The sequence below is a fragment of the Streptomyces filamentosus genome (genome assembly GCF_014654895.1).
GTDB classification, from domain to species: Bacteria; Actinomycetota; Actinomycetes; order Streptomycetales; family Streptomycetaceae; genus Streptomyces; species Streptomyces filamentosus.
On the sequence record NZ_BNBE01000001.1, the window covers coordinates 1,766,539 to 1,879,600 of the forward strand.

The 113,062-nt window shown below is 74.0% G+C and carries 100 protein-coding genes, 2 pseudogenes and 1 riboswitch (2 of these 103 running past the window's edge); of the genes and pseudogenes, 37 read left to right on the forward strand and 65 right to left on the reverse strand.

The window, feature by feature from the left end:
• Positions 1–1,023, reverse strand: partial view of an adenosine deaminase gene (locus IE326_RS07695; RefSeq protein WP_150231034.1) — the 5' portion only. 132 nt of this gene lie to the left of the window's left edge; the window shows 1,023 of its 1,155 coding nt (coding positions 1–1,023); the start codon lies at positions 1,021–1,023; the stop codon falls past the left edge of the window.
• A gap of 271 nt (positions 1,024–1,294) precedes the next feature.
• Here IE326_RS07695 and IE326_RS07700 point away from each other — a divergent pair, with 271 nt between their 5' ends.
• Together IE326_RS07700 and IE326_RS07705 are read left to right on the forward strand one after the other, a co-directional pair.
• Positions 1,295–2,095: a GNAT family N-acetyltransferase gene (locus tag IE326_RS07700; RefSeq protein ID WP_190041140.1), complete on the forward strand. Its 801-nt coding sequence runs from the start codon at positions 1,295–1,297 to the stop codon at positions 2,093–2,095.
• Between the two features lie 88 nt (positions 2,096–2,183).
• Positions 2,184–2,963, forward strand: a complete 780-nt coding sequence (locus tag IE326_RS07705) for an alpha/beta hydrolase (RefSeq protein ID WP_150231031.1) — start codon at positions 2,184–2,186, stop codon at positions 2,961–2,963.
• Here the strand turns inward: IE326_RS07705 and IE326_RS07710 are convergent.
• Positions 2,949–3,938: a LysR family transcriptional regulator gene (locus tag IE326_RS07710; RefSeq protein WP_051804451.1), complete on the reverse strand. Its 990-nt coding sequence runs from the start codon at positions 3,936–3,938 to the stop codon at positions 2,949–2,951. The genes IE326_RS07705 and IE326_RS07710 overlap by 15 nt on opposite strands.
• A gap of 62 nt (positions 3,939–4,000) precedes the next feature.
• Between IE326_RS07710 and IE326_RS07715 the strand changes: the two genes are divergently transcribed.
• The 3 genes from IE326_RS07715 (at position 4,001) to IE326_RS07725 (ending at position 7,137) form a co-directional block, all read left to right on the forward strand.
• Positions 4,001–5,275 (forward strand): MFS transporter, encoded by a 1,275-nt coding sequence (locus IE326_RS07715; RefSeq protein ID WP_150231030.1) that lies wholly within the window; start codon positions 4,001–4,003, stop codon positions 5,273–5,275.
• Between the two features lie 101 nt (positions 5,276–5,376).
• Complete coding sequence (locus IE326_RS07720; RefSeq protein ID WP_150231028.1) at positions 5,377–6,084, forward strand: L,D-transpeptidase family protein; 708 nt, start codon at positions 5,377–5,379, stop codon at positions 6,082–6,084.
• Positions 6,085–6,165: 81 nt separating this feature from the next.
• The gene (locus IE326_RS07725; protein ID WP_190041141.1) at positions 6,166–7,137 is read left to right on the forward strand and encodes a sigma-70 family RNA polymerase sigma factor; all 972 of its coding nucleotides are present in this window, start codon (positions 6,166–6,168) and stop codon (positions 7,135–7,137) included.
• A 4-nt stretch (positions 7,138–7,141) separates the two neighbouring features.
• Here the strand turns inward: IE326_RS07725 and IE326_RS07730 are convergent, their stop codons facing one another.
• The 13 genes from IE326_RS07730 to IE326_RS07790 all read right to left on the reverse strand — a co-directional run bounded on the left by IE326_RS07730 (position 7,142) and on the right by IE326_RS07790 (position 21,514).
• Positions 7,142–7,408 (reverse strand): STAS domain-containing protein, encoded by a 267-nt coding sequence (locus IE326_RS07730; RefSeq protein WP_229915241.1) that lies wholly within the window; start codon positions 7,406–7,408, stop codon positions 7,142–7,144.
• Between the two features lie 43 nt (positions 7,409–7,451).
• Positions 7,452–8,030, reverse strand: coding sequence for a Uma2 family endonuclease (locus IE326_RS07735; protein WP_190041142.1), 579 nt, complete (start codon positions 8,028–8,030; stop codon positions 7,452–7,454).
• A gap of 110 nt (positions 8,031–8,140) precedes the next feature.
• Positions 8,141–9,418 carry a thymidine phosphorylase gene (locus IE326_RS07740; RefSeq protein WP_190041143.1) on the reverse strand — a complete coding sequence of 426 codons (1,278 nt, stop codon included), beginning with the start codon at positions 9,416–9,418 and terminating at the stop codon, positions 8,141–8,143.
• 85 nt (positions 9,419–9,503) lie between these two features.
• Complete coding sequence (locus IE326_RS07745) at positions 9,504–9,908, reverse strand: cytidine deaminase (protein WP_150231020.1); 405 nt, start codon at positions 9,906–9,908, stop codon at positions 9,504–9,506.
• Positions 9,905–11,167, reverse strand: a complete 1,263-nt coding sequence (locus tag IE326_RS07750; protein ID WP_150231018.1) for an ABC transporter permease — start codon at positions 11,165–11,167, stop codon at positions 9,905–9,907. The genes IE326_RS07745 and IE326_RS07750 overlap by 4 nt, the downstream gene beginning before the upstream one ends.
• The gene (locus IE326_RS07755) at positions 11,164–12,282 is read right to left on the reverse strand and encodes an ABC transporter permease (RefSeq protein ID WP_150231016.1); all 1,119 of its coding nucleotides are present in this window, start codon (positions 12,280–12,282) and stop codon (positions 11,164–11,166) included. The genes IE326_RS07750 and IE326_RS07755 overlap by 4 nt, the downstream gene beginning before the upstream one ends.
• On the reverse strand, positions 12,279–13,910 hold the full coding sequence (locus tag IE326_RS07760; RefSeq protein WP_150231014.1) for an ABC transporter ATP-binding protein: 1,632 nt from the start codon (positions 13,908–13,910) through the stop codon (positions 12,279–12,281). Before IE326_RS07760 ends, IE326_RS07755 begins: the two co-directional genes overlap by 4 nt.
• Positions 13,911–14,126: 216 nt before the next feature.
• Entirely contained in the window at positions 14,127–15,179 is a 1,053-nt protein-coding gene (locus IE326_RS07765) for a BMP family lipoprotein (RefSeq protein WP_150231012.1), read from the reverse strand.
• A 262-nt stretch (positions 15,180–15,441) separates the two neighbouring features.
• The gene (locus IE326_RS07770) at positions 15,442–16,653 is read right to left on the reverse strand and encodes an amidohydrolase (RefSeq protein ID WP_190041144.1); all 1,212 of its coding nucleotides are present in this window, start codon (positions 16,651–16,653) and stop codon (positions 15,442–15,444) included.
• Positions 16,654–16,769: 116 nt separating this feature from the next.
• Entirely contained in the window at positions 16,770–18,098 is a 1,329-nt protein-coding gene (locus IE326_RS07775; RefSeq protein WP_190041145.1) for a hypothetical protein, read from the reverse strand.
• A complete protein-coding gene (locus IE326_RS07780) occupies positions 18,095–18,988 on the reverse strand; it encodes an N-acetylneuraminate synthase family protein (RefSeq protein WP_030754255.1) in 894 nt (297 codons plus the stop codon). Before IE326_RS07780 ends, IE326_RS07775 begins: the two co-directional genes overlap by 4 nt.
• A 13-nt stretch (positions 18,989–19,001) precedes the next feature.
• Positions 19,002–20,210 (reverse strand): acylneuraminate cytidylyltransferase, encoded by a 1,209-nt coding sequence (locus tag IE326_RS07785; RefSeq protein WP_150231003.1) that lies wholly within the window; start codon positions 20,208–20,210, stop codon positions 19,002–19,004.
• Positions 20,210–21,514 carry a DUF6716 putative glycosyltransferase gene (locus tag IE326_RS07790; RefSeq protein WP_190041146.1) on the reverse strand — a complete coding sequence of 435 codons (1,305 nt, stop codon included), beginning with the start codon at positions 21,512–21,514 and terminating at the stop codon, positions 20,210–20,212. The genes IE326_RS07785 and IE326_RS07790 overlap by 1 nt, the downstream gene beginning before the upstream one ends.
• Positions 21,515–21,733: 219 nt before the next feature.
• Between IE326_RS07790 and IE326_RS07795 the strand changes: the two genes are divergently transcribed.
• Both IE326_RS07795 and IE326_RS07800 read left to right on the forward strand, forming a co-directional pair.
• Complete coding sequence (locus IE326_RS07795; protein WP_190041147.1) at positions 21,734–22,765, forward strand: glycosyltransferase family 2 protein; 1,032 nt, start codon at positions 21,734–21,736, stop codon at positions 22,763–22,765.
• Entirely contained in the window at positions 22,762–24,087 is a 1,326-nt protein-coding gene (locus IE326_RS07800) for a polysialyltransferase family glycosyltransferase (protein WP_190041148.1), read from the forward strand. The genes IE326_RS07795 and IE326_RS07800 overlap by 4 nt, the downstream gene beginning before the upstream one ends.
• A gap of 44 nt (positions 24,088–24,131) precedes the next feature.
• Here IE326_RS07800 and IE326_RS07805 read toward each other — a convergent pair whose 3' ends face one another.
• From IE326_RS07805 to IE326_RS07815, 3 genes are all read right to left on the reverse strand, one after another.
• The gene (locus tag IE326_RS07805; protein WP_150230994.1) at positions 24,132–24,953 is read right to left on the reverse strand and encodes a MerR family transcriptional regulator; all 822 of its coding nucleotides are present in this window, start codon (positions 24,951–24,953) and stop codon (positions 24,132–24,134) included.
• Positions 24,954–24,989: 36 nt separating this feature from the next.
• Entirely contained in the window at positions 24,990–25,646 is a 657-nt protein-coding gene (leuE, locus tag IE326_RS07810) for a leucine efflux protein LeuE (RefSeq protein WP_190041149.1), read from the reverse strand.
• A gap of 68 nt (positions 25,647–25,714) precedes the next feature.
• The gene (locus IE326_RS07815) at positions 25,715–27,295 is read right to left on the reverse strand and encodes an acyl-CoA mutase large subunit family protein (RefSeq protein WP_150230990.1); all 1,581 of its coding nucleotides are present in this window, start codon (positions 27,293–27,295) and stop codon (positions 25,715–25,717) included.
• Between the two features lie 203 nt (positions 27,296–27,498).
• Here IE326_RS07815 and IE326_RS07820 point away from each other — a divergent pair, with 203 nt between their 5' ends.
• Positions 27,499–28,380: a L,D-transpeptidase family protein gene (locus IE326_RS07820; protein WP_190041150.1), complete on the forward strand. Its 882-nt coding sequence runs from the start codon at positions 27,499–27,501 to the stop codon at positions 28,378–28,380.
• Positions 28,381–28,594: 214 nt separating this feature from the next.
• On the opposite strand, the gene IE326_RS07825 is transcribed toward IE326_RS07820, so the two are convergent.
• Both IE326_RS07825 and IE326_RS07830 read right to left on the reverse strand, forming a co-directional pair.
• Complete coding sequence (locus tag IE326_RS07825; protein WP_190041151.1) at positions 28,595–29,827, reverse strand: hypothetical protein; 1,233 nt, start codon at positions 29,825–29,827, stop codon at positions 28,595–28,597.
• Positions 29,827–30,540 (reverse strand): RNA polymerase sigma factor, encoded by a 714-nt coding sequence (locus tag IE326_RS07830; RefSeq protein ID WP_150230986.1) that lies wholly within the window; start codon positions 30,538–30,540, stop codon positions 29,827–29,829. Before IE326_RS07830 ends, IE326_RS07825 begins: the two co-directional genes overlap by 1 nt.
• A 524-nt stretch (positions 30,541–31,064) precedes the next feature.
• Between IE326_RS07830 and IE326_RS07835 the strand changes: the two genes are divergently transcribed.
• Positions 31,065–31,808: a Clp protease N-terminal domain-containing protein gene (locus IE326_RS07835; protein ID WP_190041152.1), complete on the forward strand. Its 744-nt coding sequence runs from the start codon at positions 31,065–31,067 to the stop codon at positions 31,806–31,808.
• 3 nt (positions 31,809–31,811) lie between these two features.
• Here the strand turns inward: IE326_RS07835 and IE326_RS07840 are convergent, their stop codons facing one another.
• From IE326_RS07840 to IE326_RS07850, 3 genes are all read right to left on the reverse strand, one after another.
• Positions 31,812–32,342, reverse strand: a complete 531-nt coding sequence (locus IE326_RS07840; RefSeq protein ID WP_190041153.1) for a hypothetical protein — start codon at positions 32,340–32,342, stop codon at positions 31,812–31,814.
• A 66-nt stretch (positions 32,343–32,408) separates the two neighbouring features.
• A complete protein-coding gene (locus IE326_RS07845) occupies positions 32,409–33,038 on the reverse strand; it encodes a DUF4328 domain-containing protein (protein ID WP_190041154.1) in 630 nt (209 codons plus the stop codon).
• Between the two features lie 114 nt (positions 33,039–33,152).
• Positions 33,153–34,790 carry a beta-N-acetylhexosaminidase gene (locus IE326_RS07850; RefSeq protein ID WP_190041155.1) on the reverse strand — a complete coding sequence of 546 codons (1,638 nt, stop codon included), beginning with the start codon at positions 34,788–34,790 and terminating at the stop codon, positions 33,153–33,155.
• 407 nt (positions 34,791–35,197) lie between these two features.
• On the opposite strand from IE326_RS07850, the gene IE326_RS07855 reads away from it, so the two are divergent.
• From IE326_RS07855 to IE326_RS07875, 5 genes are all read left to right on the forward strand, one after another.
• Positions 35,198–35,629, forward strand: a complete 432-nt coding sequence (locus IE326_RS07855; RefSeq protein WP_373310225.1) for a 2-oxo-4-hydroxy-4-carboxy-5-ureidoimidazoline decarboxylase — start codon at positions 35,198–35,200, stop codon at positions 35,627–35,629.
• 193 nt (positions 35,630–35,822) lie between these two features.
• Complete coding sequence (gene sdhC / locus IE326_RS07860; protein ID WP_015035721.1) at positions 35,823–36,203, forward strand: succinate dehydrogenase, cytochrome b556 subunit; 381 nt, start codon at positions 35,823–35,825, stop codon at positions 36,201–36,203.
• A gap of 8 nt (positions 36,204–36,211) precedes the next feature.
• Positions 36,212–36,685 carry a succinate dehydrogenase hydrophobic membrane anchor subunit gene (locus IE326_RS07865; RefSeq protein WP_150230975.1) on the forward strand — a complete coding sequence of 158 codons (474 nt, stop codon included), beginning with the start codon at positions 36,212–36,214 and terminating at the stop codon, positions 36,683–36,685.
• Between the two features lie 24 nt (positions 36,686–36,709).
• Positions 36,710–38,464, forward strand: a complete 1,755-nt coding sequence (gene sdhA, locus IE326_RS07870) for a succinate dehydrogenase flavoprotein subunit (protein WP_150230973.1) — start codon at positions 36,710–36,712, stop codon at positions 38,462–38,464.
• Positions 38,464–39,222 carry a succinate dehydrogenase iron-sulfur subunit gene (locus tag IE326_RS07875; RefSeq protein WP_150230971.1) on the forward strand — a complete coding sequence of 253 codons (759 nt, stop codon included), beginning with the start codon at positions 38,464–38,466 and terminating at the stop codon, positions 39,220–39,222. Before sdhA ends, IE326_RS07875 begins: the two co-directional genes overlap by 1 nt.
• Before the next feature lie 73 nt (positions 39,223–39,295).
• Here IE326_RS07875 and IE326_RS07880 read toward each other — a convergent pair whose 3' ends face one another.
• Complete coding sequence (locus IE326_RS07880; RefSeq protein WP_030754211.1) at positions 39,296–39,592, reverse strand: hypothetical protein; 297 nt, start codon at positions 39,590–39,592, stop codon at positions 39,296–39,298.
• A gap of 68 nt (positions 39,593–39,660) precedes the next feature.
• Positions 39,661–40,203: a MarR family winged helix-turn-helix transcriptional regulator gene (locus IE326_RS07885; RefSeq protein WP_150230969.1), complete on the reverse strand. Its 543-nt coding sequence runs from the start codon at positions 40,201–40,203 to the stop codon at positions 39,661–39,663.
• 86 nt (positions 40,204–40,289) lie between these two features.
• Here IE326_RS07885 and IE326_RS07890 point away from each other — a divergent pair, with 86 nt between their 5' ends.
• Both IE326_RS07890 and IE326_RS41430 read left to right on the forward strand, forming a co-directional pair.
• Positions 40,290–41,546, forward strand: coding sequence for an MFS transporter (locus tag IE326_RS07890; RefSeq protein WP_150230967.1), 1,257 nt, complete (start codon positions 40,290–40,292; stop codon positions 41,544–41,546).
• A 35-nt stretch (positions 41,547–41,581) separates the two neighbouring features.
• Positions 41,582–44,119, forward strand: coding sequence for a DUF4132 domain-containing protein (locus IE326_RS41430; RefSeq protein ID WP_190041156.1), 2,538 nt, complete (start codon positions 41,582–41,584; stop codon positions 44,117–44,119).
• On the opposite strand, the gene IE326_RS07900 is transcribed toward IE326_RS41430, so the two are convergent.
• Positions 44,070–44,858, reverse strand: a complete 789-nt coding sequence (locus IE326_RS07900) for an alpha/beta fold hydrolase (protein ID WP_190041157.1) — start codon at positions 44,856–44,858, stop codon at positions 44,070–44,072. The genes IE326_RS41430 and IE326_RS07900 overlap by 50 nt on opposite strands.
• A 126-nt stretch (positions 44,859–44,984) precedes the next feature.
• Here IE326_RS07900 and IE326_RS07905 point away from each other — a divergent pair, with 126 nt between their 5' ends.
• Genes IE326_RS07905 through IE326_RS07915 form a run of 3 tightly spaced genes read left to right on the forward strand, consistent with a single transcriptional unit; the run spans position 44,985 to position 46,741 of the window.
• Positions 44,985–45,419, forward strand: coding sequence for a hypothetical protein (locus tag IE326_RS07905; RefSeq protein WP_190041158.1), 435 nt, complete (start codon positions 44,985–44,987; stop codon positions 45,417–45,419).
• A gap of 13 nt (positions 45,420–45,432) precedes the next feature.
• Positions 45,433–45,972 carry a thiol-disulfide oxidoreductase DCC family protein gene (locus IE326_RS07910; RefSeq protein ID WP_150230958.1) on the forward strand — a complete coding sequence of 180 codons (540 nt, stop codon included), beginning with the start codon at positions 45,433–45,435 and terminating at the stop codon, positions 45,970–45,972.
• Between the two features lie 10 nt (positions 45,973–45,982).
• Positions 45,983–46,741 (forward strand): TetR/AcrR family transcriptional regulator, encoded by a 759-nt coding sequence (locus tag IE326_RS07915; RefSeq protein WP_150230956.1) that lies wholly within the window; start codon positions 45,983–45,985, stop codon positions 46,739–46,741.
• Between the two features lie 72 nt (positions 46,742–46,813).
• Here IE326_RS07915 and IE326_RS07920 read toward each other — a convergent pair whose 3' ends face one another.
• From IE326_RS07920 to IE326_RS40570, 3 genes and pseudogenes are all read right to left on the reverse strand, one after another.
• Complete coding sequence (locus IE326_RS07920; protein WP_150230954.1) at positions 46,814–48,367, reverse strand: ABC transporter substrate-binding protein; 1,554 nt, start codon at positions 48,365–48,367, stop codon at positions 46,814–46,816.
• Positions 48,368–48,561: 194 nt separating this feature from the next.
• The gene (locus tag IE326_RS07925; RefSeq protein ID WP_190041159.1) at positions 48,562–49,863 is read right to left on the reverse strand and encodes a metallophosphoesterase; all 1,302 of its coding nucleotides are present in this window, start codon (positions 49,861–49,863) and stop codon (positions 48,562–48,564) included.
• Between the two features lie 19 nt (positions 49,864–49,882).
• Positions 49,883–50,115 (reverse strand): annotated as a pseudogene (locus tag IE326_RS40570) (SCO4848 family membrane protein).
• Between the two features lie 50 nt (positions 50,116–50,165).
• Here IE326_RS40570 and IE326_RS40575 point away from each other — a divergent pair.
• Positions 50,166–50,405: an SCO4848 family membrane protein gene (locus IE326_RS40575; RefSeq protein WP_229915243.1), complete on the forward strand. Its 240-nt coding sequence runs from the start codon at positions 50,166–50,168 to the stop codon at positions 50,403–50,405.
• Between the two features lie 44 nt (positions 50,406–50,449).
• Here the strand turns inward: IE326_RS40575 and IE326_RS07935 are convergent, their stop codons facing one another.
• Positions 50,450–52,171 carry a recombinase family protein gene (locus IE326_RS07935; protein ID WP_229915244.1) on the reverse strand — a complete coding sequence of 574 codons (1,722 nt, stop codon included), beginning with the start codon at positions 52,169–52,171 and terminating at the stop codon, positions 50,450–50,452.
• A gap of 457 nt (positions 52,172–52,628) precedes the next feature.
• On the opposite strand from IE326_RS07935, the pseudogene IE326_RS41830 reads away from it, so the two are divergent.
• A pseudogene (locus IE326_RS41830) lies at positions 52,629–53,354 on the forward strand (D-alanyl-D-alanine carboxypeptidase family protein); the annotation flags it as partial.
• Positions 53,355–53,745: 391 nt separating this feature from the next.
• Here the strand turns inward: IE326_RS41830 and IE326_RS07945 are convergent.
• Positions 53,746–54,729, reverse strand: a complete 984-nt coding sequence (locus tag IE326_RS07945) for a YihY/virulence factor BrkB family protein (RefSeq protein WP_190041161.1) — start codon at positions 54,727–54,729, stop codon at positions 53,746–53,748.
• Positions 54,730–54,854: 125 nt separating this feature from the next.
• On the opposite strand from IE326_RS07945, the gene IE326_RS07950 reads away from it, so the two are divergent.
• Together IE326_RS07950 and dprE2 are read left to right on the forward strand one after the other, a co-directional pair.
• Positions 54,855–56,105 (forward strand): FAD-binding protein, encoded by a 1,251-nt coding sequence (locus IE326_RS07950; RefSeq protein ID WP_190041162.1) that lies wholly within the window; start codon positions 54,855–54,857, stop codon positions 56,103–56,105.
• 10 nt (positions 56,106–56,115) lie between these two features.
• Positions 56,116–56,880 carry a decaprenylphospho-beta-D-erythro-pentofuranosid-2-ulose 2-reductase gene (gene dprE2 / locus IE326_RS07955; RefSeq protein WP_190041163.1) on the forward strand — a complete coding sequence of 255 codons (765 nt, stop codon included), beginning with the start codon at positions 56,116–56,118 and terminating at the stop codon, positions 56,878–56,880.
• Positions 56,881–56,884: 4 nt separating this feature from the next.
• Here the strand turns inward: dprE2 and IE326_RS07960 are convergent, their stop codons facing one another.
• The 3 genes from IE326_RS07960 to glyA form a co-directional block, all read right to left on the reverse strand.
• Complete coding sequence (locus IE326_RS07960) at positions 56,885–57,466, reverse strand: 2'-5' RNA ligase family protein (protein WP_150230942.1); 582 nt, start codon at positions 57,464–57,466, stop codon at positions 56,885–56,887.
• Between the two features lie 105 nt (positions 57,467–57,571).
• Positions 57,572–58,588: a tryptophan--tRNA ligase gene (gene trpS / locus IE326_RS07965; RefSeq protein WP_150230940.1), complete on the reverse strand. Its 1,017-nt coding sequence runs from the start codon at positions 58,586–58,588 to the stop codon at positions 57,572–57,574.
• Positions 58,589–58,999: 411 nt separating this feature from the next.
• Positions 59,000–60,271, reverse strand: coding sequence for a serine hydroxymethyltransferase (gene glyA, locus IE326_RS07970; RefSeq protein WP_190041164.1), 1,272 nt, complete (start codon positions 60,269–60,271; stop codon positions 59,000–59,002).
• A gap of 64 nt (positions 60,272–60,335) precedes the next feature.
• A riboswitch (ZMP/ZTP riboswitch) is annotated at positions 60,336–60,426 on the reverse strand.
• Between the two features lie 212 nt (positions 60,427–60,638).
• Between glyA and rocD the strand changes: the two genes are divergently transcribed.
• The gene (gene rocD / locus IE326_RS07975; RefSeq protein WP_150230932.1) at positions 60,639–61,844 is read left to right on the forward strand and encodes an ornithine--oxo-acid transaminase; all 1,206 of its coding nucleotides are present in this window, start codon (positions 60,639–60,641) and stop codon (positions 61,842–61,844) included.
• 571 nt (positions 61,845–62,415) lie between these two features.
• On the forward strand, positions 62,416–63,099 hold the full coding sequence (locus IE326_RS07980) for a polysaccharide deacetylase family protein (RefSeq protein ID WP_150230930.1): 684 nt from the start codon (positions 62,416–62,418) through the stop codon (positions 63,097–63,099).
• Between the two features lie 3 nt (positions 63,100–63,102).
• Here the strand turns inward: IE326_RS07980 and IE326_RS07985 are convergent, their stop codons facing one another.
• Entirely contained in the window at positions 63,103–64,284 is a 1,182-nt protein-coding gene (locus tag IE326_RS07985; RefSeq protein WP_190041165.1) for a glutathionylspermidine synthase family protein, read from the reverse strand.
• An 18-nt stretch (positions 64,285–64,302) separates the two neighbouring features.
• Positions 64,303–64,611, reverse strand: coding sequence for a hypothetical protein (locus tag IE326_RS07990; protein WP_150230926.1), 309 nt, complete (start codon positions 64,609–64,611; stop codon positions 64,303–64,305).
• A gap of 149 nt (positions 64,612–64,760) precedes the next feature.
• On the opposite strand from IE326_RS07990, the gene IE326_RS07995 reads away from it, so the two are divergent.
• A complete protein-coding gene (locus IE326_RS07995; protein ID WP_190042178.1) occupies positions 64,761–65,612 on the forward strand; it encodes a hypothetical protein in 852 nt (283 codons plus the stop codon).
• Here the strand turns inward: IE326_RS07995 and IE326_RS08000 are convergent.
• The 3 genes from IE326_RS08000 to pdxR form a co-directional block, all read right to left on the reverse strand.
• Positions 65,599–66,426: an SDR family oxidoreductase gene (locus IE326_RS08000; RefSeq protein WP_190041166.1), complete on the reverse strand. Its 828-nt coding sequence runs from the start codon at positions 66,424–66,426 to the stop codon at positions 65,599–65,601. The genes IE326_RS07995 and IE326_RS08000 overlap by 14 nt on opposite strands.
• A gap of 85 nt (positions 66,427–66,511) precedes the next feature.
• Positions 66,512–67,537 (reverse strand): RNA polymerase sigma factor SigJ, encoded by a 1,026-nt coding sequence (gene sigJ / locus IE326_RS40585; protein ID WP_229915245.1) that lies wholly within the window; start codon positions 67,535–67,537, stop codon positions 66,512–66,514.
• Positions 67,534–69,108, reverse strand: a complete 1,575-nt coding sequence (gene pdxR, locus IE326_RS40590) for a MocR-like pyridoxine biosynthesis transcription factor PdxR (RefSeq protein ID WP_150230919.1) — start codon at positions 69,106–69,108, stop codon at positions 67,534–67,536. The genes sigJ and pdxR overlap by 4 nt, the downstream gene beginning before the upstream one ends.
• Positions 69,109–69,154: 46 nt before the next feature.
• On the opposite strand from pdxR, the gene IE326_RS08010 reads away from it, so the two are divergent.
• Positions 69,155–69,664 (forward strand): carboxymuconolactone decarboxylase family protein, encoded by a 510-nt coding sequence (locus IE326_RS08010; protein ID WP_150230917.1) that lies wholly within the window; start codon positions 69,155–69,157, stop codon positions 69,662–69,664.
• A gap of 12 nt (positions 69,665–69,676) precedes the next feature.
• On the opposite strand, the gene IE326_RS08015 is transcribed toward IE326_RS08010, so the two are convergent.
• From IE326_RS08015 to IE326_RS08045, 7 genes are all read right to left on the reverse strand, one after another.
• Complete coding sequence (locus tag IE326_RS08015) at positions 69,677–70,681, reverse strand: serine/threonine kinase C-terminal domain-containing protein (RefSeq protein ID WP_229915246.1); 1,005 nt, start codon at positions 70,679–70,681, stop codon at positions 69,677–69,679.
• A 1-nt stretch (position 70,682) separates the two neighbouring features.
• Positions 70,683–71,060: a hypothetical protein gene (locus IE326_RS08020; RefSeq protein WP_150230913.1), complete on the reverse strand. Its 378-nt coding sequence runs from the start codon at positions 71,058–71,060 to the stop codon at positions 70,683–70,685.
• Positions 71,053–72,891, reverse strand: a complete 1,839-nt coding sequence (locus tag IE326_RS08025) for an AbeC-like domain-containing protein (RefSeq protein WP_308440303.1) — start codon at positions 72,889–72,891, stop codon at positions 71,053–71,055. The genes IE326_RS08020 and IE326_RS08025 overlap by 8 nt, the downstream gene beginning before the upstream one ends.
• Positions 72,892–73,026: 135 nt before the next feature.
• Entirely contained in the window at positions 73,027–74,016 is a 990-nt protein-coding gene (locus IE326_RS08030; protein WP_150230911.1) for a malate dehydrogenase, read from the reverse strand.
• A 171-nt stretch (positions 74,017–74,187) separates the two neighbouring features.
• On the reverse strand, positions 74,188–75,186 hold the full coding sequence (locus tag IE326_RS08035) for a helix-turn-helix domain-containing protein (RefSeq protein ID WP_190041167.1): 999 nt from the start codon (positions 75,184–75,186) through the stop codon (positions 74,188–74,190).
• Between the two features lie 222 nt (positions 75,187–75,408).
• Entirely contained in the window at positions 75,409–75,948 is a 540-nt protein-coding gene (locus IE326_RS08040) for a DUF3017 domain-containing protein (protein WP_150230907.1), read from the reverse strand.
• Position 75,949: 1 nt separating this feature from the next.
• Entirely contained in the window at positions 75,950–76,810 is an 861-nt protein-coding gene (locus tag IE326_RS08045; RefSeq protein WP_190041168.1) for a bifunctional methylenetetrahydrofolate dehydrogenase/methenyltetrahydrofolate cyclohydrolase, read from the reverse strand.
• Positions 76,811–77,081: 271 nt separating this feature from the next.
• Between IE326_RS08045 and IE326_RS08050 the strand changes: the two genes are divergently transcribed.
• Positions 77,082–77,708, forward strand: coding sequence for a hypothetical protein (locus IE326_RS08050; RefSeq protein WP_190041169.1), 627 nt, complete (start codon positions 77,082–77,084; stop codon positions 77,706–77,708).
• Positions 77,709–77,769: 61 nt separating this feature from the next.
• Here IE326_RS08050 and IE326_RS08055 read toward each other — a convergent pair whose 3' ends face one another.
• The 3 genes from IE326_RS08055 to purN all read right to left on the reverse strand — a co-directional run bounded on the left by IE326_RS08055 (position 77,770) and on the right by purN (position 81,477).
• Entirely contained in the window at positions 77,770–79,209 is a 1,440-nt protein-coding gene (locus IE326_RS08055) for a DUF2079 domain-containing protein (protein WP_373310169.1), read from the reverse strand.
• 98 nt (positions 79,210–79,307) lie between these two features.
• Entirely contained in the window at positions 79,308–80,867 is a 1,560-nt protein-coding gene (purH, locus tag IE326_RS08060) for a bifunctional phosphoribosylaminoimidazolecarboxamide formyltransferase/IMP cyclohydrolase (protein ID WP_150230898.1), read from the reverse strand.
• A complete protein-coding gene (purN, locus tag IE326_RS08065) occupies positions 80,848–81,477 on the reverse strand; it encodes a phosphoribosylglycinamide formyltransferase (RefSeq protein WP_150230895.1) in 630 nt (209 codons plus the stop codon). The genes purH and purN overlap by 20 nt, the downstream gene beginning before the upstream one ends.
• 218 nt (positions 81,478–81,695) lie before the next feature.
• On the opposite strand from purN, the gene IE326_RS08070 reads away from it, so the two are divergent.
• Entirely contained in the window at positions 81,696–82,466 is a 771-nt protein-coding gene (locus IE326_RS08070) for a hypothetical protein (protein WP_190041170.1), read from the forward strand.
• Here the strand turns inward: IE326_RS08070 and IE326_RS08075 are convergent.
• Positions 82,463–84,022 (reverse strand): cell division protein PerM, encoded by a 1,560-nt coding sequence (locus IE326_RS08075; protein WP_229915248.1) that lies wholly within the window; start codon positions 84,020–84,022, stop codon positions 82,463–82,465. The two genes, IE326_RS08070 and IE326_RS08075, sit on opposite strands and share 4 nt — an antisense overlap.
• A gap of 119 nt (positions 84,023–84,141) precedes the next feature.
• Here IE326_RS08075 and IE326_RS08080 point away from each other — a divergent pair, with 119 nt between their 5' ends.
• Complete coding sequence (locus IE326_RS08080) at positions 84,142–85,434, forward strand: helix-turn-helix domain-containing protein (protein WP_190041171.1); 1,293 nt, start codon at positions 84,142–84,144, stop codon at positions 85,432–85,434.
• 87 nt (positions 85,435–85,521) lie between these two features.
• Here the strand turns inward: IE326_RS08080 and sucD are convergent, their stop codons facing one another.
• The 6 genes from sucD to IE326_RS08110 all read right to left on the reverse strand — a co-directional run bounded on the left by sucD (position 85,522) and on the right by IE326_RS08110 (position 93,252).
• Positions 85,522–86,406 (reverse strand): succinate--CoA ligase subunit alpha, encoded by an 885-nt coding sequence (gene sucD, locus IE326_RS08085; RefSeq protein WP_030750055.1) that lies wholly within the window; start codon positions 86,404–86,406, stop codon positions 85,522–85,524.
• A gap of 21 nt (positions 86,407–86,427) precedes the next feature.
• A complete protein-coding gene (sucC, locus tag IE326_RS08090; protein ID WP_030750058.1) occupies positions 86,428–87,606 on the reverse strand; it encodes an ADP-forming succinate--CoA ligase subunit beta in 1,179 nt (392 codons plus the stop codon).
• Between the two features lie 442 nt (positions 87,607–88,048).
• On the reverse strand, positions 88,049–89,212 hold the full coding sequence (locus tag IE326_RS08095) for a VWA domain-containing protein (protein WP_190041172.1): 1,164 nt from the start codon (positions 89,210–89,212) through the stop codon (positions 88,049–88,051).
• On the reverse strand, positions 89,209–91,566 hold the full coding sequence (locus IE326_RS08100) for a DUF5682 family protein (protein WP_190041173.1): 2,358 nt from the start codon (positions 91,564–91,566) through the stop codon (positions 89,209–89,211). The genes IE326_RS08095 and IE326_RS08100 overlap by 4 nt, the downstream gene beginning before the upstream one ends.
• The gene (locus IE326_RS08105) at positions 91,563–92,714 is read right to left on the reverse strand and encodes an ATP-binding protein (protein ID WP_190042182.1); all 1,152 of its coding nucleotides are present in this window, start codon (positions 92,712–92,714) and stop codon (positions 91,563–91,565) included. Before IE326_RS08105 ends, IE326_RS08100 begins: the two co-directional genes overlap by 4 nt.
• Before the next feature lie 136 nt (positions 92,715–92,850).
• Positions 92,851–93,252, reverse strand: coding sequence for a hypothetical protein (locus IE326_RS08110; RefSeq protein ID WP_150230882.1), 402 nt, complete (start codon positions 93,250–93,252; stop codon positions 92,851–92,853).
• Positions 93,253–93,423: 171 nt separating this feature from the next.
• On the opposite strand from IE326_RS08110, the gene IE326_RS08115 reads away from it, so the two are divergent.
• Positions 93,424–94,764, forward strand: coding sequence for an SWIM zinc finger family protein (locus tag IE326_RS08115; protein WP_190041174.1), 1,341 nt, complete (start codon positions 93,424–93,426; stop codon positions 94,762–94,764).
• A gap of 53 nt (positions 94,765–94,817) precedes the next feature.
• Complete coding sequence (locus IE326_RS08120) at positions 94,818–96,431, forward strand: DUF5691 domain-containing protein (protein WP_229915249.1); 1,614 nt, start codon at positions 94,818–94,820, stop codon at positions 96,429–96,431.
• Between the two features lie 239 nt (positions 96,432–96,670).
• Here the strand turns inward: IE326_RS08120 and icmB are convergent, their stop codons facing one another.
• Positions 96,671–97,081, reverse strand: a complete 411-nt coding sequence (icmB, locus tag IE326_RS08125; RefSeq protein WP_150230879.1) for a coenzyme B12-dependent isobutyryl CoA mutase small subunit — start codon at positions 97,079–97,081, stop codon at positions 96,671–96,673.
• Positions 97,082–97,476: 395 nt separating this feature from the next.
• Here icmB and IE326_RS08130 point away from each other — a divergent pair, with 395 nt between their 5' ends.
• Both IE326_RS08130 and IE326_RS08135 read left to right on the forward strand, forming a co-directional pair.
• A complete protein-coding gene (locus tag IE326_RS08130; protein ID WP_190041175.1) occupies positions 97,477–98,304 on the forward strand; it encodes an esterase/lipase family protein in 828 nt (275 codons plus the stop codon).
• A 239-nt stretch (positions 98,305–98,543) separates the two neighbouring features.
• A complete protein-coding gene (locus IE326_RS08135) occupies positions 98,544–100,145 on the forward strand; it encodes a M23 family metallopeptidase (RefSeq protein ID WP_190041176.1) in 1,602 nt (533 codons plus the stop codon).
• Positions 100,146–100,227: 82 nt separating this feature from the next.
• Here IE326_RS08135 and pcrA read toward each other — a convergent pair whose 3' ends face one another.
• The gene (gene pcrA, locus IE326_RS08140; RefSeq protein WP_150230874.1) at positions 100,228–102,684 is read right to left on the reverse strand and encodes a DNA helicase PcrA; all 2,457 of its coding nucleotides are present in this window, start codon (positions 102,682–102,684) and stop codon (positions 100,228–100,230) included.
• Between the two features lie 134 nt (positions 102,685–102,818).
• Entirely contained in the window at positions 102,819–103,172 is a 354-nt protein-coding gene (locus IE326_RS08145) for a hypothetical protein (RefSeq protein ID WP_150230872.1), read from the reverse strand.
• Positions 103,173–103,515: 343 nt separating this feature from the next.
• On the opposite strand from IE326_RS08145, the gene IE326_RS08150 reads away from it, so the two are divergent.
• Positions 103,516–104,649, forward strand: coding sequence for a C40 family peptidase (locus IE326_RS08150; RefSeq protein ID WP_190041177.1), 1,134 nt, complete (start codon positions 103,516–103,518; stop codon positions 104,647–104,649).
• Between the two features lie 257 nt (positions 104,650–104,906).
• Here IE326_RS08150 and IE326_RS08155 read toward each other — a convergent pair whose 3' ends face one another.
• Together IE326_RS08155 and IE326_RS08160 are read right to left on the reverse strand one after the other, a co-directional pair.
• On the reverse strand, positions 104,907–105,638 hold the full coding sequence (locus tag IE326_RS08155) for a LuxR C-terminal-related transcriptional regulator (protein WP_150230868.1): 732 nt from the start codon (positions 105,636–105,638) through the stop codon (positions 104,907–104,909).
• A complete protein-coding gene (locus IE326_RS08160) occupies positions 105,635–106,900 on the reverse strand; it encodes an ATP-binding protein (protein WP_150230866.1) in 1,266 nt (421 codons plus the stop codon). Before IE326_RS08160 ends, IE326_RS08155 begins: the two co-directional genes overlap by 4 nt.
• A gap of 157 nt (positions 106,901–107,057) precedes the next feature.
• Between IE326_RS08160 and IE326_RS08165 the strand changes: the two genes are divergently transcribed.
• Both IE326_RS08165 and IE326_RS08170 read left to right on the forward strand, forming a co-directional pair.
• Positions 107,058–108,422, forward strand: coding sequence for a PspC domain-containing protein (locus tag IE326_RS08165; RefSeq protein ID WP_190041178.1), 1,365 nt, complete (start codon positions 107,058–107,060; stop codon positions 108,420–108,422).
• Positions 108,409–108,669 (forward strand): hypothetical protein, encoded by a 261-nt coding sequence (locus IE326_RS08170; protein WP_190041179.1) that lies wholly within the window; start codon positions 108,409–108,411, stop codon positions 108,667–108,669. Before IE326_RS08165 ends, IE326_RS08170 begins: the two co-directional genes overlap by 14 nt.
• Here the strand turns inward: IE326_RS08170 and IE326_RS08175 are convergent.
• The 4 genes from IE326_RS08175 to guaA form a co-directional block, all read right to left on the reverse strand.
• On the reverse strand, positions 108,579–109,094 hold the full coding sequence (locus IE326_RS08175) for a DoxX family protein (protein WP_190041180.1): 516 nt from the start codon (positions 109,092–109,094) through the stop codon (positions 108,579–108,581). The two genes, IE326_RS08170 and IE326_RS08175, sit on opposite strands and share 91 nt — an antisense overlap.
• An 89-nt stretch (positions 109,095–109,183) precedes the next feature.
• The gene (locus IE326_RS08180; RefSeq protein WP_190041181.1) at positions 109,184–110,434 is read right to left on the reverse strand and encodes a hypothetical protein; all 1,251 of its coding nucleotides are present in this window, start codon (positions 110,432–110,434) and stop codon (positions 109,184–109,186) included.
• 182 nt (positions 110,435–110,616) lie between these two features.
• Positions 110,617–111,405, reverse strand: coding sequence for a class II aldolase/adducin family protein (locus IE326_RS08185; RefSeq protein ID WP_150230856.1), 789 nt, complete (start codon positions 111,403–111,405; stop codon positions 110,617–110,619).
• Between the two features lie 135 nt (positions 111,406–111,540).
• Positions 111,541–113,062, reverse strand: the 3' portion of a protein-coding gene (gene guaA / locus IE326_RS08190; RefSeq protein WP_150230854.1) for a glutamine-hydrolyzing GMP synthase. Its footprint extends 71 nt past the window's final position; only the last 1,522 of its 1,593 coding nucleotides appear in the window; its start codon lies off the right edge, out of view — the gene reads right to left on this strand; it ends in the stop codon at positions 111,541–111,543.

The following is a 113,062-nucleotide window of genomic DNA, read 5'->3' on the forward strand; positions in this document are numbered from 1 at the left end:
GGACTTCATCGCATTGACCGTGAACCACTGGAGATCGTCGAGCGTGTAGTCGAATGCGTCGACCAGGAGCTCGAATTCCCGGCTCATGCTGGTGCCGCTCATCAGCCGGTTGTCGGTGTTGACCGTCGCACGGAAGTGGAGCTTGCGGAGCAGCCCGACGGGGTGCTCGGCGTACGAGGCGGCGGCGCCGGTCTGGAGGTTGGAGGTGGGGCACATCTCCAGCGGGATCCGCTTGTCGCGGACGTACGAGGCGAGGCGGCCGAGCCGCACCGAGCCGTCGTCGGCGACCTCGATGTCGTCGATGATCCGCACGCCGTGGCCGAGCCGGTCGGCGCCGCACCACTGGAGCGCCTGCCAGATCGAGGGCAGGCCGAAGGCCTCGCCGGCGTGGATGGTGAAGTGGTTGTTCTCCCGCTTGAGGTACTCGAAGGCGTCGAGGTGGCGGGTGGGCGGGAAGCCGGCCTCGGCGCCCGCGATGTCGAAGCCGACGACGCCGTCGTCGCGGTGGCGGTTGGCGAGCTCCGCGATCTCCAGGGAGCGGGCCGCGTGCCGCATCGCGGTGAGCAGGGCGCCGACCCTGATCCGGTGCCCGGCCTCGCGGGCCAGCCGCTCGCCCTCGCGGAAGCCCTCGTTGACCGCCTCGACGACCTCCTCCAGGGTCAGCCCGGCCTCCAGGTGCTGCTCGGGGGCGTAGCGGACCTCGGCGTAGACGACGCCGTCCTCGGCGAGGTCGACGGCGCACTCGGCGGCGACGCGGAAGAGGGCCTCGCGGGTCTGCATGACGGCGCAGGTGTGCGCGAAGGTCTCCAGGTAGCGCTCCAGGGAGCCGGAGTCGGCGGCCTCGCGGAACCAGATGCCGAGCTTGTCGGGTTCGGTCTCGGGGAGCTTCGAGTAGCCCTGCTCGCGGGCGAGTTCGATGATCGTGCCGGGGCGCAGTCCGCCGTCGAGGTGGTCGTGGAGCAGCACCTTCGGGGCACGGCGGATCTGGTCCGCGGTGGGGACGTGGGATGTCTGGCTCGTCATTTTCGCACTCTAGCCCCTACGCGCGTAGAACGCGCCGTGCCGTGATCCTCACGGCCGTTTTTTCGGGTACGGGCTCCGCCCCCTCCGGTCCCGCACCACCGCTTCCCCGGTACGGACTCCGCTCCCCCTCCGGTCCCGCACCACCGCTTCCCGGATACGGGCCCGCCGCCCCCGGCCCGCACCGCCTCCCTCCCGGTACGGGCCCCGCCGCCCCGGCCCGCCCCGCTGTTTTTCCGGTGCGCCGGGCCGTCCCCGCGCCTAGCCTCGCCCCATGACCCAGCCCCCGCCCCCGCTCCCGCACGCCGCCGAACTGCTCCGCGTCCACCGCTTCATGGCCGGCTTCCACCGCCGGCGGGCGGCCCGCACCCTCGACTTCCCCGGCGGTTTCGTCGCGCTGGACGACGCCTACGCGCACTCCCGGGGCGACAACCACGCGATGGTGACCGGCCCCACCGACCCGGAGGCGCTCCCCGGCCGGCTCGACGCGCTCCTCGGCCACCTCCCGCACCGGCTGGCGTACGTGCTCGACGAGGAGCTCGCCGGAGCGTGCCGGGGGCCGTTGGAGGCGGCCGGCTACACGACCGGGTCCACCTACGTCATGCGGCACACCGGCCCGGTGCCGGCGGACGGCGGGGCCAGGGAGGTGGGCCTCGACGCGCTGCGCGCACCGGTCGCCGCCTCCTGGCGGGACCTCCTCCCCGAGGTCTCCGCCGAGGTGGTCGACCACCTCGTGGAGCGGCGGGCGGCCCGGCTCCGGGCCGGGGACGTCCGCTTCCTCGCCTCGTGCACCGAGGGCACGGAGGGCGCCGAGGGCGGCGAGCCCGCCGCCTGGGCCGACCTCTACCTCGACCGGGAGGAGGGGATCGGGCAGGTCGAGGACCTGGTCGCGAGCCGGGAGCACCGGGGGAAGGGGCACGCCGGGCGGGTCCTCGACACGGCGCTGCGCCTCGCGGCGGAGGCGGGCTGCGGGCTGCGCTTCCTCACCGCGCACACCGCCGACTGGCCCCACGAGTGGTACCGGCGGCGGGGCTTCACCGCCATCGGCACCGTCCACGTCTTCGAACGCGCGTAGAGCGGACGGCGGTTCGCCCCCGCGGCGATATGTAACAGAGACCGCGCGTACGACTGCCGTACACCTCGGATTCTGAGAATGTTCCGTCATGGCGCAGTACGCACTGGTGGGGACTGCCGACGGCCGGAGACCCCGGCTCGGTCGGCCTGTCGGGATGTCGAGGTCGGCGACGGCGGTGGGCGGCGTGGTGCTGCTCCTGCCGGACGGGGAGCCGGTGTCGGAGCGCCGGGCGTCGGCCCGGGCGCACGCGGCCGCACTGCCGATGGGGCGCGAACTCGCCCGCGCGGGGCGGTCGGAGGGACTGGTCGCCCAGGTGGTGCGCTACCGGCGGCGCGGCTGGAACGGCCCCGACGCGGAGCTCGCGGCGGACGCCTCCTGGGCGGTCGCCGAGGCGGTACGGCGCTACGGCGACGTACCGGTCTGCCTGATCGGCCACGGGATGGGCGCCCGGGCGGCGCTGCGGGCGGCCGGGCACCCGGCGGTCGGCGCGGTCCTCGCGCTCGCGCCCTGGCTGCCCGAGGACGACGTGGCCGCCGAGCCCGAGCCCGTGCGGCAGCTGACCGGCCGGCGGGTGCTCATCGTGCACGGCACCGACGACGCCCGCACCGACCCCGAGCTGTCCTTCCGCTTCGCGGCGCGCGCCAAGAAGGCGAACCGCGAGACCTGCCGCTTCGAGGTGCACACGGACGGGCACGGGCTGCGCCAGTACGCCGACGAGGTGCGGGCGCTCGCCGCCGACTTCGTGCTCGGCGCGCTCTTCGCCCGCCCGGTGACCCGGCCTCTGACGGACGCGATGGCGGCCCCGCCGCCGATCGGCCTGCGGATGCCGCTGGCGGCCGGCTTCGGCAGCGGCTCACGCCGGCGCTGAGTCCTCCCGCGGCGGCCGCGCCTCCTTCGGCAGGAGGTGGCCGCGGCGGCTCAGCAGGAACTTCTTGAAGGCGGCCACCGGGGCGGTGTCCGGATGGCCGTCGAGCCAGGCCACGCCGATCTCGCGGACCGCGCGCGGCGCGGTGACCGTCAGCTCGACGACCCCGGGGCGGGCCACCGCGGGCGGCGGCAGGAGCGCCACCCCGAGGCCGGCCGCGACCAGGCCGCGCAGGGTCTCGGCCTCCTCGCCCTCGAAGGCGATCCGGGGCGTGAAGCCGGCCTCCGCGCACAGGTCGTCGGTGATGCGGCGGAGCCCGTACCCCGGCTCCAGGGTCACGAAGGTCTCCTCGGCGGCCTCGGCGAGCCGGATGCGGCGGCGGCCGGCCAGCCGGTGGTCGTCGGGGACGACGAGCCGCAGCCGCTGCTCGTCGAGCCGGCGGCCGACGAGGTCGGGGGCGTCCGGCACCGGCGAGGTCAGACAGAGGTCGAGCTCGCCCGCCCGGAGCCGTTCGATCATCGCCTCGCCGTAGTTCTGGACGAGGGTGAAGCGGACCCTCGGGTGGTCCGCCCGGAAGGCCCGGATCAGCGCCGGCACGGTCTCCGAGCCCATGGTGTGCAGGAAGCCGAAGGCGACCCGGCCCGCGGTGGGGTCGGCGTCGGCCCGTACGGTGTCGGCGGCCCGTTCGACCTCGGCGAGGGCCCGCTCGGCGGCGGCCAGGAAGCGGCGGCCCGCGGGGGTGAGCGAGACCGTGCGGCCCCGGCGGGCGAAGAGCGCCACCCCGAGGTCCTCCTCCAGCCGGACCACGGCCCGCGAGAGCGTCGACTGGGGCACGCCCATCTCGGCCGCGGCCCGGGTCACGTGCTCCTGCCGGGCGACCGCGGCGAAGTAGGCGAGCCGGGGCGCGAGCAGCAGCCCCATGTCTTCTTCGTTACTGTTCGGTGACAGGCGAGGCTGTGACCTGTACTCATGCGCCATGGGAACGATTACAGCAGTTCCATGCATTGGACGCATGAAACCGGGCGGCCTACGTTCGTGGCATGCCTCCCGCCAGTACCGAGGCGGACGCCACCCTCGCGTCCGCCGCCCCCGCAGCCGCCGACACCCGTCTCGCCCCCGGCGCCCCCGGCCACCGCCGGATGAGCCTCGCGCTCTTCGCCGCCGGACTCGCCGCCTTCGCGCTCCTCTACTCCACCCAGGCCCTCCTCCCGGCGATCTCCGCCGAGTTCGGCGCCACCGCCTCGGCCGCCTCCTGGACCGTCTCCGCCGCGACCGGCGCGCTCGCCCTGTGCGTGCTGCCGCTCAGCGCGCTGTCGGAGCGCTTCGGCCGGCGCGCGATGATGACCGCCTCCCTCTCCGTCGCGGTCGGCGTGGCGCTCCTGGTGCCCTTCGCGCCCAGCCTGGAGGTCCTGATCGCGCTGCGGGCGCTCCAGGGCGCGGCGCTGGCCGGACTGCCGGCCTCGGCGATGGCGTACCTGGCCGAGGAGGTGCGGCCCCGGGCGCTGATCGGCGCCATCGGCCTCTTCGTCGCGGGCAACTCGATCGGCGGCATGAGCGGCCGGATCGTCACCGGCTGGGTGGCGCAGCTGTGGGGCTGGCGGGCGGGTCTGGCCGCCGTCGGCCTGACCTCCCTGGTGTGCGCGCTCGCCTTCCGGGCGCTGCTGCCGAAGGCCCGGCACTTCACCCCCGGCACGCTGAACCCGAAGGCGCTCGCCGCCACGGTGAGGGGGCACCTCGCCGATCCGCTGCTGATGCGCCTGTACGGCATCGGCGCGCTGTTCATGACGGTCTTCGGCGCCGTGTACACGGTGATCGGCTACCGCCTCGCCGAGGCGCCGTTCTCGCTGCCGCAGGGCGTGATCGGCTCGATCTTCCTGGTCTACCTGGTGGGTACGGCGTCGTCCGCCGCGGCGGGCCGGCTGGTCGGCCGGCTCGGCCGGCGCGGGGCGCTCTACCTGGCGGTCTCCACCACGGCGGCGGGCCTGCTGCTCTCGCTCTCCGCGTCGCTGGCCGCGGTCCTCGCGGGTCTGGTCCTCATCACGGCCGGCTTCTTCGCGGGCCACGCGGTGGCCTCGTCCTCGGTGAGCCGGACGGCGAAGACGGGCCGCGCGCAGGCGTCGGCGCTCTACCAGTCCGCGTACTACCTGGGCTCCAGCGCGGGCGGCACGCTCGGCGCGGTCGCCTTCCACGCGGGCGGCTGGGCCGGGACCGTCACGATCGGTCTGGTGGCGGTGGCCGGCGTCGTCTCGATCACCCTGTACGGGACGCACAGCGCCCGCGCCGAGGCCCGCCGGATCCGTCCGGTGACGGCCTGAGCACGCTCGGATGACCGTACCGTCACGGTTCCGGTCCCGGTGCAACTGACGGACTTCCCCCGGCGTCGTAAGGGTCAGGACTCAAGGGGGAGTTGACGATCATGAACGGATTCACGCTCCGGGCGGGGAAGAGAGCCGGCATAGCCGCCGGCCTCACCTCGCTGCTCGTGCCGGCCGCGCTCGTGCTGGGCGCGGCACCGGCCCAGGCCGCGTCGTGCAACGTGACGACGGGGCCCTACCAGAAGCAGGTCGAGAAGTTCCTCGGCCGCACCGTCGACGGGCGCCAGTCGCTCGGCGACTGCCAGGCGATCCAGGCCTTCCAGCGCAAGCACGGCATCACCCCGACCGTGGGGTACGCGGGCCCGCTGACCTGGCGCACCATGAACACGATGATCCAGCAGAAGGCGGCCGGCACCAACCCGAACAAGGACCGCAAGTGTCCGACGAACCGGGGCCGGATCGCCTGCGTGGACCTCACCCGCCAGCTCAGCTGGATCCAGGACGGCTCGCGCCTCAAGTACGGTCCCGTGCCGGTCCGCACCGGCAAGGACGGCACCGAGACCCGTACCGGCCTGAAGAAGATCTACTGGCGGAACATCAACCACTGGTCGACGCTCTACAACGTCTCCATGCCGTACTCGCAGTTCTTCGACGGCGGGCAGGCCTTCCACTCCACCACCAAGTCCATGTGGAACCCGCCCGGTTCCGGCGGCTGCGTCAACATGCGCTCCGCCGACGCCAAGGCGTACTGGAACCTCCTGCGCAACGGCGACGACGTCTACGTCTACGGGCGCAAGCCGGGAACCTGACCCCGGCTGTCGGTGCGCTGCGGTAGCTTCGCTCTCACCGGTGCCGAACCCCGGCGCCGGTGAGGGGCGAGTGGGGACGCGATGAGTGATACCGCCGTGGTGACGACCGACGAACTCGACAAGTACCGGCGCGAGCTGACCGGTTACTGCTACCGGATGCTCGGTTCCTCCTTCGAGGCCGAGGACGCGGTGCAGGACACGATGGTGCGGGCCTGGAAGGCGATCGACTCCTTCGAGGGGCGTTCCTCGCTGCGGTCCTGGCTGTACCGGATCGCCACCAACGTCTGCCTCGACGCGCTCAGCGCGGGGAACAAGCGGGCGCGGCCCATGGACCTGTCCGGGCCGACGCCGGTCGCGCAGGCGCAGCTCGTGAAGCAGCCGGAGATCACCTGGCTGGAGCCGATCCCCGACGGGCGGGTCATGCCGACCGCCGGCGACCCGGCGGAGGCGGCGCTGCACCGGGAGACCGTGCGGCTCGCCTTCGTCGCCGCGCTCCAGCACCTGGCGCCCAAGCAGCGGGCCGTGCTGATCCTGCGCGAGGTGCTGGCCTGGAAGGCGAGCGAGGTCGCCGAACTGCTGGACACCTCCGTCGCCTCGGTGAACAGCGCGCTCCAGCGGGCCCGGGCGACCATCGCCGAGCAGGCCCCCGCCGAGTCGGACGCGGCGAACCCGCTGGACGAGGAGCAGCAGGCGCTCCTGGAGCGGTACGTGGCGGCCTTCGAGGGCTACGACATGAAGGCGCTGACCGCGCTCCTCCACGAGGACGCGACCATGACCATGCCGCCGTTCGACCTGTGGCTCCGGGGTCACGACGACATCGTGGGCTGGATGCTGGGCGTCGGCGACGTGTGCCGCGGCTCGAAGCTGGTCCCGACCGTGGCCAACGGCTCGCCGGCCTTCGCCCACTACCACCCGGACCCGGAGGGCGGTTACAGCCCGTGGGCCCTGATCGTCCTGGAGGTGCGGGACGGCAAGGTGGCCGGGATGGACTTCTTCCTGGACACCCCGCGCTGGTTCCCGCTCTTCGACCTGCCGGAGCGCCTGGAGGCGTAGTCCCTCACAGCACCTCGTCCAGGCCGGTGAGGCGGAGCAGGGCCGTGAGTCCGGGCCCTGCTCCGTGGAAGGTCAGCCGGTGGCCCCGGCGGCGGGCGGCGAGCGCGAGGCGGGCCAGCGCGTCGACGGCGGCGAGGCCGTCCGCGTGCGGGTCGATCCGGCACCGCACCTCCCCGGGCGGGGCGGCGGCCAGCTCGGCGCAGAGCCGGGCTACCTCCTCGCGGGTCGGTCCGGCGGGGAGGCTCATGACGAGGGGCTGACTGGTGTCCACGTGGGGATGACCGGCCGGAGCGCCGGAACTCATCGTGGCGAGCTCAGGCGGAGGGGAACTCGGCGGTGTCGAGGGTGAGGTCGAAGGGCGCGGGGAGGTGGATCTTCTCGCCGAACGGGGCGGCGCTCAGGACGCGACAGACGTCGGACGCGGGCTGCCCGTAGAGCGTGACCGTCGGCCCGCCCGGCGCCCAGCGGTCGACCAGGAGGTAGAGCGGTACGCCGGCCGTCGCGTAGCCGGCGACCTTCGCGATGCGGTCGTGGTTCGCGTTCGACTGCGAAGTGATCTCCACGACCAGCTCCGCTTCCGCGGCGGGGATGGAGTGGCCGGGCTCTCGCAGTGCGGTCTCGGGCGCGACCAGGAGATCAGGGATGTACATGCCCGATCGCGCCGGAACCGCGACTGCTTGCGTCTGGTAGACGCCCCAGTCTTCCGGAATCACCTTGTACAGGCGACGCTGAATCTTCTCCGCGATGCTGTTGTGCTGGTTGGCAGGTGACGGTGCCACGGTGATGATCCCCTCGATGATCTCCACCTTGCAGCCCTCGGGCCAGTCCATCTCGTGCCAGAGGCGGACGACGTCGTCCCAGCCCTGCCCGGCCTCGGCAGCGAGTGCGCTCATGGTGTGCTCCTCATTCGGTCGTCACCGAGCCCAGCATGCCGAACGGGACCGGTGGGGGTCCACCGGTCCCGTTCACCCGAAGGCGTCACTGGCACATGCCAGGGCCATCCTTACGCGATGCGGTCCAGGACGATCGGGGTCGGCTCGAAGGCGGTGTCCTCGGGCGCGATGTCCCAGGCGGCGTCCAGGGACTTCAGGGCGTAGTCGAACTTCTCCGGGGTGTCGGTGTGGAGGGTGAGGAGGGGCTGGCCCGCCGTCACCGTGTCGCCCGGCTTGGCGTGGAGCTCGACGCCCGCGCCGGCCTGCACCGGGTCCTCCTTGCGGGCGCGGCCCGCGCCGAGGCGCCAGGCGGCGATGCCGATGTCGTACGCGTCGAGGCGGGTGAGGACGCCCGAGGACGGGGCCGTGACGACGTGCTGCTCGCGGGCGACCGGGAGGGCCGCGTCCGGGTCGCCGCCCTGGGCCGCGATCATCCGGCGCCAGACGTCCATCGCGGAGCCGTCCCTGAGGGCCTTCGCCGGGTCGGCGTCCTCGATGCCGGCCGCGGCCAGCATCTCGGCGGCGAGCGCGACCGTCAGGTCGACGACGTCCTTCGGGCCGCCGCCGGCGAGGACCTCGACGGACTCGCGGACCTCCAGGGCGTTGCCGGCGGTGAGACCGAGCGGGGTCGACATGTCGGTGAGGAGCGCGACCGTCTTCACGCCGCTGTCGGTGCCGAGGGCGACCATGGTGGAGGCCAGCTCGCGGGCGTCCTCGATGGTCTTCATGAAGGCGCCGGTGCCGACCTTGACGTCGAGGACGAGGGAGCCGGTGCCCTCGGCGATCTTCTTCGACATGATGGAGCTGGCGATGAGCGGGATCGCCTCGACGGTGCCCGTCACGTCGCGGAGCGCGTACAGCTTCTTGTCGGCGGGGGCGAGGCCGTCGCCGGCGGCGCAGATGACCGCGCCGGTGGTGTCGAGGACGTGCAGCATCTCCTCGTTGGAGAGCAGGGCGCGCCAGCCGGGGATGGACTCCAGCTTGTCGAGGGTGCCGCCGGTGTGGCCGAGGCCGCGGCCGGAGAGCTGCGGGACGGCCGCGCCGCAGGCGGCGACGAGCGGGGCGAGCGGGAGGGTGATCTTGTCGCCGACGCCGCCGGTGGAGTGCTTGTCGGCGGTGGGGCGGGAGAGCGCGTCGAAGTTCATGCGCTCGCCGGAGGCGATCATCGCCGCCGTCCAGCGGGCGATCTCGTCGCGGTTCATGCCGTTGAGCAGGATCGCCATGGCCAGGGCCGACATCTGCTCGTCCGCGACCGCGCCGCGGGTGTAGGCGTCGATGACCCAGTCGATCTGCTCCGGGCTCAGCTCGCCCTTGTCCCGCTTGGTCCGGATGACGGAGATGACGTCCATGTCGTGGTGCCTCTTTCTACGCGCATAGAGGGGGGAACGGGAGGAGCGGCCCCTCCCATGGTGCCGGAAGGGCCGCTCCGAGGTGCTACTTGGCGAGGTGGTCCGGGCCGAACGCCTGCGGCAGCATCTCCGCCAGGGTCAGCAGCCCGGCGGGCGTCTCCAGGACCAGCTCGGGGCCGCCGAACTCGTACAGGAGCTGCCGGCACCGCCCGCAGGGGACCAGCGGCTCGCCCCGGCCGTCCACGCACACGAAGTGGGTGAGCCGGCCGCCGCCGGTGGCCTGGAGCTGCGAGACCAGACCGCACTCGGCGCACAGGCCGAGTCCGAAGGAGGCGTTCTCGACGTTGCAGCCGGAGACGGTGCGCCCGTCGTCGACGAGGGCCGCCGCGCCGACCGGGAAGCCCGAGTACGGGGCGTAGGCACGGGCCATCGCGGCCCGGGCCTCCGTCCGCAGGGCTTCCCAGCCGGCCTCGGCCAGACCGCCCGTCACTTGCCCTGGCCCTTCCGGTAGGGCAGGCCGTCCGCCTTCGGCATCCGCAGCCGCTGCGCCGACAGGGCCAGCACGAGCAGGGTGGTGATGTACGGGGCGGCGTCGACGAACTGGCTCGGGACCTGGTCGGTGAGGGCGTACCAGAGGAAGAAGCCGGCCGAGAAGACGGCGGCGATCACGGCGGGCACGTACTTCTTCTTGTACACCTGCCAGGCGGCGGCGAGCACCAGCAGGATCGCGACGAGCAGCAGCAGCGCGTGGACGTTCTCGGCGCCGCCGCGGATCTTGAGGCTGTCGGTGAAGCCGAAGAGGCCGGCGCCCATGGCCATGCCGCCCGGCATCCAGTTGCCGAAGATCATGGCGGCGAGACCGATGTAGCCGCGGCCGCCGGTCTGGCCCTCCTGGTAGATGCCGGTGGAGACGATCGCGAGGAAGGCGCCGCCGAGGCCCGCGAGGGCGCCGGAGATCGTGACGGCGATGTACTTGTACTTGTAGACGTTGACGCCGAGGGACTCGGCGGCGACCGGGTTCTCGCCGCAGGAGCGCAGCCGCAGGCCGAAGGCCGTGCGCCACAGCACCCACCAGGTGGCCGGGACCAGCAGGATCGCGACGACGGTGAGCAGCGACAGGTCGGTGACCAGGCCGCCGAGGATGCCGGCGAGGTCGGAGACCAGGAACCAGTGCTTCTGCTGGAGGGTCTCCAGCCAGTCCGAGAGGCCCGGGATCGTGATGTCGGTGATCGGGTCGATGCGCGGGGACTGCTTGGAGGAGCCGCCCTCGGCCTCGGCGAACGTGAAGTTCGACAGGTACTGGGTGAAGCCGACCGCGAGGATGTTGATCGCCACACCGGAGACGATGTGGTTCACGTTGAAGGTGACGGTGATGATCGCGTGCAGCAGACCGCCGAGCGCGCCGCCGAGGAGGCCGACGACGACGCCCGTCCAGGGGCCCCACTGGTAGCCGGCCCAGGCGCCGAACCAGGTGCCGAGGACCAGCATGCCTTCGAGGCCGATGTTGACGACGCCCGCCCGCTCGGACCACAGGCCGCCGAGGCCGGCGAGGCCGATCGGGATGGCGAGCTGGAGCGCGCCGGAGACCTGGCCGACGGAGGTGAGGTCGTCGGCGCCGGAGACGACGCGGACGAGGGAGAAGAGGACGAGGGCACCCGCGACGATCAGCAGGATCCAGGGCCAGGTGAGCTTGCGGCGCCCGGGCTTCTTCGGAGCGGCGCTCGGCTTGGCGACGGTGTCGGTGCTCATGCCGAGACCTCCTTGTCGGTCTTGATGGCGCCGCCGGCGGCCAGCTCCTCGCCGACCTTCTGCTGCTGGCGGCGGGTGCCGTAACGGCGGACGAGCTCGTAGGAGACGACCACGGCGATCACGATGATGCCCTGCATGATCTGCGTGATCTCCTTCGGGTAGCCCTCGACGTCGAGCGACGAGGACGCCTTGTCGAGGAACGCGAAGAGCAGGGCCGCGAAGAGGATGCCGACCGGGTTGTTGCGGCCGAGCAGGGCGATCGTGATGGCGGTGAAGCCGACGCCGACCGGGAACGACAGGCTGTACGTGTGGGTGTCGCCGAGCAGCGTGGGCATGCCGGAGAGGCCCGCCAGGCCGCCGGAGATGAGCATCGAGGTGAGGATCATCTTCTTGGCGTCGACGCCGCTGGCCTGGGCCGCGGACTCGCTCTCGCCGGTGGCGCGCAGGTCGAAGCCGAAGCGGGTGCGGTTGAGGACGAACCAGTAGACGACGCCGAGGGCGAGCGCGACGAAGGTGAAGCCGTAGATCTCGCCGTTGCCCTGGCCCATGTCGATGCCGGGGAACCAGCCGGACTCGGCGATCTCACCGGTGGTGAGGTCGTTGGAGCCCTGGGGCTGGACGCCGAGGTTCTTCGGCAGGATCAGCCAGGCGATCAGGGAGGTCGCGATGGCGTTGAGCATGATCGTCGAGACGACCTCGGAGACGCCCCGGGTGGTCTTCAGGATGCCGGCGATGCCGGCCCAGAAGGCGCCGGTGAGGGCCGCGACGAGCACGATCAGCAGGATGTGCAGCGGGCCGGGCAGCTCGACGGCGGCGCCGACCACGGCCGACAGCATCGCGGCGAGGCGGTACTGGCCGTCGACGCCGATGTTGAAGAGGTTCATCCGGAAGCCGATGGCGACGGCCAGGGCTGCCAGGTAGTAGATCCCCGTCTGGTTGATGATGAGGACCTGGATGTCGGAGTATCCGGCGTTCTCGATCATCAGCTGGATCGGCTCGATCGGGTCGAGACCCGTGGCGAGCAGCACCAGCATGGTGAGGACGAACGAGGAGACCAGCGCGAGCACCGGGCCCGCGGCCCCGATGATCAGCTTGTCCTTGTCGAATTTCATCATCGGGCGTCACCGTCTTCGGACTGCTCGGGCTGCTCGGGCCGCTCGTCGCCGCCTTCGAGGCGGCCGGTGGCCGCGCCCGTCATGGCGGAGCCCAGCTGCTCGGGCGTGATGGTGGCGGGGTCCGCGTCCGCGACGAGCTTGCCGCGGTACATGACCCGGAGGGTGTCGGAGAGGCCGATCAGCTCGTCGAGGTCGGCGGAGATCAGCAGCACCGCCAGGCCCTCGCGGCGGGCGTCGCGGATCGCGTCCCAGATCTGCGCCTGCGCGCCGACGTCCACGCCGCGGGTGGGGTGGGCGGCGATCAGGAACTTGGGGTGGTGGCTCATCTCGCGGCCGACGATCAGCTTCTGCTGGTTGCCGCCGGAGAGGGAGGCCGCGGTCACGTCGATGCCCGGGGTGCGGACGTCGTACTCGCGGACGATCCGCTCGGTGTCCTGGCGGGCCGCCTTCGGGTCGAGGATGCCGCGCCTGGAGTTGGGCGCCTCGGTGACGTGGCCGAGGATGCGGTTCTCCCAGAGCGGGGCCTCCAGGAGCAGGCCGTGGCGGTGCCGGTCCTCGGGGATGTAGCCGATGCCGCCCTCGCGGCGCTTGCGCACCGAGACCTTGGAGATGTCCTCGCCGTCGAGCGTGATGACGCCCGCGTCGGGGGTGGCCATGCCCATCAGGGCCTCGATGAGCTCGGTCTGGCCGTTGCCCTCGACGCCCGCGATGCCCAGGATCTCGCCCTTGTGGATGGTGAGCGAGACGTCGTCGAGGAGCTTGCGGCCGGCGCCGATCTCCTGGAGGGAGACCGTGCCGGACGGGTCCGGCGGGGCGGCGGTGGTCAGCGGGGCGGCGGCAGCGGCGCCGCTCTCGGTCAGCGTCAGGCCCTCGACCTTGAGCATGGCGACGTCGGTGACGGTCGACTCGCGGGTCTCCGGGGAGGGCAGCTCGCTGCCGACCATCAGCTCGGCGAGCTGCTTGGTGGTGGCGGTCTTCGGGTCGGCGGTGCCGACGGTGGTGCCGCGCCGGATGACGGTGATGTCGTCGGCGACCTTCAGGACCTCGCCCAGCTTGTGCGAGATGAAGATGACGGTCAGGCCCTCGGCCTTGAGCTCGCGCAGGTTGTCGAAGAGCGCGTCGACCTCCTGCGGGACGAGCACGGCGGTCGGCTCGTCGAGGATGAGGATCTTCGCGCCGCGGTAGAGGACCTTGAGGATCTCCACGCGCTGCCGGTCGGCGACTCCGAGGTCCTCGACGAGGGCGTCGGGGCGGACGCCGAGGCCGTACGCGTCGGAGATCTCCTGGATCTTCCTGCGGGCCTTGGCACCGATGCCGTACAGCTTCTCGCCGCCGAGGACGACGTTCTCCAGGACGGTGAGGTTGTCGGCGAGCATGAAGTGCTGGTGCACCATGCCGATGCCGCGCGCGATGGCGTCACCGGGACTGGAGAAGCTGACCTGCTCCCCGTCGATGGCGATGGTGCCCTCGTCCGGCTTCTGCATGCCGTAGAGGATCTTCATGAGGGTCGACTTGCCGGCACCGTTCTCACCGATGAGGGCATGGACCGTGCCCTTGCGGACGGTGATCGCGATGTCCTTGTTGGCGACGACGCCGGGGAAGCGCTTGGTGATGCCGTGGAGTTCCACGGCGGGGGGGCTGGACGCGTTGATGACGCACTCTCCTTGGCCGGAAGGAGTGGGAGCGGAGGGCAGGGCGGGGCGAAGTTATCGTGCCGGTGCGACATCTACACGCGTAGCGCTGCCGAAAAGTGAAAACCCGTACGGGAATGGGGCCGGGGCCCGGTCCGGTGGGGGTTCCCACCGGGGCCGGGCCCGCGGCGACAGGGTCGTGACCTGCGGTGCTTACGGGGTGGTCTTGACCGTGATCTTGCCGTCGACGATGTCCTTCTTCGCCTTGTCCACGGCGGCGATCAGGTCGGTCATCGACTTGTACTTCGGGTTGGAGTCGGCCAGGCCGACGCCGTCCGTGGCGAGGCCGTAGCGGATCTCACCGGTCTGCGGCTTGCCGTCCTTGACCGACTTGATCAGGTTGAAGACGGAGTCGGAGACGTCCTTGGTGACCGAGGTCAGGATGGAGTCCTTGTACGCCTTCAGGCCGGCCTGGTTGTACTGGTCGGAGTCGACGCCGATGGACCACTTGCCGGCCTTGGAGGCGGCCTCGATGGCACCGGAGCCGGCGAGGCCGGCGGCGGCGTAGATGACGTCCGCGCCCTTGTCGAGCTGGCCCTGGGCGGCGGCCTTGCCGAGGTCGGGCTTGGCGAAGCCGTCGAAGTTCGGGGGCTGGGTCAGGTACTGGGTGAGCACCTTCGCCTTGGGGTTGGTGTCCTTGACGCCCTGGACGTAACCCGCCTCGAACTTCTTGATCAGCGGGACCTCGACGCCGCCGATGAAGCCGACGGTGCCGCTCTTGGACGCCTTGGCGGCGGCGACGCCGGCCAGGTAGGAGCCCTGCTCCTCGTTGAAGACCAGGTTCGCGACGTTCTTGCCGGTCACCGAGGTGTCGTCGATGATGCCGAAGGTCGTGTCCGGGAACTGCTCGGCGACCTTCTTGATGGCCGGGGCGTAGGCGAAGCCGACGCCGATGACCGGGTTGTTGCCGGCGCGGGCCAGCGAGGTGAGGCGCTGCACCTTGTCGGCGTCGCCCTCGCCCGCCGACGGCTCGGCCTCGGCACCCTTGACGTCGAGCTCGTCCTCGGCCTTCTTCAGACCCGCGTAGGCGGCGTCGTTGAAGGACTGGTCGCCGCGACCGCCGATGTCGTACGCGATGGCGGCCTTGGCGGCCTTCGAGTCGGAACCGGAGCCCGAGTCGTTCGAGGACTTGCCGCAGGCGGTGGCGGAGAGCGCGAGCGCCGCGGAGGCGATGCCCACGGTGGTGATCCTGGTGATCCGGCGCAAGAGGAGGGTCCCTTCAAGACTGACCGAAAGCGCCTCTTCCGGCGCTGGCTTTGCGGCGATCGTAACGCGCGTAGATGTCAGTTAAAGACCCGTTCATGAGTCGTTACCGTATCGACGCGAACCCGGGTTCACAGTACCCGTACACGCTTCGCGATCAAGGATCAACCCCGTGTCATCAGCCGAGACGACTCCCCCCGGAACGGCGGCGGGCGCCGCCCTTCCGCCGGTGCGGGGAAGAGCGGCGCCCGGGGGGCCGAACGGGTCAGCCGGCGTCGATCAGCGCGGCGGCGGTGAAGAGCTCGACGGCCGTCCGGACGCACCGCTCGTCCACGTCGAAGTCGCCCGCGTGGAGGTCGCGGACCCTCGGGTCGCCGGGGGTGCGGACGCCGAGCCGGGCCATCGCGCCGGGCACGTGCTCCAGGTACCAGGAGAAGTCCTCGCCGCCGAGGCTCTGCTCGGTGTCCTCGACCGAGTCGGCCCCGCAGCGGGCCGTCATGGCGTCCCGGAGCAGCTCGACGACCACCGGGTCGTTGACGACCGGGGGGACGCCGCGGACGTAGTTCACGGTGGACTTGGCGCGGTGCAGGGCGGCGATCTCGTCGACGGCGGCGTGCACCAGGTCGGGGGCGTCGCGCCAGGCGGGCAGGTCGAGGCAGCGGACGGTGCCGGAGAGCTCGGCGTGCTGCGGGATGACGTTCGGCGCGTGTCCGGCCTCGATCCGGCCCCAGGTGACCGAGAGGCCGGAGCGGGCGTCGACCCGGCGGGCCAGCACGGCGGGCACGTCGGTGGCGATCCGGGCGGCGGCGGTGACCAGGTCGGTGGTGAGGTGCGGGCGGGCGGTGTGGCCGCCGGGGCCGTCGAGGGTGATCTCCAGGCGGTCGCAGGCCGAGGTGATGGGGCCGGTGCGGATGCCGATCCTCCCGGCGTCGACCTTGGGGTCGCAGTGGACGGCGATGATCCGGCCGACGCCGTCGAGGACGCCGGCGGCGACCGCGTCGGCGGCGCCGCCGGGCAGCACCTCCTCGGCGGGCTGGAAGATCAGCCGCACCGGGCGGGGCAGCCGGCCCTCGCGCGCCAGCTCGGCCAGCACCAGGCCGGCGCCGAGGACGGTGGTGGTGTGGACGTCGTGGCCGCAGGCGTGGGCGCGGTTGGGGACGGTCGAGCGGTACGCGACGGTCTTGGCGTCCGGGATGGGCAGGGCGTCGAGGTCGGCGCGGACGGCGAGCATGGGGCGGCCGCCGTCCCACGCTCCGATGTCACAGGTGAGCCCGGTGCCGCCCGGGAGGACGCGCGGCGCGAGGCCGGCCGCCTCCAGGCGGGCCTTGAGCGCGGCGGTGGTGCGGAACTCCTGGTTGCCGAGCTCCGGGTGCATGTGCAAGTCCCTGCGGAAGGCGATCAGTTCGTCGCGCAGGGCGGAGGACAGCGTTCCGGGCAGGGTGGCGGATCCGGGCTCACGGGACTTCAACTGGTTCACCCTTTGAAGCGTAGGCCCATCCGGTGATCAACTGCCCGTTGATCACGAAAAGTTCAGCCCGTTAGGGGAAAGATTCTCGGTTTGCCGTGCATGGGACACACTCCGTATGGGTATGGTCACCCGAATTCGAGCCGGTCGGCCCCCGGGCCGCGCGGGGCGAGCCGGTCCGCCCCCGACGCCGTGCCGGCCACGCCCGCCAGGAATCCCTGGGCCCGCGGCGAGGCCGTGGCCCGCAGCCACTCGGGCTCGATCTCGCAGACGGCCACCTTCACGCCGGTGCCCGCGAGGGCCAGCGGCAGGGTGTGCACGACGGTCGAGGGGAAGCTGACGACGGTGGAGCCGATGGGGCCGCGCCGGGCGATCAGCTCCAGCGGCAGGTCGGGGCGGACCACCTGGAGGCCGGCCTCGACCGCGACGCGGTGCAGCTTCTCCGGGCTCTCGCGGCGGTGGGCGAAGTAGCGGGTGGCGCCGTGGGCGCGGGCGAGCCGCCCGACGACCCGCAGGTACTGGTCCGCGTCCACCACCCCGGTCTCGACCAGCGAGGTGCCCACGAGGTCGGCGCCGCCGGTGAGGGCGGGCGGCCCGAAGCGGTCCCGGGTCCACGCGTAGGAGTTCGCGGTGACCTCGGTGCCGGGCGGGGCCTGGACGGGCAGCGAGGTGAAGATCTCGACGGTCCTGCCCGGGCCCGGGGCGAGCCGGCGCCGGGCCATCGAGGTGACCGGGGCGAGGACCAGCTCGCGCGGCCCGAGGTCGCCCTTGCGGTGCCAGCGGACCAGCCGCTCCCCGCCCGCGAGCTGGGCGGCGAACTCCATGGTCGCGGTGCCGTCGTCGACGACCGTGACGTGCCGGGGGCCGAAGAGGGTGAGCAGCAGCTGGACGTAGCGGGAGAAGGGGTCGCCGACGATCACCCGGTCGGCGGCGCGCAGCGGCCCGCCCAGCTCCCGCAGCGTCCGCACGAGCGCGCCGCGCCCGGCCCGCGCCTCCTGCCAGTGCACGGCGAAGCCCTCGTCGCGGGCGAGCTGGGCCATCCGGCGCAGCTGCCCCCGGGACATGGGGTCGGTCGGCGAGAGGACGACGATCTTCAGGTCGTCGGCGGCGTCCTTCAGGTCGTCGGCGGCGCCGGACGCCGGGGCGGGGGCGGGGTCCGTGGCGGACGCCGCGCCGGGGCCGGAGGCCGTACCGGAGCCGGAGGCCGTACCGGGGCCGGACGCCGGCCCGGAGCCGAAGCCCGCACCCGGACCCGAGCCCGTACCGGAGCCGGGCGCCGGGCCGGAGGAGGAACCGGCTCCGGGGCCGGACACCGGGGCGGGGGCCGCCGCGGCGTCCGGCCCGGGGGCGGGCGCGGGGGCGGCGGCCGGGACGGGGCCCCGGCCGCGCGCGTGCGCCCATTCCAGGACGTTCAGGAGCTGGACGGGGCTCTCCACGAACGCCAGCCGGCCGGTCATGCGGAGACGAGGCCCTGGACCCGGCGGAGCTTCTTCATCGGGCCGAGCTCCGACTCGTACACCTTCTTCACGCCGTCGCCGAGCGCGGCCTCGATGGTGCGGATGTCGCGGACGAGGCGCTCCAGGCCCTGCGGCTCGACGGAGGCGGCCTGGTCCGAGCCCCACATGGCGCGGTCGAGGGTGATGTGGCGCTCGACGAAGGTGGCGCCGAGGGCGACCGCCGCGAGGGTGGTCTGGAGGCCGGTCTCGTGGCCCGAGTAGCCGATCGGGACGTTCGGGTACTCCTCCTGGAGCGTCTGGATGACGCGCAGGTTCAGCTCCTCGGCCTTGGCCGGGTAGGTGGAGGTGGCGTGGCAGAGCAGGATGTTCGCGCTGCCGAGGACCTCGACGGCGTGGCGGATCTGCGCCGGGGTCGACATGCCGGTGGAGAGGATGACCGTGCGGCCGGTGGCGCGCAGCTCGCGCAGCAGCTCGTCGTCGGTGAGCGAGGCGGAGGCGACCTTGTGGGCCGGGACGTCGAACTTCTCCAGGAAGGCGACGGCCTCGGTGTCCCACGGGGAGGCGAACCAGTCGATGCCGCGCTTCTTGCAGTGCTCGTCGATCTGGCGGTACTCGTCCTCGCCGAACTCCACGCGGTGGCGGTAGTCGATGTACGTCATCCGGCCCCAGGGGGTGTCGCGCTCGATGTCCCACTGGTCGCGCGGGGTGCAGATCTCCGGGGTGCGCTTCTGGAACTTGACGGCGTCGCAGCCGGCCTCGGCGGCCACGTCGATCAGCTTGAAGGCGTTCTCGAGGTCGCCGTTGTGGTTGATGCCGATCTCGCCGCAGATGTAGACGGGCTGACCGGGACCGGCGGTCTTCGGGCCGAGGGTGCGCAGACGGGTGCTCATGGTGGTGCTTCCTTCAGTTCGGGAGAGGGGTGGGGGTGTTCAGCTCGGGTCCGAGGAGCCAGGCGGCGATCTCGCGGATCGCTCCGAAGCCGCCCGGGGTGACGGTGACCGCGCGGGCCGCGGCCCGGACGGAGTCGTGGGCGCTGCCCACCGCGACGGGCCAGCCGACGAGGTGGAAGCAGGGGAGGTCGTTGACGTCGTTGCCGGCGTAGAGGACGCGCGCCGGGTCGACGGACTCGGCCTCGCACCACTCCTTGAGCGCCAGGTCCTTGCGGTCGATCCCGTGCAGGACGGGGATCTTCAGCTTCCGGGCGCGGGCGGCGACGACGGGGTTCTGCTCGGTGGAGAGGATGAGGACGGGCAGTCCGGCGCGGCGCAGGGCCGCGATGCCGAGGCCGTCGCCGCGGTGGGCGGAGACGAACTCGCGGCCCTCCGCGTCGAGGTGGACCCGGTCGTCGGTCTGGGTGCCGTCGAAGTCGAGGACGACCGCGTCGACGTCGGCGAAGGTCGGGGTGGCCGGCTCGTCGAGGAGCGGGGCGAGGGCCTTGGCGCGGGCCAGGTCGTGCGGGTCGTCGATCTCCAGGACGCGGGCCGGGTCGGTGACGACGAGCGCGGTGCGGCCGAAGAAGCGGTGCCCGTGGGTGCGGAAGCCGGCCGCGTCCATCGCGTAGACGGCGCCGGTCTCCAGGTACTCCGGCTCGCGGTCCTGGCGGCGCGGGCGGTGCGCCTTGTCGTGGTTGACGCCGGTGGCGCCGTCCTCGGCCTCCTTCCACAGGAAGCCGTGCGAGGGGGCCGCGGTGAAGGCGGTGTCGGCGGCGCCGGAGGTGATCCGGGCGACGGCGTCGGCGATCTCGCGGGAGGTGAGGAAGGGGCTGGTGCACTGGACGAGGAGGACCACGTCGGCGGTGCGGCCCCGGTCGGCCTCGTAGGCGTCGAGGGCGTGCAGGACGGCGGACTCGCTGGTGGCGGTGTCGCCGGCGATCGCGGCGGGGCGGCGGACCGCCCCGGCGCCGAAGGAGCGGGCGGCGGCCTCGATGGCCGGGTCGTCGGTGGAGACGAGGACGTCGGTGACCCCGGCGGCGCCGAGGCAGGCCCGGACGGCCCGGCCGACCAGCGGGATCCCGGCGACCGGGGCGAGGTTCTTGGCGGGGACGCCCTTGGAACCGCCCCGGGCGGGGACGACGGCCACCACGACGGGGGCGTTCGGCTGCTTCTCGGGCATCACAGTTCTCCCAGGCGTCGGACGACGGGGGCCACGCGCTGCACGCCGTGGCGGTAGGCGCCGCGCGCCGCCTCGCGGACGATCCGGCGCAGTCCGCTGTCGCGGACCGGCGGCGCGGTGACGTCCAGGCGGTGGCGGGCGAGGATCCCGGGCAGGTAGCCGGGGGCCGTCTCCGCGGTGTAGTAGGGGCTGATCGGGGGCAGCGAGGGCAGCGCGAGGAGCTGCGCGACCCGGTCGCGGGCGGCGTCGAAGGCGGAGTCGTACGAGCCTCCGGCGGCGACGCCCTGGCGGTCCAGCCACTCCTCGTCCGGCACGGGGACCTCGCCCCGGTCGAGCCGGTCGAAGGAGGTGAGCAGGCCGGAGCCGATGAAGTGGTGGTTGCCGTTGACCTCGCGGACCCCGCAGTCGGTGAGGACCGCGGTGGGGATCCGGCGGTGCAGGGACTCCAGGGCGGCCGTGGAGGAGACGGTGACCAGCAGGTCGGTGCGGTCCAGGACCTCGCCCATGTGCCCGTACACCAGGCGGAAGTTGGCGGGCGGGTCGAGGTCCCGCACCAGCTTCTGGTACGGGTGCTCCTCCAGGTGCGTGGTGTGCTCGCCGGGCTTGGAGCGGAGCTTGAGGAGGACCTCGCGCCCCGGGTGCAGCCGGGCGTGCCGGACCAGGCGCTCCAGGACGTACGCCCGCTCGGCGCGGGTCACGGGGACGGACGGCTGGGCGGCGAACACCAGGGTGTCGCGGCCCTCCTCGGGGCGGTGCGGGGCGCCGCCGAGGAACGGCAGGGCGGCCTCGACGACCGACTCGGCGCCCGCGCCGACCCCTTCGTACACGGCGCGGAAGCGGTCCGCGTCGTGGCGGGAGTTGGCGAGGACGACGTCGGCGCCGTGGCGCAGCAGCAGTCCGTCGGCCAGCTTCTCGTAGACGACGCCGACGTAGCCGGTGACGACCACCGGCCGGCGGGCGAGGCCGAGGTCGGCGAGGCCCTGGAGGACGGCCCGGACGGTGCCGCCCACGAGGGCGAGGACGACGACGTCGTACCGCTCGCCGCGCGCCTCCGCGTCCTTCACCTCGCGCAGGAACTCCGCGCCGGTCACCTCGCGCGGGGCGGCCTCGGAGGCCCCCGTCTCGGCGAGCTGGCGGGCGGTGGGGGTGGCCCGGCCGCGGAGGACGAAACCGGTCGGCTCCTTCTCGGAACCTGGGGCGTCCGCCGGGGTGATGCGGCGCGCGGTGAGCGCACCCCATTTCCACCGGGTGTCGGAATCCGCGAGTACGGCGACCCGTACCGCTTCACTGGAACTTGCTGGCACGTCGAGGACGCTAGAAGGGCATTCCGGTCTGCGGCCCAACTCGGCAGCAACAAACGGTGAACAGCACCTCTCCGTGAACTGAAGCGGCCCGGGATTCAGCCGTTGGACGGCCCGAAATCCCCTCGGGTAAAGGCGGTTAATCAGCCCGCCGCTTCGTGTTCACCGAAAGTCCCCCGGACGGTCGGCGGGGCGGCCGGGTCGGCACCTAGCGTCGGCCGCGTGGTCAAGCTCTCCGTCGTCGTGCCGTTCTTCAACGTGCAGACATACGCCCCCGACACCCTCGCCAGTCTGCGCGCGAACGCCCGCGACGACTTCGAGTTCCTCCTCGTCGACGACTGCTCGTCCGACGACACCCCCGCGATCCTCGAACGGGCCGCGCGCGAGCTGCCCGGCGCCGTCCTGCTGCGGCACGAGCGCAACGAGGGCCTCGCGACCGCCCGCAACACCGGCCTGGACGCGGCCCGCGGCGAGTTCGTCACCTTCCTCGACGGGGACGACTGGCTCTCCCCCGGCTACTACGGACGGCTCGTCGCCGCCGCCGAAGGGCTCGGCTGCGACTTCCTGCGCACCGACCACACCTCGGTCACCGGCCGCGCCCGCTCGGTCCGCCGGGTGCCCGTGCCGCGCCGGGGCGAGGTCCTCGACCCGCGCGGGGCGATCCTCCCCGCCCACCGCACCACCTCCGTCGACTACCCCTACGCCTGGGCCGGGATCTACCACCGCCGGCTCCTCGACCGGGGCCTGCTGCACTTCCCGCACGGCCTGCGCACCGCCGAGGACCGCCCGTGGATCTGGCGGCTGCACCGCGAGGCGAAATCCTTCGCGGCGATCGGGGAACTCGGCGTCTTCTACCGGCGCGGAGTGGCGACCTCGCTCACCCAGATCGGCGATGTGCGGCAATTGGATTTCATCCGCGCTTTCGACCGGGTCGTCGAGGAGACCGCCCGCGACGAGGACGCCGATCTCTTTCTCCCGAAAGCCGTCCGCACCTATTGCGCGGTGATCGCCCACCACGTCGGCTCCCTCCAGAAGTTCGAGCCGGACGTGGCCCGGCAGCTGAAGGCGATGAGCGCGGGCGCGCTGCGCCGGATGCCGCAGGACGTCCTCGAAGGGGCGCTGGCCGCGATGGGCGGCGACCGGGCCGCGGTGCTGCGCAGGCTGCGCCGCCGGCGCCCGGCACCGCCGCCGCCCGCGCCGCCGGGCGGCCGGGGCCCGGCGTCCGGCACGGCCTCCCCGGAGGCGGCCGCGTGAACGGGAACCGTACGACCCAGATCTTCGCCGCCTCCACCCTCTACGGCGCGGTCACCCTGGCCGCCGCCATGGACAGCGGCTGCTTCGACGGCGCCGACCGCCGGATCCTGCTCGTCACCAACAACGCGCCGGTCCCGGAGACCACCCCGGCCTTCGACACCTCCGAGGGCTTCGCCCGGATCCGCGACCGCTTCGACGAGGTGGTGTCGTGGAACGAGACCATCTCCCCGCTGCACCCCGGCGGCTGGACCCCGCGCGGCCAGGACGTGCCGATGCTCCAGCGGCACCTCCAGAAGCTGTGGGGGCTGGGCGACGACCGGATCGAGCTGGTCCTGGAGTCCATCCAGGTCACCCCCGCGCTGGCGCTCGCCACGCTCCTCCCGGAGGCGGCGATCACCGTCTACGCGGACGGCCTGATGAGCTACGGCCCGACCCGCAACAAGATCGACCCGCTGATCGGCGGCCGGGCCGCCCGGCTGCTCCACCTCGACCTGGTGCCGGGGCTGCGGCCGCTGCTGCTCGGCGAGTTCGGGGCGGAGCCGGAGACCGTGCCGGTGGAGGCGTTCACGAAGGCGGTCGCGGAGCTGGCCGGCACCGACGCGCCCGCGGCGGCCGGGGAGGGGCCGGCCCTGCTGCTCGGCCAGTACCTGGCGGCGCTGAACCTGATGACGGCCGCCGAGGAGGAGGAGCTGCACCTGAGCATGGTGCGCGGCGCCGCCGCCCGCGGCCACCGGCGCCTCGTCTTCAAGCCGCACCCCACCGCCCCCGACTCCTGGACGGCCTCGCTGGCCGCGGAGGCGGCCCGGCTCGGCGCCGAACTGACCGTGGAGACCCGCCCGGTGCTCGCCGAGGTGCTCTACCGGGAGCTGCGGCCCGCGCTGGTCGTCGGCTGCTTCTCGACGGCGCTGATGACCGCCCGCACCTTCTACGGCCTGCCGGTCGCCCGGGTCGGCACCCGGGAGCTGCTGGAGCGGCTCACCCCGTTCCAGAACAGCAACCGGATCCCGCTGACGGTCGTCGACGCGGTCGTCCCGCCGCTGGTCCCCGGCCCGGAGGACGAGGAGCCGGTGACGGACGCCGCCCGCCTCGACGACCTGGTCGCCGCGGTCGGCTTCGCGATGCAGCCGAAGATAAGGACCGACCTGCGGGAGGCGGCGGTGCGCCACCTGTCCGGTCCGTACGCCGAGCGCACCCGGCACCACTTCACCCGCCGCCGGCTCACCGTCCTCGACCTGCCGGGCGGCCTGCCGGTCCCCCGCCACCCCAGGGTGCGGCGGCTGGCCCGCCGGGCCCTGCGCCTGCGGAAGGCCCTGAAGAAGTAGGGAAGGGACGAGGGCGGCCCGGGACCCCGGGCCGCCCTCTCCCGTCACACGCGGCTGATCGGCTCCTGGATCTCCGTCACCCAGCCGGCCGGGTCCTCCGGGCACTCCAGGTACAGCTCGCGGGCGTAGCCCGCCGACACGCAGCCGTTGGTGCCGATCCAGGCGGCGAGCGCCTGCGAGGTCGCGAGCACGTCGTCCATGGAGCCCCGGTGGACGACGGTGGCGGCCTCCTCGATGCCGGGCAGCACGTGCACGCGCACCCCTTCGGCCGCGGTGCCCTCGGGCACGGTCATGCCGGCGTGGACGACGATCGAGCCGTCGCCCTTCCCGGCGTCCTCGTAGTACGCGATCCCCGGGCCGAAACCGGTGACCCCGGCGGCTTCGAGGCGGCCGCACAGCTCCTCGTACAGCGGCCCGATGACGGGCGTGATGTCCTCGGGGTCGAACCCGGCGGCCGAAGCGCTCAGCTCGGCGATCCGGACGGCCGGGATCTTCTTGACGACGACGTCCTGCGTGGACATGTGTCCCTCGCTCTCGATGGCCCGGAGCCTCGCACCGACCTGGGCGAGCCGTGCCCTCGCCGCCTCCAGGGCCGCTTCGAGGTCGGCCTGGCGCAGCCGCAGCATCCCCCGCAGCTCCTCCGCGCCGATCTCGCCGTCGAGGATGGCCCCCACCTGTTCCAGCGTGAAGCCGAGGTCCTTGAGCGCGATGACGCGGTTGAGCCGCGCGAGCTGGTCCGCCGAGTAGAAGCGGTACCCGCTGTACGGGTCGACGTGGGCCGGGCGCAGCAGTCCGAGCGCGTCGTAATGGCGCAGCATCCGGACCGACACCCGCCCGTGCCGGGCGAAGTCTCCGATGTTGAACATGACGCCCCTACGGAACGGCCTGACACGGTGTGAGGGTCAAGCGGCGCTGCTCAGGGAGAGCTTGACGGCGAAGCCGAGGAAGAGGGCGCCGGCGGCGGAGGTGGCGCCCGCGGAGAGGCGCTTGCGGCGGCGGAAGGCGGCGGCGAGGCGGGTGCCGCCGAAGATCAGGGTCGTCAGGTAGAGGAAGCTGCCGAGCTGGAGCAGGGTGCCGAGGACCAGGAAGGAGAGCGCCGGGTAGGCGTAGGACGGGTCGACGAACTGCACGAAGAAGGAGATCAGGAAGAGGATCGCCTTCGGGTTGAAGAGGCTGATGACGAGGGCCCGGCGGTACGGGTGCTCGGTGGAGCCGGTGTCGGCGGCCTCGGCCGTCGCGCCGGCGGGTTCGCGGCGGGAGCGCCACGTCTCCAGGGCCGCGCGGAGCATCCCGTACGCCATCCAGGCCAGGTAGCCGGCGCCCGCGTACTTGACGACCGTGAAGAGCAGCGGGGTGGTCTGGAGGAGGGAGGCCGCGCCGAGGGCGGCCAGGGTCATCAGGATCGTGTCGCCGGTGAAGACGCCGGCGGCGGCCTTGTACCCGGTCCGGGTGCCCTTGCGGGCGGCGACGGACAGCACGTAGAGCGAGTTCGGCCCCGGGAGGAGGATGATGAGGACGAGCCCGGCGAGATAGGTCGGCAGATCGGTGACACCCAGCATGGGCGGAGTGTCGCACACGGGTGCGACACTCCGCTGTGACCTGGGTCTACGTGAGACGGGCCGGTGGCCTAGAAGGCATCGCTGGGGACGTAGGTGCCCCAGACCTCGCGCAGCGCGTTGCAGACCTCGCCGACGGTGGCGCGCGCCTTGAGGGCGTCCTTCATCGGGTAGAGGACGTTGTCGGTGCCCTCGGCGGCCTTCTTCAGCGCGGCGAGGGCCGCGTCGACGGCCGGCTGGTCGCGCTCGGCGCGGAGCTTCGCGAGGCGGTCGGCCTGCTGGGCCTCGATGGCCGGGTCGACGCGCAGCGGCTCGTAGGGCTCCTCGACGTCGATCGTGTAGCGGTTGACGCCGACGACGACCCGCTCGCCGGAGTCGGTCTCCTGCGCGATGCGGTACGCCGAGCGCTCGATCTCGCCCTTCTGGAAGCCGTGCTCGATGGCGCTGACCGCGCCGCCCAGCTCCTCCACCTTGGCCATCAGCTCCAGGGCGGCGGCCTCGACGTCGTCGGTCATCTTCTCCACGACGTACGACCCGGCGAAGGGGTCGACGGTGGCGGTGACGTCGGTCTCGTACGCGAGGACCTGCTGGGTCCGCAGGGCGAGGCGGGCGGACTTGTCCGTCGGCAGGGCGATGGCCTCGTCGAAGGAGTTGGTGTGCAGGGACTGGGTGCCGCCGAGGACGGCCGCGAGTCCCTGGACGGCGACGCGGACGAGGTTGACCTCGGGCTGCTGGGCGGTCAGCTGCACGCCGGCGGTCTGGGTGTGGAAGCGGAGCATCAGCGACTTGGGGTTCTTCGCGCCGAACTCCTCCTTCATCACCCGCGCCCAGATCCGGCGGGCGGCGCGGAACTTCGCCACCTCCTCCAGGATCGTCGTGCGGGCCACGAAGAAGAAGGAGAGCCGGGGGGCGAAGTCGTCGACGTCCATGCCGGCCGCGACGGCGGTGCGGACGTACTCGATGCCGTCGGCGAGGGTGAACGCGATCTCCTGCGCGGGCGAGGCCCCGGCCTCGGCCATGTGGTAGCCGGAGATCGAGATCGTGTTCCACTTCGGGATCTCGGCGTTGCAGTACTTGAAGATGTCGGCGATCAGCCGCAGCGAGGGCTTCGGCGGGAAGATGTACGTGCCGCGGGCGATGTACTCCTTGAGCACGTCGTTCTGGATGGTGCCCGTCAGCTTGTCGGCGGGCACGCCCTGCTCCTCGCCCACCAGCTGGTACATCAGCAGGAGGAGGGAGGCGGGGGCGTTGATCGTCATCGACGTCGACACCTTGTCCAGCGGGATGCCGTCGAACAGCACCCGCATGTCGTCGACCGAGTCGATGGCGACGCCGACCTTGCCGACCTCGCCGCCGGCGATCGCCGCGTCGGAGTCGTGGCCCATCTGGGTGGGCAGGTCGAAGGCGACCGACAGGCCCATCGTGCCGTTGGCGATCAGCTGCTTGTAGCGGGCGTTCGACTCCACCGCCGTGCCGAAGCCGGCGTACTGCCGCATCGTCCACGGACGGCCGGTGTACATCGACGGGTACACGCCGCGCGTGAAGGGGTACGAGCCCGGCTCGCCGAGCTTCTCCGCGGGGTCCCAGCCCGCCAGGGCGTCCGGTCCGTAGACCGGCTCGATGGGCAGTCCCGACTCCGACTCGCGCGCCATGTGATTGTGCCTCCTGGTTGACCTGCTGCCGCCACTGTGCGGTGCCGACCCTCGCGACGGACTGTAGCGGCGGGTGTGCGGCCCGGTGGAGAGCAGCACGCTGGGACCTTCCTCACAGGATGAGCGCTTGCTCGCCCAGGTGCGCAACCGCCGGGGGGCGGGAAGCATCCCTATGGGCACAGTTCTTTTCTCGGGGGGTCACCATGAAGCGTTCGTCCGCGATACGCAGAGCCGTTCTCGCCGCGGCGGCCGTCGCGCTCGTCGTCACCGGCTGCACGGACCGGACGGGCGGGTCCGGCGGGGGGTCCGGCGGCGGTGGCGGTGGCAGTACGCCGCAGAGCCCGGCGAGCGCGCCGGCGTCGGCCGGTTCGGACGGCAAGCCCTCGTCCCCGGCCCCGTCGTCCTCCTCCGCCGCTCCCTCGTCGCCCTCGTCCTCCTCGACCCCGTCCTCCGCCAAGGCGCTCATGAAGGACGGCGACGAGAACGAGCAGGTCCGCGAACTCCAGGCGCGGCTGCGCCAGCTGGACCTCTTCGACCGGGCGCCCACCGGCTTCTACGGGTCGATCACGGGGAAGTCGGTGGCGGCCTTCCAGGAGCGCCGGGGGCTGCCCGTGACGAGCACGGTCGACGCGGCGACGTGGGAGCTGCTGCTCTCCCTCACGAAGGAGCCGACGGCCGACGAGCTGAAGCCGTCGACGACCAACAAGCTGGACACGCCGGACCCGCGCTGCATGACAGGCCGGGTGCTCTGCATCAGCAAGGAGAGCCGGACCCTCGCGTGGATGATCGACGGCAAGGTCGTCTCGTCGTTCGACGTGCGGTTCGGCTCGGAGAACACCCCGACCCGCGAGGGCGAGTTCAAGGTGGAGTGGAAGGCCCGTGAGTGGACCTCCACGATCTACCACACGCCGATGCCGTACTCGATGTTCTTCAGCCGCGGCCAGGCCGTGCACTACTCGGCGGACTTCGCGGCGCGCGGTTACGCGGGGGCCTCGCACGGCTGTGTGAACGTCCGGGACCGGGCGAAGCTCGCGGCCCTCTTCGACCAGGTGAAGCCCGGCGACAAGGTCGTCGTCCACTGGTAGGGGACGGAGCGGGGAGAAGGGGCGCGGGTGGGACCGGGGGAACGTGTCCCACCCGCGCCGTGTGCGCGGAGCCGTAGGTACGGGGGGAACCCCGGCTCTCTGCGCTGCCGATGACCAGTCGGCTCACTTCCTACAGCGCCGACGGCTCCGAAAGTGTCACACCCCCGGTGCGGGGGCTCTCACGACGGCGAGGCGCAGCGGAGGGCGGGGGTGGTCACGCCCCCGGTGCGGGGGCTTGTGCCGGGCAGAGCGCGAGGGCGGCGACGGAGGTCGGACCGGGGGCGGGGGCGGCCCAGGAGTCCCGGGTCCCGGCGTCGTCGCGGCGGCGGGCGTCGCCCTTCGGGCCGCTCTTCCCCTCGGCCCCGGTCTTCGTCCTCCCCCCGCCCTTGCCGGCGCCGGCCTCCTCGGCCCCGCCCCCGCTCCGGTGCCCGCCGGGGGTCTTCCGGCCGGCCTGCTCGTCCTCCGCCCGCTCGCCCCCGGCCTTGCCCTCTCCGGCCTTGCCTCCTCCGGCCTTGCCCTCTCCGGTCTCGCCCTCCCCGGCCTTGTCGTCCTCGCCCTTGCCGGTCCCGCCCTCGTTCCCGTTCCCGTTCCCGTTCCCGGAGCCCGTGGAGCCGTCCTGGTCCTCCGTGCCGGGCGCGAGGAGGGCGTCGCAGTAGGCGCGCAGGGTCTCGCCGGCCCGCAGGGCGCGGGAGAGCCGCTTGCGGCCGGCCGCGTCGAGGCGGCCGGAGCGGTAGTCGCGGCAGGCCCTGGCCTTGTTCCCGGCGTCGCCGCCGGCCTCGTTCCGCGCCTCGTCCGGGGCTCCGGTCCGGCCGCGGCCCTCCCCGGGGGCGGTGGGAGGGGCGGGGACGGAGGGGAGGGTCCCGCCGTCCGGTCCCGCCGTGGGGCTGGTGCCGGGCGAGGGTTCGCCGGCCGGGCGGCCGGGGCCCGCACTGGCGGAGGGGAGCGCGTGCCGCTCGGTGCCGGTGGTGGGCACGCGGGGGTCCGGGGGCGAGGCGGTCTCCACGGCGGTGACCGTGCGGGAGGGCTCCTTGTCGACCAGCGGGAGCACGCCGGTACCGGCGGCGACGGCGACCCCGCCGACGGTGACGGCGGCGAGCGCGGCGGCCAGCCCGTACCGCAGGGAGCGGCTCCAGTGCCGGGCCGCGGCGGGCACGGGAGCGAGCCGGACCCGTCCGAGGTCGGCGGACTCCCGGGCCGCGGCGGAGGGCGCTCCGGCCGCCGCGCGGGCGGCGGTGGCGGTGCGGAAGGCGGCGAGGGCGGCCTCCTCCCCGGCGAGCGGGACGCCGGGGGCGGCGGTGGTGGCGGCGCGGGCCGCGTCGAGGGCTTCGGCGAGGGCGGCGGCTCCGGAGCGGGCCGCGGGGCCGGCGTCGGCGGGGTCGACCGGGGCACCTCGGAGCAGCCGCTCCGCGGTCTCCGGGTCGAGCCACTGGTACCGCTCGTCGGCCATCACATGTCCTTCTGCGTACGCGGACGCCAATGCGTCACACCGCCGGGGGCCATGGGCCCCGGGTTCCGGCCGCGTTGGGGAGGCACTCCGTCCAGGGGAGGCACGGCGTCCTGCGGGGGCACGCCGCCTTGGGGCTCCTCCCCCGCCCCGGCTCCGGGCGCGATCTCGACGCCGAGGAGGTCGGCGAGCTTCTTCAGGCCGCGGTGGGAGGCGGTGCGGACGGCGCCGGAGCGCTTGCCGAGGGTCTCGGCGGCGCTCTTGGCGTCGAGGCCGACGACCACGCGCAGGACGACGGCCTCGGCCTGGTCCCTCGGGAGGCGGGAGATCAGGCGGAGGGTGTTGTCGGTGCCGAGGGCCTCCAGGGCCTCGCCCTCGGTGTCCGAGTCGGCGGGCCGGTCGGCCAGTTCGCTCTCGTCGCCGGCGGAGGCGGGGCGCCGGCCGCGCATCCGGATGTGGTCGAGGGCGCGGTTGCGGGCGATCCGGGCCGCCCAGCCGCGGAAGCGGTCCGCGTCGCCGCTGAAGCGGTCGAGGTCGCGGGCGATCTGGAGCCAGGACTCCGAGGTGACGTCCTCGGCGTCGGCCTCCCCGACGAGTGTGCGCATGTAGCCCAGCAGACGGGGATGCACGGCGCGGTACACAGTACGGAAGGCGTCCTCGTCCCCGTCCTGCGCAGCGAGCACCGCGGCCGTCAGCTCCGCGTCGTCCCCCAGCACTCCCCAAACCCTGTTCGTCGGTGGCGCTCCGGCGCGCGCGTCAGCGCGCCGGCCGCGGGGCCGGGGCTGGTCGTCGCCGCCGGGTTCCGCATCGCGCTCCAGCACGCTACGTCGTGTCCGGGCGTCGCGTCCACGCGGTCCGCCCACCTTGTACAACTCGCAACCTTCGGTCCGGGCGCGGGCGGTGTGACAGAAACCGCACCTCCGGCGCTGTAGGGAGTACGGAGCCGTGCTGCGGCTCCGTGGATGACGACCGGGGCCTCTCCTGTGGGGGGTGGCGGCCCCGGTCGTCTCCCTTTTCCGGGGCTCTCAGAGCACTCGCCTCCCCGGGGTCCTCAGGGCACTCGCCGCCCGTCCTCCCGGTGTCCGCACGGCGCTCGCCGCCCGTTCTCCCGAGGACCTCGCGACGCCGTCCGCCCCTTTCATCCCACTTTCAGCAGATCCCACACATCACCCGGAAGGGTCACCCTTTCGAGTGTCAACCGACCGTTGACAGTCGGGGAGCGTCAACCTAGGGTTGCCTCATGACAGAGCCCACGGTTCCGAACCTCAGCATCCGTCTCGACGAACTCATCGAAGCGATCAAGAAGGTCCACCCCGACACCCTGGACCAGCTCTCCGGCGCGGTCATCGCGGCGGACTACCTCGGCGAGGTCGCCGACCACCTCATCGGCCACTTCGTCGACCAGGCCCGCCGCTCCGGCGCCTCCTGGACCGACATCGGCCGCAGCATGGGCGTGACCCGCCAGGCCGCCCAGAAGCGCTTCGTCCCCAAGGACCCCGACGCCGAGAAGATGGACGCGAGCGCCGGGTTCAGCCGCTTCACCCCGCGCGCCCGCAGCGTCGTCGTCGCCTCGCAGAAGGAGGCCGCCGCGGGGCGCAGCACGGAGATCACCCCCGGCCACCTCCTGCTCGGACTGCTCGCCGAGCCGGAGGGCCTCGCGGTCCTGTGGATCACCTCGCGGGGCGTCACCGCCGAGCAGCTGCGCGAGGCGGTCGCGCCGACCCTGCCGGCGCCGGCCGCCGAGGAGGCGCCCGCCCTCGTGCCGTACGACGCCGCGTCGAAGAAGGTGCTCGAACTGACCTTCCGCGAGGCGCTCCGGCTCGGGCACAACTACGTCGGCACCGAGCACATCCTGCTCGCCCTCCTGGAGCACGAGGACGGCACGGGCGTGCTGAGCGGCCTCGGCCTCGACAAGGAGACGGCCGAGCGGCAGATCTCCGAGCTGGTCGCCTCCGCCACGATCGAGGCCCCCTCGGAGGGCTGAGCCTCAGGCGGTGCGGGCGCGGCGCGAGACCACCGCGCGCAGCACCCGGCCGCCCTCGGTGGAGAGCTCACGGGCCCGGCGCAGTCCGGTCGGGCCGTGGGCGACCGAGTCGAGGACGGCCAGCTGGCGGCGGAGCTCTCCGGCGTGCAGCGGGCCGTCCTCGTTCACGTCGTACAGGCGGTGCACGGCGAGCGCCACGGCCGAGCACCGCTCGGCCCAGGTGCGCAGGGGCTCCTCGGCCCAGGCGGCGGGCACTCCGTCGAGCAGCGCGCGGACCATCGTGACGACCCCGCCGTCGCCGGCGGCCCCGCCGCCCGCGCCGTCCAGCTCGACCCGCGCCCCGGCGACGGCCTCGGACCAGGCCCCGCCGTCCCCGCGCGCCACCGCCGCCCACACGGGGCGCAGCACCTCGGTGCGGTCGGGCGCGAGCAGCGGCAGGCACCGGTCCAGGCAGGCGAGCCCCGCGGCGGCGAGGCCGCGTTCGTCGGCCCCGCCGATCAGTTCCGGCAGACTCCGGCCCGTACTCGACGTCATGGACGCCTCCTCGCCACCCGATGCGGACGCTCTACGTCCACTTCTGCGCCGACAGGCGCTTTCCCGTCACCCGGTGGCCGGAATCATGCCAGTGGCCTTGGCGTGCTGCATAGAGGTCAGACGGCGGACGAAGAGGACGGCGAGGACGCCGGCGACGGCTTCCAGGAGGTATCCGGAGAGGGACCACCGGACGGCGGTCAGGAGCTCGCCCGTGGTCTCGGCATCCGAATCCAGCCGAACGGAGACCAGGTTGGCGAAGTTGCTGACGACCCAGAACGTCCACCAGGCGTTGAGCAGCGTCAGCTCGCCCCTGCCGTCGGGGCCGTACGGATCCGGACGGCTGGCCCGCCAGATGTCGGCGGCGACCTGGCGCGGGATCCAGTAGAAGGCGAACGGGATGAACCAGCCGCCGACGGCCCAGCCGGGCCTGCGGCCCTGGAGGTCGCCGGCCCACACCTCTGCGTTCAGCCGCAGGCGGTGGAACCAGATCACGAAGACGACCGCGGTCGCCGCGTAGGCGAAGAACGCCGCCGTGTAGACGGCGGCGAGTCCCACCCCGGCGAAGTCGGCGGCCCCGTAGGCGTCCGGGTCGGACAGCGTGTCCAGGTCGACGACTCCGAGGAACAGGTCGAAGGCGATGTCGACGCCCAGCAGGGCCATGACGGCGTACGCCAGGCCGTTGGGATTGCGCAGCATGAAGAGGTTCCCCCCAGGAACACGGATTCAGGTGACCGGAAAGCGCCCCTCCCCCAAGGGGCCGAGCCGGAACCTATGCCGGACGGAACCGCGCCGTCCAGGGAAAACCGCAGCTCAGCCGCGTACCTTCGTCGCCAGCGCGCGGAACTCGGGCCAGGTCCGGGCGGGTTTGCGGGGGTCCCACACCTTCTGGGCGAGGGCCGCGAGGGGGAGCCGGATGCCGGCGGCGACCTGGTCCTGGGTCTGGGCGTTCGAGAAGTCGCACCAGACGGCGAAGCGGGCGCCCTGGATCTGCGCGTCGTAGCGGGCCGGGACGGGGGCGGTGCCGCGGACGACCAGCGGGGTCCACTGCTCGTAGATGCGGCGGCCGGTCGGATAGGTGAAGTCGTTGGGCTCGCCGAGCACGTAGTAGAGGTACTCGTCGTTGAGGTTGACCAGCCGGCGGCCCGCCTGGAGGTACGGGAGCGGGGGCCTGGCGCCGTACTCCTTGCCCGTCCAGTACTCGACCTCGATGTCCTTCGCCGCGCTCACCACCCCGCCGGGGAAGAAGCCGTCGTTCCACGCCTTGAGGGTCTTGCCGGTGGGGCGGACGGTGGCGGCCCGGTCGTTGAGCCAGGCGGTGGCCAGGTCCTGGACCCGGCCGGAGGGCCCGTACGCCTCCCGCGCCGCCCGCGCGAGCTGCGGGTAGCTGGCCTCGGGGTCCTTCGCCATGAGGGCCACGTACTCGTCGGCGCCCAGGTGCCAGTAGGCGCCGGGGAAGAGGGCCGCGTACTCGCGCAGCAGGTCGTCGACGATCCGGGCGGCGTCGGGGTCGGAGACGTCCACGGCGCCGCGCGGGGTCCGGCCGGACGCGCTGACCAGCTGGAGGTCCGGGTGGGCGGCGATGACCGCGCCGAGGTGGCCGGGCGAGTCGATCTCGGGGACGACGGTGACGTGCCGGCTCGCGGCGAGGGCGAGGATCCGGCGGATCTCCGCCTTGGTGAGGTGCTGCTTCGAGACGACCTCGGGGTGCGAGTCCGACTCGATCCGGAAGCCCTGGTCGTCGGAGAAGTGCAGCCCCAGCTGGTTGAGCTTGAGGTCGCCCATCTCCCGGATGCGGTCCTCCAGCCAGGCGGCCGTGAAGTGCTTGCGGGCGATGTCGACGTTGAGCCCGCGCTGCGGCTTGGCCGGGCGGTCGGCGACGGTGCCCTCGGGCATGCTGCCGCCCGACCTGACGGACTGCTTGAGGGTGCGGGTGCCGTAGAAGACGCCGGCCTCGTCGGGGCCGGTGATCCGGACCCGGCCGTCCTCGACGGTGAGCGCGTACGACTCGGGGGCGCCGCCGGCGCCGAGGGACAGCTCGACGTCGCCGGGCTCGGGGGCGGCCTCGCCCCGGTAGCGCAGGCCCAGCTCACCGGCGAGCAGCCGGGCCTCGTCGGCGAGGCCGGCGCTGTCCGCGCCGAGGACCACCCCGGCGGCCGCGGCGGGCTTCCAGCCGGGGCCGCGGGCGGGGGTGTGGGAGCGGACGGCGGGGACCGTGCGGGGCGCGGTGGAGAGCGGGTACGTCCGGGTGGGCGTGGGGCTCGGCGTGGGGGTGGGGGGCGCCGCCGGCGTCGTGGCCGCCGCGCCCGTGCGGGAGGGGGCCGTGGGAGCCGCGGACGGGGAGCCCGCTCCGGACGGGGAGCCGTTCGAACAGGCCGTCACGACGGTCAGGGCCGCCGCGGCCACCAGGAGGGCGGGGCCGCGCAGGGGGCCCCGTGGGGAGTACCGCATCACACGGCATCCTCTCCCACCTCGGGGAACCCGGCCAATCGTCCGCACGGAGAGAGAACGGAACCTTCACGTCCATCACATGTTCCTAAACTCTCCCTTCCGGGTGAAATTCGCGCACTCGTCGGACACTTCCCCCGTACCGTCGATAACGTTGCGTCACGCCCACCCCTTTCGTCCCCGCCGTCCCGGAGCCCACGCTGACCAGCGACACGCACGCCCCCTGCCGCAAGCCGGGCCCGGCGGACGCACCGGCCACACCCGTCCGGCAGCGCCCGGGCGTCCCGCAGCCCTCCGGCGTCCCGCAGCCCCTCGGCGCCCCCCGGTCCTCCGGCGTCCCGCAGTCCCCCGGGGCCCCGCACGGCCTGCTGCTGCTCAACGCGGCGGGCCACGGCGAGGCCGTCGAGCTGCTGCTCTCCTGCTGCCACAGCCCGCGCTGGGCGGAGCGGATGGCCGCGCACCGGCCCTACCCCACGACGGACGCCCTGCTGGCCGCCGCCGAGGAGGCCGGGTACGACCTGGCCGGGCACGACCTCGACGAGGCGCTGGCCGCCGAGTGCCCCGCGCCGCCGCACCCCGACGCCCCGCCGGCCGCCAGGACCGCGCTGCGCGCCGCCCACGCCGCGTACGAGAGCCGCTTCGGCCACGCCTTCGTCATCAGCCTGGAGGGGGTGCGGCCCGGGGAGCGGCTGGACGCCGTCCTGGCCGCCATCCGGTCACGTCTCGGCAACGAACCGGACGAGGAGCGGGCCGTCGCGGCGGACGAACTGCGCCGGCTGGCCCGGTCCCGGCTCGCCTTCGCGCTCGCCCGGGGGCTCACCTTCCCCCGTGCGGACCTGTGATTCTCTCCGGAATGGGCCGATTCCGCCCTGGACGATAGCCCGTCCGTGCCTGTTTGATCACACTGGAGGACCCCGCGCGAGCGAACCGACGAGTCGTCGCTACGATGACCGGGGCCGGTGGACCGTACCCGGCCGGGTCTGACCGACAGAGAAGCCGGCCGGCCCCTGATCCCCGCTCCCGGAGGGTTTTTCCGTGCCGGCTGGAACGCTGTACCGCGGCCGGGAAGGAATGTGGTCCTGGGTGGCTCACCGAGTCACCGGCGTCCTCATCTTCTTCTTCCTGTTCGTACACGTGCTGGACACCGCTCTCGTGCGTGTCTCCCCCGAGGCGTACGACGAGGTCGTCGCGACCTACAAGACGCCGATCGTCGCTCTCCTCGAGTACGGCCTCGTCGCCGCCATCCTCTTCCACGCGCTGAACGGCCTCCGGGTCATCGCCGTGGACTTCTGGTCCAAGGGACCCCGCTACCAGAAGCAGATGCTCTGGACCGTCGTGGGCATCTGGGTCGTGCTGATGGCGGGCTCGCTGTACCCCGTCCTCGGCCACGCCGCACGTGAACTGTTCGGGAGCTGACGCCAGACATGTCCGCTGACACCACTTCCGCGATCGGTCCCGTCGAGGGCGCTTCCTTCGACGTGGACAACCCCGCCCCCTACATCGAGGCGCCCCGCAAGCGCACGGGCCGGACCCCGCGCGCGACCCGCGGCAACTTCGAGATGGCCGCATGGCTCTTCATGCGCCTCTCGGGCGTCGTCCTCGTGGTCCTCGTCCTCGGCCACCTGCTGATCCAGCTCTTCCTGGACGGCGGCGTCTCCAAGATCGGCTTCGCCTTCGTGGCGGGCCGCTGGGCGTCCCCGTTCTGGCAGGTCTGGGACCTGCTGATGCTGTGGCTCGCCATGCTGCACGGCTGCAACGGCCTCCGTACTGTCATCAACGACTACGCGGAGCGTGCCAACACGCGCCTGTGGCTCAAGGGCCTGCTGTACACCGCCACGGTGTTCACCATCCTTCTGGGCACGCTGGTGATCTTCACCTTCGACCCGAACATCCGCTAGGCACGGGGCTGAGGTAACCACCCAATGAAGATCCACAAGTACGACACCGTCATCGTCGGCGCCGGCGGCGCCGGCATGCGCGCCGCCATCGAGGCGACGAAGCGCAGCCGCACCGCCGTGCTGACGAAGCTCTACCCCACCCGCTCCCACACGGGCGCCGCGCAGGGCGGCATGGCCGCCGCGCTGGCGAACGTGGAGGAGGACAACTGGGAGTGGCACACCTTCGACACGGTCAAGGGCGGTGACTACCTGGTCGACCAGGACGCCGCCGAGATCCTGGCGAAGGAGGCCATCGACGCCGTCCTCGACCTGGAGAAGATGGGCCTGCCGTTCGGCCGCACGCCCAACGGCGACATCGACCAGCGCCGGTTCGGCGGGCACTCCCGCAACCACGGCGAGGCCCCGGTCCGCCGCGCCTGCTACTCGGGCGACCGCACCGGCCACATGATCCTCCAGACGCTGTACCAGAACTGCATCAAGGAGGGCGTGGAGTTCTTCAACGAGTTCTACGTCCTGGACCAGCTCATCGTCGAGGTCGACGGCGTCAAGAAGTCCGCCGGCGTCGTCGCGTACGAGCTGGCCACCGGCGAGATCCACATCTTCCAGGCGAAGGCGGTCGTCTACGCCTCCGGCGGCACCGGCAAGTTCTTCAAGGTGACGTCGAACGCCCACACCCTGACCGGTGACGGCCAGGCCGCCTGCTACCGCCGCGGCCTGCCCCTGGAGGACATGGAGTTCTTCCAGTTCCACCCGACGGGCATCTGGCGCATGGGCATCCTGCTGACGGAGGGCGCCCGCGGTGAGGGCGGCATCCTCCGCAACAAGGACGGCGAGCGCTTCATGGAGAAGTACGCGCCGGTCATGAAGGACCTCGCGTCCCGTGACGTCGTCTCCCGCTCCATCTACACGGAGATCCGCGAGGGCCGCGGCTGCGGTCCCGAGGGCGACCACGTCTACCTGGACCTGACGCACCTCCCGCCGGAGCAGCTCGACGCCAAGCTCCCGGACATCACCGAGTTCGCCCGTACGTACCTCGGCATCGAGCCGTACACGGACCCGATCCCGATCCAGCCCACCGCGCACTACGCCATGGGCGGCATCCCGACCAACGTCGAGGGTGAGGTCCTGTCGGACAACACCACCGTCGTCCCGGGCCTGTACGCGGCCGGCGAGGTCGCCTGCGTGTCGGTGCACGGCGCCAACCGCCTCGGCACCAACTCGCTGCTCGACATCAACGTCTTCGGGCGCCGCGCGGGCATCGCCGCCGCCGAGTACTCCCACAAGCACGACTTCGTCGAGCTGCCGGAGAACCCGGAGGCGATGGTCGTCGCGCAGATCGAGAACCTGCGCAACTCCACGGGCACCGAGCGGGTCGCCGACCTGCGCCGCGAGCTCCAGGAGACGATGGACGCCAACGTGATGGTGTTCCGCACGGAGCAGACCATCAAGACGGCCGTCGAGAAGATCGCCGAGCTGCGCGAGCGCTACAAGAACGTGTCCATCCAGGACAAGGGCAAGCGCTTCAACACCGACCTCCTGGAGGCCGTCGAGCTGGGCAACCTGCTCGAACTGGCCGAGGTCATGGCCGTCTCGGCCCTGGCGCGCAAGGAGTCCCGCGGCGGTCACTACCGCGAGGACTACCCGAACCGCGACGACGTCAACTTCATGCGCCACACGATGGCGTACCGCGAGGTCGGCGAGGACGGCTCCGAGACCGTGCGTCTCGACTACAAGCCGGTCGTCACGACCCGCTACCAGCCGATGGAGCGTAAGTACTGATGGCTACCCCCGTTCTGGACAAGGTGGAGAAGGAGTCCGCCGCGTCCCCGTACATCACGGTCACCTTCCGGGTCCGCCGCTTCAACCCCGAGGTCTCGGACGCGGTGGTCTGGGAGGACTTCCAGGTCGAGATCGACCCGAAGGAGCGCGTGCTCGACGGTCTCCACAAGATCAAGTGGGACCTCGACGGCACGCTGACCTTCCGTCGCTCCTGCGCGCACGGCATCTGCGGTTCCGACGCCATGCGGATCAACGGCAAGAACAGGCTCGCCTGCAAGACGCTGATCAAGGACCTGAACCCCGAGAAGCCCATCACCATCGAGCCCATCAAGGGCCTCACGGTGCTGAAGGACCTCGTGGTCGACATGGAGCCCTTCTTCCAGGCGTACCGCGACGTCATGCCCTTCCTCATCACCAAGGGGAACGAGCCGACCCGCGAGCGCAAGCAGTCCCCCGAGGACCGCGAGCGCTTCGACGACACCACCAAGTGCATCCTGTGCGCCGCGTGCACGTCGTCCTGCCCGGTCTTCTGGAACGACGGCCAGTACTTCGGTCCGGCCGCGATCGTCAACGCGCACCGCTTCATCTTCGACTCGCGCGACGAGGGCGGCGAGCAGCGCCTGGAGATCCTGAACGACAAGGACGGCGTGTGGCGCTGCCGCACCACGTTCAACTGCACGGACGCCTGCCCGCGTGGCATCGAGATCACGAAGGCGATCCAGGAAGTGAAGCGCGCGCTGATCACGCGTCGCTTCTGACCCCTCCGCAGTGCCGTGGAAGGCCCCGTCTCCCCCTGGGAGGCGGGGCCTTCCCGCGCGTACGGGAGGGGGCTCAGCCGCCGACCAGGGGGACGAGTCTCAGGAAGACGACCTCGGTGGCCGGGCCGAGCGTCACCGTCTCGTCCGGGTCCTCGATCTGGCGGTCGCCGACCAGCACCAGGAAGCCGTTGCGGGAGAAGGCGTCCAGGGCGCGGGCGAGCGCTTCCCCGTAGCCCTCCGGGCCGGTCTCCAGGGCGACCCGGCGGGCTATCAGCTCGCGCAGCGGCAGGCGCTCCTCGGGGACGGCGAGGGGCGGGGCGGCGGTGCGGTCGCCGAGGGTCGTCTCGTCGACGAAGGTGACTGTTCCCATGGACGCGAGCGTAGGGCCCGCCTCCGACAACGGGCCGGGGCCGGTGAGAGGTCGGCGCCGGTGACGGATCAGTGCCAGTGCGGGGCGGCCGGGTCCTCCTCGGCGAGGAGCATGACCCGGCGCAGGAGGTCGTTGAGGGTGGTGCGTTCGGCGGGGGTGAGGACGCCGAGGAGGCGTTCCTCCTCGTGGCCGAGGACGTCCATGGCGCCGAGCCAGGTGGTGCGGCCGGCGTCGGTGAGCTCGACGACGACCCGGCGGCGGTCGGTGGTGGAGGGGGTGCGGCGGACGAGGCCGCGCTTCTCCAGGGCGTCGAGGCGGCCGGTGACCGAGGCGGGGGCGAGGTCGAGGTCCTGGGCCAGTTCGGAGGGGGCGGCGGAGCCGCCGCGGCCGGCCAGTTTGTGCAGGGTGTCGAACTCGTGGCGTTCGAGGTCGAAGTCGAGGAGGGACTGCTCGCGGACCCGGCGGAGGTGGACGGAGAGCTTCTTCATCCGGGTGACCGCGCCCTCGACGACGGGGTCGAGCTCGGGCAGGACGGGCTGCCAGCGGGCGACGTGCGCGTCGGTCCAGTCCTGCTCCTGGGGCTGGGGGGCTGCGGGGTCCGGCTGGTTCATGGGGTGATCGTACGTGCGGGGGTCCCGGCCGGCCCGGCGAAGATATTTCGTTGTCGAATTATTCGTTACCGAAATATTCTGCGGGCATGACCGCACCCGCGCCCCCTCCCCCGCCCGCACCCGCGCCCTCGTCCACCTCCGTGTCCGCGCCGCCGCCCCTCCGCCACCCGCTGCGCACCCGGCCCTTCCAGCTGCTCTTCACCGGCCGGGTCCTCTCGCTCACCGGGGACGCCGTCATCCCCGCCGCGCTCGCCCTCGCCGTCCTGGAGGCCACCGGCTCCACCGGCGCCCTCGCCCTGGTCCTCGGCTGCGCGATGGCCCCCAAACTGCTCCTGCTGCCGGTCGGCGGCGTGCTCGCCGACCGCTTCGACGCCCGCGCCATCGCCCTCTCCACGGACCTCGTCCGGTGCGCCGCCCAGCTCCTCGTCGGCCTCCAGCTCCTCGGCTCCGACCCCACCCTGTGGCTGCTCGCCGCCGCATCGGCCGCCGGCGGGGCGGCCGGGGCCTTCGCCATGCCGACGTCCTCCCCGCTGGTGCGCGGGACCGTCGCCGAGGAGGGCCTGCACCGGGCCAACGCCGCCATGGCGATCGCGGCCGGCGCCACCCGCGTCGGCGGGCCCGCGCTCGCCGGCGCGCTCGTCCTCACCGTCGGCCCCGGCTGGGCCTTCGTCCTCGACGCCGCCTCCTTCGCGGTGAGCGCCGCGCTCCTCGCCGTCCTGCGGGTCGACCGGGTGCCGGTCCCCCACCGGCCCTTCCTCGCCGACCTGCGCCAGGGCTGGCGGGAGGTCAGGTCCCGCGACTGGTACTGGACCAGCCTGGTCGCGCACAGCGCCTGGAACGGCGCCGCCGCCGTCCTGATGACCCTCGGCCCCGGCATCGCCCTCGACCGGCTCGGCGGCGCGGGCGCCTGGGTGCTGCTGCTCCAGGTGGGCGCGTTCGGCCTGCTGGCCGGTTCGCTCGTGGCCGACCGGCTGAGGCCCCGGCGGCCCGTCCTCACCGCCAACCTCGCCCTCGCGAGCTACGCGCTGCCGCTGCTGCTGCTCGCCGCCGGGGCGCCCGCCTGGGCCGTCATCGGCGCGTACGGACTCGCCCAGGCGGGCCTCGGCTTCCTCACCCCCCTCTGGGACACCGTCGTCCAGCGCGCCGTCCCCGAACAGGTGCTGGCCCGGGTCGTCTCGTACGACTCGCTGCTCTCCTTCGCCGCGATGCCGGTCGGCTACGCCCTGGCGCCGCTCGCCGCCGACGCCTGGGGTCCGGGCGTCCCGCTGGTCGCGGCGGCCGTCGCGGTCGGCGGCTGCTGCCTGGCGACGGCCCTGGTCCCGGGGGTGCGGCGGCTGCGCTGAGGGCGTTGTCGGTGGCGGGGCCTACGGTGGTCGGCATGGTGGGGATCACGGGCCCGGCGACCGGGACGGACGAAGCGGTGAGGCGCGCGGCGGCCGAAGGGCCGGACGCGCTGCGGGGGTTGCTGGGCGCGCTGGAGGGGCCGGAGCTGCGGGAGGCCGCGGTCGCCCTGCACGCGCATGCCTGCCGCAGGAACGACGAGCGGGGGGTGGCGGCCTCGCTCGCCGCCCTGGCGGGCCGGGACCTGGGCTGGTCGGCCGACGAGGCGGACCTGCTGCTGTCCCGGCTCCTGGACGGCGAGGCGGGCCGCTCCGCGTACGAGATCCAGGGGAGGTTCACCCTCCTGGTGCCGCTCGTGGTCGCGGCCTGCGAGCAGGCGGGGGACTTCTCGCGCACCCACGTCCGGGCCCTGTGCCGCCTCGGCGAGTACGCGCGCGGCCCGGCCCCGGCCGAGATCGGCCCGCTCCGCGAGCGGCTGAACGCCCTGGTGCGGCGGGAGGTGCGGGTCGCGCCCGGTCTGCTGCCCCGGCAGGTCCTGGACGGGTTCGACGCGTACGGCCCCGCGATGCGGGCCTCGCACGCGGAACTGCTCGCGGGCTCCGGGGTGGCCCCGTTCCTGGCGCACTGCGCGCTGCTCGACAAGCCGCGCGCCACCCGGGCCTGGCGGAAGGAGGCAGCCTCGCGCCTGGAGGCGGCGGAGCGCGGCGCGGAGGTGGTGCGGCGACTACTCGAAGGGATCACCGCGCAGGACGCCCACCGGGTGGGCGATCCGGACTTCGTCGGGATGGGCGTCCCCACCCTGGCGAGCGCCGCCAACACCTCCCTCGTCCGGGGCCTGTTGTGGGCCTCGCTGGAGGTCGGGGAGGAGTGGGTCGTGCCGCTGGTGGGCGCCGTGGCGCTGCACGCGGGGACGGGGCTCGGCGGGTCCGGGGGGATGTGCCGCAGCCAGCCGCTCGCGACGGCGGCCGTCGCGGTGCTCGGGGAGTGCCCGGCCGAGCGGGCCGAGGCGGCCGTCGCGGAGCTGGGGCGGCTGCCGAAGCGGGTGGTCAACAGGACGGTGGCGAAGGGCATCGCGCGCGCCGCGGAGGCGGTCGCCGCGCGGGCCGGGATGACCGCGTCGATGCTGCGGGAGCGGGCCGTGCCGGTCCTCGGGCTCGACGGGCGCGGGGTGCGGGAGGTGGCGCTGGGGGCGTACGCGGCGGAGCTGGCGGTACGGGAGCCGGGCACGGCGCTGCTGTCCTTCAGGGGCCCGGAGGGGAGGCTCCTGAAGACCGCGCCGAAGGAGGTCCGGGAGGCGCGCGCCGGGGAGCTGAAGGAGCTCCGGGCGGGGCTGCGGAAGCTGTCGGCGCTGCTGGCGGAGGAGCGGGCCCGCCTGGAGGAGCACCTGGCGGCGGGCACGTCCTGGCCCGCGGAGGACTGGCAGCGGTACTACGCGGACCATCCGGTGACGGGCGCGGTGGCGCGGGCCCTGGTGTGGGAGGTCGGGGACGGCGCCGGGGAGTGGGCGGCGGGGCTGCCGGAGCGGGCGGGCGGCGGCTGGGTGCTCGCGGCGGCGGACGGCACCGCGCGGCCGGTCGGGGCGGGCTCCCGGCTGCGGCTGTGGCATCCGCTGCGGGCCTCGGACGAGGAGGTCGCCCTGTGGCGGGCGGAGCTGCTCGACCGGGAGCGGCGGCAGCCGTTCAAGCAGGTGTTCCGTGAGGTGTACCCGCTGACGCCTGCGGAGCGGGTGACCGGCTCGTACTCGAACCGCTTCGCCGGTCACGTGCTGCGGTACGGGCAGGCGCGGGCGCTGATGACGAACCGGGGCTGGGCGGGGCGGCACCTGGGGTACTTCTCCGAGGGCGACTCCTCGGTGATGGTGAAGGAGCTGCCCGCGCCGGGCGAACTGCCGGCGGCGGAGGGGGTCCGGTGGCGGGCCAGGTTCTTCGTGGACCTGGTCGACGGCGGCACGGTGACGGACGGGGGCGCCGTGCTGTGCTCGACGGACCAGGTGCGGTTCGAGCGGCGGGCGGGGGCGGCGGGGCCGCGCGGCCCGTGGGAGGAGACGGAGCTGGCGGAGGTCCCGGCGCTGGTGCTGTCGGAGGCGCTGCGGGACGTGGACCTGTTCGTGGGGGTCGCGTCGGTCGGGGCGGACCCGGAGTGGCGGGACCGGGGCGCGGACCGGGCCCACGGCGCCTACTGGCTGAGCTGGGGCTTCGGGGAGCTGACCGAGGGGGCCCGGGTGCGGCGGGAGACGCTGGCCCGGCTGCTGCCGCGGACCCGGCTCGCGGACCGGACGGAGCTGACGGACCGCTTCCTGCGGGTGCGGGGGGAGCTGGGCGCGTACCGGATCCACCTGGGCTCGGGGAACGTGCTGATGGAGCCCTCGGACGCGTACCTGTGCGTGGTGGTGGACCGGTCCCGGGAGGCCGGGCGGGCGGCGGGGAAGGTGTTCCTGCCGTTCGAGGAGGACGGCGGGATGCTGTCGGTGATCCTGTCGAAGGCGTTCCTGCTGGCCGCCGACGACCGGATCACCGACCCGACGATCACTTCCCAGCTGCGGCGGGGGCGCCGAGGCCGGACAGGAAGTCCGTGATCAGGGCGAGGGTCTCCTCGGGGCGCTCCAGCGACGGCAGGTGACCGGCCCAGTCGAGCGTGACGCGGCGGGCGTCCGGGAGGAGCGCGGCGGTCTTCTCGCCGATGTCGCGGAAGTCGGAGACGTCGTGGGCCCCGGTGACGACGAGGGCGGGCACGGCGATCCCCTTGAGGTCCTCCTGGGTGACGCCGGACGGCCGGGTGCCGTTCTCCTCGGGGACGTCGAGCTGGAGTTCGAAGGCGCGGCGCTGCATGGCCCGCACGAGGGCGCGGGCCTCGGCGTCGGCGTCGGGGCCGCACCACAGCTCGGCGTTGAGGGCGGCGGCGCCGTCCAGGTCGCCGGCTTCGAGGAGGGCGTTCTCCTCGCCGAAGAAGGCGCGGAGCCGGTCGCTCACCTCGTGGTCGACCGGGGCGGGGGCGCAGAGCAGGGCGAGGGCGGTGGTGCGCCCGGGGTGCCGGACGGCGAACTCCAGGGCGACCTCGCCGCCGAAGGAGGAGCCGACGAGGACGGCCCGCTCGACGCCGAGGTGGTCGAGGAGGTCGCGGACGTCGTCGGCGTGGACGTGCGGGGCGTCGACCGGGGTCTCGCCGAAGCCGCGGAGGTCGCAGCGGACGACGTGGTGGCCCGCGTCCGCGAGGGCCTGGAACTGCCCGTCCCACATCCGGCGGTCGCAGACCCCGGAGTGCAGCAGGACGACGGTCTGGGGGCCGGTGCCGGCCGAGTCATGAGAGAGCGTCACCCGCGTGACTCTAGACGCTGCTGACAGGGGACGCCACAGCCTTTCACACCCGGACTTGAACACGTTCAAGTCCGGGTCTACAGTCATGCCCACCAGAACTTGAACGCGTTCAAAGGAGCGTGGGGCATGGACCTCACTGTCGTCGCGTACGTCGTCTACCTGCTGATCTCGGTGGCCCTGACCATCTGGGTCGCCCGCACCCTCAGCAGCAACGGGAAGATCTTCCTCGCCGACGTCCTGCACGGGAACGAGAAGCTCGCGGACGCCGTCAACCACCTCCTGGTGGTCGGCTTCTACCTCGTCAACTTCGGCTTCGTCGCCCTCTACCTGAGCCAGGACGCGGCGGTCCTCGACGCCCGGGCGCTCTTCGAGGCCCTCTCGGTCAAGCTCGGCGTCGTCCTGCTCGTCCTCGGCGTCATGCACCTCGGCAACGTCTACGTCCTCAACAAGATCCGCCGCCGGGGCGCCATGGAGCGCGAGCAGGTCCCGCCCGTCGCCCCGCAGGGCTGGACCGCCGTCCCGAAGAACGGCCCCTGGGCCCCGCCCGCCCCGCAGGCCTGAGCCGGACCCCGCCATGACGACCGCCGAACCGGCCGCCGCCGGACCGGGCACCGCCGAACCGGCCGCGACCGGACCGGCCACCGCGGACCCGGCCTCCGCCGCCACCCCTGCCGCCGCCCGCCGGGGCACCCCCGTCGGACGCCTGACCGTGCTGTACGACGCCGACTGCCCGCTCTGCGTGCACCTGCGGCACTGGCTGCTGCGCCGGCCGCAGCTCGTCCCGCTCGACCTCGTCCCGGCCGGCTCGGAGCGGGCGCGGCAGCTCTTCCCCGGGCTCGACCACGCCTCCACCCTGCGGGAGATCACCGTGATCGGGGACCGGGGCCAGGTCTACCGGGCCACCGCCGCCTGGATCGTCTGCCTCTGGGCCCTGGCCGAACACCGGCCCCGGGCCCACTGGCTGGCCACCCCCGCCGGACAGCCCTTCGCCCGTGCCGCCGTCCTCGCCGCCGCGAAGTGGCGCGAGGCGCTCAGGGGACCGGGCGGGGAGGCGGGACCGGGCGGCGGAACCTGCGCGGACGGGCACTGCGAGGTGCCCGGTCCGCCCGGCTAGGCTCGGCTCCGTGAAGGACGCGAAGGAAGAGAAGAAGGCCCCGGACGCCCCGAAGGCACCCAAGAGCGAGCAGACCCGCACGCTCATCCTGGAGACCGCGCTGCGGCTCTTCCGGGACCGGGGCTACGACAAGACCACGATGCGGGCCATCGCACAGGAGGCCGGGGTCTCGGTCGGGAACGCCTACTACTACTTCGCGTCCAAGGAGCACCTGGTCCAGGGCTTCTACGACCGGATCGCCGAGGAGCACCAGGCCGCCGTCGAGGCGGTCCTGGAGGGCGGGGAGAAGGAACTGGTCGCCCGGATCAGGGGCGTCCTGCTCGCCTGGCTCGACATCGCGGAGCCGTACCACGAGTTCGCCGCCCAGTTCTTCAAGAACGCGGCCGACCCCGACAGCCCGCTCTCCCCCTTCTCCCCCGAGTCCGAGGGCCCCCGCGAGGCGGCCATCGACGTCCACCGGCGGGTGATCTCCGGGGCCTCGGTGAAGGTCGACCCCGAACTCTCCGAGGCGCTGCCGCAGTTGCTGTGGCTCCAGCAGATGGGGCTCGTGCTGTTCTGGGTCTACGACCGCTCGGAGCACGCCGCCAACAGCCGGCGGCTGGTGGAGCGGCTGGCGCCGGTGACCGCGCGGGCGATCTCGCTCTCCCGCTTCCGGCTCCTGCGCCCGCTGGTCAAGGAGACCCACGAACTCCTCGCGGACTTCATGCCGACGGCGGCGGGGATGGCGGCGTCGGGACGGCCCCGCAGGACCGCCCCGAAGAAGGACTGACCCGAAGAAGGCCCCACCGGGGAAGGGCCGGGCCCCGGGATTCGGGGGCCCGGCCCTTCCGGGACCGATCCGTCAGATCCAGGAGAGCTCCCACAGCCGCCAGATGCCGGTGCCGTCGGAGAGGTTCTGCGAGCCGCCGACGGCCTCGGTGGCGAGGACGTAGTCCTTCTTCTGCCACAGCGGGATCAGCGGCACGTCCTTGGCGACCTGGTCCTGGATGGCCTTGAAGTCGCGGGTGGCCCGGGACCGGTCGCTGTACTGCTGGGTGTCGGTGATCAGCTTGTCGACGGTCTTGCTGGAGTAGCCGCTGGCCAGGGCGTTGCCCGTGCCGACGAGCGGGGCCGTGAAGCTGTCCGAGTCGGGGAAGTCGGGGAGCCAGCCGACGGTGTAGACGTCGTACTCGCCGGCCGCGTAGCCCTTCTGGAAGGTCGGCCAGTCGGCCTCGACCAGTTTGACCTTGAAGAGGCCGGTCTCCTCCAGCTGCTTCTTGATCTCCAGGGTCTCGGCCTTGTAGGTCGCGTCCTGGCGGTAGCCGAAGGTGAACTCGACCGGCGTCTGCACGCCGGCGTCCTTCAGCAGCTCCTCGGCCTTCTTCTGGTCGGGCGCCGGGTAGCGGTCGTAGAAGGCGGTGCTGTGCCCGACGAAGCCCTGCGGGATCAGCGAGTACAGCGGCTCGACCGTGCTCTTGAAGGGGCCCGTGGTGATCGTCGGGCGGTCGAGGACGGCCGCGATCGCCTGCCGGACCTCCTTGATCCGCACCGGCGCGTCGGACTTGGTGTTGAAGACGATGTTGCGGATCTCGGCGCTCTCCGCCTCGGTGAGGCGCGTGCCGCTGCCCGTGTCGAGGTTCTCCACGAAGGACGGCGGGAGCTGCCGGTGCGTCACCTTGACGTCCCCGGCCTTCCAGGCGTTGGCCAGGTCCTCGGACTGCTTGTAGTACTTCACGAGGACCGGGTGGCCGGTCTTGGGGAGCGCGCCGCGGTACTTCGGGTTGGGCTCCAGGAGGGCGCTCTCCCCCGGCTTGTACTGCTTGAGCAGGTACGGGCCGGTGCCGTCGACACCGTTGTCCTCGCGCAGCGCGTCCGCCTGGTAGCGCTCGCTGTCGACGATCGAGCCGGCGCCGGTGGCCAGCTTCAGCGGGAAGGTGGCGTCCCGGCCGCCGAGGTGGAAGGTGACGTCGCGGCCCTCGGTCGTCACGCTCTTCAGCGTGGGGAAGAGCGGGGCGGGACCGACCTCGGCCTTGATCTTCAGCATCCGGTCGAAGGAGAACTTCACGTCCTCGGCCGTCACCTTGCGCCCGCTGGGGAAGGAGAGGTCGTCGCGGAGGGTGCACTGGTACGTGGTGAGCCGGTCGCCCACGAACTTGCAGCTCTCGGCCGCGTCCGGGGTCGGGGTGGTGAACCCCGGCTTGAAGGTCAGCAGCGACTGGTAGAGGTTGCTGTAGATCGCCCAGGAACCGGCGTCGTAGGCGCCCGCCGGGTCGAGGGAGCTGATCACGTCGGTGGTGCCCACGGGGACGGGGTCGTTACGGCCCTCGTCGGAGGGCAGGAGTTGCCAGCCCCCCACCCCCGCGGCCACCAGTACTCCACAAGTGATGAGGATCCGGAGTCGGACCGTGGACCGCATTGCCGTGCTTCCTTTTTTCGTGCAAATACCCCAGGGCGACGGCCCCCCGGATCGTCGCGATGACGTCACCCAACCACACGGTTTTCACGGGGGGAAGAGGAAATCTTCACACGGCATGTATATGTCCGGGAAATGCGAATTTAAGTCGATGAGCGGCACGTATCGACCCCGGAACAGCGAGTGACAATCCCCGATTACGCCTGTTTCGAGGCGAGTTGGACGAGGGTGATGTCGGAGGGCGCGCCGACCCGGACCGGGGGTCCCCAGGCGCCCGCGCCCCGGGAGACGTACAGCTGGGTGTCGCCGTAGCGCTCCAGGCCCGCGACCGTCGGGTTGGCGAGCTCGGCCAGGAGGTTGCCGGGCCAGAGCTGGCCGCCGTGGGTGTGGCCGGAGAGCTGGAGGTCGACGCCGTGGCGGACGGCGTCGTCGATGACGACCGGCTGGTGGGCGAGGAGGACCGCGGCGCGGGACCGGTCGCGGTCGCCGAGCGCCCGGACGAAGTCGGGCCCCTGCCCCTCGCTCTCGCCGGCCACGTCGTCCACGCCCGCGAGGTCGAAGCCCGCCGCGATCTCCAGGCGTTCGTTGCGCAGCGGGCGCATCCCGAGCTCGCGGACGTGGTCGACCCAGGCGTCGGCGCCGGAGAAGTACTCGTGGTTGCCGGTGACGAAGAAGGAACCGTGCCGGGCGCGCAGCCCGGCGAGGGGTTCGGCGGCGGGGCCGAGGTTCTCGACGGTGCCGTCGACGAGGTCACCGACGACGGCGATCAGGTCGGGCTGGGTCGCGTTGATCGCGTCGACGATCCGCTGGGAGTGCGCGCGGCCGAGGATCGGCCCGAGGTGGATGTCGGAGACGACGGCGATGCGGTACCCGTGGGCGGCCCGGGGCAGCTTGGCGAGCGGCACGGTGACCCGCTTCACCCGGGGCCCCCGCAGCACCCCGTACGCGCCGTTCGCGACCGTCCCCGCGGCGACGGCGACCGCGGCCCCGCCGACGACCCGGGAGACGAACAACCGCCGCGACACGCCCGCACCGGCGACGGGCCCGGCCTCCACCGCGGCCCCGGCCGCACCCTCCGACTCCTGCTCCGGCTCCCCCTCCGGCACGGACGCGGGTACGGATACGGCCGTGGGCACGGGCGCGGGCGCGGACACCGCCACGGCCACCGGCTCGGCGGCGGCCCGCCGGGCGAGGACCCGGTGCAGCACCGGCCGCACCGCCTCCCCCACGAGCAGCGCCAGCACCACGTACAGCAGCAGCGCGAGCCACAGGAAGCCTGGCCAGGCCACGGCCCGCTGGAACCAGAAGGGCGCGTCGGCACGCCCGGACGCCAGCGCCGCGACCGAGAACAGCGGCAGCGCGACCACCACGGCGGTCCCCGCCCGGCGGGCCGCGCCGCCCGGCGCCGTCACGTCACGGACCAGTCGGCGCCACACGTACCAGTGGACCGCGCCGAGCAGCGCGAGGACCACGGCCAGGAAGGGCAGGAAGGCGATCACGCCCGGTACCTCTCTCGTGTCAGTCGGAGGAACTGCGGGAGGCCCGCACGCCGCGCAACCCGAGCGCGCCGATCACCGTCCCCAGGACAAAGGACGTCACGGCGAGCAGCAGATGCACCCAAAAGTAGGCCGTCGGGTCTCCGGCGTCGTCGAAGGCGAGACCGCTCCCGTCGTTCCACAGATTCTTGACGAAAGCGGCCCACAAGCAGCTGACCAGCAGCGTACTGAGACCCAGCCGCAAGATCGCGACAGGCTCGTTCGATACTGGCAGGGCACGACCACCCCACCCCGGAGGACACCCCATGAAGCTCAGCCGCCGCGTCTCCTGGTTCCTGCTCGCGTTCGGCGTCTGGTCTTGGGTGATCTGGGTGACCTTCGCGAAGAACCTGTGGAAGGACGGGAGCGGCCTCGCCTTCGACGACGCCGGAGACCCGACGGCGTACTTCTGGGTCCACCTCGCCCTCGCTGTCACGTCGTTCATCCTAGGGACGGCCGTCGGCGTGATCGGCCTGAGGGGCGTACGGGCGAACGCGGGCAAGTAGAAGACCCTGCGGTCCACGAGGGACTACCGGGGCTTCGGTGAGTGTCAGAGAACGGCTAGCGTCTCTTCGTCGTCTTCGTGGTCCTCATCCGTCTCAAGGTGCCGCCAGTGGAGCGTCACGCGTTCCTCGACGGCGATGTACTTGCGGGACTCCGGGTCCCGGCCGGGGCCGATGGAGACGCCTGAGAGGAAGAGGTCCAGGAACTCGCGTCGCTTGAACACGTCCCACGCCGCCCAGGGGGAGCCGGCGCCCAAGGGGTCCTCGCCCGGTTCGAGCCAGTCCGAGGGGACCTGAATCGCTGCCGTGGTCTTCTCGTCCAGTTCTGCCAACCTGGCCTTGCACTGGTCCTCGAAAGTCCGGTACTGCGTCATCGTCGCTCGCCACATGGCCAGCTCGTCCCGCCCCCGGTAGAGCCCCGCCTTGCGGTCGGCCTGGAGTTCGGCGATGGAGTTCCGGACGTGCTCAAGGTGCGCCGCCGTCTCGCGCCGCTCCTCCTGGACTCCGGACAGGTCGCGCTGGAGCGCGAAGCGGAGTGCCGCCTCCGCCAGCCATTCCCTGTCCACGTCGCCGTCGACGTCCGCGGCGGCGAGACGTGCCCAGACGCGCCCGGCCACGTAGTCGTCGGCGTCTTTGCGCTTGATGCTCAAGCCGCCGTGGCCCTTGGGGTTGGCGCACATGTAGTAGTCCTGCCCGCCGTTGTTCTTGCTCTGCCCCATGGACCCCGTGCAGATTCCACAGGTGGTGAAGCGCCAGCCGCTCAGGAGCGTGGGAGTGGCCTCTCGGCCCGGTCGCCTGTTGGTCTTGTTGCGCTTGCTGCGCTGCTCCTGGAGTTCCCGCCACTTGGCCCCCGGAACGACGCCACGGTGAGGCGTCAGGGGCGACCCGCCCTCATCCCGGGCGATCACGTTCACGTACGCCTTGCCCCGCTTCACGCGCTCGCTGGCGAAGCCTCCGACGGCCGGGTGGGAAAGGATCCAGCGCACTGTCTGGGCTCGCCAGCGGATCGGGCTGTCCTCCTTCGACACGCGGCGCTTCTTGATGGACTCCATCCGCTTCTCGGTGGCACGCCGCTCGGCCTCGCCGGGCGCCGGTACGTCCTCCGACTCCAGCGTCGTCGCGATCTTGTTGTCGGAGATTCCGGCGAACGACATCTCCACCATGCGCTCGACGATCGCGACGTGGTCCGGGTTGTCCTCGTCCGGCTCCAGGACGGAGACGACGAGGTCGCCGATCTTCTCGCGAACTGCCCTCATGCCGTACGGCGCGGAGCTGGAGTGCCGGCCGCCGACCGCCCTGATCTCGTCCTTGGCCCCGCGCAGGCGCTCCGCCCTGATGTCGCTGTCCTGCTTCGCGAGTGCTGCGATCAGCGCGAAGATCGCGACGCCGATCGGGTTCGACGTGTCGAGGAACGGTTCGAGTACGGAGACGAAGCGGACGCCGTACTTCTTGAACTCCTCGTCGATCTCCAGCGCGTCGTGTGCGCCCTTGCGCGTCAGCCGGGACAGTTCGTTGACCACCACCACGTCGACCTCGCCCGCGCGGACGGCCGACATGAGGTCTTCGAACCCCGGGCGGACGGCGTGGGGATCCCAACCGGACCGACCGACGTCTTTGAACGTGTGAAGCACCTCCCACCCCCGGCTGACGGCCAGCGCCTCGCCGGCTGCCGCCTGCGCTTCCGGCGACGCTTCGGACGAGTCGGGACGCGTCTTGGACTGCCGGGCGTAGACGGCGACCCGCACCGTGTCCAGTTGCTCGGCTCCCACGGGTGAAACGAAGGGGGTCAAGGTCCCTCACCTGCTCTTCTCTGTCATTGAAGCTCTAGCAGTTAGCCATGTGTAGAAAGTGATTCATATGAACCAGCTCCAGACTCCGGACGCGAGCAGGAACCAGGAGGCGCGGCGGCTGAGCTTCATGGGCCCAGCATCACCGTGCGGGCTCCGGGGGCCGCGTCCGGGTGGAGAGGGGTGGGAGAGGGGGACCGCGGGGTTCGGATCCCCGGACCGGGGATGTACGTTCTCGATCGTGTCTGCTTCGAAGAGGACCGCCGGCGCGGTCGCCGCCGCCCTGTTGCTTCCGCTCGCGATCGGTGCCGGGCCCGCCCGCGCCGACGATCCGGTCAGGCCGGGGGGCGCCGCGAAGACCCCGGCGAAGACGGCCGAGGAGAAGAGGAAGGCCGAGGAGGAGAAGAGGAAGGCGGCGCAGCCGAAGCCGCCCGCGAACATGTCCTCGGTCGGCGGGGCGCTGCTGGGGCTGCCGGGGACGCAGGTGAAGCTGGGGACCGGGGCGCCGGTGCTGCCGAAGGAGCTGTCGGCGCGGTCCTGGATCGTGGCGGACGCGGAGAGCGGCGCGGTGCTCGCCTCGCACAACGCGCACTGGCGGCTCGCGCCCGCGTCCACGCTGAAGATGCTCTTCGCGGACACCCTGCTGCCGAAGTTCCCGGACAAGGGGCGGACCCACCTGGTCACCGGGCAGGACCTGGCCGGGATCGGCGAGGGCTCCAGCCTCGTGGGGATAAAGGAGAAGCAGAGCTACACGGTGCGGGACCTGTGGCTGGGGGTCTTCCTCCGGTCGGGGAACGACGCCGTGCACGTCCTGACCCAGATGAACCAGGGGCTCGCGAAGACCGTGGGCGAGATGAACGCCCACGCCGCCGAGCTCCAGGCGCTCGACACCTCCGTCAAGTCGCCGGACGGCTACGACGCCCCGGGGCAGGTCTCCTCCGCGTACGACCTGACGCTGATCGCCCGCAGCGGCATGCAGAAGCCGGACTTCCGGGAGTACGCGGCCACCGTGCGCACGGCCTTCCCGGGGGAGGCGAAGCCGGGCAAGAAGCGGGAGACCTTCGAGATCCAGAACACCAACCGGCTGCTGACCGGTGACTTCGGCATCGCCCCGTACCCGGGCATCGCCGGGGTGAAGAACGGCAACACCACGCACGCCGGCGCCACCTTCACCGGGGTCGCCGAGCGGAACGGGCGGGTGCTGCTCGTCACCGTCATGAACCCCTCGTCGGAGGAGCAGCACGCGGTCTACAAGGAGGCCGCGCGGCTGCTCGACTGGGGCTTCGCCGCGTCCGGGAAGGTGACGCCGGTGGGCGAGCTGGTGCCGCCGAGGAACGCGCGGCCGGGCACCGGGGCGAGCCCTTCGGCCGGGACGGACGCCGGTGCGGCGGCGGGGGCCGCGGACGGCGGGGCCTCGCCCGCGCCGGGCAAGGAGCACCCGGCGACCGGCGGCCCCGCCGTCCCGGTCGCCGCCGAGAAGGGTGCGGGCGGGGTCGGGGTCGCGCTCGGCGTCGTGGGCGGGGTGCTGGCGCTGCTCGCCGCCGGGGTCTACCTCGTCAACCGTCGCTGGCCCGCGGCGGGCGGTGCGGTGCTCCGCCGTCGTCCCCGGACGGCCGGTCCCGGTCCGGAGCCGGCGCGGGATCCCGGGGTGAAGTCCGGTCAGGGTCCTGATCGGGATCCCGGGGTGGGTCCTTAGAGCCCACGGCCGTCCAGGCCGCGCAGAACAGCAGGAGCTTCGCGGTGAAGTTGATCCAGAGGAGCAGGGCCACCGGCACTCCGAAGGCCCCGTACATCGACTTCGCCGCGACCTCCCGCATGTAGCCGCCGAGCAGCAGCTTCAGGAGCTCGAAGCCGGCCGCGCCGATCAGGGCCGCCACCACGAGCCGGCGGCGCGGCGGGTCGACGCCGGGGAGCAGCTTGAGGAAGTAGAGCAGGATCAGGAAGTCGGCCGCCATCGCGACGGCCACGGCGGCGACCTGGAGCAGGACGCCGCCCGCGCCGCCGCCGGAGATGCCGAGCCGGTCGGCGCTCCAGCCGACGGCGGTGGAGCCGAGCCAGGAGGCGGCGAGCGAGCAGAGGGCGACGCCGCCGAGGCCGCAGAGGACGATGGCGTCCTTGCCCTTGCGGACCACCGGGTTGCCCTCGTCGGTGTCGTCGAGCCGCCAGACGGCCCGCAGGCAGTCCCGCATCGAGCCGATCCAGCTGATGCCGGTGAGGAGCAGCAGGGCGCCGGCGACGAGTCCGACGGTCCCGGCGTTGGCGACGAGGCCGCCGATGTCGAGCTGGTCGGAGATGCCGGGGACCTGGTCGGAGAGCTTCTCCTCGATGGTGTCGAGCTGGTCGTCGGTGAGGAGCGCGGCGCCGATCGCGGCGGCGACCGTGATGAGCGGGAAGAGGGCGAGGAAGGAGAGGAAGGTGATGGCCGCCGCGAGCCGGCTCCAGTGCACCTCGTCGAGCCGCTCGTAGGAGCGCCAGGCGTGCGTCCTCATCAGCCGGGCGATCCACGGGCCGATGACGGGGAGCTTGGTCAGCCAGTCCATGCCTTCGAGCATCCCCCGCTCACGCGCGCGGGTCGCGGACCGACACCGCGCGAGCGCCGGACGACACCGAACAACCCGAACCGCAATACGGGCATAGCAGGCATATACGGCTATACCTTCGCCCCATGGCTGTCGAACCGCTCCTCCTCGACGACGACTTCGCGTCCCTCACGGGTGCCGGGCGCACCGCTCCCTCGCTCGCGCTGCTCGTCCGGCCCCGCTCGGCCGCCGAGGCCGCCGGGGCGCTCCTCGGGCGGGGACCGCGCGGGGCGATCGCCCGGGGACGCGGCCTCGCGGGCGGCGACGCGGGCCAGAACGCGGGCGGGACCGTCCTCGGCCTGACCGCGCTCGACCGGATCACGGGCCTGGACCGGGCGGCGGGCACGGTGGTCTGCGAGGCCGGGACCGAACTGGGCGCGCTCGCCCGGACGCTGCTCCCGCTCGGCCTGTGGCCGTGCGCCGGGGCGGGCCGCTGGACGGCCGGCGGGGCGGTCGCGAGCGGGTACGGGCAGGGGGTCGAGGAGCTCGAACTCCTCGGCGCCGACGGCGGGTCCAGGCGGCTGCGGCGGGGCGACCCGCTCTTCGACGCGACCGTCGGCGGACTCGGGCTCACCGGGGTGGTCCTCTCCGTCGCGCTGGCCCTGCGGCCCGTCGAGACGGCCTTCCTGCGGGAGCGGACCGCCCGCTTCCCCGACGCCGACGCGCTGCTGGCCCACTGGACCGGCGGCGCGCCCCCGGAGCCGTACGCGCGGGCCCGGATCGAGCTGACCGGCCGGGGCCGCGCCGTCCTCACGACCGCCGCCCCCGTGCCGTACGCCGGGCTCCCCCGGGGCCACCGGGCCCGCCGCGCCCCGCTCGCCCTCCCCGCTCTCCCCGGCCTTCCCCTCCTTCCCCGGGCGGGCGGGCTGCGGCCGCTGCCGGGGCTCGTCCGCGCGCGCGTGCCGGCGCCCTTCCCCGCGTACGGCTCCGGGGGCTTCGTGCGGTACCGGTGCGCCGTCCCGGAGGGGCGGGAGGAGGCGCTGCGCGGGCTCCTCGCGCTGCTCGCCGGCCGCCGCTCCCCCGGCCGGGCGGCCCGCCACGCGCGCGTGGAGCGGGTCGGCGCGGGCGGGGCGGGGCCGCTGGCGTTCCCGGTGCGCGGCTGGTGCCTCGGCTTCGACGCGCCGGCGGGGACGCCGGGGCTCGGGCGCTTCCTCGACGTCCTCGACGAGCGGGTGGCGGCGGCCGGCGGCCGGGTCTGCCTCGCCGAGGACGGCCGGCTGCGGCCCGCGCTGCTCCCCGTCATGTACCCGCGGCTCGACGCCTTCCGCGAACTGCGGGCCTCGGTCGATCCCCGCTCCGTGTTCCGCTCGGACCTCTCCCGTCGTCTCGGCCTCTAGGAGTCCCCCCGTGAAGGACGCTCTCGGCGCCCCGCAGTCCCTGCTCCTGCTCGGCGGCACGTCCGCGATCGGGCTCGCCACCGCGCGCCGGCTGATCGCCCGCCGCACCCGGACGGTCTGGCTGGCCGGCCGCCCCTCCCCCGAACTGGCCGCGGCGGCCGGGTCGCTGCGCGGTCTGGGCGCGGAGGTGCGGGTGGTGCCCTTCGACGCGCTCGACACCGACGCGCACCCGGAGCGGCTCGGGAGGGTCTTCGCGGAGGGCGAGGTCGACCTGGTGCTGCTCGCCTTCGGCGTCCCCGGCGACCAGGCCCGCGACGAGTCCGATCCGCCCGCCGCCGTACGGGTCGCGCAGACGAACTACACCGGGGCCGTCTCGGCCGCGCTGGTGTGCGCGGGGGCGCTCCAGGCGCAGGGGCACGGCTCGCTGGTGGTGCTGTCCTCGGTGGCGGGCGAGCGGGGGCGGCGCGCCGACTTCATCTACGGCTCGTCGAAGGCGGGCCTCGACGTCTTCGCGCAGGGCCTGGGGGACGCGCTGCACGGCACGGGGGTGCACGTGATGGTGGTGCGGCCCGGGGCGGTGCGCCCGGCGGGGGCGGCCGGGCGGCCGGAGGCGCCGCTGACGACCACTCCGGAGGCGGTGGCGGGCGCGATCGAGCTGGGGCTGCGGCGCCGCTCGGAGACGGTGTGGGTGCCGGGTCCGCTGCGGCTCGTCGCCTCGGCCCTGCGGCACGTGCCGCGGCCGCTGCACCGGCGGCTGCCGGTGCCGCGGCCGTGAGGGGTCAGGAGGAGGAGCGGACCGGGCTGCCGCCCTGGGAGGGGACCGCCGGGACGGGACGGCCGCTGCCGAACTCGTAGTCGTACAGCTTCCGCCACACGCCGTCCGTGCCCTGCTCGTAGAGGGCGAAGGAGGAGCAGGTCCAGGCTGCCTCGAAGCCGGACAGCTCCTCGTGGGCCCGGTCCATCGCCTCCTCGGCGATGCCGTGGGCGACGGTGACGTGCGGGTGGTAGGGGAACTGCAGCTCGCGGACCAGTGGCCCGGCCTCCTCGCGGAGGCGGGCCTGGAGCCGGTCGCAGCCCGCGACGCCCTCGGCGAGGGTGACGAAGACCACCGGGGAGAGCGGGCGGAAGGTGCCGGTGCCGCTCAGCCGGATCTCGAAGGGGAGCCAGTCGGCGGCGACGCCGGCGAGGTGCGCCTCGATCTCCGGCAGCCGGTCCTGGTCGACCTCGGTCGGCGGGACGAGGGTGACGTGGGTGGGGATGGCGTGCGCGGCGGGATCCCCGAAGCCCGCGCGGCGCTCCTGGAGCAGGCTGCCGTGAGGCTCCGGGACCGCGATCGAAACGCCGAGCGTTACGGTCCCCACGTCGTTCTCCTCCGTCGTCCGGGGCGGGTAGGTGTGTGGTGGTGCAGCCGCCAGTGTGCGGCCTGCACCACCCTGATGGCCAGGGTCCTCGGACCCTCGCCCGCGTCAGTGCTTCGCGGGCAGGAAGCCGATCTTCTCGTACGTCTGCGCCAGGGTCTCGGCGGCGACCGCGCGGGCCTTCTCCGCGCCCTTGGCCAGGATCGAGTCCAGCGTCTCCGGGTCGTCCAGGTATTCCTGGGTGCGGGCCCGGAAGGGGGTGACGAAGTCCACCATGACCTCGGCGAGGTCGGTCTTGAGGGCGCCGTACATCTTGCCCTCGTAGCTCTTCTCCAGGTCCGCGACGCTGGTGTCCGTGAGGGTCGCCATGATCGTGAGGAGGTTGGAGACGCCCGCCTTGTTCTCCGGGTCGAAGCGGATCACCGTGTCGGTGTCGGTGACGGCGCTCTTGACCTTCTTGGCGGTGACCTTCGGGTCGTCCAGGAGGTTGATCAGGCCCTTCGGCGTGGACGCCGACTTGCTCATCTTGATCGTCGGGTCCTGGAGGTCGTAGATCTTCCCGGTCTCCTTGACGATGTACGGCGCCGGGACGGTGAAGGTGTCGCCGAAGCGGCCGTTGAAGCGCTCCGCGAGGTCGCGGGTGAGCTCGATGTGCTGGCGCTGGTCCTCGCCGACCGGGACGTGCGTGGCCTGGTAGAGGAGGATGTCCGCGACCTGGAGGATCGGGTACGTGAAGAGGCCGACCGTGGCGCGGTCGGCGCCGTGCTTGGCGGACTTGTCCTTGAACTGGGTCATGCGGGAGGCCTCGCCGAAGCCGGTGAGGCAGTTCATGACCCAGCCGAGCTGCGCGTGCTCGGGGACGTGGCTCTGGACGAAGAGGGTGCAGCGCTCCGGGTCGAGGCCGGCGGCGAGGAGCTGCGCGGCGGCGAAGCGGGTGTTGGCGCGCAGCTCGGCCGGGTCCTGCGGGACCGTGATGGCGTGCAGGTCGACGACCATGTAGAAGGCGTCGTGGGACTCCTGGAGCGCGACGTACTGCCGGATCGCACCGAGGTAGTTGCCGAGGTGGAACGAGCCCGCGGTGGGCTGGATTCCGGAGAGCGCGCGGGGACGAGCATCAGAGGCCATGCACATCATTCTCTCAGGTGCGGGAACCGATCTCCGACTGCCGGTGCACCGGGAGTGCGGGGACGCGGGAGGGGGCTCGGCCGTCGTCGGCGAGAGCGCCGCGATCGCCCTGGTGCGCGCCGGAGGACCGGGGCGTACGAGGGGCCGGTCCGCGCGCGCACGGCGGTGGCGTGGAGGGCGGCGGTGGCGTGGAGGGCGGGCGCGGGGGCCGGGGGCCTCGGCCGATGAGACGAGGAACACACCGCGTTCGGCGGGAGCGGGGGGTGGGGGTGGCTGGAGGGGATGCCGCCACCGGGCGGAGGCGTTGCGGGTCGCGGCCTCCGCCCGGTGGCGGCGGGATTCCGGCGGCGGGATTCCCGTAGCGGCGGGATTCCCGTAGCCACGGGGTTCCCGCAGTGGAGGGGTTACGGGTCAGACGGGCAGGCCCGGGGCCTGGTGGGCGGCCATCAGGTCCGCGACCTCGGCGCGGATCCCGGCGAGGGCGTCCTCGTCCTCGGCCGCGGCGGCGGAGACCGCGCGGTCGATCCAGTCGGCGACCTGCTCCATGTGGGCGGGGGTGAGGCCGCGGGTGGTGAGGGAGGGGGTGCCGATGCGGATGCCGGAGGGGTCGAAGGGCTTCCGGGTGTCGTAGGGGACGGTGTTGTAGTTGGTGACGATGCCGGCCCGGTCGAGGGCCTTGGCGGCGGTCTTGCCGGGGACCTGCTTCGGGGTGAGGTCGATGAGGATCAGGTGGTTGTCGGTGCCGCCGGAGACCAGGTCGAAGCCGCGGGCGAGGAGGGCGTCGGCGAGGGCCTTCGCGTTGGCGACGACGGCGTGGGCGTAGGCGCGGAAGGAGGGCCGGGACGCCTCGTGCAGGGCGACGGCGATGGCCGCGGTGGTCTGGTTGTGCGGGCCGCCCTGGAGGCCGGGGAAGACGGCCTTGTCGAGGGCCCTGGCGTGCTCCTCGGTGGACATCAGCATGGCGCCGCGCGGGCCGCGCAGGGTCTTGTGGGTGGTCGTGGAGACCACGTCGGCGTGGCCCACCGGGGAGGGGTGGGCGCCGCCGGCGATCAGGCCGGCGATGTGGGCGACGTCGGCGACGAGGACGGCGCCGGCCTCGCGGGCGATCTCGGCGAAGGCGGCGAAGTCGATGGTGCGGGGCAGGGCGGTGCCGCCGCAGAAGAGGATCCTGGGGCGTTCGGCGAGGGCGAGGTCGCGGACCTGGTCGTAGTCGATGAGGCCGGTGTCGCGGTGGACGCCGTACTGGACGCCGCGGAACCAGGAGCCGGTCGCGGAGACGCCCCAGCCGTGGGTGAGGTGGCCGCCCATGGGCAGCGCCATGCCCATGACGGTGTCGCCGGGCTTCGCGAAGGCCAGGTGGACGGCGAGGTTCGCCGGAGAGCCGGAGTAGGGCTGGACGTTGGCGTGGTCGACGCCGAAGAGGGCCTTGGCGCGCTCGACGGCGAGGGACTCCACCTGGTCGACGACCTGCTGGCCCTCGTAGTAGCGGCGGCCCGGGTAGCCCTCGCTGTACTTGTTCTGGAGGACGGTGCCGGAGGCTTCGAGGACGGCCGCGGAGACGTAGTTCTCGCTGGGGATGAGGCGCAGGGTGTCGGCCTGGAGCCGCTCCTCGGCGCCGACCAGGGCGGCGAGCTCGGGGTCGGCGGCGGCGAGCGCGGGGTGGTGCCGGGGCGGGGTGGTCACGTGTTCCTCCGGGAGTGCGTCGGAGCGTCCCGGAGGCGGCTGCCGCACGGGACGCGGGGCGGTCCCGTGATGCCCAGGCGAGCGGCACCTCGTGTGGTGGAGCGCGCGCGGCTCCCCCGGGGTCGGTTCCCCGTACGCCAGTCGCCGCGCGTGTCCACAGACTAGTGCCTGTCCGGCGATGGGCGCCGGATCGGGCCGGGTCGTTCGGTGCGTGCGATCGGCGTGCGGCCGGACGGGCCGGACCCGGCGGGAAGCGCCGGACAGGCACTGGCGGGCGCGTCGTCACCCGAGGTTTCCCCGTCCGGGATGCGAGCGACGATAAGAAGGGGCCACCACACACCCCGGCCGCAGGACGATCGGAGATCCCGTGTCGAGAACGCAAGACGAGATCGCAGCCGCGGACGCGCACAGCGCCCACAACTACCACCCCCTGCCCGTCGTCGTCGCCTCCGCCGAGGGGGCCTGGATGACCGACGTCGAGGGACGCCGCTTCCTGGACCTGCTCGCCGGCTACTCGGCGCTGAACTTCGGCCACGGCAACCGCCGGCTGATCGAGGCGGCGAAGGCCCAGCTGGATCGGGTGACGCTCACCTCGCGGGCCTTCCAGCACGACCGGTTCGCCGAGTTCTGCACCCGGCTCGCGGAGCTGTGCGGCAAGGAGGCGGTGCTGCCGATGAACACCGGGGCGGAGGCGGTCGAGACGGCCGTGAAGACCGCCCGGAAATGGGGGTACGAGGTGAAGGGCGTGCCCGACGGGCACGCGAAGATCGTGGTCGCGGGGAACAACTTCCACGGGCGGACGACGACGATCGTGTCGTTCTCCACGGACCACGAGGCCCGGGACCACTTCGGGCCGTACACGCCGGGCTTCGAGATCGTGCCGTACGGCGACCTGACGGCCCTCGACGCGGCGGTCACCGAGAACACGGTCGCGGTGCTGCTCGAACCGATCCAGGGCGAGGCGGGCGTCCTGGTGCCGCCCGCCGGCTATCTGAGCGGGGTGCGGGAACTGACCGCCCGGCGGAACGTGCTCTTCATGGCGGACGAGATCCAGTCGGGCCTGGGGCGGACCGGCCGGACCTTCGCCTGCGAGCACGAGGACGTCGTGCCCGACGTGTACATCCTCGGCAAGGCGCTGGGCGGCGGCGTCGTGCCGGTGTCGGCGGTGGTCGCCGACCGGGACGTGCTCGGCGTGTTCCGCCCCGGCGAGCACGGCTCCACCTTCGGCGGGAACCCGCTGGCGTGCGCGGTGGCCCTCGAAGTGATCGCGATGCTGCGGACCGGCGAGTACCAGCAGCGGGCGACGGAACTGGGCGAACACCTCCACGCCGAACTGGGCCTCCTCGTGGGCGGCGGGGCGGTCGAGGCGGTGCGGGGACGGGGGCTGTGGGCCGGCGTCGACATCGCGCCCTCGCACGGGACGGGGCGGCAGATCTCCGAGCGGCTGATGGAGCGGGGCGTGCTGGTGAAGGACACGCACGGCTCGACGATCCGCATCGCGCCGCCCCTCGTCATCTCCAAGGAGGACCTCGACTGGGGCCTGACCCAACTCCGCACCACCCTCACGACCTGACGCGCCGCGCCCCCGCTGCGGCCGGCCCTCCGCGCGGGCGGTGCCCACCCCTGGGCCCGGGCCCGCGCGGATGCGGGACGGGCCACCACCGTTCCGTCGTGGGCAGTCGTTCCGCCGGGGCGGAACGGGTGGGCACGACGGAACGGCACCCTTCGCGGGTGCCTCCGCACCAGTGCCTGGACCCGCACCGCAAGTGCACTGCGCACCGGGTGCGGGTCCAGGCCCGGAACGCCTCGGCCCGGCAAGGGGCGCCGTCCCTGTGCCCACCCGTCCCGCCCTGCGGGACACCTGCCCACAGGGACGACGGCGACAGCCCCGCAGGGGCGACGGGCGCGGGCGCAGCCCGTGCGGGGACAGCGAGCGCAGCCCGTGCGGGGACGGCGGGCGGCGGCCCGTGCGGGTCGGTGGGCGCAGCCCGCCGGGAGCGGTGGGTGCGGCCCGCGCCGTGCAAGGGCGCGGGCGCGTGCTGGGCAAGGGGGCGGGCGCCGGCCCGCGTGGGGGTGGCGGGGGGCAGGGGCGGAGGGAACTCCGGGCATTGACACGGGAGTTGGTCTAGGCCAATGATGCGCGCATGCCGAGACTTCGTCTGCGTCACGTCCTGCGCGGCGCCCTCGCCGCCCTCGTCCCGTTCGCCCTGCTCGGCGCCTCCGGAGGGCCCGCGCACGCCGAGTGGCCGGGGGCCGCGCCCGTGGTGTCCCGGGTGGAGACCACGGATCCGGTCGTGTTCATCACCATCGACGACGGCTGGTTCCACGATCCGGCCGCCGCGCGGCTGCTGCTCGACCGCCGGGTGCCGGCCTCGCTGTTCCTGCTGCCGGGGGCGTACTCGTACGACTCGGGTTACTTCCACCGGCTGCTCGACCACGGGCGGGTGCGGATCGAGAACCACACGGTCGGCCACCCGGACCTGACCACGCTGGACGCGGCGGGGCAGCGGGCCGAGGTGTGCGGGGCGCGGGACGCGCACCTCGCGGAGTTCGGCGACGGGCCGCGGCTGCTGCGGCCGCCGTACGGGGTGTACGACGCGACCACCCGGACCACCGCCCGCGCCTGCGGGGCGAAGGCGGTGGTGACGTGGACGTACGACCTGACCACCTGGGGGCAGTGGACGCCGCCGACCCCGGAGCTGAAGGCCGGCGACATCATCCTGCTGCACTTCAACGAGACGCTGGAGCAGGACCTGGAGCGGGCCCTGGCGCTCGCCGACGCGGCGGGGCTGACGCCCGCGCCGCTGCGGGAGTACGTGCCGGAGTAGGCCCTACAGGATGACGTGCGGGAGGAAGCGGGCGTACTCGTCGGTGACGGGGCCCGCCGACTCGCGGATGCCGAGCCCGGCGGCCTCGTCCTCGACGACCCACGCGCCGAGCAGCGTGCGGTTGCCGTCGAAGTCGGGGAGCGGGGCGAGGCCCTGGTAGCAGCAGGGTTCGTCGCGGACGGCCGGTTCGCTGCCGGGTTCGTGCAGGGTGACGCCGGCGCCCTCCCGGCCGAGCAGCGGCTTGGCCGCCCAGCCGGTGGTGGCGGCCAGTTCGCGCGGCCCGTCGAGGTAGGCGGGCAGCAGGTTGGGGTGGCCGGGGTGGAGCTCCCAGAGGATCGCGAGGAGCGCCTTGTTGGAGAGCAGCATCTTCCAGGCGGGTTCGATCCAGCAGGTGGTGCCGGAGCCGCCGCCGTTGTCCAGGGTGGCCAGGACGTGCTTGCCGAAGCGGTCGGTGACCAGCCATTCCCACGGGTAGAGCTTGAAGCAGCTGCGGATGAAGCGGAGCTTCTCGTCGACGAAGCGGCGGGAGAGCCGGTCCCAGCCGATCCGTTCGACGGAGAGCGACTCGGTGGCGAGTCCGGCCTGTTCGGCGGTTTCGCGCAGGTACGCGACCGTCATCAGGTCCTCGCCGAGCTCGTCGGACTCGGAGTGGGCGAAGTGGACGGGGCCGGGCGGCAGCAGCGGCGCCTGGCGCTTCCAGGCGGCGACGAGGCGTTCGTGGAGCGAGTTCCACTGGTCGGCGCCGGGGAACCGTTCCTCCATCCAGAACCACTGCGGGCTCGCCGCCTCCACCAGGGAGGTCGGGGTGTCCGCGTTGTACTCCAGCATCTTCGCGGGGCCCGTGCCGTCGTAGACGAGGTCGAAGCGGGCGTAGAGGGAGGGGAGTTCGGCGCGGCGGCGCCAGGACTCGGCCACCCGTTCCGCGACCTTCGGGTCGGTGATCCCGAGGTCGGCGAAACGGTTCTGCTCGACGATGTGCGCGGCCGCCGCGAGGCACATGGCGTGCAGTTCCTCGACGACCTCCTCCAGCGCCTCGACCTCGGGCAGCGTGAAGGAGTAGTACGCGCTCTCGTCCCAGTACGGGCGCAGCGAACCGTCCGGGTAGCGGGTCAGCGGATAGACGAGGCCCTGCTCCTCGACGGTCTCCTGCCAGCCCGGCCGGGGCTCGATGGTGTGCCGTTCCACGGTGCCGTCCCGTCCGTCTCAGCCGCCGCCCGACCCGGAGGACGAGCAGCCGAAGCCGCCGGTGTCGACGGCCTTCCTGTCGAAGCTGCCGCCGGCCACGCGCTGGTCGCGGACGTAGCCGCCGTAGTAGTAGGCGCCGCGGGTGGTGGTGCCGCCGTCATCGTCGTCGTCGCCCCCGCCGCCGGACTCGCACCGGTAGCCGGGCAGGTCCTCCAGCGTGACCGGGTCCGCGCAGCGGCGGTCGGGCTCGGCACCGCAGGCGGTGATCGTCGCCGCGAGCACGCCCATGCCGCCGAGCACCACCGTGCTCGACCTGAGCCTCCGCATGTCCCTCGCCCTCCCCTTCGCGTGGCCGCGCACCCCGTGTGCGCAAGGCCCTCCGCACGGCCGTTCGTATGACCGCGGGTCTCGCGACCGCACAGTGTAGGCCGCCGCCTTCCCGGCGCGGACCCTAGAGTCGTTTCGTGCTCTTCGGTATGGTCTGCGCCCTCGGATCGGCGCTGTGCTTCGGCGCGGCCACCGTCTACCAGGCCGCCGCGTCCCGGGCGGCCGCGCCCGGGACGGGCGGCGGGATCGACCCCGGGCTGCTGTGGCGGGCGCTGCGGCAGTGGCGGTACGGCGTCGGCCTCGCCCTCGACGGCGCCGGCTTCGTCCTGGAGGTCGTGGCCCTGCGCTCGCTCCCCCTGTACGTGGTCGGCGCGGCGCTCGCCGCGAGCCTCGCCGTCACCGCGGCCCTCGCGTCCCGGATGCTCGGGGTCCGGCTGCGCGGGGCCGAGTGGGGCGCGGTGGCGGCGGTCTGCGCGGGGCTCGGCGCGCTGGCGCTCTCCTCCGGCGCGGAGGGCCACGGGACCGGCCCCGAGGCCCTTCCCTGGGTGCTGCTCGCCGTCGCGGCGGGGGTGCCGGCGCTCGGCGCGGCCGGCGGGCGGCTGCCGGACCGGCCGCGGGCGCTGGTCCTCGGCCTCGGCGCCGGGATCGGCTTCGGGGTGGTGGAGGTGGCGGTCCGGCTCCTCGACGGGGTACGGCCGGCGGACCCGGCCCTGTGGGCGCTGCTGCTCGGCGGCGGGGCGGCCTTCCTGCTGCTGACCGCCGCCTTCCAGCGGGGTGCGGTGACGACGGCGACGGCGGGCATGGTGCTGGGCGAGACGCTGGGGCCCGCGGCGGCCGGCGTCTTCTGGCTCGGGGACCGGACCCGCGAGGGCTTCGCCTGGTCGGCGCTCACCGGCTTCGCGGTGGCCGTGGCGGCCGCCCTCGCCCTGGCCCGCTTCGGCGAGCCGCCGCCGGCCGGCGACCCGGCCCCGGCCCCCGCGCCGGGGGTCAGCGGCCGGTGAGGGTGGCGAGGTGGTCGGCGAAGGTGGGGCCGGGGGCCGCCAGGTCGGGGGCCAGGTGGCCGCCGGCCCGGAAGCCGCGGTAGGCCCGGCCCGCGAGGGGCACGGGCAGCAGGATCCGGCGGCGGCCGGTCGCGGCGAGGTAGGCGCGGGCCAGGCCGGTGAAGGAGAGGACCTCGGGGCCGCCCATGTCGGGCACGCGGCCCGCGGGCTCCCCCGCCGCCAGGGCGGCCAGCCGGGCGGCGACCTCGCGGACGGCCACGGGCTGGTCCGAGACGCCCGCGGGGATCGGCATCACGGGCGGCACCTTCGCCGCCGCGGCCAGCACCCGCGTCACCAGCTCGTGGAACTGGGTGGTGCGCAGCACGGTCCAGCCGAGCCCCGACTCCTCGATCTGCCGCTCCACCGCGAGCTTGGTCCGGTAGTAGCCGAGCGGCACCCGGTCGATGCCGACGATCGAGATGTAGACCAGATGGCGGATCCCGGCCCGGCGGGCCGCCGCGATCAGCCGGCGGGCCGCCTCCTCGTCGCCGCCGCGCGTGCTCGTCGCGCAGTGCACCACGGTGTCGGCGCCCGCCAGGGCCGCGTCGAGGCCGGTGCCCCGCCGCAGGTCCACGGGGTGGGTCCGGGAGCTCCGACTCAGCTCGCGCACCTCGTGCCCGGCGGCGGCGAGCAGGGCGCACAGCGGCCGGCCGAGGGTGCCGGTCGCGCCCGTGACGAGCACCGTCCGGACGGCCGCCCGCCGCTCCCCCACCGCCTCCGCCGCCTTCCCCTCCGCCTTCTCCGCCTTCTGCTCCGCCTTCTTCTCCGTGGTCATCCCGGTCTCCTTCCGGACGCGGCCGCTCCCGCGTGGAGCGCCCCTCCCCCTCTGGAACCGGCGGGGCCGCGCGGATGTGACAGCCTCAGCCGCCGGCGCCGGGGAGCGCGGCGAACTGCCGGGTCGCGTAACCGAGCTTCTCCGGGTTCATCACGACCCGCACCCGGGCGATCCGGCCGTCCGGCCCCGGCTCCAGCGAGGTGACGGAGACGAGCCGCCCGCCGACGTGCGTGACGACGCCCGGTACGCCGTTGACCTCGGCGACCGTGGTGCGGGCGCCCTCCTCCAGGCGGCGGGAGACGCCCGCGAGGAAGCGGAGGACGGCGTCGCGGCCCCGGACGGGGCGGCGGGCCGAACTGACCCTGCCGCCGCCGTCGCTCCACCAGACGACGTCGGCCGCGAGGACCTTCTCCAGGCCCGCCAGGTCGCCCTCGCGGGCGGCGGTGACGAAGGACTCGACGAGGGCGCGGCGGCGCTCCGGGGCGGGCGGGTCGAAGCGGGCGGGGGCGCCGTCCTCGCCGGGCGCGGCCACGCGCCGGGCTGCCCGGCCGTACAGCTGGCGGCAGTTGGCCTCGCCGAGGCCGAGGACGCCGGCGATCTCCCGGTGCGGGTAGCCGAACGCCTCGCGGAGCACGTAGACCGCGCGCTCGGCGGGGGTGAGCCGTTCCAGGAGGAGGAGCAGGGCCGTGGAGACGTCGTCGCGCCGCTCGGCGGACTCCAGCGGTCCGGCGCCGGGCGCGCCGGGGACGCCGGCGCCCGTGAGCACCGGCTCCGGCAGCCAGGGCCCGGCGTACCGCTCCCGGGTGGCGCGGGCGGAGGTCAGCCGGTTGAGGCACAGGTGCGTGACGACCTTGGCGAGCCAGGCCCCCGGGTGCGCGATCGACGCCCGTTCGGCCCCGCTCCACCGCAGATAGGCGTCCTGCACCGCGTCCTCCGCCTCCTCGGCGGACCCGAGCATCCGGTAGGCGAGCCCGAAGAGCCGGCCCCGGTGGGCGGTGAACTCCCGGGCGGCGGCCTCCCTCCCGGAAAGCGGGGACGCGTCCGCGTCGGAACGCGGGGGCGCGTCCGGGGCGGAAGGCGGCGGCTCGTCCGGGGCGGGGTGCGGGGTCACGGTTCCAGCTTCGCAGAGCCGCCGGGCGTCCCACCGCTCCCCTCCCCGAAGTCGCCCCCCGCGCCGGGCCCTTCGCCGCCGCCGTCCGCGCCCTCCACCCCCTCCAGGACCCGGCAGAGGGCCTGGAGTGCGCCCTGCCAGGCGCTGTCGGGCGGGGTGCCGTAGCCGACGACCAGGCCCTCCAGGGTGCCCGTCGCCCCGGGGTGGCGGAACTGGCCGAGGCCCTGGACCGCGAGGCCGTGCCAGGCGGCGGAGCGGAGGGCGGCCTGTTCGGTGCCGGGCGGGAGGGGGAGGACCGCGTGCAGGCCGGCCGCGATCCCGCCGACGCGGATGCCGGGGGCGTGTTCGGCGAGCGCGGCGACGAGCTGGTCGCGGCGGCGCCGGTACCGCAGCCGCATGGCCCGCACGTGCCGGTCGTACGCTCCCGAGGACAGGAACTCGGCGAAGGCGAGCTGGTCGGGGGTGCCGCACATCCAGTCGACGACCGCGCCCTTGGCGGTGGCGACCTCGTGCACCAGGTCCTCGGGCAGCACCATCCAGCCGAGCCGGAGCCCGGGGGCGAGGGACTTGCTGGTGGTGCCGAGGTGGACGACCCGCTCGGGGTCGAGCCCCTGGAGGGCTCCCACGGGCTGCCTGTCGTAGCGGAACTCCCCGTCGTAGTCGTCCTCCAGGACGAGTCCGCCGGTGGCCCGCGCCCAGTCGACGACCGCCGCCCGCCGGTCGGGGGGCAGCGCGCCGCCGAGCGGGAACTGGTGCGCGGCGGTCAGCAGCACCGCGCCCGGCGCGATCCCGGCCAGCTCCTCGACGCGGGTGCCGCGTTCGTCGAAGGGCAGCGGCGGGGTGGTGAACCCGGCGCCGTGCAACAGCCGCGCGTACAGGCCGAGTCCGTACGACTCCACCGCCACCGACCGCACCCCGCGCGCGCCGAGAACCTGCCCGAGGAGCATCAGGCCGTGCGCGAACCCGGCGCAGATCACGATCCGTTCGGGCCGGACGCGGACGCCCCGGGCGCGGGCCAGGTACTCGGCGAGGACGGTGCGCAGTTCGGGGCGCCCGCGTGGATCGCCGTACCCGAGGGCCTCGTTGGGGGCGGCGGTCAGCGCCCGCCGGTACGCCTTCAGCCAGGCCGCGCGCGGGAAGGAGGCGAGGTCCGGGGTGCCGCTGCGGAGGTCGTACGCGGGGCGGGGCGGGCGGCGGGCGAGGGCCCGCGCGGGGTCCTCGGCCGGCGGCCGCCAGGGGGTGCCGCCGGGGGCGGGTCCCGCCGGGGCGGGCCGGGGGACGGCGGGCGCGGCCGGGGGGCGGGGGTCGGCCCGGCGGGCGACCCGGGTGCCGGAACCCTGGCGTGCGGTGAGCCACCCCTCGGCCACCAGTTCGGCGTAGGCGTCGGCGACGGTGTTCCGGGCCACCCCGAGGTCCGCCGCGAGCTGCCGCGAGGACGGCAGCCGGGTGCCGGGCGCCAGCCGTCCACCTCGCACGGCTTCGCGCAGGGCGTCCATGAGGCCGGCCCTGAGCCGGGTGCCGCGGAGTTCCAGGTGGAGGTCGGCCCCGAAAGTGGCCCAGTCGTCCTGCATGGGAATGGACCATAGCGCCATGCCATCCGCTGCGTACGGTGGCCGCATGACCACCACCACAGTGCACTCCCCCGACCGGACCCTCGCCCACGAGCACGCCCCCCGCATGCCGTTCTTCGAGCGGGCCCCCGAGTTCTACCGGGCGATGGTCCGGCTGGAGCAGGAGGCCGCGAAGGGCGTGGACCCGGTCCTCTACCACCTGATCAAGATCCGCGCCTCGCAGATCAACCACTGCGCCTTCTGCCTCGACATGCACACCAAGGACGCGCTCGCCGAGGGCGAGACCGTCGAGCGGGTCGTGCAGCTCGCCGCCTGGCAGGAGTCCCGGCACTTCTACACGGAGCGGGAGCTGGCCGCCCTCGCCCTCACCGAGGCGGTCACCGTCCTCACCGACGGCTTCGTCCCCGACGAGGTGTACGCGGCGGCGGCCGCACACTTCGACGAGGAGGAGCTCGCCCGGGTGATCGGCGCGATCGTCGTCATCAACTCGTGGAACCGGATCGCCGTCAGCACCCGCATGGTGCCGGGCCACTACACGCCGCGCTCCGCCCAGTAGGCGCCCGGCCGGTCAGTGGGCGCCCGGCCGGAAGAAGTCCAGGGCCACCCGCAGGTGTTCGCGCTGGAGCGGCCAGTCGCCCTCCGGCCCGGCGACCAGGACGGCGTAGTGGTTGCCGTCCGCCGCGGTGAAGGCCCGGTCGACCACCTTGCGGCGCCCGCCCTCGCGGTCGTACGCGTACACCAGCTCGGCCGCGTCGGCGGGCGCGCCGGGCTCCCCGGTGACCGGGCCGAGGCTCAGCTCCTCGTACCCCGGCTTGTCGGCCCTGCCCTGCGCGGAGGCCCCGCGCAGGGCCTCGTACGGGGTCATGCCGGCGTCCTGGATCACGAAGACCTGGACGAGGCTGTTCCCGTCGGGCGCGTGGAAGAAGACGCCCTGTTCGTTCTCGGTGCGGTTCCAGTCCTCCGGCACGGCGATCGTGAAGCCCTTGAGGTCCTCCTGGGCGCGGTAGCCGGGCGGCGGCACGTCGTCCATGGGGACGTCGGTCGCGGTGGCGGAGGACGTGTCGCCGGAGGGCGTCGGCCCCTCGCTCCCGGCCGGGGTGCCCGTCGGGTCCGGCGTGCCGGTCGGGCCGTCGGTCGGCGAGACGCTGACGGCCGGGCCGCCCGCCGCCGGGTCCGGCGCGTCGCGGCCGTCGCCCCGCCAGAGCAGCCAGCCGCCGACCGCCGCGGCCGCGACCAGGGCCGCGGCGAGACCGGCCGCGACGGCGCCGCGGGCCCGGGACCGCCCCGGCACGGCCCCGGCGACCTCGCCGAGGACGTGACCGGACCCGGCCCCGTACTCCTGGCCGTATCCCTGGCCGTGGCCGTACCCGCCCCCGTGCCCGTACCCGTCCTCCTGGCCGTGTCCGGCGCCGGGGCCCGGCGCGTACGCGGGCGGCGGCGGGGACACCGGGGCGACGGGCGGCACGGGCGGGGGCCCGGGGGGCGGCGCGCTCGCGGCGCCCCCCGGGTCCCGCTCCCAGCTCTGCGTCTCGTCGTTCCAGCGGACCGGGCCGTCTCCCCCGGGCCTGCTCAACTCAGCCGCCGAGCAGGGTGCCGAGGACCTGGCCGACGGCCACGCCGGAGGCGAGGAGGCCCGCCACGTTGCCCGCGTCGGCCAGCGACTGGCGGAGCCGGGCGAGCCGGCCGGGGCCCGCCTCGCCGGTCCGCTCGATCTCGGCCTCGGTCTCGGCGAGTTCGCCGTCGAGCGCCGCCGTCTCCTCGGTCTCGACGACCGCCCGGAGGTCGGTGCGGAAGCGGCGGACCGCCTGGAGCAGTTCCTCCTGGCGCGGGTCGCGGGGCCCGCCGCCGACGTGGACGGTGTTGGTGACGGTGTTGTCGTCGCCGATGGTGACGTTGCCCTGGGTGTTGGTGATGCGGATGCCGCGAAGCCGCTCGTCGTTCGTGTCAGTCACGGTCGCCTCCGGTCGTGTTCCTGGACTTGTTCATGGTGTTCGTGACGGTGTTGCGGTCGCCGATCACGACGTTTCCCCTGGTGTTCTCGATGAAGGTGGCGCCCTCGGCGACGTGCACGACCTTCTGCTCGAACTCGGCCGTCTCGTAGCCCGCTTCGCGCAGCGCGAGCACCACGCCGTTCGCCACCCGGTCCTGGATGCTCTTCAGGTAGCGGCTGACGTCCATCTCCTGGAAGAGGGAGGCGGTGTCGTCCGAACCCAGCTCCCGCACCGAGGCCGCCGGCCCCTCCGGGAGCGCCCGGGCGTGCCCGCCGACGGCCAGCCGCCACAGGTGCCCGACGGCGCGCGCGAGGACGCCGACCGACCGGCCGGCCGAGCGCGGGACCCGGCCGAGCGCCCAGACGGCCTTCCCGACGTGGTGGTTGTGGCGGTAGCGGTGGGCGATCCGGTCCGCCTCGCGGTAGAGCGGCCGGACCGGGCGCAGGACGTGCGGGGCCACCTCCAGCATCAGCATCCCGCCCTGGGTGTGGACGCGGACGAAGACGGTGGTGACGATCTCCTCGCCCCAGCCGCCCACCCGGATGCGCAGGAAGTGCCGGCGGGCCTCGCCGCCCTCCTCGACCGCCGCCGCGCGGTGCAGGTCGAAGCTCTCGGGGGCGTACGGGGCGGCGGTGCGGGCCAGGAGGCCGTCGACGGGCAGGAAGACGACCTCGTCGACCTCCAGCTCGCGCAGCCGGTCCCGGACGGCCGCCTGGGCCTGCGGGGAGCCGTGCGGGGACGGCACGCGCAGCGCCTCCACGAGGGGGACGACGCGGCGCAGGATGGCGCTGTTGTCGAGCGGTTCGGGGGCGTCGCCGCCGAGGTCCTTGCGGGGGCGCAGCTCGACGGAGAGCGACCACGGCTCGTACGGCTCGCCCGCCCCGCAGAAGGGGTCGTCGGTGCCGTACAGGACGAGCCGGGAGTGCTGCTCGATCCGGATCCGGTCGCGCAGCCGCCGGAAGCGGGCGCCCTCGGCGTTCTCGGCGGGGTCGGCGCGCAGGTCGCCGAAGCGGGCCCGGGACAGCTCCTGGGTGAGCGCGCGGGCGAACTGCCCCTGCTGGACCGCCACCGCCCAGGCCACGAGCAGCGGGACGGCGATCGCGACCCACGCCTCCAGGACCCCGCCTCCCGCGCCCTGCCCGATGAGCTGGAGGAACCAGGCGGGCAGGCTGCCCGGCTCGAACTCGGCGAGGAGTCCGGCCAGTCCCGTCTGGTCGTCGTGGCCGGGGAGGCTGCCGCCCCAGGAGCCGGATTCGGGGTCGAAGCCGAGGCGGGTCTCGTAGACGTAGTCGCCGCCGAAGGCCACCAGCAGGAGGAACAGGGCGGACCAGCCGCCGAGGAAGCGGCCGTACCAGCGCAGCAGGAAGGCGGGCAGCGCCCGGTAGACCGGCGGGCGGGCGGCGCGGCCCCGGATCCGGCGGGCCAGGCCGAGGACGAGGAAGGGCACGACGATGAACGCGATCAGGCCCTTGGTGAGCGGGAAGGCGACGATCCAGAGGAAGAGGACGGCGCCGGCCCAGCCGAGTTCGGTGCGGCGGGCGCGCAGCGCGTGCGCGAGGACCCGGCCGGCGTCGTGGCCGAGGGCGGGTGCGGCGAGCCGCTCCTCGTGGACGTACAGCTCGTCGACGACGGCGTCGCGGAAGGCGTCGTCGAGGTAGGTGCCGGCGCAGAGCAGCCGGGTGGCCTCGCTGGTGTGCGGCGCGGGACGGGGGACGGTCGCGGCCGGGGCGGCGGGGCCGGGCGGCCGGTCGGGCGATCCGTCGGACTGATGAGGTAAGGAAGATGGCGTCAATTTTCCCCCGTGGGCTGAACTGTGCCTGTTTCCGGCCACGTTGGACGCGAACCGATCGCACAGCATAGGGGAAAAGGGGAGCGCCCCCGACCGGTCGGCCGGGGGCGCTCCGTGCGTCCTTCAGGACGCGGGGGCTCAGATGAGGCCGAGCTCGCGGACCGCGTCGCGCTCCTCCGACAGCTCCTTGACGGAGGCGTCGATGCGGGCGCGGGAGAAGTCGTTGATCTCCAGGCCCTGGACGATCTCGTACTTGCCGTCCTTGCAGGTGACGGGGAAGGAGGAGATGAGGCCCTCGGGGACGCCGTAGGAGCCGTCCGACGGGACGCCCATGGAGGTCCAGTCGCCCTCGGCGGTGCCGTTGACCCACGTGTACACGTGGTCGATGGCGGCGTTGGCGGCCGAGGCGGCGGAGGAGGCGCCACGGGCGTCGATGATCGCGGCGCCGCGCTTGGCGACGGTCGGGATGAAGGTGTCGGCCAGCCACGCCTCGTCGTCGACGACGTCCGCGGCGTTCTTGCCGGCGATCTCCGCGTGGAAGATGTCCGGGTACTGGGTCGCGGAGTGGTTGCCCCAGATGGTGAGGCGCTTGATGTCCGTGACCGAGGAGCCGGTCTTCTGGGCCAGCTGCGTCAGCGCGCGGTTGTGGTCCAGACGGGTCATCGCGGTGAAGCGCTCGGCCGGGACGCCCTTGGCGGCCGACTGGGCGATCAGGGCGTTGGTGTTGGCCGGGTTGCCGACGACCAGGATCTTGACGTCGTCCGCGGCGTGCGCGGCGATGGCCTCGCCCTGCGGCTTGAAGATGCCGCCGTTGGCGGCGAGCAGGTCGCCGCGCTCCATGCCCGGGCCGCGCGGGCGGGCGCCCACGAGCAGGCCGATGTTGGCGCCCTCGAAGCCCTTGTTCGGGTCGTCGAAGATGTCGATGCCCTTGAGCAGCGGGAACGCGCAGTCGTCGAGCTCCATGGCGGTGCCCTCGGCGGCCTTGACGCCCTGCGGGATCTCGAGGAGGCGCAGCTTGACCGGCACGTCCGCGCCGAGCAGGTGGCCGGAGGCGATGCGGAAGAGCAGCGCGTAGCCGATCTGGCCGGCCGCGCCGGTCACGGTGACATTCACGGGAGTGCGGGTCATGGCGATCTCCGTAAGACAGCTGGCGGTGGGGTTCCCTGCCCCTGAATCTGGATATCGCTCCATGATCGATCGATGTCTCGATGTGAAGAGATATCCGGCGGTCAGGCTATCGGACCCAGGCCCCCTCGCACCCCCACCCCCTTGTGGTCCGTCTCACCTCCCGCGCCCGTTTCACTCTCCCGTGCAGCCCTCCGCCCCGTCCGAACGGGTCGCGCAGGCGCGCACGCCGCTTCCCGAGGGCACCGGGACCATCGCGGTGTACGCGTCGGTGTCGCCGTTCCCGGGGACCCGCTCGACCTGGACGGCGGTCCCCGCCTGCACGGTGACCTCGTCGCCCGCCGCCGCCCCGGTGATCCGGGCCCAGGCGGCGGCGCAGGCGGAGCTGTGCCGGACCTCGACGAGGGCGGTGCCGACGCGGACGCGGGCGACGGTGGTGGCGTGCGGGCCGCCGCAGCCCATCCGCTCCGGGTCCCGCCCGTCGCAGTCGGCCCCCGTGCACCGGACGCCGTCGGGGAGGGCGGACGGGGGCGGCGGGGCGGTGGTCGTGGAGGGCGGGGGCGGCGCGGCGGCGGGCGGCGCGGCGGACCCGCCGAGGTCGGCCAGGAGCACCGCGGCGGTGACGACGAGCCCGGCCCCGAGCACCCCGGCGGCGTAGAGCAGGGGGGAGCCCCGGCGGCGGCGCCCGGGGCTGGGAGCGGAGATGGGTGCGGGGGTGGGAGAGGGAGCCGGGGCCGGGGTCGGGGGGACGACCTTGCGGATGCGGAGGGTCCGCTCGGCGGCCGGTACGCCCTCCGGGGCCCGGGGCCGGTCCCGTACGTCCTCCGGGGCCCGCACGGCCACCGGATCCCGTACCGGCTCCGCCCCCGCCCCCGTTCCCGGCTCCGGCTCGGGCGGCTGCGGGGGCCGTTTCCAGGCGCGGTCGGCGTGTTCCCAGTGGGCGGTGAGGGAGCCGAGGTCGGCGCCGGTGGCGTCGGCGAGGGCGACGACGGCGGCACGCGGGACGGGCCGCTGGGCGTTCAGGTAGGCGTCCCAGTCGGCGCGGCCGCCCCCGGCGCGGTCGGCGACGGCGTCGACGCCGAGTCCGCTGCGCTCGACGAGCAGCCGCAGCCGTTCCGTGAACGTCCGTACGTCCGGATCGAGTTCGTCGGGCAGCGACCTCCACGCCGACATGCGCACCCCCTCGTCGAAGTTCCTCGAAGGATGGCAGTTCCGGCGGGCGAGCGGGACCCCGGGCCGGGTGGCCGGATGTAGCGGAATGGTCACCTCCGTGCCACAGCGACCGGCCTCAACTTGCCCTTCGTTGGCACGTACATGACCCTTGATCACGACGGCGCCCGCCCTCCCACGGGGGAGAGGGCGGGCGCCGTCGCACGTCAGGGGCCGGAGAACGCCTCAGGTCACCGTCAGGTGGAGGATGTCCTCCAGGAACGGGATCCGGAGCCAGGGCCTCGGCTGCACCATGAGGGCGAGCAGCACGATCAGCGAGCCCATCACCCCGTACGTCGCCATGTCGGTGAAGCGCGAGCGGACCGCGAGCATGCCCACCGAGGGCAGCAGCCGGCGGAGCACCGCGCCCAGCAGCAGCGCGGCGCCGACCAGCATCGTCCCGACCCGGAAGGACTGTTCGAAGGGGTCGGTCCCCACCACGAGCAGCCCCACCGCGGCCGTGCCGAGCACGAAGAGCAGCGGCCACTGGCGGGCGGGCGCCGGGGCGTCGCCGGCCGCCGCCCGGCCGCCGCCCTCGGGCCGGGCCGTGTCGGTGGTGACGGTCGGCGGCCGGCGCGAACCCCGCACCCGGCGGACCTTCGACACCCGGCCGCGGCCGACCTCGACCGGCCCGCCGGAGCGGCCCGCGGGGCCGGTCTCCGCGGCGGAGCCGGGCCCCCTCGGGCCGTCGGGGGTCCCGGGGCGTCCCGGGGTCCCCGAGGTCATCTCAGAGCGCCGCGGCCGCGCGCTCCGCGGCCTCGACGACGTTGACGAGCAGCTGCGCGCGGGTCATCGGGCCCACGCCGCCGGGGTTCGGGGAGATCCAGGCGGCCACCTCGGCGACGTCCGGGTGCACGTCGCCGAGGATCTTGCCCTCGGCGTTGCGCGAGACGCCGACGTCGAGGACGGCCGCGCCCGGCTTCACGTCCTCCGGCTTGATCAGGTGCGGCACGCCGGCGGCGGCCACGATGATGTCGGCGTTGCGCAGGTGGGCCGAGAGGTCCCGGGTGCCGGTGTGGCACTGGGTCACGGTGGCGTTCTCGGAGCGGCGGGTCAGGAGGAGCGGCATCGTGCGGCCGATGGTGACGCCGCGGCCGACGACGACGACCTCGGCGCCCTTGATCTCCACGCCGTGGGCGCGCAGCAGGCTGATCACGCCGTTGGGGGTGCAGGGCAGCGGGGCGGGCTCGTTGAGGACGAGCCGGCCGAGGTTGGTCGGGTGCAGGCCGTCGGCGTCCTTCGCCGGGTCCATCAGCTCCAGGACGCGGTTCTCGTCGATGCCCCTGGGCAGCGGGAGCTGGACGATGTACCCGGTGCAGGACGGGTCCTCGTTGAGCTCGCGGACGACCGCCTCGATCTCCTCCTGGGTGGCGGTGGCGGGCAGTTCGCGCTGGATGGAGGCGATGCCGACCTGCGCGCAGTCGCGGTGCTTGCCCGCCACGTACTTCTGGCTGGCCGGGTCGTCGCCGACCAGGACGGTACCGAGACCGGGCGTGACGCCCTTCTCCTTGAGGGCCGCCACGCGGACGGTCAGGTCGGACTTGATCGCGGCGGCGGTGGCCTTGCCATCGAGAATCTGGGCGCTCATGGGGACATCTTCTCGGATGACCCCTGCCTTCTCCCAATTCGGCCCCGAGCGGACCCCGCACGGGCTCCCGGCGGGCCTCCGGCGGCGGGACGAAGGATTGCACTTGCACAACTCCGGCGCGTATCGACTGGACAACACCTCGCGGCTGCGACGACGATTGCCGTCGCAGTGCCGCGGAAAGTGCCGGGGGGAGTCCGCTCACATGCCGTGAAAGTTCCTCCGCGCGGGCCGCGTCGTCCCCGCACGAGAACATTCACGGAGGAAAGCCCCGATGAGCTTCGGCGACCCGAACAACCCCTACGGCCAGCCGCCGCAGGGCCAGCAGCCGGGCTACGGCTACCCGCAGGCCCCCCAGGGCGTCCCCCCGCAGGGCGGCTACGGCTACCCGGCCGCCCCGTCGCCGTACGGCGCGTACCCGGGCGGTCCGAACCAGATCCCGCAGACGATGCCGGGCCTGCTGACGACGGCGCGGGTCTTCCTGTACCTGATCTCGGCGGTGCAGATCATCGGCGGCCTCTTCTGGCTGTACCTCGGGGCCGTCGCCAGCGACGCCTCGGACCTGTCGTCCACGTACGGCGAGGACAACCCCTTCGAGTCGATGGCCTCGGCCGCCGCGGGCGTCCTCATCGTCATCGGCCTGATCTTCCTGGGCCTCGCCACGCTGTCGATCATGCTCGGCGTGAAGTTCGGCAGCGGCCGCCAGGGCGTCCGCGTCACGACCATCGTGTACGGCGCCCTCGGCACCCTCTTCGGCGCGGTCTACCTCTTCATGGCGATCGACGTCGGCCTCGTCTCGGCGATGATCTTCCCGCTGATCTGGGTGGTCTTCGGCGTGATCATCACGATCGCCCCCGCCGTGTCCAGCGGCAGCGCCTGGTTCGCCCGCCCGCGCTACTGACCGGCGCGGCACGCCGAAGGGGCCCGGTTCCTCCTGGAACCGGGCCCCTTCGGCGTATCCGCTACTTCTTCCTGAGCACCGCGAAGCCGTCCGAGCGGTGGACGATCTCGTACGCCGCCTCCGGGTGCAGCTGCGTGGCCGTCACCGCCGGGTCGGAGGTCTGTCCGGACCAGCCGCGCAGGTCGAGCGCGAGGTAGTCGGGGGTGGCGCCCTTCGCCGTGCCGACCCAGTAGACCCGGTGGTCGGCGGTGAGGTGGGCGAGGAGCGGCACGTCGGCCTCGACGGAGGCGCCCCCGGGGACGGCCGCGACGGCCGCGCGGGCCTGTTCGGCGCGGACGTCGTGGGCGTACGTCTCCGGCTTGAGGAGGTCGCGCAGCGGGAGGTTCACGGCGAGGGTCAGGGCGACGGCCGTGGCGGCGGCGACGGCGACCCCGCCGTACGCGGCGAGCCAGGGGCGCGGCGAGGTGCGGGCCGCGCGGACGCCGTCGACCAGGGCCAGGAAGACGACCGGCATCAGGACGGCGCTGTAGTGCCAGTGCAGGCCCCAGTGGTTGGGGTCCTGGGAGACGAAGCGCCAGCCGAGGGTGGGCAGGACGAGCAGCACCAGCGGGGAGCGCAGTGCGAGGAAGCCGGTGACCGCGAGGACGTAGAGGACCATCTCCCAGCGCTCGCCGGAGGAGAGGGCGTCGGCGGCGATCTGGCCGAGGGAGGTCTCGGCGCCCGTGCCGGTCTTCTCGACCTTGGCCCAGTAGTCGTACTGGCCGAGCTTGCTGGCGGCCGGGATGAGGACGAGGACGGTGAGCGCGAAGGCGGCGACGCCGAAGCCCGCGAGGGCCGCGCCGAGCTTCTTCTGTCCCTTGACGGCGAGGACGACGCCGACCATGGCGACGGTGAGCCCCATGTCCTCCTTGACGAGGACGAGCGGCACGGACCAGGCGACGGCGGCGGTCCAGCGGCCGAGGAGCAGCGCCCGGCAGGTGAGGGCGAGCAGCGGGACGGCGAAGGCGATCTCGTGGAAGTCGGACTTCACGGCCTCCTGGAGGCCCCAGGAGAGTCCGTAGGCGACGGTGAGGGCGAGGCCCGCGGCCCGGCTGCCGAGGACCTGCTGGGCGGTGCGGCCGACGATCACGGCGGAGCCGGCGAAGAGCGCGGCCTGCGCGAAGAGCAGGGAGACCGGCGAGGGCCAGATCCAGTAGAGCGGCGCGAGGAGCGCCGTCACCGGGCTGAAGTGGTCGCCGAGTATGGGGAAGCCCGGGCCCTTGATGTCGGCGACCGGGACCCGGAACTCGGCGTAGGAGCGGACGGCCTGCCCGAAGATGCCGAGGTCCCAGGAGGGGGTGCGGAAGTGGTCGTACTGCACCCAGGAGTAGAGGAAGTACGCGGCGGTGAGGGCGACCGCGATCAGCGCGTACGGGAGGTACGGGACGGGCGCGGCGGCGGTGTCCGCCGCGGGCCGCTCGTCGGCGGGGTCCGCCGGCGGTCTGTTCAGTACGTCCAACACCACGTCTCCACTACTGCCGGCCGGGCCAGGGCCCGTCCATTAGACCAGAGACGACTGTGGGGCCCTCCGGAAGCGGAGGGCCCCGCAGTCGCGTCCCGTCAGTGGAAGAAGTGGCGGGTGCCGGTGAAGTACATCGTCACGCCGGCCTTCTTCGCGGCCTCGACGACGAGCTCGTCGCGCATCGAGCCGCCGGGCTGGACGACCGCCTTCACGCCGGCCGCGGTGAGGATCTCCAGGCCGTCGGGGAAGGGGAAGAAGGCGTCGGAGGCGGCGTACGAGCCGCGGGCGCGCTCCTCGCCGGCCCGCTCGACGGCGAGCTTGGCGGAGTCGACGCGGTTGACCTGGCCCATGCCGACGCCGACGGAGGCGCCGTCCTTGGCGAGCAGGATGGCGTTGGACTTGACCGCGCGGCACGCCTTCCAGGCGAAGGCCAGCTCGGCGAGCTCCTCGGCGCTCAGGGCCTCGCCGGTGGCGAGGGTCCAGTGCGCCGGGTCGTCGCCCTCGGCCTGGAGGCGGTCGGTGACCTGGAGCAGGGCGCCGCCGTCGACGGGCTTGACCTCGACCGGGTTGCTCGGGGCGCCCTCGGCCCGGAGCACGCGGATGTTCTTCTTCTTGGCGAGGACCTCGACGGCCCCGTCCTCGTACGCCGGGGCGACGATGACCTCGGTGAAGATCTCGGCGACCTGCTCGGCCATCTCGACCGAGACCGGACGGTTGACGGCGATGACGCCGCCGAAGGCGGAGAGCGGGTCGCAGGCGTGGGCCTTGCGGTGGGCCTCGGCGACGTCGGCGCCGACCGCGATGCCGCACGGGTTGGCGTGCTTGATGATCGCGACGCAGGGCTCGGCGTGGTCGTAGGCGGCGCGGCGCGCGGCGTCGGTGTCCGTGTAGTTGTTGTAGGACATCTCCTTGCCGTGCAGCTGCTCGGCCTCGGCGAGGCCGCCCGTGCCGTCGACGTACAGCGCGGCGCCCTGGTGCGGGTTCTCGCCGTAGCGCAGGACGTTCTTGCGGGCGTAGGTGGCGCCCAGGAAGTCGGGGAAACCGGAGTCGTCGGCGGCGGCGTAGTCGTCGGCGAACCAGGAGGCCACGGCCACGTCGTAGGCGGCGGTGTGCTGGAACGCCTCGGCGGCGAGCCGCTTGCGGGCGGTCAGGTCGAAGCCGCCGGCCTGGACGGCGGCGAGGACGTCCGCGTACCGCTCGGGGCTGGTGACGATCGCGACCGACGGGTGGTTCTTGGCGGCGGCGCGGACCATCGACGGGCCGCCGATGTCGATCTGCTCGACGCACTCGTCCGGGGTGGCGCCGGAGGCGACGGTCTCGCGGAACGGGTACAGGTTCACGACGACCAGGTCGAAGGGCTCGACGCCCAGCTCGGCGAGCTGCTCGCGGTGCGACTCCAGGCGCAGGTCGGCGAGGATGCCGGCGTGCACGCGCGGGTGCAGCGTCTTGACGCGGCCGTCCAGGCACTCGGGGAAGCCGGTCAGCTCCTCGACCTTGGTGACCGGGACGCCGGCGGCGGCGATCTTCCCGGCGGTGGAGCCGGTGGAGACGAGCTCGACACCGGCCTCGTGCAGACCGCGCGCCAGCTCCTCCAGACCGGTCTTGTCGTAGACGCTGACCAGCGCGCGGCGGATGGGCTTAACGGTGTCCGTGTTCACCGATCTGAACCTTTCGTCCCTCAATGCGGTAGCCGTGCCGGGCGAGGCGCCCCACGACGTCGACGAGCAGCGAGCGCTCGACTTCCTTGATGCGCTCGTGCAGAGCGGCTTCATCGTCCGACTCCCGCACCTCGACCGCGCCCTGGGCGATGATCGGGCCGGTGTCGACGCCGTCGTCGACGAAGTGGACGGTGCACCCGGTGACCTTCACGCCGTGGGCGAGCGCGTCGCGCACCCCGTGGGCACCGGGAAAACTGGGGAGGAGCGCCGGGTGGGTGTTGACGACCCGGCCGCCGAAGCGGGCGAGGAACTCCTTGCCGAGGATCTTCATGAACCCGGCGGAGACCACGAGGTCCGGCTCGTGCGCGGCGGTGGCCTCGGTCAGCGCGCGGTCCCACTCCTCGCGGGTCGCGTGGTCCTTCACCCGGCAGACGAAGGTGGGGATCCCGGCGCGCTCGGCGCGCTCCAGGCCGGCGATCGCGTCGCGGTCGGCGCCGACGGCGACGATCTCGGCGCCGTAGCCCCCGGCGTCGGCGGCGATGCCGTCGAGGAGGGCCTGGAGGTTGGTGCCGGAGCCGGAGACCAGGACGACAAGGCGGGCGGCGGCCACAGGGTCACTCTTTCCGTGGTGTTTGTGCGGTCCTACGAACGAATCGTGCCCGTCGATACGGGGAACCCTACGAACGGCTCGACCGTCAGCAACGATACCGGCACACCGGACGGCCCCCACGGGACGGGGGCGGGGCAGGGGGGTAGCGTCAGGGTCCGACGCCGGTGTGCCACCCGGTGCGACGACGGTCACGACGACAGAGGGAAGACGTCCAGCAGATGCCGGATCGCCAGTCCACGAACGACAACAACCCGTTCGCTCCCCCGCCCGAGGGCAAGCCCGACCAGCCGTGGCAGCCGCGCCGGCCGGAGGGTTCGGACGGCCCCGAGGGCCCGTCGGGCTCGTCGGGCTCGTCGGAGGGGGGCTCCGGCGATCCGTCGTCGCCCGTGACGGGCTCGGCCGACGGGCGCTGGAGCCCGCGCCAGCCGGGCCGTTCGTCGGACGGCTTCGGGCGGGGGCCCGAGCGGCAGGGCGGCCAGGGCGGCGGCCAGGGCGGCTCCGGCGGCTCCGGCGGCTCCGGCCCCGAGCGTCCCGGGCTGCGGTGGGACCCCACGGACCCGGCCCAGCGGCGTGCGCGGTACGCGGTCCTCGGCGGCATGTGGGCCTTCTTCTTCGCGATCTTCGACATCCCGGAGCTGGCCCTGCTGCTCGGCGCCCTGGCGCTGTACTGGGCGGTCAGCTCGCTGCGCGCGAAGCCGAAGGCGCCGGCCGAGGTGTCGCCGGAATCACAGGACGCGTCCCAGCCCTCGGGACGGCCGTCCACCGCGCCGGGCGTCCCGAGCCCGGCCCGCTCGATGCGGACGGCGGCGATCAGCGGTCTGGTGGCCTCCGTCGTGGCCCTGCTGATCGTGGGCTTCGGCTTCACGATGCAGCTGGTCTACAAGGACTTCTACGAGTGCCGGGACGACGCCCTCACGCACGCGGGCGAACTGGCCTGCAACGACCTGCTGCCGAAGCCGCTGCGGGACGGGTTCGGGGTGCGGGACTAGGGGGTGCCCTCCCCGCCGTCCTGCTTCCCCTCGGCCCTCCCCGCGGCCTTCTCCTCCGTCTTCCCCTCCGCCTTCCGCGCGGCCCCTTCCGCCCCCGCCGTCTCCGACGGCCGGGGCGGTTCGGCTTCCGGGGCCGGAGGGGAGGTCGGGGCCGGGGCCGGGGCCGGGGTCCTCTCCCAGGAGGCGGGGAGGTAGTCGTACGGCTCGTAGCCCTCGTCGTCGTCCAGGGAGAAGTCGAAGCCGATGCCCAGGGGGTCCCGGGGGTCCGGGACCGCCGTCCCCTCCGGGGCCGCCTGCGCACCCGGCGCCTCCTGCGCCTTCGGGGGCTTCTGGGCCTTCGGGGGCTTCGGCGGCCGGGGAAGCTTCGGGCGGGGCACCCGGCGGCCCCAGGCCCGTACCGTCAGCGCCACGGGCAGGCCGACGGCCGCCGCCCACAGCACCGCCGCCGCGCCCGCCTGCCACCACACCGGGCCGAAGGCGCGCAGCCGGTCCGCGCCCAGCGGGCCGCCGGCCGCGCCCGCCAGGAGGGCGACCGCCACCCCGCAGGCCCCGGCCGCGCCGAGGGCCGCGAGCACCGTCCCTCGGGCCGGTCCCGTACCGGTGGAGCGGCCCACCGAGCGGCCGAGGGCCAGCGCCGCCACCAGCGGCACGGCCGCCGCCGCCCACTGCGGCCAGCCGCCGGGCCCCTCCGGGGGCAGGGCCGCGAGCAGCGGGAAGGGCGGCACGGCGGGGTCGCCGGCGAGCCCCAGCGGGGTGGCGAGCGCGCCCGTGCCGAGGGCGAAGCCGGGCCCGAGGCCGTACGCCGCGCCCCAGACCGCCGCGTTCGGCAGCAGCGCGAGGAGGAGGAGCGCCAGCGCCACCCGACCGGACCACTCCCCCGCGATTCCCTCGTACGAGGCGCGGACCGCGCCCGCGCGCCAGACGAGCGCCGTCCCGGCCAGCACCGTCCCGCCCGCGAGCAGCACCGCGAGGCCCGCGCCCGCCCCGCGCAGCGCGGCGGCGGTCTCCGCCCGGCCCGGCAGCGGCCTGCCGAGCGCCGTCCAGATCCCGGCGCCCGCCGCGCCGAGGACCACGCCCGGCAGCCACAGCCCGGCGGTGACCAGGTCGGCGGGGAGCGGTCCGCTCTCGCTGTAGACCACGATCACGGCCGCGACCAGCAGATATCCCCCGGCGACCGCGCCGAGTGCGCCCGCCGGGGAGGGCCGGGGGCTCGTCTCGTCGGCCGGGTCGAGGGTGGAGCGGGCCGTCCGGAAGACCAGCCAGACGGGCAGCGCGGCCAGCAGCAGCGGCACGATCCCCAGCGGCGCGGGCACCCCGCCGAGGGTGTCGGTGCGGACGAGGTCGACGCCGTGGGCGAGGAGCCACAGCCCGGCCGCGAGGTGGAGGGCTCCGCCGGCGCCGCCGTCGGGGAACGGCGAGCTGATCCAGGCGGCGATCACCAGGACGGCGAGCGCGCCGGCGCCGAGCCCGGCGGCGAGCCCGCCGCGGACGCAGGCGGTGGCGAACGCGGCGGAACGCCCGCTCTGGACCAGGGAGTGCTCGGTCAGGTGGGTCACGGGGCCATGCTGCCAACGACACGCGCTTTCGCGGCGTAACAGGCAAACATCCGTTGTGTCGCTCAAGATACGTTTATGTACTTTTCCGCCCAGAGGTGCGCCGCGGGAGGTCGACGTCGATGAGCCAGACGAGCCGGGGCGGCGACACCGCGCCCCCCTCCACCGCCACCGCGCTGCCGACGCCGAAGGAGCGGCGCCGGCTGCGCGAGGCACTCTCCCTGAGCGAGGAGCAGGTCGCCGAGGTCATGGGCGTCACGAAGGCCACGGTCAAGGCGTGGGAGACCGGCCGCTCGGCCCCCCGGGGCCGCAAGCGCGAGGCGTACGTCAAGCTGCTCCGCACCGGACCCGAGCCCTCGGCGGCTCCGGAGACCCCTGCGGCCCCTGCGCCCCCCGTGTCCCCCGAGGCGAGTGCGAACGTCGGGAAGCCGACCCCCTCGCCCTCCGGGAACGTGCGGCCCAAGGCCGCCGCCAAGGGGGCCGCCCGGCCCCCGAAGACCCCCGTCCGGCCGCCCGAGGAGCGGCTGAAACCGGCGCCGGAGGAACAGGAGACCGGGCCCGCGCCCGTGTCCGCACCCGTACCGGAGCCCGAGCCGCCGGCCGCGGCCGGGCCGGGGCTCACGCCCGAGGAGGCGTTCGACGCGCTCTACGCGCACGCCTCCCCCGGCCTCGTCCACCAGGCGTACCTGCTGACCGGGCGCCGGGCGCTCTCCCGGGAGGCCGTCGAGCACGCCTTCCACCACGCCTGGGAGCACTGGCCCGAGGTGGCCGTGGACGCCGACCCGGTGGGCTGGGTGCGGGCGGCGGCGTACGAGTACGCCCTCTCGCCCTGGCACCGGCTGCGCCGCGCCCACAAGCACCCCGACGCCCCGCCGGCCGAGGCCGGGCGGCGGGCGCTCCTCGGGGCGCTGCTCGACCTGCCGGCCCCGTACCGCCGCACCGTCCTGCTCTACGACGGCCTCGGGCTCGACCTGCCCGAGACGGCCGCCGAGACGGAGGCGAGCACCCCGGCCGCCGCCAACCGGCTGCTGTACGCCCGCACGGTGATCGGCGAGCGGGTGCCGGAGCTGGCCGACGCCGAGGCGCTCCGGCAGCGGCTGGGCACGCTCGTCGCGGAGGCCCCGACGGCGACGCTCCCGGCCGCGCGCGCGGTCCGGGGCGGCAGCGAGCGGCGGGCCCGGCGGATGACCCGGGCGGTGGTCGGGGCGACGGCGGTGCTGATCTGCGTCACGGCCCTGACGGCGGCGACGGCGCCGACCCGCTACATCCCCGAGGTCGCGCCCGGCCAGACCGTGAACGGCGTCCCGGTGCGCGGCGGCCCGCAGAAGCTCGGCGAGGAGGACGTGGAACTGCGCGACATGCTGCGGTCCCGGCCCAACCCGGGGCCGGAGCGGCTGGTCCCGGCGGCCGAGTAGCCGCCCCGCGCACGCGAGTGGGCCCCGCCCCCGCCCGGTCTCCCGGGAGGGGCGGGGCCCACTCGCCTACGGTCTCGCCGTGGTGCGTCAGCCCGCGAGGATCGCGCGCGCCAGCTTGGCGGTCTCGGTGGGGGTCTTGCCGACCTTCACACCGGCGGCCTCCAGGGCCTCCTTCTTCGCCTGGGCGGTGCCGGAGGAGCCGGAGACGATGGCGCCGGCGTGGCCCATGGTCTTGCCCTCGGGCGCGGTGAAGCCCGCGACGTAGCCGACGACCGGCTTGGTGACGTTGGCCTTGATGAAGTCGGCCGCGCGCTCCTCGGCGTCGCCGCCGATCTCGCCGATCATGACGATCAGGTCGGTCTCGGGGTCCGCCTCGAAGGCCGCGAGGGCGTCGATGTGGGTGGTGCCGATGACCGGGTCGCCACCGATGCCGACGGCGGAGGAGAAGCCGATGTCACGGAGCTCGTACATCATCTGGTACGTCAGCGTGCCGGACTTCGAGACCAGGCCGATGCGGCCCGGCTTCGTGATGTCGCCCGGGATGATGCCGGCGTTGGACTGGCCCGGGGTGATGAGACCGGGGCAGTTCGGGCCGATGAGGCGGGTCTTGTTGCCCTTCTCCACGGCGTACGCGTAGAACGCGGCGGAGTCGTGGACGGCGATGCCCTCGGTGATGACGACGGCGAGGGGGATCTCGGCGTCGATCGCCTCGACGACGGCGGCCTTGGCGAAGGCCGGCGGCACGAAGAGGACCGAGACGTTGGCGCCGGTCTCCTTCATGGCCTCCGCGACGGTGCCGAAGACCGGGACCTCGGTGCCGTCGAAGTCGACGACGGTGCCGGCCTTGCGCGGGTTCACGCCGCCGACGATGTTGGTGCCGTCACCCAGCATGAGCTTGGTGTGCTTCATGCCCGTGGCACCGGTCATGCCCTGGACGATGACCTTGCTGTCCTTGTTGAGGAAGATAGCCATGGCTGTTTAGTCCCTCTTCCCTTACTTCGCAGCCGCGAGCTCGGCGGCCTTGTCGGCCGCGCCGTCCATGGTGTCCACGCGCTGCACGAGCGGGTGGTTGGCGTCGGACAGGATCTTGCGACCCAGCTCCGCGTTGTTGCCGTCGAGGCGCACGACCAGCGGCTTGGTGACCTCTTCGCCCTTCGAGGCGAGGAGCTCCAGGGCCTGCACGATGCCGTTGGCGACCTCGTCGCAGGCGGTGATGCCGCCGAAGACGTTGACGAACACGGACTTGACGTCCGCGTCGCCCAGGATGATCTCCAGGCCGTTCGCCATGACCTCGGCGGAGGCGCCGCCGCCGATGTCGAGGAAGTTGGCCGGCTTCACGCCGCCGTGGTTCTCACCGGCGTACGCGACGACGTCCAGGGTCGACATGACCAGGCCGGCGCCGTTGCCGATGATGCCGACCTCGCCGTCGAGCTTGACGTAGTTGAGGCCCTTGGCCTTGGCGGCGGCCTCCAGCGGGTTGGCCGCGGCCTTGTCCTCCAGGGCCTCGTGCTCCGGCTGGCGGAAGTCGGCGTTCTCGTCGAGCGAGACCTTGCCGTCGAGGGCCAGGATGCGGCCGTCCTTGGTCTTGACCAGCGGGTTGACCTCGACGAGGAGGGCGTCCTCGGCGACGAAGGTGTCCCACAGGGTGACCAGGACCTCGGCGACGCCCTCGGCGACCTCGGCCGGGAACTTCGCCTGGGCGACGATCTCGCGGGCCTTCTCCAGGGTGACGCCGTCGTTGGCGTTGACCGGGACCTTGGCGAGGGCCTCGGGGGTCTTCTCCGCGACCTCCTCGATGTCCATGCCGCCCTGCACCGAGGCCATGGCCAGGAAGGTGCGGTTGGTGCGGTCGAGGAGGTACGAGACGTAGTACTCCGCCTCGATCTCCGGGGACAGCTCGGCGATCATCACCTTGTGGACCGTGTGGCCCTTGATGTCCATGCCCAGGATGTCCGTCGCGCGGGCGACGGCCTCGTCCGGGGTGGCGGCCAGCTTGACGCCGCCGGCCTTGCCGCGGCCGCCGACCTTCACCTGGGCCTTGACGACCGACTTGCCGCCAAGACGCTCGGTGGCCTCGCGCGCCGCCTCAGGCGTGTCGATGACTTCACCGGCCAGCACCGGTACACCGTGCTTGGCGAAGAGGTCCCTCGCCTGGTACTCGAACAGGTCCACGCGCGTCCCTTTTCTAGATGATCGCGGTTCGTTGTCTGCGTGGGCGTGCCGCGGAGGGCAACGTGACTGCGCTGTCACTAGGGAGGCGTACACGGTGTCCGTGGACGCGGCATGTCCGTCTCGCAGGTTATCCCCGTGGGCCGTGGGTCCCTAAATCGCAGCTCACAACCGGGCGGTGATACGGGTCACAGAACGTAGGGACGGGAGGGCTGTGCGTGGGCGCGGCCCCTCCCCCTCCGGGGGCCCGCCGGGCAGGCGGGAGGCGGGCTCCACCCCCCTCACGCCACGCCGGGGCGGCAAGTGAGGGGCACCTCGTCCCGAATGTGATATGGACCTCAATCGACGCGCGGACGTCCGTCCGGGTGGCGGGGCGGCGACGGATTCCGCACGGCGGCGTCCGGCCGGCCGGACGCGGTCCGCGGGGTCCCGGCCGGGCGGTGCGTCAGACGGTGTCGGGTATCGGCAGGGGGCGCTTCTCCAGGGCCGCGGCCATGACCTCGGGGAAGAGGTCGGGGGTGCAGGCGAAGGCGGGGACGCCGAGGGCGGCGAGCGCGGCGGCGTGCTCGCGGTCGTACGCCGGGGCGCCCTCGTCCGAGAGCGCGAGCAGGGCGACGCACCGCACCCCGGACGCCTGCATCGCGGCGACCCGCTTCAGCATCTCGTCGCGGATGCCGCCCTCGTACAGGTCGCTGACGAGGACGAGGACGGTGTCGGCGGGGCGGGTGATCCGGGACTGGCAGTACGCGAGGGCCCGGTTGATGTCGGTGCCGCCGCCGAGCCGGGTGCCGAAGAGGACGTCGACCGGGTCGTCGAGCTCCTCGGTGAGGTCGACGACGGCGGTGTCGAAGACGACCAGCCGGGTCGCGACCGCCTTGAGGGAGGCGAGGACGGCGCCGAAGACGGCGGCGTACACGACGGAGGCGGCCATGGAGCCGGACTGGTCGACGCAGAGCACGATCTCCTTCCGGACCGCCCGGGAGGCGCGGCCGTGGCCGATCAGCCGCTCGGGGACGACCGTGCCGTGCTCGGGCAGGTAGTTCCTGAGGTTGGCCCGCAGGGTGCGGTCCCAGTCGATGTCCCGGTGGCGGGGGCGGGCGATCCGGGCGGACCGGTCCAGGGCGCCGGTGACCGTCGCGCGGGTACGGGGCGCGAGCCGGGCCTCCAGGTCGGCGACGACCTTGCGGACGACGGTCCGCGCGGTCTCCCGGGTGGTCTCCGGCAGCGCCTCGTTCAGCGACAGGAGGGTGCCGACGAGGTGCACGTCGGGCTCGGCGGCCTCCAGCGTCTCCGGCTCCAGGAGGAGGCCGGCGAGGCCGAGCCGGTCGATGGCGTCGCGCTGCATGACCTGCACGACGGAGCGGGGGAAGTAGGTGCGGATGTCGCCGAGCCAGCGGGCGACGGAGGGCGCGGAGCCGCCGAGCCCGCCCCGCCGGCCACCGTCGGCCCCGCCGTCCCGGCCCTCCCCGCCGTCGTAGAGCGCGGCGAGGGCGGCGTCCATGGCGGCGTCGGCGCCGGACAGGGCGCGCCCGGTGCCCTCGGCCGCGGCGCCGCCGAGGACGAGCCGCCAGCGGCGCAGCCGCTCGTCGGGGGTGCTGGGAGTGCTCATGCGGCTGCCTCCGGGCCGAGGACGAGGTGGAGCAGGGGAAGGACGCCGTCGGCCCGCTCCTCGTCGGGGTCGGCGGCGAAGCCGGGGATGAGGGCGGCGGAGCCGGGCGCGGCGGCGTCGGGGCCCCGGGCGACGAGCTCGCCGAGGGTGCGCCGCACCCCGGCCTCGTACCCGCCGAAGGTGCGCCGCAGCAGCGGCAGGACGTCGGTGAACGCCTCGGCCGGTACGCCGGTGAGCCAGCCGTCCAGGAGGGCGAGGAGCCGCTCGTCGTGGACCAGGAGCAGCCCGCCGCCGGGGCCGCCCGCGAAGCCGTCGATCCAGGCGGCGGCGTCGGCGGGCGGGGTCCCGGGCGAGAGCGCGAGTCCCATGGCCCGGCCGGTCTCCTCCTCGGAGAGCCATCCCTCGTCGAGCAGCGTCCGCGCCGCCCGCCCCCGGATGGTCCCGGGCACCCGCTCCCCCCGCACGAGCCGGCGCAGCACCCCGGCCCAGCGGGCTACGAGGGGGCTGTCGGCGACGGGGGTCGAGGGGTCGGGGGTCGAGGGGTCGGGGGTCGGGTGCAGATCCGGGTCCGGGAGGAGGGTGATCGCCGCGTGGACGGCGTCCACGCGGTCGCGCATCTGGGCGGCGGCGTCCGCGCCGAGGCCGGCGCAGGCGGGCGGGAGGCCCACGCAGATCCGCTCGGCGAGGCCCGCGGCGACGGCCGCGAGGGCGGCCGTGTCGGTGCCGCGCACGTCGCCGTAGCGCAGGGCGCGGGCCAGGGCGGGGAGCGCGTCGGCGAGGTGGGCGGCGTCGGTGTCGAGGGCGGCCCGGTCGGCGAGGGCGCCCAGGACGGTGGGCAGGGCGCCGGTGAGCCCGGCGAGGAGGCACCGCTCGGCGAGGTCGGTGATCTCGCCGAGGGAGCCGGCGCCGAGGGCCCGGGCCTCGGCGCGGGCGGTGGCGGCGGACTCGACGGTGGTGCCCCAGACGCCCGCCTCGACGACCCGGACGTGCAGTTCGGGCTCCCACCGCAGCCGCCAGGGCTCCCGGAAGGTGCCGGTGCCGGCCCGGCCGCCGGTGGGCGTCCCCCAGTCGACGCCGAGGAGCCGGAGCCGGTGCAGCAGCCTGCTGCGGGCGGCGTCGGTCTCCCCGCGCAGGTCGAGGTCGAGGGCGCGCTCCTCCGCCCCGGGCCTGAGGCGGAGGCGCCGCTGGAGGCGGTCGAGGTCGCGCTGGAGCGGGACGGCGGGCGCGGCGGCCGGGACCTCGCCGAGGACGTCGCCGACGACGAGCCGGTCGCGGACGAGGTCGAGCGGCACGTCGGAACCCCCGCAGAGGACGGCGCGGACGGCGTCGGTGGTCTCGGCGAGGCCGGGGCGGGGCCGCCCGCGCAGGGCGGCGAGGGCGTCGGCGAGGCGGACGGCCTCGATGACGTCGGCGGAGGAGACGGGGTGGTCGCTCTCGCGGAGGAGCCCGGCGACCTCGGTCATCCAGCGTTCGACGGGCCGGTCGGGGGCGGAGAAGAGGTGGCCGTACCAGCCGGGGGACTCGATCCCGGCGCCGTATCCGGAGCGGCGGGCGAGCCGCCGGTGGGTCCAGGGGACCCAGGTCAGCTCGGTCTTCGTCCGGGGCAGGCCCTTGAGGAGGGCGCGGTCGGCGGTGACGGTGGTCCGGCGGGCGAGGGCGGGCACGTGCCAGGCGCCGCAGACGACGGCGACGGCGTCCCCGAACTCCTTGCGGGCGTCCCGCAGCCGGAGCCTCATGTGGGCCTCGCGGACGAGGTCGCGCGGGTGGCCGCCGTGGCCGTACCGCTCGCGCAGGACGGTCATGGCCTCGGCGAGGGCCTCGAAGGGGGCGAGGGGGTCGGTGTCGCCGCGGAGTTCGACGACGTCCTCCCACCACTGCTCGGGGTCCTCGTGCCCGGCGGCCCGGGCGAGTTCGGCGAGCGGGTCGATGCGGGCGGCGGCGGTGTCCGCGCCGGGGGCGTGTTCCTCGCCGTCGTCCCGGGCGGGGCCGGCGGCGAGGGTGAGGGCGGCGGGGAGGTCGGCGAAGCGGACGGGGACGCCCCGGCCGAGGGCCCAGCGGATCGCGGCCCACTCGGGCGAGAAGGCGGCGAAGGGCCAGAAGGCGGCCCGTCCCGGGTCGTCGACGGCGTGCGCGAGGAGGGCGACGGGCGGGCGCATCGCCGGGTCGGCGGCGAGGGCGACGAGCGCGTCGGCCTCGGCGGGGCCCTCGATCAGCACCGCCTCCGGCCGGGCCGCCTCCAGGGCGGCGAGCACGCCGCGCGCGGAGCCGGGCCCGTGGTGCCGCACCCCGAGCAGCAGCGGTCCGGGGGCCCTGCCCTGGGGGGCGGGGGGCCGGGCCGGTGCGAGGGCCGTCATGCGCCCACCTCGCGGCAGGCGCGGTAGAAGTCCTTCCAGCCGTCGCGCTCGCGGACCACGGTCTCCAGGTACTCCTGCCAGATCACCCGGTCGGCGGCCGGGTCGCGGACGACGGCGCCGAGGATCCCGGCGGCGACGTCCGAGGGGCGCAGCACGCCGTCCCCGAAGTGGGCGGCGAGGGCGAGGCCGCCGGTGACGACGGAGATGGCCTCGGCCGTGGAGAGCGTCCCCGAGGGGGACTTGAGCCGGGTGCGGCCGTCGGCGGTGACGCCGTCGCGCAGTTCGCGGAAGACGGTGACGACCCGCCGGATCTCCGCCGCGCCGTCGGGCGGGGCGGGCAGGTCGAGGGAGCGGCCCAGCTGTTCGACGCGGCGGGCGACGATGTCCACCTCGTCCTCGGGGGTGGCGGGCAGCGGCAGGACGACGGTGTTGAAGCGGCGGCGGAGCGCGCTGGAGAGGTCGTTGACGCCCCGGTCGCGGTCGTTGGCGGTGGCGATCAGGTTGAAGCCGGGGACGGCCTGGACCTCTTCGCCGAGCTCGGGGACGGGCAGGGTCTTCTCAGACAGCAGGGTGATGAGGGTGTCCTGCACGTCGGCGGGGACACGGGTGAGCTCCTCGACGCGGGCGATCGCGCCGCGCTCCATGGCCCGCATGACGGGGCCGGGCACGAGGGCGGCCCGGGTGGGGCCCTCGGTGAGCAGGCGGGCGTAGTTCCAGCCGTAGCGGATCGCTTCCTCGGGGGTGCCCGCGGTGCCCTGGACGAGGAGGGTCGAGTCGCCGCAGACGGCGGCGGCGAGGTGTTCGGAGACCCAGGTCTTGGCGGTGCCGGGGACGCCGAGGAGGAGCAGGGCCCGGTCGGTGGCGAGGGTGGTGACGGCGACCTCGACGATGCGGCGGGGGCCGACGTACTTGGGCGTGATCACGGTCCCGTCGGGGAGCGTGCCGCCGAGGAGGTAGGTGGCGACGGCCCGGGGCGAGAGGTGCCAGCGGGCGGGCCGGGGGCGGTCGTCCGCGGCGGCGAGCGCCGCGAGTTCGTGGGCGAAGGCGTCCTCCGCGTGGGGCCGCAGGACTTCGGCGGCGGTCCGCGGACCGCCCGGGCCGGTGTCCGTCACGGCACCGGCGCCGGGCTGCGCGATGGCCTCGGGCATGCTCATGGATCCCCCTCCAGCTCGTTCGACCTGCTGTGCGATCCACGGTGCACCACGCCACTGACAATCGGGTGCGACCGCGGACCGGGCCGGTCGGGGGGAGCGGGGGGGCGACCCTCCGGGGGTCAGCCGGCGGTCAGTTGAAGACCGGGGAGACGGTGACGCAGCCGCCGGCCATGGCCTGGTCGCCCTTGGCCTCCTTGATGACCTTGCCCTGGTAGACGACCTTGCAGGTGAGGTCCTCGGTCTTGAGGGCGACCGGCATGACGGCGGGCGGCATGACGCCGTGCAGCTTCACGGTCCGGGTCCACGGCGTCGTGGGCTTCTTGTCGCTCTGGACCTGCGGCTGCATCGCGGTGCCGTCCCCGGCGTGGTAGTCGATCGACTCGACTCCGGTGCCGGTGACCTCGTAGGTCACCTCGTAGCTCTCGGCGACAACCTTGTCTACCTGGTCGGCCGCCTCGGAGCAGGCTCCGAGCCCGAACGCGAGGCCGGTGGCGGCGAACGCCGAGACGACGGTGCGGACGGTGCGGTTCATGGTGGTACTCCCCCTGCACGGTGGTGCGGTCGGTAAGGCCCGTGCGCTGGTTCGCACGTGACCTCACAGCACCGTAAAGGACCGGTAAAGCCACCGTGTCGCCGGGGCCTTCCCCGGGGACGGATCCGCAGGTCAACTGCACTGTCAGTGGCGGATAATACCGTCAGGTCCATGAATGCCATGGGGGTGCGCCGGACGGCGGAGCAGGTGCTGGCACTGGCTCCCGACGAGGCGTCGCGCAGAGCGGGGAGCGGGCTCGGCACGGCCCGGTCGTGGAGCGGCGCGGGCACGGACGGGGGCGCCGTCTGGGGCCGCTGCGAGGGCGACGGCCCCATGCCGTACCGGACGGTCGTGGACACCACGGGGCCCGCGTGCTCCTGCACGTGTCCGAGCCGGAAGTCCCCCTGCGAGCACGCGCTCGGGCTGCTGCTCCTGTGGGCGGCGGACGAGGCGGCCGTGCCGGCGGCGGACGGGCCGCCGGACTGGGCCGCGGACCGGCTCCCGGCCCTGCGGGCGGGGGCCGCCGGGGCCGCCCGGCGGGCGGAGGGCGGCGCCCCGGCCGATCCGGAGGCCGCCCGCCGCCGGGCGGAGCGCCGGGCCGCCCGGGTGACGGCGGGCGCCGAGGAGCTGGAGCGGCGCCTCGCGGACCTGGTGCGCGGGGGGCTCGCCGCGGCCGGGCAGCGGGGGTACGGCCCGTGGGAGGAGACCGCGGCCCGCATGGTCGACGCGCAGGCGCCGGGCCTCGCGGGCCGGGCACGCGAGCTGGGCGCGATACCGGGCTCGGGCCCGGGGTGGCCGGTGCGGCTCCTGGAGGAGTGCGCGCTGACCCACCTCCTGGACCGGGCGTGGCTGGCCGGCGACCGGCTGCCCGCCGGACTGGCGGCGACGGTCCGGACCCGGGTCGGGCTGCCCTCCGTCCCGGGCGGCACCGCGGGGCGGGACCGGTGGCTGGTCCTCGCCCAGTACGACACGGGGGACGGCCGGCTGACGACCCGTCGCATCTGGCTGCACGGCACGGACAGCGGCCGTACGGCGCTGCTGCTCTCCTTCGGCGCGGGGGGCCGCGCGCCCGCCCTCGCGCTGCCGGTCGGCGCGGTGGTGGCGGGCGAGCTGACCCCGCACGCGGGCGCCGGGCAGCTGCGCGCGGAACCCGGCGAGCCGCTGGTCCCGGTCGGCGGGCCGGCCGGTCCGCCGCCGGGCGGCCCGGTGGGCGCGGCGCTCGACGCGTACGGGCGGGCGCTGCGGGAGGACCCGTGGCTGGACTCCTGGCCGGTGACGCTCGGCCGGGTGGTGCCCGCGCGGGCGGAGTACGGCTGGCAGCTCGCCGACGCCGACGGCCGCGAGGCGCTGCCGCTGACCGGGGCCGACCGCGCCCGTCCGGGCCTGTGGCGGCTGCTGGCCCTGTCGGGCGGCGCTCCCGTCACGGTCTTCGGCGAGTGCGGCCACCGCGGCTTCACCCCGCTGGCCGCCTGGTCACCCGACCTGCCGGCCGAGACGGTGCCCCTCCTGTGAGCCGCCGTCCCGCTCCGTCCGCTGCCCGCACCCGCGTCCCAGGGAGGCCCCCGGTGCCGACGTCCGAAGCCCCGTCCGCCGCGTCCCGGCCCGTGCCCGCGTGGGAGGAGCTGGTGACGTCGGCGCTGCTCGGCACCGACCGCCGGCCGCCGCCGGGGACGCGGGGCGCCGCGGCCGCCGGGGCGCTGCTGGACGCCGCCGCCCGGCAGGCGCTGCGGCGCCGTGCGGGGCTGCGGCCGGGGCCCGCCGCCGCGTTGCCCGAGCGGGCGCCCGACGATCCGCGTCCGCCGCTGCCGGAGGCGGCCCGGCGCCGGCTCGACCGGCTGCTGGCCGGGCGGGCCGCGCCCGCGCCGCCGGGCGGCCGCCGGGGCACCGCCCCGGACCTCGCCGAACTGCTGCCGCAGTGGCTGGCGATGGCGGACGAGCGGGGCTACAAGGCGCCGCCCGCCTCGCTGCCCGCGCTGCTCGACGCGGCCAGGGCCCGCACCGACCTGCGGCCGCGGGCGCTGGCGCTCGCCGGGCCGCGCGGGCTGTGGCTGGCCCGGCTCAACCCGGAGTGGCGCTTCGCCCTGCGGGGCGGCGGCGCGGGCGGTTCGCTCCCGGACCCCGGGGACGCGGAGGCGGTGCGGGAGCTGTGGGAGGAGGGCCTGTTCGCGGAGCGGGTCGCGCTGCTCGGAGCCGTACGGGCGAAGGATCCGGCGGCCGGGCGGGAGCTGCTCGCGGCCGGCTGGGCCGGGGAGCGGGCCGAGGACCGGCTGATGTTCCTGGACTCGCTGCGGGCCGGACTGTCCGCGGCCGACGAGGAGTTCCTGGAGGCCGCTCTCGCCGACCGCAGCCGCAACGTCCGCGCGACCGCCGCCGAGCTGCTCTCGGCGCTGCCCGGTTCGGCGCTCGCGGCCCGCATGGCGGCCCGCGCGGTCACCTGCGTCGGCCTGGACCGGACGCTGTTCGTGCCGACGGTCGTCGTGGAGGCGCCGCACGAGTGCGACGAGGAGATGCGGCGGGACGGCGTGGTCGCGGTGCCGCCGGCGGGGCGGGGCGAGCGGTCCTGGTGGCTGGGACAGCTGGTGGAGGCGGCGCCGCTGTCCTGCTGGCCGGCCCGGTTCGGCGGGCGGACGCCGGAGGAGGTCGTGGCGCTGCCGGTCGCCGACGACTGGCGGGCGGAGCTGCACGCCGCCTGGTGCCGGGCGGCGGTGCGGCAGCGGGACGCGGGCTGGTCACGGGCGCTGCTCGGCGATCCGTCGACGCCTCCGGCGACGGGCCCCGGCACCTCGTCGCTGGGCGAGCGGGCGCAGTTGCTCACGATGCTCGCCGCGGAGGAGCGGGCCCGCTGGGTGGCGGCGTTCGTGGCGGCGCACGGCTTGTCGGAGGCGTTCCAGCTGCTCGGGGTCTGCGCGGTGCCGTGGGCGGAGCCGCTGGGCGACGCGGTGATCGACGCGCTGGACGCCGCCCGGGACGCGGGTGGCTACCCGTGGAGCTTCAGCGGGGTGATGGGGCTAGCGGAGCGCTGCCTCTCCCCCGCCGCCGCCCGCCGGCTGGAGTCCCTGGCGGCGCTCCCGGAGCCGGAGGACACCTCGCCGGGGGCGGGCGCCTACTGGTCCGAGGCGTTCCAGCGCCTGGTGGCCACGCTGGACCTCCGCGCCCGGATGCGCGCGGAGCTGGACTGACACCGGACGCCGCGCGCCGGACCCCGCACGGCCCGGGGCCGGGCCCGGACCGTCCCCGCGCCCGCGCCCTCGGAGCCGTACTGCTCCGGGGGGTACCGCTCTGGGGGGTACCGCTCCGGGGTTGCACCGCTCGGAGATCGTCCCGCTCCGGGGTCGTCCCGCGTACGCGGACGGCCGGGGGCCCGTCGGAGGGGGCACCCGGCCGTCGCGGGGTTCGCCGGGGGTCGGCGGAGAGGGGGTCAGACGGTCGCCGTGCGGACGTTCGCGTTGACCCAGTCGACGATCGACGCGGTGGTCGCGCCCGGCGTGAAGATCTCCGCGACGCCCTTCTCCTTCAGCGGCGGGATGTCCGCGTCGGGGATGATGCCGCCGCCGAAGACCTTGATGTCCTCCGCGTCGCGCTCCTTGAGCAGCTCGATGACCTTGACGAAGAGCGTGTTGTGCGCGCCCGAGAGGATCGACAGGCCGATCGCGTCGGCGTCCTCCTGGATAGCGGTGTCGACGATCTGCTCGGGCGTCTGGTGGAGCCCGGTGTAGATCACCTCCATGCCGGCGTCGCGCAGGGCGCGCGCGATCACCTTGGCCCCGCGATCGTGGCCGTCGAGCCCCGGCTTGGCGACCACCACGCGGATCGGACCGGTCACACCCATCACTGCCTCCACATGCGACCCCCGCGCGTCTGTGCCGGGGAGGTGAACGAACGTTATCGCCAGCATCCCGCACCCGGCCGTTTCGCGGTGCCCGGCGAGGGGGAAATCACACGTGGGACACGTTCGTTCCGCGGTCTTCCCCGCTCCGGGCCCTCCTCCTGGGCCCACTCCAGCCGCCCGCGGGGCCGGCCGCGCAAGGAGCCGCGACGCCGGTCGCCGGAGTTCCGTGCCGTCGTCCGTGCGGCGCGGAAGGCCCGGCGGCCGGCGCACCACCCGAGCCCCGCACGCACGTCCCCACGCACATCCCGCACGCACGTCCCCACGCACATCCCGCACGCACACCCCTGCACGCGCATCCCCTCACGCACGTCCCCGTGCCGCACGGGAGGTCGGCGATGGAGCTCGCCAAGGTCACCGCCCTGATGAGGGCCACCGTCCTGGAGGCCGCGATCCTCTCCGGCCGCCTCGTCCTCTACCCGTCCGGGGTCGTCCCCGAGCGGTCCGCGCCCGTCCGGCCCGGCGCGGACGCCGTGCCGGTCGCCGGCGGGGGCGGGCGTCCGGTCGTCCTGCTGCACGGCTTCGCCGACAACCGTTCGGTCTTCGTCCTGCTGCGCCGCACCCTGGCCCGGCACGGCCGCGCCCACGTCGTCTCCCTCGACCACTCCCCGTTCACCCGCGACCTGCGGACCGCCGCCGAGGCGCTGGGGCGGCGGGTCGAGGAGGTCCTGGAGCGCACCGGCCGGACCGAGGCGGACCTGGTGGGCCACAGCCTGGGCGGGCTGATCGCCCGTTATTACGTACAGCGGCTGGGTGGTGACGCGCGGGTGCGGACGGTGGTCACCCTCGGCACCCCGCACGCGGGCACGACCGTCGCGCCGCTCGCCGACGCGCATCCGCTGGTGCGACAGATGCGGCCGGGCTCGGAGGTGCTGCGGGAGCTGGCCGGGCCCGCGCCGGGCTGCCGGACGCGGTTCGTGAGCTTCTGGAGCGACCTGGACCAGATCATGGTGCCGGTGGAGACGGCCCGCCTCGACCACCCCGACCTGCGGGTCCACAACGTGCGGGTGAGCGGCATCGGCCATCTCGCGCTGCCGGTGCACCCGACGGTGGCTGCCGGGATCCTGGCGGCGCTCGACGGCGACGGGGCGGCGACGGATTCCGTACGGGGAACGGATTCCGCGGAGGGAACGGATTCCGCGGAGGGGGCGGCCTCCGTGGCGTGAAGTCGACGCCGCGCGGCGACACCCCGACACCCCTCTTCGAACGTTCATCGAACACAAGGCCAAAGGTCGGTGCCTGAGCTGGCGAAACACGACCGATTGCCCTTTTCCTGCGCCCGCGCACCCTCCCGAAGATTGTCGGTCCCGCATACCGCCGGGTACAGTCGCGCCACTGCTTCCCCCCGGGACACCCCCTGTCGGGCCCTCCCCGGACTGGTCCTGCTGCCGAGGCGAGAGAGACGTTGGTGAACGACCAGCACCCCCACGCCGGGTACGCCGGAGACGGCGCCCACTCCACCGGCGGCTTCGCGGCCGACCCGCTCTTCGGGACCTGGTCCGACCCCGGGCAGACCGGCCACAGCGGCCAGTGGGACCTCGGTCAGTACGCCGCCACCGGAACGTACGACGCGTACGGCGCCACCGGCACGTACGACACCGCCGTCGCGTACGACACCACCGGACAGTGGGACGCGACGGGCCAGTGGGACACCACCGGCCAGTGGACCGCCGCCACCGCCACCGCCCCGGCCGTCACCGACGTCTACGCGGCGGCCCCGGCTCACGGGCAGCCCGCGCCGTACGACACGACCGGCCAGTGGGACGCCACCGCCTGGACCGAGGCCCAGCACACCGGCCAGTACGAGAACCTGCACTCCGGCGCCTACGCGGCGCAGGGCGCGTACGGCCACGAGGCGTACGACGCGACCGGCCAGTGGGCCGCACCCGCCTTCGCGACCGACACCGGCGCCTACGACGCCACCGCCTGGAACCAGGTCTCCGAACCGGCCGAGCCGGTCGTCCCCCAGCAGTACGCCCCCCAGGCCGAACGGGTCGACCAGACCGCCGAGTTCGCCTTCTCCTACGAGCCGGACAGCCAGGAGCCCGAGGCGCACGAGCCCGAGGCGGCGTACGGCTCCGAGGCACACGAGCCCGAGGCGTACGGCAGCGACGCGGACGCCGATCCGGACGCCGGTGACGAGGCCGCCGCCGAGCACGCCGACGACGCGCCCGAAACCCCCGCGCCCGCCCCGGAGGTCCGTACCGACGCCTCCGCCGCCCGCCCCGCGCGCCGCTCCTCCGGCGGCAGCCGCGCCCGGCGGCGCACCCCCGCCAAGCGGTCCGCGCTGCTGACCGTCGCCGTGCCCTCCGCCTGCGTCATGGGGGTCGCGGGCATCGCCGCCGCCTCCGTCGGCGGGCTCACCGGCTCCGGCGACGAGGGCACGAAGCCGAAGGACACCACCGCGCTCGCCGCCGCCGACCCGGCCGCCGTGAAGCAGATCGCGGCCAACACCGCCGTGGACACCCAGCTCAGCGCCCTGGACGCCGGGGTGCGCGACTTCGGCGACCGCGCCAGCCGCACCCAGGAGCGCATCGACCTCAAGGTCCGCCAGGCCGCCGAGAAGAAGAAGCGCGAGGAGGAGGCCGCCCGCCGCGAGGCGCTGCGCCCCAAGTTCTCGCTGCCGGTGAAGCTGCACCAGCTCAGCGCCCGGTTCGGCCAGTCCGGCGTCAACTGGATGTCGGTGCACACCGGCATCGACTTCCCGGTCATGACCGGCACGCCCGTGATGGCCGCCACCGACGGCACCGTCCGCACCCAGCTCAACTACGCCTACGGCAACATGGTCATCCTGACCGCCCCGGACGGCACCGAAACCTGGTACTGCCACCTCAGCGGCGCCAAGTACCGCTCGGGCACCGTCAAGGCCGGCGAGGTCATCGCCTACTCCGGCGACTCCGGCAACTCCACCGGCCCGCACCTCCACTTCGAGGTCCGACCGGGCGGCGGCTCCGCCATCGACCCGCTCGCCTGGCTCCGCTCCAAGGGCCTCGACCCCACGAGCTGACCCCCAGGACGTGACGAGGGGCCCGGTCCGCGACGGACCGGGCCCCTCGTCACGTCCTGCCCACGGCTCCTCGCCGTACCACCTACAGCTTCTCGACCGGCGCGTACCGCAGCAGCAGCCGCTTCGGCTTCTCGTCGCCGAAGTCGATCGTCGCCTGCGCGTCCGAACCCGCGCCCGTCACCGCCACGACCGTGCCCAGGCCGAACTGGTCGTGGGTGACGCGGTCGCCCACCGCCAGCGAGACCACCGGCTTGTCCGAACCGCCCGCGCGGCGGGTCGCGAAGCCGGACGGGCCGGAGCGGGCCCGGGACGAGGAGAGCGAGGAGGTGATCCCCGCCGTCGGACCCGCGGGCTTCGCCACCGCGCCGGTCCGCTTCCACTCCAGGTACGCGGCCGGGATCTCCTCCAGGAAGCGCGAGGCCGGGTTGTACGAGGGCTGGCCCCAGGCGCTGCGCATCGACGAGCGGGTCAGGTAGAGCCGCTCGCGGGCGCGCGTGATGCCCACGTACGCCAGGCGCCGCTCCTCCTCCAGCTCCTTGGTCTGGCCGAGGGCCCGCATGTGCGGGAAGACGCCGTCCTCCATGCCGGTGAGGAAGACGACGGGGAACTCCAGGCCCTTCGCCGTGTGCAGGGTCATCAGCGTGATGACGCCGGAGCCCTCCTCGTCCTCGTCCGGGATCTGGTCGGAGTCGGCGACGAGCGCGACCTTCTCCAGGAACTCGGCGAGCGTGCCCGCCCCTTCCTCGTCGCCGCGCTCCTGCTCGAACTCCAGGGCCACGGAGGCGAGTTCCTGGAGGTTCTCGATCCGGGTCTCGTCCTGCGGGTCGGTGGACGCCTGCAACTCGGCCAGGTAACCGGTCCGTTCGAGCACGGCCTCCAGGACCACGGCGGGGCCTGCGCCGGACTCGGCGATGGTCCGCAGCTCGTCCATGAGCGCGTTGAACCGCTTCACGGCGTTGGCCGAGCGGGCGGCCATGCCGTACGCCTCGTCGACCCGCTTGAGGGCCTGCGGGAAGGTGATCTTCTCCCGGAGCGACAGGGCGTCGATCATCGCCTCGGCGCGCTCGCCGATGCCGCGCTTGGGGACGTTGAGGATCCGGCGCAGCGGCACGTTGTCCTCGGGGTTGGCGAGGACGCGCAGGTAGGCGAGGACGTCCCGGACCTCCTTGCGCTCGTAGAAGCGCACGCCGCCGACGACCTTGTAGGGCAGGCCGACGCGGATGAAGATCTCCTCGAAGACGCGGGACTGCGCGTTCGTCCGGTAGAAGACCGCCACGTCGCCGGCCTTCGCGTCGCCCGCGTCGGTGAGCCGGTCGATCTCGTCGGCGACGAACTGCGCCTCGTCGTGCTCGGTGTCCGCGACGTAGCCGGTGATCTGCGCGCCCGCGCCCGCATTGGTCCACAGGTTCTTGGGGCGGCGCGACTCGTTGCGCTCGATGACCGCGTTGGCGGCGGACAGGATCGTCTGGGTGGAGCGGTAGTTCTGCTCCAGCAGGATCGTCGTCGCGTCCGGGTAGTCCTCCTCGAACTGGAGGATGTTGCGGATCGTCGCGCCGCGGAAGGCGTAGATCGACTGGTCGGCGTCGCCGACGACGCACAGCTCGGCCGGGCCGAGGTCCTCGTAGCCGGTGCCGACCAGCTCGCGCACCAGGGTGTACTGGGCGTGGTTGGTGTCCTGGTACTCGTCGACGAGGACGTGGCGGAAGCGGCGGCGGTAGTGCTCGGCGACGTCCGGGAACGCCTGGAGCAGGTGCACCGTCGTCATGATGATGTCGTCGAAGTCCAGCGCGTTCGCCTCGCGCAGGCGCGCCTGGTACATCCGGTACGCCTCGGCCAGCGTCTTCTCGAAGCCGTCGGCGGCCTGGTCGGCGAAGGACTCCTCGTCGATCAGCTCGTTCTTCAGGTTGGAGATCTTGGCGCTGAAGGACTTCGGCGGGAACTTCTTCGGGTCGAGGTCCAGGTCCCGGCAGACCAGCGCCATCAGGCGCTTGGAGTCGGCGGCGTCGTAGATCGAGAAGGAGGACGTGAAGCCCAGCCGCTTGCTCTCCCGGCGCAGGATGCGGACGCAGGCGCTGTGGAAGGTCATCACCCACATCGCGTTGGCCCGCGGGCCGACGAGCTGCTCGACGCGCTCCTTCATCTCCCCGGCGGCCTTGTTGGTGAAGGTGATCGCCAGTATCTGCCCGGGGTGCACGTGCCGGGTGCCCAGGAGGTGGGCGATGCGGTGGGTGAGGACCCGGGTCTTGCCGGAGCCGGCACCGGCCACGATGAGCAGCGGGGAGCCGGTGTGGACGACGGCGGCGCGCTGCTGCTCGTTCAGCCCGTCCAGCAGGGCGGCCGGGTCCACGACGGGGCGGTCCGCGCCGTCGCGGTAGTACGGATCACGGGGCGGGGGCGCGTCGAAGTGCTCCCCGAACAGATCGTGCGGGACCTCCTCGGCCGGCGCGTCGTACGCGTCGTCCTCGGGCGGGGGCGGGGCGTCCTCCGGGGAGTGGGACTGGAGGCCGGCCAGGAAGCTGTCGTCAAAGAGGCTGCTCATCGCCTCACGAGTCTAGGACGCCCCGCCGACAAGCGGGTCCGTCTTCGGCCCGCTCCCGGTGTGAGCGCGCCCACCGGGAGGGGCCGCCGGGGGCCTCGCGGGGCCCTCCGGGGCTGCTCCGGACCCCTCGGGACTCAGACCCAGAGGGTGGCGATGAAGACGTTCGCCGTGGTCAGGCCGCCGACGGCGGCGAAGAGGCCCTTGTCGACGGTCTCCTCGTCGCGCTTGACGTAGACGATCCCGAGGATCACCAGGAGGATCGCCAGCTTGACGCCGATCTTGATGTTGTTGACCGTCTGGTCGTCCGCCTGGTTGAGGCCGACGAGCGCGACTCCGGTGACCAGCATGGTCAGCGCGCCGTGCAGCATGGCCGGGTTGATCCGGGCCGTACCGGCGCCGATCGCCTTCATCTGGGTGAGGAACCCGCCCAGGAGGGAGGCGATGCCGATGATGTGCAGCGCGACGAAGACATTGATGAGGACGTCCATGGGCGGAGCCTAACCGGGGCCCTAGCACCGCTCTCCGGCCGGGTCCACCCACTCCCCCGCTTCGGTCGCCGCCTCGCGGAAACCCGCGCCGACCGCCCCGGCGGGCGAAAGAGAACGATCTCCGAACGCCATCCGTCGCCAATACCGGTCAAACCTCCGCCGCGGCGTGACCCCCGGGGCTAGCGTCCTGCCCCAGGTGGTCGGCTCCCCACCCCGCCGGATCCTCCGGTGGTGCCGGCCGCCCACGCCGGAGAACCCCGGCGGCGGCCCGTTTCCCCTGTACGGTCCGTCGCCGGCTCCGGCCGGCACCGTCCCCCACAGGGAGAGGATGTGACCCGCCCTCGTGGCAGCTCACCGAAAACCCAGGCAGTCGTCGTTCGGCCGCCCCGCGGCCCGCACCGCCGCCACGCTCGCCCTGGCCTCCGCCGCCGGCGCCACCCTCTTCGAGGGGTCCGGACACGCCGACCCGGCCCGCCCGGACCGCACCCCCGCCCAGGTCAGGGCCGAGGTCGACCGCCTCTACGAGCAGGCGGAGGCCGCCACCGAGCGGTACAACGGCGCGAAGGAGCAGGCCGACGCCGCCCGCGCCTCCTACGACAAGCTGCGCGACGAGGCCGCCCGCCGCACCGACCGGCTCAACACCGCCCGCCGCAGCCTCGGGGCCGTCGCCACCGCGCAGTACCGCTCCGGCGGGCTCGACCCCGCCGTCCAGCTCGCCCTCACCTCGGACCCCGACCAGTACCTGGAGCGGGCCGCGCTCGCCGAGAAGGCGGGTGACCGGCAGACCGCCACCGTCACCGCCGTACGCCGGGAGCTCGCCGCCCTCGCCCAGCTGCGCGCCGAGTCCTCCGGCCGGCTCACCGCCCTGCGCGGCCACGAGGCCGAACTGCGCCGCCAGAAGGCCGCCGTCCTCGGCAAGCTGACCGCCGCGCGGGAACTCCTGGCCCGGCTCACCGCCGAGGAGCGGGCCCGGTACGAGGCGGCCGTCGCCGCCCGCGAGGGAACGGCGCCCACGGTCGCGGCCGGCGCCCGCCCCGGTGCCCCGACGGCCGGAATCGGCGCGGCGGCCTCGCCCGGCGCCCGGGCGGACCGCTCCTCGGCCGACCGGACCCCGGTCGCCGCCCCCACCGGCCGGGCCTCGGCAGCGATCTCCTTCGCCCGCGCCCAGCTCGGCAAGCCCTACATCTGGGGCGCCACCGGCCCCGCCGGCTACGACTGCTCGGGGCTCACCCAGGCCGCCTGGCGGGCTGCCGGGGTGTCCCTGCCCCGCACCACCTACACCCAGATCAACGCCGGCCGCCGGGTCTCCCGCTCCGAGCTGGCCCCGGGCGACCTGGTCTTCTTCTACTCCGGCATCAGCCACGTGGGCCTCTACATCGGCGGCGGCCAGATGATCCACGCCCCCCGCCCCGGCGCCCCGATCCGCGTCGCACCGATCGACGAGATGCCCTTCGCGGGGGCCACCCGGGTCGCCTGAGACAGGGAGCACCTGAGACGTCTGCTCTGCCTGGGACGCCGGGTCGCCTGGGACGGCGGGTCGCCCCGGGCCCCGGGCGGCTTGGACCCGGACCCCGTTCGAGCCGGATCCCGTTCGAGCCGGACCTCGTTCGAGCCGGGTCCCGTGGGGCCCGGCTCCGGGCTGTCGGTCCCCGAACGGTCCGGCTCCCCGGGCGATCTGGCCCGCAGGCTGCCCGGGGAGTCCCGGGACTCCCCGGGGAGTCCCGGGCCGGGGCCTCAGACCAGGCGGCGGGCGGTGGCCCAGCGGGTCAGTTCGTGGCGGTTGGAGAGCTGGAGCTTGCGGAGCACCGCGGAGACGTGCGACTCGACGGTCTTCACCGAGATGTAGAGCTGCTTGGCGACCTCCTTGTAGGCGTAGCCGCGGGCGATCAGCCGCAGCACCTCCCGCTCGCGCTGGGTCAGCCGGTCCAGGTCCTCGTCCACCGGGGGCGCGTCGGTGGAGGCGAAGGCATCCAGGACGAAGCCGGCGAGGCGCGGGGAGAAGACGGCGTCGCCCTCCTGGACCCGGAAGATCGAGTCCACCAGGTCGTCGCCGGTGATCGTCTTGGTGACGTAGCCGCGGGCCCCGCCGCGGATCACGCCGATCACGTCCTCCGCCGCGTCCGAGACGGAGAGCGCGAGGAAGCGGACCGGGTCCTCGACGGCGCCCATCAGCCCGGCGCAGCGGCGCAGCACCTCGACCCCGCCGCCGCCGGGCAGGTGGACGTCGAGGAGCACGACCTCCGGCCTGGTGGCGGTGATGACGGTGACGGCCTGGTCGACGTCGGCGGCCTCGCCGACGACCTCGACCCCGGTGATGTCGGTCCGGCCGATCTCCGCCTGCACCCCGGTGCGGAACATGCGGTGGTCGTCGACGAGGACGACCCGCACCCGGCGTCCGGCGCCGCCCGCCGCGCCCGGTCCCGTCTCCCCGTCGGCCCCGGTCGCCGTCCCGGTCTCGTCGCTCATCCGTCCGCCCTCTCCATCTCCAGCTCGACTTCCGTGCCCCCGCCCGGCACGGCCCTCAGCCGGGCCGTGCCGCCGTTGCGCTGCATTCGGCCGATGATCGATTCTCGTACGCCCATTCTGTCCCCGGGGACCTCGTCCAGGTCGAATCCGGGCCCCCGGTCGCGGACCGAGACGAACACCGTGCGCCCCTCCACCTCGGCGTACACCTGCACCGCCCCGCCCTCGCCACCGTACTTGGCGGCGTTGACCATGGCCTCGCGCGCGGCCTGCATCTGCGCGGTCAGCTTCTCGTCGAGCGGGCAGTCGCCGACGACGACCACCTCCAGCGGCACGCCGTGCTTGTCCTCGACCTCGGCGGCGGCCCGCTTGACCGCCTCGGCGAGGGTCTCCGGCTCCTCGTCCCGGCCGGTGCCCTCCGGCTTGTACAGCCAGTTCCGCAGCTCCCGCTCCTGGGCGCGGGCGAGCCTGCGGACCTCGCCGGGGTCGTCAGCGTTGCGCTGGATCAGGGTGAGGGTGTGCAGCACGGAGTCGTGGACGTGGGCGGCGACCTCGGCCCGCTCCTGGGCCCGGATGCGCAGGGTCCGCTCCGCGCTGAGGTCCTGCGACATCCGGATCAGCCAGGGGCCGGCGAGCAGCGCTATGCCGGTGAGGACGGCGACGGCGGCGGTCAGCGCGGTGCCGATCTGGGCGACGGAGCCGCGCACGACGACGAAGACGGCGAGACCGGTACCGACCAGGGCGACGCCGACGAGCCCGCGCACGAGGTGGAAGCCGCGCCCGTGCTTGTCCGCGCGCCCGGTCCACACGTCGCGGCGGGCGTTGTCGGCCTGCCGCCAGACCAGGACGACGCCGACTCCGATGAGCAGCGCCGGCCAGACGTACCGGCCGGTCTCGCCGTCCAGCCGCAGGTTCGCGAGGAAGACGGAGATACCCAGGGCGAGGGCGACGAGGGCGACGATCTGGCCGGGGTCGGGCTTGCGGAGCCGGCGTCTGCCGTCCTCGGTGGCCTCGAAGAGGGAGCGGGGCTCGGCCCGGCCGCCGACGCCGAGCGGGACGACGATCCAGAAGACCGCGTAGAGCAGCAGCCCGAGGCCCTCGGTGAGCGCGAGCACCGCGAAGACGGCGCGGACCCAGGCGACGGGCACGCCGAGGTGTCCGGCGAGGCCGCGGGCGACACCGCCGAGCCATCGCCCGTCGGCGCTCCGGTAGAGCCGGCGCACGGGCGGTTCGTCGAGGTCGGTGACGCGAGCGGTGGCGGACATGCACCGATCGTCACACGTCCGGCCGCCGCGGGGCATCAGGGTCGGCCCTGAGATCGACCCCGGGATCGCCTCGGGGTCGGTGCCCCACCGAATATCAGGGTCGGGCCAGGGTCGATCCCGGTGCCGTCCGGGGGTCACGGGCGGTCACCATGGGTGCATGACGAGTTCGACGCCTTCGCGGCCTTCGCAGCACGAGGCCCCCTCCGCGGCCGATGCCGCCTCCGCAGCTCCCGTGCGCCGCTCGCGCACGAGCCGAGTGGTCGGCGGGGTCTGTGGCGGTCTCGGCCGGCACTTCGACATGGACCCGGTGATCTTCCGGATCGTGACGGCGGTGCTGGCGGTGACCGGTGGCATAGGACTGGTCTTCTACGGCTTCGCGTGGCTGCTGATCCCGCTCGCGGGCGAGGAGGAGAGCGAGGGCCGGCGGCTGTTGACCGGCCGGGTCTCGGGCGCCTCGCTCGCGGCGATACTGCTGGCGCTGGTGGGCTGCGGCATCTTCCTGTCGATGCTGCGCACCGGGTCGCTGCTGGGCTTCGCGATCACGCTGTCGCTGGTGACGGCCGGTGCCGCGTACTGGTCGCAGCGGCGGCGGGTCGGCGAGGAGGCCGAGGGCGATCCCGCGGCGAAGCCGGCGGTTCCGCACGGACGGGTGCCGGTGCCGCCGGAGGCGAAGGCCCCGCCGATGACCTATCTGGAGCGGGAGATGAGCTCGTGGTGGCGGGACCCGATCGTGAAGGACGGGTCCACGGGCAAGGTGGCCATCGGCTATCTGTGGGGCCCGCACGGGATCGTCGACGAGCAGGGCCGGGTCGGCGGCGAGGTGCCGGAGCCGGGCAGCCAGTGGGGCGCGCCCGCGGATCCCGGCCGGCCGAAGCCCTCGGTTCGGCGCAGCCCGTACTCGATCGCCGGCCTCGTCCATCTCCTGGCCTGCGCCGCCGCGGCCACGGGCACGGCGCTGACGTGGGAGTCGGAGCCGCTGGGCACGAGCCTGGCGACGGGCCTGGCGGGTGCGCTCGCTGTGCTGGGCCTCGGGCTGGTCGTCAGCAGCTTCCTGGGGCGGACGGGCTTCGGCACGATCTTCCAGACGGTGGTGACGGCGGCGCTGCTGGCCGGGGCGGTCTCCCTGCCGGACCGGATCACGACGGACTGGGCGCGGCAGACGTGGGCGCCGCCGACGGTGGCCGCGGTGCAGCAGCAGTACGACCTGGGGTCGGGCGTGGGGACGCTGGACCTGTCCCGCCTTTCGGTGCCGGAGGGGACGACGGTGTCCACGGCGGTCGACGTGGGCGCGGGCCGGCTGAAGGTGATCGTGCCCGAGGACGTGGTGGTGAGAATGCGCGCCCAGGTGGGGCTCGGTGATCTCCAGCTGCCGGGGCAGGCGCCCGACGACATCGACATCGAGCCGGGTCGCGACGAGACCCGGACGCTGAACCCGCCCGCCGGGACGGACCCGGCGGGGACGGTGGACCTCTCGCTGGAGGTCGGCCTTGGACAGGTGGAGGTCACCCGTGCTGCTTCATGAGTTCCGTCCGGGCCGGCTGGTCGTCGGGGTGGCGGCCCTCGCCCTGGCCGGGGCGTACGGCGGCGAGCTCGCCGGACGCTGGTCGGTGCCCTGGTGGCTGGTCGTGCCGGTGATGTGCGGCGCGCTGGGCGTGGCCGGTCTGCTGACCTGGGTGGCCTACGGGGTGCGGCGGCGTTCGGCGAGGAGCCGGTCGGCGGAGAGCGTCGGCGCCCCGGCGAGCAGCAGCGGCAGCCAGGCCATGAGATAGGCGAGGTCGTTGCCGAGGTAGTACGGGGTCACCTGCCAGCTCACGGTGAGCCAGAGGCTCAGCGAGATCAGGGCGCCGCCGAGGGCGGCGACCCGGGCGAAGAGGCCGAGGAGGGTGCCGATGCCGACGGCGAGCTCGCCGAGGGCGATGGCGTAGCCGAAGCCGGTGGGGCTGTGGAGGGCGAGGTCGACGAGCCACGGGACGGCCGAGGAGTCACGGACGCCGCGCATGGTCTCGCCGAGGGAGCCGGTGCCGGTGTCGGCGAGGAAGGCCGGGTCGGTGAGCTTGTCGAGACCGGCGTAGACGAAGGTGACGCCGAGGAAGATCCGCAGGGGCAGCAGGGCGTGGCGGGAGGCGGTGGCCCGCAGGCGGTCCAGTCGTTCCCTCGGGGTCGTTCCGCCGGGGCGGTCCGGGTACGCGCTCATGATCGGTCACCTCTCCACACCCCGTACGACTGTTCGCGGATCGATTGTCTCCGCTTGTCCTGTGAAGGGACACAGGAGGGGAGGTCTCCTCAGTCGGTGACGTCGATGGTGACCCGGTTGGTCTCCAGGCCGGCGGCGGTGACGACGGAGACCTCGACCCGGCCGGGCTCGACGTCGGCGGGGAGGGGGACGGTGAGGACGGTGTCGGTGGGGTTGGCGAAGCCGCCGGGGACCGGGACCAGGGGGACGTGGGCGTGGACGGGGCCGATGCGGACGACGAGCCGGGTGAGCGGGTCGGGGGCGGCGGCGCCGGGCGGGACGAAGCCGTGGCCGCGGATCTCGATGTCGTCGCCGGTGCGGATGGGGGCGTCGAGGTCGCCGGCCTCGCGGGCGCGGACCACGGAGTGGACGGCGGGCCCGCCGCCCTCGGTGCACTTGGCGGCGAGGTGCCAGGCGGCGGAGACGGCGACGAGGAGGGCGAGGGACCAGGGCAGCTCGGGGAGGCGGGCGGGGTCGGTGGCGAGCCGGACGGCGGCGAAGGCGAGGACGGCGCCGGAGACGAGGACGTACTGGACGTCGGCGAGGTCGGCGCGGCCGTTGTCGTCGCAGAGGAGGTCGGCGGCGCGGGGCCGGTCGGCGCGGACCTTCTGGAGGCGCAGGCCGGCGATCCGGGTGGAGACGACGAGCCGGGCGGTGACGGCGACGGCGGAGACGAGGCCGAGGACGGTGACGAGGCCGGCGGCGCCGGAGAGGCCGAAGGGGGTGGCGCCGAGTCCGCGGGAGGTGAGGAAGAGGAGGGCGTAGCAGAGGAAGAGGAGCCAGGCGGCGGCGACGGCGCGGGTGGTGGAGAGCCGGTTGTCCTCGCCGGTGAGGGGGGCGAGGAGGCCGCCGCGGGTGCGGTGGGCGTGGGCGGCGGCGGTGAGCGGGACGGCGAGGAGGAGGGCGGTGCAGAGGCCGGCGGTGCGGGCGGCGGTCCAGCCGGTGCCGAGGGCGGTGAGGGCCTGGCCGAGGAGGAGGGCGAGGACGGCGGCCCAGACGGCGGCGAGGCTGCCGGTGCGGACGCGGGCGAGCCAGGCGAGTGAGGCCTCCCGGCCGTGGGCGGTGACGGCGCGGGCGGACTGGGCGAGTTCGTCGGAGACCCACTGGCGGGCGGCGACCGGGGAGTGGACGACGGCGGTGGGGACGCCGTGACCGGCGGCGAGTTCCTCGCGGCGGGCGAGGAAGGCGGCGACGGCCCGCCGGTGGCCGGTCTCGCCGCAGTGGGCGCAGCCGGAGCAGGCCGTCGGGTGCTCGCCGGCGCCGTGGCGCCCGCCGTGCTGTCTCGCCTCTTGAACCGCCACGGTGCCGTCACTTCCTGAATTCCCGACGAGGCCCGGGTTCCCGACGAGTCCTGAGTGCTCGGCGAGCCCGGGGATCCTCGGAATTGTTCCGTACCGAGGGTGCTCGGGAGGGCTCCGTGCGCCCCGCCCAGGAGTGATTGCCGCGCCATCCCATTGACGTACAGAAAGGTGAGGCGATGGTGTTACGACAGGAGTTCGGGCTCCGCTCGGCTGATCCTGCGCCAGAGGGGCTGGTAGTTGATCCAGGCGACGAGGTCGCTGCCGAGCTGTTCGCGGGTGGCGACGGCGTCCCTGTGGTCGATGAGGACGGGTTTGCCGGCGGCGCGGGCGGCGAGCTGGACGCGGGCGCAGCGGTCCATGGCGATGAACCACCAGGCGGCGGCGTCGACGGAGGAGCCGACGGTGAGCAGGCCGTGGTTGCGCAGCACGATGCCCTTGAAGGGGCCGAGGGCGAGGGCGATGCGGCGGGCCTCCTCGGGGTCGACGGTGACGCCGGTGTAGGCGTCGTAGAGGGCGTGGTCCTGGTAGAAGGCGCAGGCCTCCTGGGTGAGGGGGTCGAGGAGTTCGCCGAGGGCGGCCAGGGCGCGGCCGTGGGTGGAGTGGGTGTGGGCGACGGCGACGGCGTCGGGGCGGGCGCGGTGGACCTGGGCGTGGACGGTGAAGGCGGCCTGGTTGACGTGCTGGCCGCCGAGGACGACCTGTCCCTCGCCGTTGACGAGGACGAGGTCGCTCGCGGTGAGGTCGCCGAAGGGGGCGCCGAAGGGGTTCACCCAGTAGCAGTCGTCGTGCTCGGGGTCGCGGACGGTGATGTGGCCGGAGACGCCCTCCTCGTACCCGAGCCGTCCGAAGAGGCGCAGGGCGCCGGCGAGCCGCTGCTTGCGGTGGGCGCGTTCCTCCGCGGCCGTCGCGTGGACGGGCGGCATGGCGAAGTGGAGCCGGTCGACGGGGACGGGGGCGGGTATCTCGGTCATGCGCCGGAAGGTAACGCCCGGCCGGTCAAGTCACCAGAGCCCGGACGGGACCGGATCCCCGCCGGTGTCCGGGAAGCGGCGAGGCCGCCGGCCCCGGGGTGCGGGGACGGCGGCCTCGTGCGCGGGCGGGAGGGGTCACTCCCACTCGATGGTGCCCGGGGGCTTGCTGGTGACGTCGAGGACGACGCGGTTGACGTCGGCGACCTCGTTGGTGATGCGGGTCGAGATCTTGGCGAGGACCTCGTAGGGCAGGCGCGACCAGTCGGCCGTCATGGCGTCCTCGGAGGAGACCGGGCGCAGGACGATCGGGTGGCCGTAGGTGCGGCCGTCGCCCTGGACGCCGACGGAGCGGACGTCGGCGAGGAGGACGACCGGGCACTGCCAGATCTCGCGGTCGAGACCGGCGGCGGTCAGCTCCTCGCGGGCGATGGCGTCGGCCTCGCGCAGCAGGTCCAGGCGCTCCTTGGTGACCTCGCCGACGATGCGGATGCCGAGTCCGGGGCCGGGGAAGGGCTGGCGCTGGACGATCTCCTCGGGCAGGCCGAGCTCCTGGCCGACCATGCGGACCTCGTCCTTGAAGAGCTGCCGCAGCGGCTCGACGAGCTCGAACTCGATGTCGTCGGGGAGGCCGCCCACGTTGTGGTGGGACTTGATGTTGGCGGTGCCGGTGCCGCCGCCGGACTCGACGATGTCCGGGTAGAGGGTGCCCTGGACGAGGAACGCGACCTCGGGGCCCTCCTCCTGGAGGATCTCCAGCTGCGCCTGCTCGAAGACGCGGATGAACTCGCGGCCGATGATCTTGCGCTTGGTCTCCGGGTCGGAGACGCCGGCGAGGGCGTCGAGGAAGCGCTTCTCCGCGTCGACGACGACCAGGCGGGCGCCGGTCGCGGCGACGAAGTCCTTCTCGACCTGCTGGGTCTCGCCCTTGCGCATCAGGCCGTGGTCGACGTAGACGCAGGTGAGCTGGTCGCCGATGGCCTTCTGGACGAGGGCCGCGGCCACGGCGGAGTCGACGCCGCCGGAGAGGCCGCAGATGGCGCGCTTGTCGCCGACCTGGGCGCGGATGGCCGCGACCTGCTCCTCGATCACGTTGCCCGTGGTCCAGCTGGGCTCGATGCCGGCGCCGCGGTAGAGGAAGTGCTCCAGGATCTGCTGGCCGTGCGTGGAGTGCAGCACCTCGGGGTGGTACTGGACGCCGTAGAGCTTCTTCTCGTCGTTCTCGAAGGCGGCGACCGGGACCACGTCGGTGGAGGCGGTGACGGCGAAGCCCTCGGGGGCGGCGGAGCAGGCGTCGCCGTGCGACATCCACACGGACTGCTCGACCGGGGTGCCCTCGAAGAGGGTGGAACCGGCCTTGGTGACGTGCAGCGGGGTGCGGCCGTACTCGCGGGCGCCGTTGTCGTCGACGGTGCCGCCCAGGGTCTGGGCCATCAGCTGGAAGCCGTAGCACATGCCGAAGACGGGGACGCCGGCCTCGAAGAGCGCGCGGTCGAGGCGCGGGGCGCCCTCGGCGTACACGGACGAGGGACCGCCGGAGAGGATGATCGCCTTCGGGTTCCTGGCCAGCATCTCGGCCACCGGCATGGTGGACGGGACGATCTCGCTGTAGACCCGCGCCTCACGGACGCGGCGGGCGATGAGCTGGGCGTACTGGGCG

Bases quoted from the DNA above. Each gene is read 5' to 3' on its own strand.
- IE326_RS07905 (WP_190041158.1), top strand. From the start codon at position 44,985: ATGGACCTCACTGTCGTCGCGTACGTCGTCTACCTGCTGATCTCGGTG.
- IE326_RS07820 (WP_190041150.1), top strand. From the start codon at position 27,499: ATGAAGCGTTCGTCCGCGATACGCAGAGCCGTTCTCGCCGCGGCGGCC.
- IE326_RS07755 (WP_150231016.1), bottom strand. From the start codon at position 12,282: ATGATGAAATTCGACAAGGACAAGCTGATCATCGGGGCCGCGGGCCCG.
- IE326_RS08095 (WP_190041172.1), bottom strand. From the start codon at position 89,212: ATGAGCACTCCCAGCACCCCCGACGAGCGGCTGCGCCGCTGGCGGCTC.
- IE326_RS07980 (WP_150230930.1), top strand. From the start codon at position 62,416: ATGCCGAGACTTCGTCTGCGTCACGTCCTGCGCGGCGCCCTCGCCGCC.
- IE326_RS07715 (WP_150231030.1), top strand. From the start codon at position 4,001: ATGCCTCCCGCCAGTACCGAGGCGGACGCCACCCTCGCGTCCGCCGCC.
- icmB (WP_150230879.1), bottom strand. From the start codon at position 97,081: ATGGGTGTGACCGGTCCGATCCGCGTGGTGGTCGCCAAGCCGGGGCTC.
- IE326_RS08175 (WP_190041180.1), bottom strand. From the start codon at position 109,094: ATGAGCGCGTACCCGGACCGCCCCGGCGGAACGACCCCGAGGGAACGA.
- IE326_RS07865 (WP_150230975.1), top strand. From the start codon at position 36,212: ATGTCCGCTGACACCACTTCCGCGATCGGTCCCGTCGAGGGCGCTTCC.
- IE326_RS07720 (WP_150231028.1), top strand. From the start codon at position 5,377: ATGAACGGATTCACGCTCCGGGCGGGGAAGAGAGCCGGCATAGCCGCC.
- IE326_RS08035 (WP_190041167.1), bottom strand. From the start codon at position 75,186: ATGTCGGCGTGGAGGTCGCTGCCCGACGAACTCGATCCGGACGTACGG.
- IE326_RS08110 (WP_150230882.1), bottom strand. From the start codon at position 93,252: ATGAACCGCACCGTCCGCACCGTCGTCTCGGCGTTCGCCGCCACCGGC.
- IE326_RS08185 (WP_150230856.1), bottom strand. From the start codon at position 111,405: ATGACCGAGATACCCGCCCCCGTCCCCGTCGACCGGCTCCACTTCGCC.
- IE326_RS07735 (WP_190041142.1), bottom strand. From the start codon at position 8,030: ATGAGCGCACTCGCTGCCGAGGCCGGGCAGGGCTGGGACGACGTCGTC.
- sucD (WP_030750055.1), bottom strand. From the start codon at position 86,406: ATGGCTATCTTCCTCAACAAGGACAGCAAGGTCATCGTCCAGGGCATG.
- IE326_RS08115 (WP_190041174.1), top strand. From the start codon at position 93,424: ATGAATGCCATGGGGGTGCGCCGGACGGCGGAGCAGGTGCTGGCACTG.
- pdxR (WP_150230919.1), bottom strand. From the start codon at position 69,108: ATGCAGGACGACTGGGCCACTTTCGGGGCCGACCTCCACCTGGAACTC.
- IE326_RS08045 (WP_190041168.1), bottom strand. From the start codon at position 76,810: ATGAGCGCCCAGATTCTCGATGGCAAGGCCACCGCCGCCGCGATCAAG.
- IE326_RS08100 (WP_190041173.1), bottom strand. From the start codon at position 91,566: ATGACGGCCCTCGCACCGGCCCGGCCCCCCGCCCCCCAGGGCAGGGCC.
- IE326_RS08000 (WP_190041166.1), bottom strand. From the start codon at position 66,426: ATGACCACGGAGAAGAAGGCGGAGCAGAAGGCGGAGAAGGCGGAGGGG.
- IE326_RS08145 (WP_150230872.1), bottom strand. From the start codon at position 103,172: ATGGACGTCCTCATCAATGTCTTCGTCGCGCTGCACATCATCGGCATC.
- IE326_RS08155 (WP_150230868.1), bottom strand. From the start codon at position 105,638: ATGAGCGACGAGACCGGGACGGCGACCGGGGCCGACGGGGAGACGGGA.
- IE326_RS08040 (WP_150230907.1), bottom strand. From the start codon at position 75,948: ATGACCTCGGGGACCCCGGGACGCCCCGGGACCCCCGACGGCCCGAGG.
- IE326_RS07840 (WP_190041153.1), bottom strand. From the start codon at position 32,342: ATGACGTCGAGTACGGGCCGGAGTCTGCCGGAACTGATCGGCGGGGCC.
- IE326_RS07805 (WP_150230994.1), bottom strand. From the start codon at position 24,953: ATGTTCAACATCGGAGACTTCGCCCGGCACGGGCGGGTGTCGGTCCGG.
- IE326_RS08010 (WP_150230917.1), top strand. From the start codon at position 69,155: ATGACCACCACCACAGTGCACTCCCCCGACCGGACCCTCGCCCACGAG.
- IE326_RS08165 (WP_190041178.1), top strand. From the start codon at position 107,058: ATGACGAGTTCGACGCCTTCGCGGCCTTCGCAGCACGAGGCCCCCTCC.
- IE326_RS07725 (WP_190041141.1), top strand. From the start codon at position 6,166: ATGAGTGATACCGCCGTGGTGACGACCGACGAACTCGACAAGTACCGG.
- leuE (WP_190041149.1), bottom strand. From the start codon at position 25,646: ATGCTGGGTGTCACCGATCTGCCGACCTATCTCGCCGGGCTCGTCCTC.
- IE326_RS07780 (WP_030754255.1), bottom strand. From the start codon at position 18,988: ATGAGCACCCGTCTGCGCACCCTCGGCCCGAAGACCGCCGGTCCCGGT.
- IE326_RS07775 (WP_190041145.1), bottom strand. From the start codon at position 18,098: ATGACCGGCCGGCTGGCGTTCGTGGAGAGCCCCGTCCAGCTCCTGAAC.
- IE326_RS07945 (WP_190041161.1), bottom strand. From the start codon at position 54,729: ATGGACTGGCTGACCAAGCTCCCCGTCATCGGCCCGTGGATCGCCCGG.
- IE326_RS08160 (WP_150230866.1), bottom strand. From the start codon at position 106,900: ATGTCCGCCACCGCTCGCGTCACCGACCTCGACGAACCGCCCGTGCGC.
- IE326_RS08030 (WP_150230911.1), bottom strand. From the start codon at position 74,016: ATGACCCGCACTCCCGTGAATGTCACCGTGACCGGCGCGGCCGGCCAG.
- IE326_RS08105 (WP_190042182.1), bottom strand. From the start codon at position 92,714: ATGCCCGAGGCCATCGCGCAGCCCGGCGCCGGTGCCGTGACGGACACC.
- IE326_RS07750 (WP_150231018.1), bottom strand. From the start codon at position 11,167: ATGAGCACCGACACCGTCGCCAAGCCGAGCGCCGCTCCGAAGAAGCCC.
- IE326_RS07815 (WP_150230990.1), bottom strand. From the start codon at position 27,295: ATGGCGCGCGAGTCGGAGTCGGGACTGCCCATCGAGCCGGTCTACGGA.
- IE326_RS07885 (WP_150230969.1), bottom strand. From the start codon at position 40,203: ATGAACCAGCCGGACCCCGCAGCCCCCCAGCCCCAGGAGCAGGACTGG.
- IE326_RS08130 (WP_190041175.1), top strand. From the start codon at position 97,477: ATGGAGCTCGCCAAGGTCACCGCCCTGATGAGGGCCACCGTCCTGGAG.
- IE326_RS07845 (WP_190041154.1), bottom strand. From the start codon at position 33,038: ATGCTGCGCAATCCCAACGGCCTGGCGTACGCCGTCATGGCCCTGCTG.
- IE326_RS08070 (WP_190041170.1), top strand. From the start codon at position 81,696: ATGCCGGATCGCCAGTCCACGAACGACAACAACCCGTTCGCTCCCCCG.
- IE326_RS07785 (WP_150231003.1), bottom strand. From the start codon at position 20,210: ATGCCCGAGAAGCAGCCGAACGCCCCCGTCGTGGTGGCCGTCGTCCCC.
- IE326_RS07875 (WP_150230971.1), top strand. From the start codon at position 38,464: ATGGCTACCCCCGTTCTGGACAAGGTGGAGAAGGAGTCCGCCGCGTCC.
- IE326_RS07850 (WP_190041155.1), bottom strand. From the start codon at position 34,790: ATGCGGTACTCCCCACGGGGCCCCCTGCGCGGCCCCGCCCTCCTGGTG.
- IE326_RS07705 (WP_150231031.1), top strand. From the start codon at position 2,184: ATGGCGCAGTACGCACTGGTGGGGACTGCCGACGGCCGGAGACCCCGG.
- IE326_RS07910 (WP_150230958.1), top strand. From the start codon at position 45,433: ATGACGACCGCCGAACCGGCCGCCGCCGGACCGGGCACCGCCGAACCG.
- sdhA (WP_150230973.1), top strand. From the start codon at position 36,710: ATGAAGATCCACAAGTACGACACCGTCATCGTCGGCGCCGGCGGCGCC.
- IE326_RS07880 (WP_030754211.1), bottom strand. From the start codon at position 39,592: ATGGGAACAGTCACCTTCGTCGACGAGACGACCCTCGGCGACCGCACC.
- IE326_RS07740 (WP_190041143.1), bottom strand. From the start codon at position 9,418: ATGGACGTCATCTCCGTCATCCGGACCAAGCGGGACAAGGGCGAGCTG.
- IE326_RS40575 (WP_229915243.1), top strand. From the start codon at position 50,166: ATGAAGCTCAGCCGCCGCGTCTCCTGGTTCCTGCTCGCGTTCGGCGTC.
- IE326_RS08080 (WP_190041171.1), top strand. From the start codon at position 84,142: ATGAGCCAGACGAGCCGGGGCGGCGACACCGCGCCCCCCTCCACCGCC.
- IE326_RS07710 (WP_051804451.1), bottom strand. From the start codon at position 3,938: ATGGCGCATGAGTACAGGTCACAGCCTCGCCTGTCACCGAACAGTAAC.
- IE326_RS08050 (WP_190041169.1), top strand. From the start codon at position 77,082: ATGAGCTTCGGCGACCCGAACAACCCCTACGGCCAGCCGCCGCAGGGC.
- IE326_RS07825 (WP_190041151.1), bottom strand. From the start codon at position 29,827: ATGGCCGACGAGCGGTACCAGTGGCTCGACCCGGAGACCGCGGAGCGG.
- IE326_RS07700 (WP_190041140.1), top strand. From the start codon at position 1,295: ATGACCCAGCCCCCGCCCCCGCTCCCGCACGCCGCCGAACTGCTCCGC.
- IE326_RS07990 (WP_150230926.1), bottom strand. From the start codon at position 64,611: ATGCGGAGGCTCAGGTCGAGCACGGTGGTGCTCGGCGGCATGGGCGTG.
- IE326_RS07995 (WP_190042178.1), top strand. From the start codon at position 64,761: ATGGTCTGCGCCCTCGGATCGGCGCTGTGCTTCGGCGCGGCCACCGTC.
- IE326_RS07950 (WP_190041162.1), top strand. From the start codon at position 54,855: ATGGCTGTCGAACCGCTCCTCCTCGACGACGACTTCGCGTCCCTCACG.
- IE326_RS07920 (WP_150230954.1), bottom strand. From the start codon at position 48,367: ATGCGGTCCACGGTCCGACTCCGGATCCTCATCACTTGTGGAGTACTG.
- IE326_RS07890 (WP_150230967.1), top strand. From the start codon at position 40,290: ATGACCGCACCCGCGCCCCCTCCCCCGCCCGCACCCGCGCCCTCGTCC.
- IE326_RS07835 (WP_190041152.1), top strand. From the start codon at position 31,065: ATGACAGAGCCCACGGTTCCGAACCTCAGCATCCGTCTCGACGAACTC.
- pcrA (WP_150230874.1), bottom strand. From the start codon at position 102,684: ATGAGCAGCCTCTTTGACGACAGCTTCCTGGCCGGCCTCCAGTCCCAC.
- IE326_RS41430 (WP_190041156.1), top strand. From the start codon at position 41,582: ATGGTGGGGATCACGGGCCCGGCGACCGGGACGGACGAAGCGGTGAGG.
- trpS (WP_150230940.1), bottom strand. From the start codon at position 58,588: ATGGCCTCTGATGCTCGTCCCCGCGCGCTCTCCGGAATCCAGCCCACC.